Origin of the sequence: Roseovarius dicentrarchi (assembly GCF_003316635.1) — a bacterium.
Classification (GTDB): domain Bacteria; phylum Pseudomonadota; class Alphaproteobacteria; order Rhodobacterales; family Rhodobacteraceae; genus Roseovarius; species Roseovarius dicentrarchi.
On sequence record NZ_QNQP01000001.1, the window covers coordinates 1 to 114043 of the forward strand.

Genomic DNA, 114043 nt, shown 5'->3' on the forward strand with positions numbered 1-114043 from the left:
ATGCAGGTTCAACAATCCCCTCCCGCAGATACTTCTTGATCGTGTTGCGAGATACGCCCGTCCGCCGCGCGATCTCGCGAATAGGCATCTTATCCCGCAGTGCCCATTTCCGAATTACCCTCAAAAACCCCATGTCTATCACTCCATGCGCCCCCAGCTGATTCAAGCCGCGGCAAGGTTGCACATGGGTCAATTCTCAATGACAATTTCTGCTGGTGCCGGGTCAGTTCTCAATGACAATCAACACTTATGGCCCCGGCCAAGCCGGAGGTGGCGTGATGGCAGAGCCCGATACCCTCCGCGTCCACATCCCGCTCACCCTACGCAATCGCGGCGGCCGCCCTCGCATCCTGCCGCCCAAAGAAATCGAGGTGGCCATGGATCGCGGCCAGGATGCCCGCCTGCTGCGCGCCATCGGGCGCGCGTGGGACTGGCGGCGCAGGCTCGAGCGCGGCGACGTCACCACCATCGCCGATCTCGCCAGAGAGGAAGGCATCTCCGACCGCTACGTCAGCCGCGTGATCCGGCTGGCATGGCTGTCGCCCTCCGTGCTGGAGCGACTGGTCCTTCGGCGCGAACCCACGGTGCTGTCGATCTTCGACCTTTGCGGCGTGGCGGAGCTGCCGTGGGTCGAGCAGCCGGGGCGCGTGTTTGACTGAGGGGCAGATCAGCCTCGGATCTGGTAAATTGGCAAGAGCTGATAACACCACGATGAGGATCGACGTGATCATCTGGAAATAGAAACAGGTTTCGTCTTCGACCTCAGCCTGCATATCCGTCGGCTGCTTGGAATGACTGCACTCCGATGCGGGCGGCCAGCTTCATCCGCAGCACGAGCCGCCTTCCTGGATCGGCGGACAGACGACTGTTCCATAGGAGCAATAGACGCAACAGTCACCGGGCTTTGGTTTCAGCACCGCGTGGCAGGACGTGCACTCATAGAACCACTGACAAGCGTCGGTCGGCATGGTTTCACGTGCGGAATGACCGCATTCAGGGCACGTGATCGTGGATTGCAGAATTACATCGTTCGTTTGCGTCGCCATAGCGCGTACCCCCTGAGAATGAGAAATCCGGCAAGGACCGGCAGCAGAACGTCGTCGCGGTAGATATAACCGAGCGCGCCGCTGATGCCGAGAAGTGAGAACAGCCAAGGCAGGAATGGCGTCAGGCAACAGACAGCCGCCAACGCCGATCCACCAATTCCCACCGGCACCAGCCAATCCTTCACCGTGTCTGCCTCCAAAACGCGAACATTGTCCGTGCAGCCTCTTTTTCCCAAAGGGGCGAGCTGGCTGCGAGGACGAAGGCGAGCGTAGTGAAACCCAGAATGAAAAGCGTCGAGCGTCTGCGGCTTGCACAGGTCCACCGGCTCCAAAGTCGGAACCACCCCCACGCCAGGACCAGCCCGACGATGACAAGAAGTTCAACGCGATACGCGACGAAGGGGCCAAGCACGGTGAGCCAGGTTCCACCAAGGCCGATGATGGAAAGACCGATTGGCAGGACGCAGCAAGATGCGCTCAACAAGGCGAGCAGACCCGCGCCGCCAATGACGAGGCGGCTCAGACTTGTTGCCTGACCTTTAAGTGCTTCTGTATTCGACATCATGCGACGATTTATGCATCCTGTAGTGACTACAGGAGCAAGTGGAGAATGATCACATGGTCGCGATTGGGGAGGCATCCAGGCGTAGCGGCATACCGATTGAAACGATCCGCTACTACGAACGCGAGGGAATTATCTCGAAGGCCGGGCGGACGGCCTCGGGGCGGCGGGCATATTCAGATGCCGAAATTTCCTAACTCCGCTTCATCAAACGGTGCCGTGACCTTGGGTTTTCGATCCATGATGCGGTCGCGCTACGCAGCCTGGCGAGTGACCCGAAGAACGCATGCGAGACCGTGGAGCAACTCGGACGCAAGCATCTCTCCGAGGTTCAAGCCAAGCTGGCGGAGCTTGGAGAACTGGAACGTGCCTTAAGTGAGCTGGTGGCAAACTGTGCCAAAGGGCAGCGGGTTTGTCCGATGCTGGATGCGCTGAGAGCACGTTAAAAAAAATGCCGCTGGGCCTATCACGGCAGCAAGGGTCTCACAAAGCGAGCCTTTGAATAATGTTTATCAATGTCCGTTTTCCAGAGGAAACGGGTTGCGAACCCACCCAAGCAATCCGCCGGTTTACGCTCTCATCCCGAGCAACGCGCCTACCGCGTGTTCTGGCTATGTTGCCATCGATATCGTTCGGAACGCGCAATTGGGTTTTGGCGGAGTTCAGAAGCAAGCTGCTGAAAAGTAATGGTAAAAGTGGACCGAACCGGAACGGACGAGGTTCGCCCAGACTGAGACTGAGGGCCATTCTGAGCCCAGCCTCGGCCTCGCAGCGCGTCTATGAGGTCCGGTCGTTTCCCGCAAACCCCTTTGATAACAAGGAAAAATCCATGCCCATCAGGGCTGTGTCACTGGTTCGCAATGGGGATAATGGCGGAGCGACAGGGATTCGAACCCTGGAGACGGTCTCCCGCCTACACACTTTCCAGGCGTGCGCCTTCGACCACTCGGCCACCGCTCCGTTGGGTCTCTTTATCGTTCGTTATGCCGGGGGTTCAAGCAGATAATTGCAGTCAGCAGCGGCTTCTTTTGAGCTAGGTGTCAAGATGCAGGTAGACGCGGCGGTTTTGGCGGCCTTTCTTCTCGATCTTGCCCAGGCGCAGGTGGCCGATTTCGCCGGTGCGGGCGACGTGGGTGCCGCCGCAGGGTTGCAGATCGACCATGTCATCGCCGTCGCCGATCTGAATCAGGCGGATCCGGCCGGCATTGCGTGGCGGGGCGACGGACATCGTTTTGACAAGTCCGGGGTTTGCGGCCAGATCGGCGTCGGTGATCCAGCGCTCGCTGATTGGCAGGTCGTCGTCGATCATGCGGTTCAGCAGCGCCTCCAGCGTGTCGCGGTCCTCGGGGGCGTCGGGCATATCGAAATCGAGGCGGCTGCGCGCCTCGCCCACGGCGCCGCCGGAGACGGGCAAGGGGATCACGACGGACAGCAGGTGCAGGCCGGTATGCATCCGCATCAGGCGGTGGCGACGCCCCCAGTCAAGACGCTGCTGAACGGCGGTTCCAACAGGCGGCAGCGCCTCGGGGGCGGCGGGCACCAGGACGATATCGGTTGCCTTGTCCTTGCCCTTGACGGTGGTGGCGATCTGCAATGCGCCGCCTGCCCATGTCAAATGGCCGCTATCGCCGGGCTGGCCGCCGCCTGTGGGATAGAACAAGGGCCGGTCCACGATCACGCCGCCCTCGGGCGTGTGGGCCGTCACCTGCGCGGGGGCGTCGGACAGGTAGGGGTCGGTGCGAAAATATGGCTCACTCATCGGCCTGAATCCCCTGCCCCGCCGTCGCCATCCGCATCGTCGAAGCGTTGCGGCGCGCCCATTGCCGCGGTGTCTGATGCCCTGTCGGTGGGCTGTGCCTGTGGCGACGCGCTGCTGCCGTTCGCCTCCATCGCGCCGGCAAGCGCTTCGGGATTGCGCAGCCAAATTCCGCGCTGCTGATACGGCATTTCGATGCCTTCCTTGGCAAAACGCTCGGCGATTTCGTGGTTTATGTCCGACGTGACGTTCATCACGAAATTAATATCACGCAAGATCAGGCGCACCAGAAAATCATACGACTCCGTGCCGATGCCCGAGAAGATGATCGACGGTTCGGGATTCATCAGAACCATCGGATGCGCGCGGGAAATTTCGCGCAGGATGTCTTCAACCCAGCGGGTATCGGTGCCGTAGGCGACGCGCACATTGATGACAAGGCGGCCAACCGTGCTGCCCTTGGTGTAGTTTGTCACCACACCGCTGACCAGATCCGAGTTCGGAATAATCAGATCCGAGCGGTCAAACGTCTCGATCCGGGTCGAGCGGACCGAGATTTCGCGCACTGTGCCGTGCTGACCGTTTACCTCGATCCAGTCGCCCTGGCTGATCGGGCGCTCGATCAGAAGGATGATGCCCGACACGAAATTCGACACGATATTCTGAAGGCCAAAACCGATACCGACAGACAGCGCACCGGCGACAATCGCAAGGCTGCTCAGATCAATCCCGGCGCTGGTCACCGCAATCAGCGCGGCAAGGAATATCCCGATATAGCCGACGCCCGATACGATGGCGTCACGCCCGCCGGTGTCGATCCGCGTTTTCGGCAGCAGCGAGTTTTTGAGCGTGCCCTGAATAACCCGCGTGATGATGAAACCAACGGTAAAAACAATCGCCAGCGTCAGAAAGATCGTCGGCGAAATGGTCAGATCGCCCAGCGTGATCCCGCGTGTGAAGCTGACCCAAAGCTCGCTGAGGTCGGCAACGCGCGCGCCCCATGCCAGCGCGAAAAGCGGCAGCGACAGCAGCACCAGAACAGAGCTGAGCAGCATCGGCACCAGTTCGTCCCCTGCCCCGTCCCGGCCACGCGAGGCAAGGATATACAGCTCGCGGATCACGCGTTGCAGGATCAAAAGAATTGCCAGCAACAGCAGCGATATCAGCGACGGCACCAACAGCCCGATACCGGCCTTGAAGTATCCGATGGCCGCCAGACCCGGACCACCGACAGCGACAACAATCAGCACCTTGGACAAAAGGCGCGCCAGCCGCTTGCGATAGCTGTCGGTTCCGGCGCTGCCCTCTTCGCCGTCGTCGGGCGCATCATCGTCGCCCAGCGTCGCGCGCGTGTGCAGCGCAACCAGCCGCGCCACGGGGATCAGCAGCAGGCCCGCGATGACCATAACCGGAAACAGGATGACAATGCGGGCCTCACCGGACCAGCTGTGGATATTTCCGACATTGTAGATGAAATGGAACGCGGACATGACGACGCCCAGCGCCCCGCCATAAAGCCGCCCGGCCCGGCGGTCTTCGGGTTCGAGTTGCAGTGGCAGGCGGCCTTCGTCCTCGCGCGGGAAGCTGCGCAGCGCGGTCCAGCGCGCAACAAGAAAGATCAGCACCGTGATTTTCAGCACATCCAGCATTGCCGTGCTGTGAGCCGCAAAGATGCCACTGAAATCAAAGGCATGTATCACGATCAGCAGGCCGATGAACGGCACGATCACCTGGCCCAGCGAAACCAGAAACCCGACGATCCAGCGCCCCGACGTGGCCGATTGCGGCCGCACCATGCGCACCAGAAACTCCGACCAGAAGCGGCCGCGCACCAGCAGGACCAGACCAAGAAACGCCAGCAGCGCGGTAACCGGCAGCCGCGACATCAGCTCGGACCGCTGGACTTCGCTGGTCAGGCCGGTGACGATTTCGTTGCGCGCCACCTCGAATGCATCGGCGATTGCGTTGACACCGGCAGACCAGTTCACCGGGTTCAGCGGTGACGGGCCACGCTCCAGCAATTCTTCGGTGGAGCGTTCGCGCACGATCCGGTCGATGCTTTTGATCAGCTCGTCGGCTTTGCTATAGGCCAATTCGGCGCGCTTGACGGGTGCGCGCAACTCGGCAAGCTGCTTGTTCAGCTCCTTGCGCTGCGCTGCGATTTCGTCCGATTCCTCCGGCTCGCCTTCGGCTGGCACGGGGCCCAGCGCCTTTAACTGCGCGTCCAGCGTTGCAATCGCGTTGCTGTTGACGCCCTGCGCGGCGGAAAAAACGCTGCGCCATTCGGCCAGCTGGTCGCGCAGGCTCTCAAAGGCCGAGGTCGAGGCGCGCTGATTTTCAATCGCGCTGATCGCCCGTTCGCCGATCGTCTCCCAGCGGCTGAAATCGGGGCTGGAGGGGGGCTGCTGCGCCGCAGCCATGCTGGCGCCGATGCCGAGCGTTGCCACCGCCGGAAGCAGGGCAAGCGTCAGGGCCAGCAGGATCTGGCGCAGCAGCTGCATCATTCTTCGAACACTCCGGGGATCGAGCGCGGCGCGTCGTGCATCCATTCGGGCACCGGCAGGCCCTTTTCGCGCAGGAATTCGGGGTTGAACAGCTTGGACTGATAACGCGAGCCATAGTCGCACAGGATCGTCGCAATCGTGTGCCCCGGCCCCATTTCGCGCGCCAGCCGCATGGCGCCCGCCACGTTCACGCCGGTCGAGGCGCCCATGCACAGCCCCTCATGCTCCAGCAGGTCAAAGACGATCGGCAGCGCCTCTTCATCGGTGATCTGATAGGCATAATCGGGTGTGAACCCTTCGAGGTTGGCGGTAATGCGGACCTGCCCGATGCCTTCGGCGATGGAGCTGCCCTCGCTCTCCAATTCGCCGGTGGTGTAGTAGGAATACAGCTTGGCGCCCATCGGATCGGCCAGCGCCACCTTGACGCCCTTCGGCTGTAGCGCCATGCCGATGCCCGCCAGCGTGCCGCCAGACCCGACGGCGCAGCAAAACCCGTCCAGCTTGCCGCCCGTCTGCTCCCACATTTCGGGGCCGGTCGTCTCGATATGGGCTTGCCGGTTGGCGGTGTTGTCGAACTGGTTCGCCCAGATGGCGCCATTCGGCTCGGTCTTGGCCAGCTCGGCGGCCAGGCGTTCGGAGTAGCGCACGAAGTTGTTGGGGTTGCTGTAGGGCGCGGCGGGCACCTGCACCAGCTCGGCGCCGGCAAGGCGCAGCATGTCCTTTTTCTCTTCGCTCTGCGTCTCGGGGATGACGATCACCGTCTTGAACCCCATCGACGCGCCGACCAGCGCAAGGCCGATGCCGGTATTGCCGGCGGTGCCTTCCACAATGGTGCCGCCCGGTTTCAGCGTGCCACGCTCGATCGCGTCGCGGATGATGAACAGCGCCGCGCGGTCCTTGACCGACTGGCCGGGGTTCAGAAACTCGGCCTTTCCCAGAATGGTGCATCCGGTCGCTTCGCTGGCGCGGCGCAGCTTGATCATCGGGGTGTTGCCGACCGCGTCGGCCAGATCCTGTGCAATGCGCATGGGGCGTCCTTTCCAGCGTGAAATCATGGCTCCACACTTAGGCGCGTTGGCCCGCCAACTCAAGCCGAAGCGCGCAGCCGTCCGCGCGCACGTGCCAGCCACAGCAGCGACAGGATCAGCGGGCCATCGTCCGCCTCTCCGGTGTCGATCAGGTCCATCGCAGCGTCAAAGCCCAGCACATGCAGGCGGATATCCTCGGCCTCCGTCTCCAGCCCGCCGTAGCGTGGCAGGTCATCGGGCAGGTCCGCTATGCCCACGAAATTGTGAAAGTATTCCGTAGAATAGCCGGGCGTGCAGTAGTAGCTGCCGATCCGCTCCAGCCGGGTCAGGGTCAGGCCCGCTTCCTCCAGACACTCGCGGTGCGCCGCCTGCTCGGGCGTCTCGCCGGGATCGACGCGGCCCGCGACCGGCTCCAGCATCCAGGGGCGCGGATCGCCGCGGCGATAGGCGCCAAGGCGGAACTGCTCGACCAGAAGAACACGGTCGCGTACCGGATCATAGGGCAAAACCAGCGTCGCGTCGGTCGCCACAAACACCTCGCGGCGCAATTCATCGCTCATCGCGCCGCTGAATGTCGGATGGCGCAGCACGATCGCCTCGCTGCGGTAAAAACCCGGGTGCAGCACCTCGGTCCGGACGGTCTGAACCGCGTCCGCGCCCGTGCATGCGCGCACGGCTGCCGGCACGGCTGTTGCCGCGGCGCGCGCACCAGCCCGCGCCCGGATCATCGGCATCCGCGCCGCCAGATCACTGCTGCTGAAGGTGCCGAAATACTCCATCGCCTCGGTTGCGGCGCCCCGGCTGATCGCGCCCCATCGCTGCGCCCAGTGCGCCAGATCGAAAGGCGCGGCTGCGGGCGCAGACCCGGCCGGCAGGTCATAGGCCAGCGCCTGATGCACCCCGCCCGCCGCCCGCACGCAAACCTCGCGCGGCACGCAGCCCAGACCGCGCGCGTAAAACTCAAGGCGGCCCGCCTCCTCGGCGCGTGCATTCTCCAGCAGCACGCCGGCGGCCTCCTGCCCCGGCCGCGCTGCCAATATGGGCAGCATCTGCGCGGCGTCCCATGTGACCGCGTGATCGGGCAGCACCGCAGGCGGCAAAGGGGCATCATCCCCGTCCCGGCCCAGCACGATATTACGCAGCTGGGGATCGCGCAGCGATCCGAACAGGAAAATCATGTCAGCCCCCTCAGGTCCAGCGCCGCGCGGCAAATTCGGCCAGCAGTCCGCAAACCATGCCACCCAGCAGCAAGGCCGCGATCAACGCCGGATCGATCAAAAACTGCGCATAATCCAGCGCATTCCGGAACACCCCGACAAGCGCCTCAACCGGGCCATCATATTTCTTCTCCAGTGACTGCTTCAGCATCAGATTGAAACTCTGCACGAAAAAGCCCCAGATGATCAGCGCCAGAACGCCGGTCAGCCCGTTCGCCAGCGCCTCGCCATAGCCCCGGCCGGCGCGGCTGCCGATCACGAACCAGCCGCACAGAACGCCCAAGGCCGAGTTCACGTAGTTGAACCAGCCAAAGGCGGTCTGCGGCGGCATCAGGGGCCGGACCATGTCCGACCCGATCCAGCCCAGCACCCCCAATGCGATCGCCGCAACCAGACGCGCGGCGGTCGGCAGGGTACGTATCTTGGGCATGGCTTATCCGGGCTTTGCGATGGTGATTTGCGTCACGTCGCAGTTTCCCGCGTGAAACGATCCGGCGCAAGAGGTGAGGTAGAAGTTCCACATCCGCCGGAACCGTTCATCAAACCCCAGCGCGGCAACCTCGTCCCACCGGTCGTTGAAGCGGTCGTGCCAGCGGCGCAAGGTCTGGCTGTAGCTTTCGCCAAACTCCATCGACCCGGCAAAGGTCAGGCCGGCGCGCTCGATCTCGGCCCGCAGGGCGGCGGGGCTGGGCAGCATACCGCCCGGAAAAATGTATTTCTGAATGAAATCCACGCCCCGCCTGTAGACGTCCCAGCGCGCATCGCTGATGGTGATGATCTGAAGCGTCGCGCGCCTGCCGGGGCGCAGCCTGTCGCGCACCGTGTCGAAATAGGCCGGCCAATATTGCTGGCCCACCGCCTCGAACATCTCGATGCTGGCGATGCCGTCATAGGTGCCACGCTCATCCCGGTAATCTTGCAGCTTGAACTCGACCAGATCGGAAAGGCCCGCCTTTTCAATGCGCTGCCGCGCGTAGGTCAACTGCTCCCGACTGATCGTCAGGCCGGTCACCTTCAGCCCGCGCTCGGCTGCCGCGTATTCGGCAAAGCCGCCCCAGCCGCAACCGATTTCCAGCACATGATCGCCGGGGCCAACGCCCATCCGGTCCACCATGGAGGCATATTTGGCCGTTTGCGCCTTTTCCATGCTTTCCTGTCCGGTGTCGAACAGGGCGCTGGAATAGGTCATCGTCTCATCCAGCCACAGGGCGTAAAATTCGTTACCCAGATCATAGTGATGGCTGATATTGCGCCGTGCCTGCCCTTTGGAATTGCCACGCAGCCAGTGGCGCGCCCGCTCGAACGCGCGTACCAGCGACATGCCGGGAAAGCCGTCATAGACATCCTCGTTGTCGGTGCAGATGAAATCCATCAGCGCCTGCAAATCCGGGCTGCTCCACCAGCCGTCAAGATAGGCGTCGCAAAACCCCAGGTCGCCCTCGCGGATGAGGCGCGCAAAAACGTCCGTATTATGCAGATGCACCTCGCCCACCGGGCCGGGATTGGGGCCGTCGGCGCGAAACACCCGGCCATCGGGCAGCACAAAATCCAGCCGTCCCCGGTTGATCCCCTTGGTTTTCTCAAACACCCGCGCAAAGTATCGCGGCAGATCCGTCTGGCCGTCAGTCGAAGTCAAAATCATCGCGTTTTTATCCGTTTCTTGGCCGATCTCGAATATCGGCAGTGTTTTGCCCGCATGCATCAGAACGATCTGTCCTGATAGGCACTCAGCGCCCGGTCCCGCCCCTCGGACAGACTGACCACCGGCGCGGGATAGGCGTCATTCGGGGACAGGTCCCAACTGCGCGGGATCGCGTCAAAATAGCTGAGCGCGGTTTTGCTGGGGCTATCGTACCCTTCCACGATCCATGCGCGGGAATAGTTTCCCTCGGGGTCGAATTTCTCAAGCTGCGTTTCGGGGTTGAAAATGCGGAAATAGGGCGCGGCATCCGGGCCGGACCCCGCCGCCCACTGCCAGCCCATTGCGTTGCTGGCGATGTCCCAGTCCGTCAGGCAGTCGTCAAACCACGCCTGCCCGATCCGCCAATGCGTCATCAGATGTTTGGTCAGATAACTGGCCACGATCATGCGGGCGCGGTTGTGCATGCGGCCCGTCACATACATCTCGCGCATGGCGGCATCGACAAAGGGAATGCCGGTGCGCCCCTGTTTCCACGCGATAACTTCGGCGGTGTTGCCATCCTCGTTCCATGGGAAATCATCCCATTTTTCGCGCCAGTTGCGGGTGGCAATCTGCGGTGTGTGATAAATCAGATGATAGGCAAATTCGCGCCAGACCAGTTCCTTGACCCAATGCTCGGCGCCTGCGGCGCCTTCATGCATCGCGCGCATCCCGGCGTGCCAGCATTGGGCCGGGCTGATTTCCCCCAGCGCAAGGTTCTCTGACAGGTTCGAGGTGCCGTCGATACCGGGCAGATCCCGCCGGGTTTTATAGCGATCAATGCTTTCCTCGGTAAACCACGCCAGCCTGTCCTGCGCCGCATCCTCGCCGACCTGCTGGTAGGGCAGGCAAATCCCGGCGCCGCGGTTCATTGCGGCGCCCATCTGCCAGTCTGCCAGATCGTCGCTGGCGGGCCAGGTATCCGGCGGCGACAGATCGGACGGTGCGGCCAGCGGCGAAGGGATCTCGCGGTCCTTTACCGCGCGCCACATCGGCGAATACACCTTGTAATAGCCGCCCTCTTTCGTCTCGACTGTCCACGGCTCGAACAGCAGATGGCCGGCGTGGCTGCTTGTTTCAACGCCGTCCTCTTTCAGCGCGGCCTTCACGGCCTTGTCACGCGCGACGGCGTCCGGATCATAGAGCCGCGACCAATGCACCGCCCCTGCCCCCGTCTGGCGCACCAGATCGCGCAACACCTCCAGCGCATCGCCCCGGCGCAGGATCAGGCGGCTGCCTTTCGCCTCCAGCGACTTGCCCAGATGCTCCAGCGCCAGACCCAGCCGCCATTTCGGCGCGGCGCCAAGGCCCGCAACCGTGTCATCGTGAATAAAGACCGGTATCACCGGCCCGCCCGCCCGAAGCGCGGCGCGCAGCGCGGGGTGGTCGGACAGCCGCAGATCGCGGCGCAGCCATAGCAGGGTTGGTTTGATATCACTCATGTTTTTTCCGGCGCTCACTACATCCGGCTGGAACATAGCCCGCCGTCCGCCAGATCAAAGCACTTCGTCCAGGGCCGTCATCAGCAGGTCGATTTCGGCCCGAGTGGTGTAATGCACAAAACTCAGCCGCAGCACGCCATGACTGGGATCAACCCCCATCGCGCGCAGCGGGCGCACCGCGTAAAAATCACCGCCCCCCGCCATGATGTCATGCGCCGCCAGATCACGCGCGACCTCCTCGCCGGGGCGGTCCAGACGAATGGCCACCGTGGGCGCACGGTTCTGCGGCGTGTCCGGCCCAAGCAGCCGAATTGAATTGCGCGACTTGAGGTAGTCCAGCAGCGGCGTCAGCAGCTCCTCCTCATGGGCGCGCATCATGTCGTGAACGCCTGCCGCGCGGGTTGCCGCATCGCCGTCCAGCCCGTGATGTGCCGCAAGCGCGTCTATATAATCGGCCATGCCCGCACTGGCCGCCACCTGCGCGTGGTCCGGCCCGGCGGGAGTGAACCGCTTGTAGAGGCTCGATTCGTTGAAATAATGCCCCTGATTGGGCAGCTGCATCCCCAATTCGCGCCGGATGGTCATAATGCCCTGATGCGGGCCATAGGTCTTGTAGGCGGAAAACAGGTAAATATCCGGCCCCATCGCCCCCACATTGGGCAGCCCGTGCGGCGCGTAGCTGACCCCGTCCACACAGACGAAAGCACCGGCGGCATGGGCCAGCGCGGTGATCTCAACCACCGGATTAACCTCGCCCACCACGTTCGAGCAGTGCGGATAACAGACAAGACGCACCTTGTCGTCCAGCAACTCCTCCAGATCGGCGGGGTCCAAATGGCCGCTATCGGGGTCGATCTGCCATTCGCGCACCTCAAACCCTTCATCGGCCAGCCTGCGCCACGGGCCGGTATTGGCCTCGTGGTCCTGATTGGTAACGATGATCGCATCGCCGGGCCGCATCCACTGGGCAAAGGCGCGCGCCAGCACATAGGTGTTCTGCGTGGTCGAGGGGCCAAAGCTCAGCTCGTCGGTGTCCACACCCATCATCGCGGCAAGGCGCGCGCGCGCCTCGTCCATCTCTGCCCCGCCCAGGGTGGAGGCGGCGTAGGGCGCATAGGGCTGCACCTTGCGCTGGCGGTAGAACCGGGTCAGCCGGTCGATTACCGGCCCGCAGGTATAGGACCCGCCGGCGTTTTCAAAAAACGCCTGCCCGCTCAGCGGCGCCTCTGCGAAGGCCGGGAATTGCCCGCGCACGAAATCCAGATCCAATGTGCCGCTCATCGCCGTCCTCCCGTTATGCCTGAACGCAGAAAACAGCAAAGCCCCCGGACGCGCAAGCGCCGGGGGCTGAGCAAATGATTTAAGCCGCCCGTCAGCCGCGTTCCGAGCGCAGCCCCTTGAAGATGGCCCAGCACATCACCAGCAGAACCAGCGTGAAGGGCAACCCGGTGGTGATAACCGCCGATTGCAGCGCCGCAAGGCCGCCGCCGATCAGCAGCACAATCGCAACCGCACCCTCGAAAATGCACCAGAACACCCGCTGCGTCACCGGGGCATCCACCTTGCCGCCCGCCGTGATCGTATCAATCACCAGACTGCCCGAATCCGATGATGTGACAAAGAAAATCACCACCAGAATGATCCCGATTGTCGAGGTGATCGTCGCCAAGGGCAGCTGGTCCAGCATGTAAAACAGCTTCAGCTCCAGCGCGGCATCCTTGGCCAGGGTGTAGCCGTCATTAACGACCTGGCTGATCGCCGTGCCGCCAAAAACGCTCATCCACAGTACGCAAACCATGCTGGGAATCAGCAGAACGCAGATCAGGAATTCGCGCACGCTGCGGCCCCGGCTGACGCGGGCAATGAACATGCCGACGAAAGGCGACCAGCTGATCCACCACGCCCAATAGAACGCGGTCCACCCTTGGACAAAATTGGTGTCGTCGCGTCCAAACGGATTGCTGAGCGGGATGAGGTTTTGCAGATATGCCAGCAGGCTATCGGCGAAAAACGTCAGCAGAAAGATCGGCCCACCCACCAGCAGCGTGAACAGCAGCAGCAGACCGGCAAGACCCATGTTGATCTCCGACAGCAGCTTGACCCCGCCATCAAGGCCCCGCACGACCGAAATCAAGGCAATCGCCGTGATACCGGTGATCAGCAGCACCAGCAATGTGCTGGAATCGGCAACGCCGCTTTCTTCGGTATTGCCGTACGTGATGCCCAGCAAACTGCGTGTTCCCTCTGCCGCGTCACCCGACCCGTAAAGGAATGTCAGACCAGATGCCGCCTGCTCCGCCCCGAAGCCAAGCGATGTGGCAAGGCCGAACAGCGTGGCAAAAACTGCAAGCGTATCAATGACATGGCCAGTCCAGCCCCACACACGCTCGCCGAACAGCGGATAGAACGCCGAGCGCAGCGTCAGGGGCAAACCCTTGTTATAGCTGAACAATGCCAGCGCCAGTGCGACAATGGCATAAATCGCCCACGGGTGCAGGCCCCAGTGAAAAATCGTCGCCGCCATGCCCAGGCGCGTTGCCGCGTCCGAATCTGCTTCGGCGCCGCTCAGGGGCGCCCAGTCCGTGCGCAAACCGCCTTCGGCCGCCGTGCCGCCCAGCGAGGTGGCAAAATGGCTCATCGGTTCCGACACACCAAAGAACATCAGGCCGATGCCCATCCCGGCGGCGAACAGCATCGCAAACCAGCCGACATAAGTATAGTCGGGCGTCGCATCCGTGCCGCCAAGCCGGATGGAGCCGAACGGGCTGACGATCAGAAACAGGCAGAACAAGACAAAAATATTCGCCGCGCTCAGGAAAAACCAATCGAATTTCGTGGTCACAAATTTGAACGACCAGTCGAATGCAGCATTCGCCTGATCGGGCAGCGCCAGCGCGAAAAACACGAACGCCATGATGGAAATGCCGGCCAGCGCGAATACGGGGTTGTGAAAATCCAGACCAAACGGGCCGATGGATGCCGTGACGTTATCCTGTCCGATCTCGTAATCCGTATCAATCAGGTCCGCATCGCCTTCTGGTGGTGGAATTCCCTGTTCCCCCGATACATCAGCCATAAGGCTTCCTTTCTTTGTGGAGGGACCGGGAGTTCACAAGCGATATGCGTTCTGCCGTGCCGGGCCTCTCGTTTTCACTTGGACGGGCGGTTCGTGAGCCGCAACCTCGATAAATCCTACCAACATTCAGCAGAGTGTGCCAACCGCTGGCGAACACATTAGTTGCACAAAAGCCAAGTTTTTCCTGAATAAAACAAAGCTGAAAGGCCGTCTGTGGCCGGTGATACGGCAAGCGCGGCTGCACCGCGGTCCCCTTTGAAACGACAAAGGCGGCCCTTCACGGGGCCGCCTCTTTGCTCAACCGGTCGATAATAAGCGCAGTCGCGCGTCACTCATCGCCCAGCGTCAGCGCAACAAACCGTGGCTGCCCCGCCGAGCGGACGAGCAGCAGCAGCGACTTGCGCCCCGCGTCGCGCGCGTCGGCAATCCGGTCTTCCAGATCACCGACCGTGGAGAGCGTCTGCTGCCCCGCCTCGGTCAGAACGTCCCCCGCGCGCAGGCCCTTTTCGTAAGCCTCCGACAACGGATCCACGTCGCGCACGACCAAGCCCTTGGCTGTTTCCGCCAGCTCCAGCTGCGCCCGCAATTCATCGTCCAGCGGGCTGAGCGTCAGCCCCATGAGCATCTGCGGCTCGGGCGCGGCGTCCGGATCAGTCTGCGACGGGCGCCCTTCCGAGCCTTCCGCGTCCTCGCGGCGGCCCAGCGTCACCTTGAGGGTTTGAGTGCCGCCATCGCGGAACACCACAACCCTGACCGATTTGCCAACATCCGTTTCGCCCACCTGGCGGACCAGTTCGCGCGTGTCCGGCACCTTGACACCGTCAAAAGACACGATGACGTCGCCCGCCATCATGCCGGCGTCAGCCGCCGGGCCAGTGGGAACATCGGTGACCAGCGCGCCTGATGCCGCGTCCAGCCCCATCGCCTCGGCCACGTCAGCGGTCACGTCCTGAATACGCACGCCCAGCCAGCCGCGGCGCGTTTCGCCGAACTCTTGCAGCTGGTCCACAACCCGGCTGACCACGTTGGAGGCCATTGAAAACCCGATGCCAATGGATCCGCCATTGGGGCTGAGGATCGCGGTGTTGACGCCCACGACCTTGCCATTCATGTCAAACAGCGGGCCGCCGGAATTGCCCCGGTTGATGGCCGCATCGGTCTGAATGTAGTCGTCATATGTGCCCGACAGGGCGCGATTGCGGGCCGATACGATGCCCGCGCTGACGGAAAACCCCTGTCCCAGCGGATTGCCCATCGCGATGACCCAATCACCGACGCGTGCGCCGTCGCTGTCGCCAAAGCTGACAAATGGCAGCGGCTCGTCCGTTTCCACCTTGAGCAGCGCAATATCGGTCTTGGGATCGGTGCCGATCACCGTCGCCTCCAATTCGCCGCCTTCGTAGAATTCGATGATGATCTCATCGGCAGACTCGATCACGTGGTTATTGGTGACGATATATCCATCCTCGGAAATCACGAAACCGGACCCCAGCGCCGAGCTGCGGCGCGGCCGGTCACCGCCCTCGCCTCGATCGCGGAACTGACGGAAAAAATCCTCAAACGGCGAGCCATCGGGCACGACGGGCGCCGGGCCGGTGCGCTGCGCAACGGTGGTGGATGTGGTGATGTTGACCACAGACGGGCTGAATTTTTGCGCCAGATCGGCAAAGCTTTCTGGCCGCGCATACGCCGCGATCGCCTGCGCCATGATCAGTGCCGCAGCCAGCATGGTCAGCGCCATTGCCCTGATGGCCCTGCCCTGCGGGATGGTTGCCGTTCGGATAACGTCTTTCACTTCCGGTTCTCCTCGGTTTTGGTCGACTTGGTGCCGGGCGCCTGCCCTGCTTATGGATCATAACTTAAGGAATGGTGGACAAGGTGCAAATGATTGCAGTCCGCTTTCACGCGAAGGTGACAGTTTGAACGCGGCGCGTTACGCGCCCAGCGCCTTGGCCAGCCACACCATGAAAATGCCGCTGGCAAACGCCGCGAGGCCCAGCATCCGCCGGGCCTCGGGTGGCATGGCACGCAAAGCGGCCAGCATGTCTTCGACGATGTGCGGGGCCAGCGCATAAATCAGCCCCTCGACAATCAGCACCAGCCCGAGGGCAAGCAAGCCAATCGCCAGCATTACTGCACCGCCGCGCCGTTGTCGTTTGCGCTGGCATCGTTTGCGCTGGCATCATTCGCTGCGTCGCTCTGAGCGCTGTCCGACGCAGGCGCGTCCTGCTGTGCTGCGCCTTCCGCGTCTTCGGAACCGGCAGGATCAGCTGCCTCCTCAGCGGCATTCGCTGACACCGATGCGCCCGCAACGGGGCCACCTACGTCATTGAAATACTGAAAGAAGTCACTGTTCGGCGACATGACGATGGACGAATTGTTGCCTTGCAATGCGACGCGGTACGCATCCAGCGAGCGGTAGAATTCAAAGAATTCCGCATCCGCGCCGAACGCCTCGTTGAACACCGCGTTGCTGCGCGCGTCAGCCTCGCCTCGGGTGATTTCGGCCTGGCGGCGCGCGTCCGACACCAGCTCGACCTGGGTACGGTCGGCCTGGGCGCGCACGCGCTGCGCGGCCTCGTTACCGCGGGCGATCTCGTCTGCCGCCTCGCGCTCGCGCTCGGCCCGCATCCGGGCAAAGGTGGCGTCAAGGTTCTGGCTGGGCAGGTCCGTCCGCTTGAGCCGCACATCGACCACCTCGATGCCCAGCTCGCGCGCCTCGGTGATGGCCGCATTGCGGATGCGCAGCATCAGCGTGGCCCGGTCCGAGCTTAGGATATCGTTCGAGCTGACCGAACCCAGCACTTCGCGGGTCCGCGAGCGCAGGATCGAATCCAGACGGTTTTCGGCAAAGGGAATGCCACCGTCACCCACCGCCTCGCGGAAGCGGCGCACGTCGGAGATGCGGTAACGCGCGAAGGCATCGACCACCAGCCGGCGGTCGTCCAGCGGTGTGACTTCCAGCGGATCGACATCGCGGCTGAGGATACGGTCATCATAACGCACGACCTGCTGGATGAAGGGGATCTTGAAGCCAAGGCCCGGCTCTTCCTTCACGTCGATGATCTTGGAAAATTGCAGCACCAGCACCTTTTCGCGCTCGTCCACGATGAACACCGACAGCAGGCCGATCACGGCTGCGACGGCGATAACCGGCAAGATATAAGCTGTTTTACGCATGATTACTGACCTTCCGAATTCTTGCGCAGCTCATTGAGCGGCAGGTAGGAAACGACGCCTTGGCCGCTGCCTGACTGGTCCTGATCGAGTATGACCTTGTCCATACCGCCCAGCACTTCTTCCATGGCTTCCAGATAGAGACGCTTGCGCGTCACCTCGGGGGCCTTTTCATATTCGCCCAGAACGGCGCTGAAGCGGCTGGCCTGACCTTCGGCCTCGTTCACAACGCGGGCGCGGTAACCTTCGGCTTCCTCCAGTGTTTGCGCGGCCTGACCACGGGCTTCGGCCAATACGCGGGCGGCGTAGGCATCCGCCTCTTTCTCCAGACGGTCGCGCTGCTGCTCGGCGGCCTGCACTTCGCGGAAGGCGTCAATCACCTGCAAGGGCGGGTCGGCCTTGTCGAAGTTGACGCGCACAACGTTGATGCCGCTGTCGTAGCTGTCCAGTGTCAGCTGCACCAGATCCTCAAGCCGCTGGGCAATCGAGCCACGGTCGCGGTTCAGGATCGGGGCCAGTTGCGACTGGGCGATGATTTCGCGCATGGCCGATTCCGACACGGCGCGGATCGTGGCGCGCGGGTCGCGCAGGTTGAACAGGAACATGGCGGGATCGTTGATGTTCCAGACCACCTGAAAGTCGATGTCGACGATATTCTCGTCGCCGGTCAACATCAGCCCGGCCTCGCTGCCACGCTCGCCCACGCCGATATCTTCGTTCCGCTCGGATGTGACGGTGACCTTTTCGTAGGTGACAAAGGGCCAGGGCGCCAGATGCGGACCGGACCCTGTGGTGCGGTGATATTCGCCCAAGAACAGCTCGACGCCGCGCTCTTCGGGTTTGATGGTGTAGAAGCTGGCGTAAAGCCAAATGGCGATCAGGCCGAGCAGGCCCAGAATAACGGTGCCGCGCGTCAGGGCCGGTCCGCCGCTGCCGCCCTCGCCCGGCCCGCCGGTGCCGCCGGACCTGCCGCCACGGCCGCCCATCAGAACGCGCAGCTGGTCCTGGCCTTTTTTCACCAGTTCGTCGATTTCCGACCTCTGGCCGCCGCCCGGTCGGCGTCCGTCGCCGTTGCCGTTCTGGCCGCTGCCATTCTGGCCCCTGCCACCGTCGTTCCCCGAGCCGCCCCCAGAATTACCGCCGCCGCCCCATGGGCCGCCCGACTGTCCCGCCATGTATATCAATCCTCTTAATGTCCCTGCCATCGCCGCCTGAAGCGCTGACCCGTTATAAACTGTATGGCCGGAGGGGAAATTCAACCCGCCCCGGCCCCGTATTGTTCCCGATCAGCTGGTGCGCACCGGCGCGCGCATCGTCACCAACTCCTCTGCCATTGTCGGATGGACCGCGCAAACGCGGTCAAAATCCTCTTTGGTGGCGCCCATCTTGACCGCGATGCCGACCATCTGGATCATTTCGCCCGCGCCGGGCGCGACGATGTGACACCCCATGACGCGGCGGGTTTTCTGGCTGACCACCAGTTTCATCAACACGCGGTTGCTGCGTCCGGCAAACGCCTCTTTCATGGGTTTGAAGGAGGTGCAGTAAATCTCGACCGGCTCAATTTCGCGCGCGTCTTCCTCGCTCAGGCCGACGGTGCCGATTTCGGGCTGGGTGAAAATGGCCGTCGGGATCAGGTCGTGATCCACTGGCGTCGGGTTGCCGCCGAACACCGTTTCGACAAAGGCCATCCCCTCGCGGATCGCCACCGGCGTCAGGTTGACGCGGTCCGTCACGTCGCCAATGGCGTAGATCGACGGCACAGCGGTTTGCGAATATTCATTCACCTCAACCTGGCCGTAGCGGCCCAGTTGCACGCCCGTCTGCTCCAGCCCCAGACCCGCTGTGTTGGGGTTGCGGCCCGTGGCAAAGAACACCTTTTCAAACCATTTTTCGGTGCCTTTGGTGGATTTCACCACGTATCCGCCACGCTCGGGCGTAATGTCCAGAATGTTGGTGCCCAGATGCAGATCAACGCCATTGTCGATCATCTCTTCGGAGACCAGTCCGCGCGCCTCCCCGTCAAAGCCGCGCAGGATCTGCTCACCGCGGTAGTATTGCGTCACATCCACGCCCAGCCCGTTCAGAATACAGGCAAATTCGCACGCGATATAGCCGCCGCCAACCACCAGAATACTGCGCGGCAACGTCTCCAGATCGAAGATGTCGTCGCTGACAATGCCATGCTCGGCGCCGGGCAGATCGGGGCGCACAGGGGTGCCGCCGGCGGCGATCAGGATATGCTTGGCCGTGAACCGCTCGCCCGTGCTGAGCGTGACGGTATGCGCATCCGCCACCGTGGCGCGGGCGTCATAGGTGGAAACGTTGCTGTTTTTCAGCAGGTTGCGATAGACGCCTTCCAGCCGGTCCAGTTCGGTCGCCATGGTGCTGCGGAATTTGGGCCAGTCAAACCCGCCGGCATGCACGGTCCAGCCATAAGATTGCGCGTCCTGCATCGCGCCGGGAAATTCGCTGGCATACACCATCAGCTTTTTCGGCACGCAGCCCCGGATGACGCAGGTGCCGCCGTAGCGGCTTTGCTCGGCCAGTGCCACGCTGGCCCCGCCCTGGGCCGCAACGCGCGCCGCGCGTACCCCGCCCGAGCCGCCGCCGATCACGAATAGATCATAGTCGAAAGTCATGTCTGCCTCTTGCCTGTCCTTGGGACCGATTACATTAAATCAGTCTGTCATATCCTTGAAAAGATTATCCGTTTCCGCAAATTCCAACCGGTCGTGGTTCACTGTCCCTTCGTTGATGTCGCGCATCTCGACGCGGCCGTCACCGTGACCGATCACCACGATATCGCAGATGTCGATAAACAGCCCGTTTTCCACGATGCCCGGTATCTGGTTCAGAACCATCGCCACCTGCCGCGCATTGCCGATCCGGTCCAGATGCAGATCCAGGATGTGATTGCCCTCATCCGTGACAAAGGCATGATCGCCGTTCATGCGCAGCGTCACGTCACGGCCCATGACATCCAGCGACACCAGCAATTCCTCGATCAGAGCGCGCGTGGTCTGCCAGCCGAAGGGGATCACCTCCACCGGCAAGGGAAAGGCGCCCAGCGTGCCCACCTCCTTGGCCGCATCGGTGATGACGATCATCTGGTCGCTGGCCGTCGCCACGATTTTTTCCTGCAACAATGCGCCGCCACCGCCCTTGATCAGGTTCAGCTCGGAATCGAATTCGTCCGCGCCGTCGATGGTCAGGTCCAGCCACTTTGCCTCGTCCAGGCTGATCACGTCGATGCCGACCTCGCGCGCCAGATCGGCGGTGCGGGTCGATGTGGGGACGCCACGGATCTTCAGCCCGTTGTTGCGCACCAGATCGCCCAGACAGCGCACCATCCAGGCGGCGGTCGATCCGGTGCCCAGCCCGACACGCATGCCGTCTTCGACATAGTCGACGGCGCGTTTGGCGGCGACAAACTTGGCCTTGTCGATGGGTGACAATTCTCCGGTCATGGCAGTGCTCCGTAGTGTTTTGCGTGGTTATAGGGAAGATGGCGCCAAGGTGCGAGAGGCAATGGCGCGCATAAGGCGCGTCCGGTTTGCGTTCTGCGCCGCATTGCAGGACTAATGGAACAGCAGGCGCGCGAATCCCGCGCACCCGCAACGCCGGGAGACATCATTCATGCGCCACCGCCCCAGATCCGAACGCTCCTTGCCAAACTGGCTGCGCCGCGAGGCCGCACGCATCACAGGCGGGCCGGACGATGCGGCGCGGCGCGAATTTCTGGCGCAGGCAACCGCGTTCGGCGCCAGTGTCGGTGCGGCATACGCCCTGCTGGGCCTGCCCGCCCCCGCAACGGCACAGGAAACGGCCCCCGACGCCGGCCCGCCCGGCCTGCACGCGGGGCAGCTGCGCATCCAGATGACGGTGCGCGCCTTGGGCGATCCGCGCAGCTACGAATGGTTTCAGGCTGCAAATGTCAGCCGCGGCTGGCTGGAATACCTTGTCAGCTATGAAAATGACGGCACCTTTCGGCCCCGGCTGCTGAAGGGCTGGCAGATCAGCGATGACGCCGCGCTGTATACCCTGTACGTGCGCCCGGATGTGACATGGAATGACGGCACGCCCTTCACCGCCGCCGATGTGGCGCGCAACATCACGCGCTGGTGCGACCGCACGGTGCCGGGCAACACGATGGCAACCCGCTTTGCCGTGCTGATCGACCCCGAAACCAGCCGCGCGATCGAGGGGGCGATCCGCGTGACGGATCCGCACACCGTGACGCTGGCCCTGCCCCGGCCCGATATTTCGCTGATCGCGGGCATGGCCGATTATCCCGCCGCGATCGTGCCCGAAGGGTTCGACCCCGATACGATGCTGGAAAATCCCGTCGGAACAGGGCCATACCTGCCCGAAGCGGTCGTGCCGGGCAGTCATGCCGTGCTGGTGCGCAACGACGCGCATACATGGTGGAATGCAGGCCATGGCGCGTGGATGGAGCGGATCGAATTCATCGACACCGGCACCGATCCCGCCACCGCCTATGCCGCCGCGCTGGCCGATGAAATTGACATGACCCACACGGTCGAGGGCAGTTATACCGCCGCCTTTGACCAGCTGGAGGGGTGGCGCGCGCATGACATCCACACAGCCGCAACCGTCACCATCCGCGCCAACCAGCTGGCCGAAATAGATGGCCGCCGCCCCTATTCCGACATCCGCGTGCGCCGCGCGCTGCAACTGGCGATGAGCAACGATATCCTGCTGGAGCTGGGCCATGGCAACCGCGGCGTCGTGGCGGAAAATCACCACGTCTCGCCGCTGCACCCGGCCTATGCGCCGATGCCCGCGCCCGTCTACGACCCGATGCAGGCCCGGCAACTGATGATACAGGCCGGCATGCTGGAATTTGAACACGAGCTGATTTCAATCGACGACAGCTGGCGGCGCAGCACCGCAGACGCCGCCGCCGCCCTGCTGGCCGATGCGGGCCTGCGGGTGCGCCGCACCATCCTGCCCAGCCCGCGCTATTTCGAGGGGTGGAACACCTTTGCCTTCAGCACGACCGATTGGGGCCACCGCCCGCTGGCGGTGCAGACCTATGCGCTGGCCTATCGCTCGGGCGAGCCGTGGAATGAATTCGGCTGGTCCAATCCCGAGTTCGACACCTTGCTGCAAGAGGCGCTGGCAACGCTTGATATCGACGCGCGCCGCCAGATCATGGCCCGGCTGGAGGCATTGGTGCGCGCCGATGCGGTAACGGTGCAGCCCTATTGGCGCACCTTGCGCAACCACACCCGCACAGGGCTGCGCGGCGGCGGGCATCATATCGGCTTTGAAATCCGCCCGGCTGAATTGCGCTGGACCTGACAGAACGGCGGGCGTAAGCCGCCCTGATACACTGCGGCGAAAGGCCCCGACATGCGCAAACCCATCGCCACGTTGCCAATCCCCGAATTTGTCATCCTGCTGGCGATGATGGTGTCGACCACCGCATTATCCACGGACATCATGCTGCCTGCGCTGGATGTGATCGGCCATGATCTGGGCGTGGACGATCCCAATTCAGTGCAGTTGATCGTGTCGGCGCTGTTTCTGGGGTTTGCCGTGGGGCAGGCGCTGGCCGGGCCGCTGTCGGACAGTTTCGGACGCAAGCCGGTGATCTATGCGGGCTATGCCGTCTTTACCGTCGGCTGCCTGATGTCGCTGCTGGCCGCCAGCTGGGAGGTGATGATCGCGGGCCGCGTCCTGCAGGGCTTTGGCGCCGCAGCGCCGCGCATCGTGACCATGGCGCTGGTGCGCGACGGGTACGAGGGGCGCGCCATGGCGCGGATCATGTCCATCGTGATGGCGGTCTTTATCCTTGTCCCGACCATCGCACCCGCGCTGGGACAGGTCGTGATCTGGCTCAGCGGCTGGCGGGCCACGTTTGTCGTGCTGATCGCGCTGGGCCTTGGCGCCGCTGCGTGGTTCGCCTTGCGCCAGCCTGAAACGCTGGCACCGCACATGCGCCGCCCCTTTTCCGCCCGCAGCATCGGCGCGGGCCTGCGCGAGATCATGGCCAGCCGCGTGGCGGTCGGGCATACGGTGGCGCTGGGGCTGATCTTTGGTGTTTTCATGAGCTATCTCAGCACCGCGCAGCAGATATTTCAGGTGGCCTACAGCACCGGCGCGCTTTTTGCGCTGTATTTCGGCATGGCGGCGCTGTCGATCGGCGGCGCATCGGTGGCCAATTCGCTGCTGGTGATGCGGCTGGGTATGCGGCGCCTGACGCGACTGGCGCTGATCGCGCTGGCGGGGCTGTCCTTTGTGTTCCTGATCCCTGCTAGCTTCTGGGATGGTACGCCGCCGCTGGCGCTGTTCATGGCGTGGCTGATGGCCTCGTTTTTCTGCGTCGGCATCCTGTTTGGCAACCTGACATCCATCGCGATGGAGCCTCTGGGCCACATCGCCGGCCTTGCCGCCGCGCTGATCGGATCGCTGTCAAACGTGATCGCGCTGCCGATTTCGATCTATATCGGCCATCATTTCAACGGCACCGTGATCCCGCTGGTGCTGGGATTTGGCGTCATGGGCATCCTGGCGCTGCTGACCGTGATCTGGGCCGGGCGCAGCAGCCCTACACCCAGCCCGCAAACTGGTGCATAACAGCGGCCAAACGAACCCGAGTCACCTGCCCCACAAGGACACCTGCCATGCATGACATCCGCGCGATCCGCGACAACCCCGCCGCCTTTGACGCAGCCCTGACGCGGCGCGGCGATGCGCCCGCCGCAGCCACCATTCTGGCACTGGACGAGGCGCGCCGCGCCCGCATTTCCGCAGCAGAAGCCGCGCAAGCCGAGCAGAACAAGGCCTCCAAGGATGTGGGCGCCGCCAAGGCCGCCGGCGATGACGCCGAATTTGAACGCCTGCGCGCGCTGGTCGGCGAAAAGAAGGCGGAAATTGCCGCCATGACAGCCGATGCCAAGGCGCTGGATGCCCAGCTGACCGATATGTTGCTGGGCCTGCCCAACCTGCCGATGGATGACGTGCCCGACGGCGCCGATGAAGCCGATAACGTCGAGATCCGCCGCTGGGGCACGCCCGCCAGCTATGATTTCGCACCCAAGGAGCATTACGAGATCGCCGGCGTCATCCCCGGCATGGATTTCGAGGCCGGCGCAAAACTCAGCGGCACGCGCTTTGTCGTGCTGTCGGGCGCGGTGGCGCGCATCCACCGGGCGCTGGCGCAGTTCATGCTGGACACGCATGTGGACGAAAATGGCCTGCAAGAGACGTGGACGCCCGTGCTGGTCCGCGAGGAAATGATGATCGGCACCGGGCAACTGCCGAAATTCGGCGAAGACAGTTATCAGACCACCGATGGCTGGTGGCTGGTGCCGACCGCCGAGGTGCCGGTGACGAACCTGATCAACGGCGACGTGATCGACCAGTCCACCCTGCCCCGCCGCCATGTGGCGCATACCCAATGCTTCCGCTCCGAGGCAGGCTCGGCGGGCCGCGACACATCGGGCATGCTGCGCCAGCACCAGTTTGAAAAGGTCGAGATGGTGTCGATCACCCATCCCGATGACAGCCGGACCGAGCTGGACCGCATGACCGCCTGCGCCGAGGGTATCCTGGAAAAGCTGGGCATGCCCTACCGTACAATCGTCCTTTGCACCGGCGACATGGGCTTTGGCGCGCGGCGCACCCATGACATCGAAGTGTGGCTGCCGGGACAGGATACCTACCGCGAGATATCGTCAGTGTCGGTCTGCGGCGATTTTCAGGCGCGGCGGATGAATGCACGGTTCAAGCCGTCCGATGGCGGCAAGCCGCAATTCGTCCACACGCTGAACGGCTCGGGGCTGGCGGTCGGGCGCTGCCTGATCGCGGTGCTGGAGAACGGCCAGCAGGCGGACGGCGCCGTGCGCCTGCCCGAGGTGCTGCACCCCTATCTGGGCGGCAAGACCATGCTGAGCGCAGAGGGCAAGCTGGTCTGAGGTCCGGCAATCGCTTGATCCTTGCGGCAGGCCGCTAGTTTGTCATCCAAATCCCGACGCGCCCGCCGCCAACCAAGGATACTGTCATGCCTATCATGCCCATACTCGTGCTGATTGCCACCATCGCCTTTGCCCTGTCGCCGCTACTGGCGCCGGGGTTCGGCGGCTTTGACGCGAACCAGTTTCCGGTGCCGCAGGTGGATCCGCCTGTGCAGCCCGCAGGCTATGCGTTTGGCATCTGGGGGCTGATCTATCTGTGGCTGATCATTGGCGCGGCTTATGGGCTGTGGAAAAAAGCGCATGACCCAAAATGGGCGCCCATGCGGCTGCCGTTGATCCTGTCGCTCGGCGTTGGCGCGACATGGTTGCCCATCGCGCAAACCAGCGCGGTCTGGGCGACAATCCTGATCTGGGTGATGTTGGCCTTTGCCGTGTTCGCAGTGCTGCGCAGCCCTACGGGCGTTGGGCGGACGGCGTGGCTGGGCCGCGCGCCCGTCGCGCTTTATGCCGGGTGGCTCACGGCGGCATCGTCAGTGTCGCTGGGACTGATGGCCGCGGGGTATGACATCATGGGACAGGTGCCCGCCGCGATTTTGGCGCTGCTTCTGGCGTTGGTTCTGGCCGTATCGGTTGCGCGCAGGCGCCCCGATGCGTTTGGCTATCTGGCCGGAGTGATCTGGGCATTGGCCGCCGTATGTGTGCAAAACTGGCAAGGCGGCGCAACGTCGGTGCTGATCACCGCCGCCATCGGCGCCGGCCTGCTGGCCGCCCTTGCCATCCATAACAAAAAACGCGCCTGACCCCGCTACGGCGCGCCAATTTTTCGCAGAAAAATTACCCCTGCTGATACGATTTTTCGCGAAAAATCGGCGCCCTATTTCGGCGGTTTGCCCAGATGCTTGCGCAGGCTGGACGGACCGGCCTTCTTCTTGGCCTTGTAGGGATTCTTGTCGGACTGGCTGCGCATATACAGCCGGATCGGCGTGCCGGGCATGTCAAAATCCACGCGCAACCCGTTGACCAGATAACGCGTATAGCTTTCGGGCAGTTTCTCGGGGTGGCTGCACATCACGACAAATCCCGGCGGACGGGTCTTGGCCTGCGTCATGTAGCGCATCTTGATGCGCTTTCCGCCGGGTGCGGGGGGCGGATGCGCCTCCAGCATGCCGGTCAGCCAGCGGTTCAGCTGCGCGGTGGTGATGCGCCGGTTCCAGACGTCATGCGCCTCTTCTACGGCCTGGCGCAGGCGATCGATCCCCTTGCCGGTGACGGCAGACACGGTGACCATCGGCGCGCCGCGCAGCTGCGGCAAAAGCCGCTCGAACGCCTCGCGCAGGTCGCGCAGCTTTTGCTGCTTCTCGGGCTCTATGTCCCATTTGTTGACAGCGACGACCACCGCGCGCCCTTCGCGCTCGGCCAGGTCGGCGATGCGCAGATCCTGCTGTTCGAACGGGATGGCGGCATCCAGCAGCACAATCACCACTTCGGCAAATTTCACCGCGCGCAGGCCGTCGCCGACGCTGAGCTTTTCCAGCTTTTCCTGAACGCGCGCCTTTTTACGCATGCCGGCTGTGTCGAAAATACGCGTGTGCAGGCCGTCCCATTCGATCTGCACCGAAATGGCATCGCGGGTGATGCCTGCCTCCGGCCCGGTCAGCAGCCGCTCTTCGCCCAGTATCTTGTTGATCAGGGTGGACTTTCCGGCATTGGGCCGGCCCACGACCGCCACTTGCAGCGGGCGTTTGGCGGTCGGCACGCGCGGGGCGTCGGGGTCGCCATCCTCGACCGTGACATCCACCTCGGGCGCGTCGGCGCGCGCGCGTTCCTCGAACCCGTCGGCCAGCGGCATCAGGATGGAATAAAGATCGTTCAGCCCCTCGCCGTGCTCGGCAGACAGGCGGATCGGCTCGCCCAGACCCAGGCCATATGCCTCGATCATGCCCGCATCGGCGGCAGAGCCTTCGGCCTTGTTCGCCGCCAGAATGACATGTTTGGAGCGTTTGCGCAGGATCTCGGCAAACACCTCGTCCATATGCGTCACGCCGGTGCGGGCGTCGATCATGAACAGGCAAATATCGGCCATGTCGACCGCCCGCTCGGTCAGCTTGCGCATGCGGCCCTGAAGCGATTCGTCTGTCGCCTCTTCCAGACCGGCGGTGTCGATCACGGTAAACCGCAGATCGCCCAGACGCGCCGCGCCCTCGCGCAGATCGCGCGTGACGCCGGGCTGGTCATCGACCAGCGCCAGACGCTTGCCGACAAGGCGATTGAAAAGCGTGGATTTGCCCACATTGGGGCGCCCCACGATAGCGAGGCTGAAAGTCATCTAAGCGCTCCGAGACGGATCAAGCCGCCCTGTTACAGCAAACCGGCGTCAGCGGAAAGCGTGCAGTTGCCCGTTCGTGCCGACGACATACAGGACACCGCCCGCAACGACCGGATTGGTTGTTGCCCCGCCCGGCACCGCCACGCTGCGCCGCAGCGCTCCCGAGGCCGGATCAAAGAACCGAAGGTAGCCGTCATTGGACGCCGTGATCAGCTGGCCGCCGGCCATGACAGGGCCGTAATGGGCAAAAACCTCGGCCTGACGCTTGGGCTTGTCCTTGACGAACAGCGGCAGTTTGGTGCCCCAGACGCGGGTGCCATCGGCGGCGCGGAGGCGCACCAGCTCGTTCTTGTCCGAGACGAGGAAGATCGAATCATCCGTCGGCCAGACCGGGTTCATCGGACCCTCGCTTGCGGTCCAGATCCGCTGACCATTGGCGATTTGCAGCGCCGCGATGCGGCCCGACTGATTGCCGACGTAAACACGGTCGCCGTAGATCACCGGATCGCCGGCGATGGTGGTCATCCGGCTTTGTGCCAGACCGCTGCGGCGCCCGGCGATGGACGCATCCCACATCCGCAATCCGCCCTGCCGGAAGGCGCCCTGCACCTCGCCCGAGCCGAACGCGAAGACGGCATATTTATCCGATACCGCCGGCGCGGGACCGCCGATCACGTTGTTGATGCTGGGTGTCGCCACCAGCCGCCATTCGATACGGCCCGTGTCGGTGTCCAGCGCCCAGGCGGTTTCATCCCCGGCGACGATATAGACGATCTTGCCCATGACGGTGGGCGTGGCTGTGCCCGTCTCCAGCAGCTTTTGCTCCCAGATGGTGCGCCCGGTTGCCGGGTCCAGCGCGGTGATGCGGCCAAAGCCGGTAGAGGCGAACAGCTTGCCGTCGCCGTAGGCCAGCCCGCCGCCGCTGCCGTCCCTTGGCGAATCGGTTGGCGGCACCAGGCTGGCAGTCCAGAGCGCCGCGCCATTGGTGCTGTGGGCGCTGACCTGCGCGTTGGCATCCATCGCAAAGATGCGCCCGCCGGCAACCACCGGATCGGCGGTAATGCGGCTGCGCTTGCCATCGCCCGCGCCGATGGAGGCGGACCAGATCAGGCTGGGCGCCGCGCTCAGCGCCGGGTGCGCGGGGCGGGTGGCGGGCGTGCCGATGCGCTGGGTCCAGCTGGCATTGGCCGATGCGCCGGGCAGGCGCACCCTCTCGACCACGTTGGGACCACTGGCGCCGACCACTTCGGTCGCGGCGGCCTCGGCCTGATCTGTTACCAGAACCTCGCGCAAGCCTTCGCGCTTGCCGGGCAAAATCGGGTCTTTTTCCGAGCAGGCAGCCAGAAACATCGCAGACGCGACGAGGCCAATGATCGTTCCGTTACGTGTCACCGCGTGCATCCCTCTGTTCGTCCTTATCCGCAAACCTGATCCTACTGGGCAGGCGCAGCGGTTTCATCCGGCGTTTCAACGTCACCCGGCGCCTCGGACCCAGCGCCTGTGCCGGCCGGATCCACGTCACCGCCAAGCGCCACAATCACTTGTGTCGCGCGGCGGCGCAAGCCCGGCGTTGCCTCGGCGGCACCGGCAATGTCGCGCAGACGGTTCGTCGCCGCCTCCCTATCGCCCTCTTCAATTTCCAGATAGGCCAGCTGTTCCTCGGCCAGAAGACGCACAACGCCCCCGCCCAGCGCCAGACCGTCCAGTTCCTGCCGTCGCGCGGCGGCGTCCATGCTGCCGCCGGGAATCATCACCGCCTTGAGCGTGGCAATCTGGCGATAGATCGTCTGTGCATCCGGGTCGGCGGCGATGCGCAACAGGCGCTCCTGCGCGCCTTCGGGGTCCGTCTCCAGCGCCTCGGCGGCGGCCAGCATGGCGATCACGGCGCGGCTGCCCGGACCGGCGGCGGCCACATCATCCAGCTGTGCGGCCCGCGCGGCGCCGTCTTCGGCCTCCATCGCGGCCATCATGGCATCGCCCAGCGCCTCGGCCTCGGCCCGGCTCTGCGCCTTTTGCCATTCATTATAGGCCGCGCCGCCGACCAGGACGATAACGGCAAGGATCGCGATCCAGCCATAGCGGCGCATAAGGCCGAACAGGCGGTCACGGCGGACCTCTTCGCTGACCTCTTCGATGAAACTGTCGCTGTCACTCACTGGGGGCGCCTGCCTTGCCTTGCTGCGGTTTTGCCCCTCTTAGCGTGTCACGCCGCGCCTGCCAAGGGCCGCGCGCCGCGCAGTTTTCCGCGCAAGGCGCCCGGCGCGCGATCCAGGCACCGCCCTGCGGCGTATAAAGCAAGACAAGAAATCTGTGACCCCGCGCATAATCTGCGCTATCAGCGCGGGAAACTGTCAAAGGGTGTTTCATGCGTCTGTTTTCGATCCTTGCGGCAATCGCCGTGTCGTTGGCAATCTACGCTTTCGTGTTCGAGCGTGCGTGGCTGGCTGGCATGCTGCGTCCGCAGACCACGGCCCAGACAGACACGGCCCCTGCCCCTGCCCCTGACACCGCCGCATCAGAGCCGGGCGCCATCGGCGTGATCGCCATGCACAGCCGCGCGCAGGATATCGGCAGCGCCGTGGTGCTGCGCGGCCAGACGCAGGCCGACCGCCAGGTCGAAGTGCGGGCCGAAACCTCGGGCAAGGTGATCAGCGCGCCGCTGCGCAAGGGCAGCTTTGTCAGCGCCGGGCAAACACTGTGCCAGCTGGCCCCCGGTACACGCGACGCCGCGCTGGCCGAGGCCGAGGCGCGGCGCGCCGAGGCCGAAACCCGCGTGCCCGAAGCGCAGGCCCGGTTGGCCGAGGCCGAAGCGCGGCTGGCCGAGGCGCAGCTGAATGAAACCGCCGCCTCGACATTGGGGCAAAGCGGCTTTGCCTCTGACACGCGCATCGCGGCCACGCGCGCCGCGCTCAGCGCCGGGGAGGCGGCCGTTCAGGCGGCCAAATCCGGGCTGGACGCCGCGCGCACCGGTATTCAGGGCGCCGCCGCCGCCGTTGCCGCCGCCAAGGAGGAGCTGACGCGCCTCGACATCACCGCGCCCTTTGATGGCCTGCTTGAGACGGACACCGCCGAACTGGGCAGCCTGCTGCAACCCGGCGCCCTGTGCGCGACAGTGATCCAACTGGACCCGATCAAGCTGGTCGGCTTCATCTCCGAGGCCGATGTTGGCCGCGTTGAACTGGGCGCAGGCGCGCAGGCGCGGCTGGTGGGCGGGACCGAAGTGACAGGCACCGTCACCTTCGTTGCCCGCGCTGCCGACCCCGAAACCCGCACCTTCCGCGTCGAGGTGGCCGTGCCGAACGCCGATCTGTCGCTGCGCGACGGCCAGACCGCCGAAATTCGCGTTGCCTCGGACGGAACCCCGGCGCATCTGCTGCCGCAATCGGCGCTGACGCTGAATGACGAGGGCACGCTGGGCGTGCGCATCGTCACCGCTGAGAACGCCGCCGATTTCGTCCCCGTCACCCTGATCCGCGACACGCCCGAAGGCGTCTGGGTCGCCGGGCTGCCGGACACTGCCGATGTCATCATCATCGGACAGGAATACGTCGTGGCCGGCGTTCCGGTGCGGGCCAGCTATGAGGAGCGCCTTCAATGACGGGCATCGTCGACTGGGCCGCGACCCGCGCCCGCATGGTGCTGGCCTTCATCGCGCTCAGCCTGCTGGCCGGATCGCTGGCCTATATCGGCCTGCCCAAGGAGGGCGAGCCGGACATCGAAATTCCCGCCCTCTTCGTGTCGGTCATCTTTCCCGGCATCTCTGCCGAGGACAGCGAGAAGCTGCTGGTCAAGGTCATGGAGACCGAGCTGAGCGATCTGGACGGGCTGAAGGACATGACCGGCACCGCCGCCGAAGGCTATGCCGGTGTGGCGCTGGAGTTTGAATTCGGCTGGGACAAGACCCGCGTCATGGCCGACGTACGCGACGCGATGAGCGCGGCCGAGGCGAAATTTCCCGAAGGGGCCGAGAAATATTCGCTGACCGAAATCAACTTCAGCGAATTTCCCATCCTGATCGTCAACCTGACCGGCAACGTCCCCGAACGCACCATGACCGGCGTCGCCAAGGATCTGCAAGACCGGCTGGAAGGGCTGGAGCCGGTGCTGGAGGCCGGCATCGCCGGCAACCGCGACGAGCTGGTCGAGGTGGTGATCGACCCCTTGCGCCTTGAGGCCTACAACATCACGGCGGGCGAGCTGATCAATGTGGTGCGCAACAACAACCTGCTGGTCGCCGCGGGCGAGCTGCGCAGCGATGGCGGCGCCTTTGCGGTCAAGATCCCCTCGTCGTTCTCGGGTCCGCGCGATATCTACGATCTGCCGGTCAAGACGAACGGCGACCGCGTCGTCACGCTGGGCGATCTGGCCCAGATCAACCTGACCTTCGAGGACCGCGCCGGCACCGCCCGCTTCAACGGCCAGACCACCGTTGCGCTGCAAGTGGTCAAGCGCAAGGGGTTCAACATCATCGACACCGCCGCGCTGGTGCGCAGCAGCGTGGCCGAGGCGCAGAAGGCATGGCCCGACGGTCTGAAGGCCGCTGTTTCGGTCGGCGCATCCAACGATCAGTCGCGCATCGTCGGGTCCATGGTCAGCCAGCTGGAGGGGTCCGTGCTGACCGCCATCGCGCTGGTGATGATCGTGATGCTGGCCACGCTGGGCATCCGGCCCGCGCTGCTGGTGGGGTTTGCGATCCCCACCTCGTTCCTGCTGGCCTTTGCGCTGATGGCGGTGATGGGCATCACCATATCCAACATCGTGATGTTCGGGCTTATTCTGGCCGTCGGGATGCTGGTCGATGGCGCGATCGTGGTGGTCGAATACGCCGACCGCCGCATTTCCGAAGGCTCCGGTCCGATGACGGCCTATGTGGAGGCCGCGAAACGCATGTTCTGGCCCATCGCCAGCTCGACCGCGACGACGCTCTGCGCGTTTTTGCCGATGCTGTTCTGGCCCGGTGTTGCGGGTCAATTCATGGGAATGCTGCCCGTCACGCTGATTTTCGTGCTGTCGGCCTCCTTGCTGGTGGCGCTGGTGTATCTGCCGGTTCTGGGCGGCGTCACCGGGCGGCTGGAGAACTGGTTTACCGCCCGCGTGACCCAGATCGCGGGCGGCTGGTGGGTCTGGCATCTGGCGCTGTTCCCGGCGGCGATTGCTGCGGTTGCCGCGGCAGGCGCGGGCGCCCCTGCCCTGCTGGCGCTGGTGCAGTCCACCTTTGCCGATATGGACACCTCCGCAATCCTGGGGTCGGTCATCCCGTCGCTGGCAACCGCCTTTGTGATGCTGGCGGGTGTCGCAATCCTTGCCGCGATCGCGGTGGTTGCGGTTGTCGCGGTGCTGCTGGGTCTGATGGCGCTGTGGCGCCGGGCGGCCAATGGCGCGCGCCATATCGGAATGCGCGCCCTGCCGCGCCGCCGCCAGACGGTGCGCGCAGGCTATCGGCGCAGCGTCTTCGGCCGGGTGATCCATCTGATCGTCGGCAATCCGGTGATGCCGCTGGTCGCCTTTGGCGCCGTATTTGTCATCGTCGGCACCACACTGATTTTCTACATCAACAACAATAACGGCACCGAATTCTTCGTCGAATCCGAACCCGAGCAGGCCATCGTTTACGTGCGCGCACGCGGCAACCTGTCGCTGGAGCAAAAGGATGATCTGGTGCGCCGCGTCGAGCAGGTGGTTCTGGCCGAGCGTGGCATTCAGTCGGCCTTTGCCTTTGCCAGCGATGGCGGGCTGAACAGCAACACCGGCGGCGCGCAGCCGCCGCTGGACACCATCGGTCAGGTTCAGTTCGAAACAACCCCGTGGGAGGATCGCCCGACGATCACCCAGCCCTGGCTATGGGGCCTGTGGGACCGCAATATCAGCGATCCGGCGGTGGACGGCGATCTGATCATCGCCGACCTCACCGCCAAGCTGGAGCAGATCCCCGGCATCAAGGTTGAAATCCTCGCCCAGACCGGCGGCCCCGCCTCGGCCAAGCCGGTGCATCTGCGCCTGAAGGGCGACGACTGGGATCAGCTGATGCAGGCGACGCAGATCGCCCGCGCCAAATTTGACGACACCAAAGGGCTGAAACTGGTCGAAGATACGCTGCCTCTGCCCGGCATCGACTGGCAAATCAACGTCGATGTCGAAAAGGCCGGCCGCTTTGGCGCCGATGTGGCCACGGTGGGCGGCATGGTGCAGCTGGTCACGCGGGGGCTTTTCCTCGACACGATGCGCGTGCCCTCCTCGGATGAGGAGATTGATATTCGCGCCCGCGTGCCCGAACAGGACCGCGTTCTCAGCACGCTGGACACGCTGAAAGTGCGCACCAATCAGGGGCTTGTCCCCCTCAGCAATTTCATCACCCGCCAGCCCGTGCCGCGCCTTGCGCAGATCGACCGGATTGACCAGACGCGGTTCTTTGACGTCAAGGCGGCCGTCACCGCGGGCCTGACCGTCACCAAAACCGGCCCGGACGGCACCGAAACCACCCAGCCGCTGACCGCGAATGAACGCATCGCGCACCTGACCGAGTGGCTGGACAGCGGCGCCCTGCCCGCCGGTATCGAATATGAATGGACCGGCGATCAGGAGGATCAGGAGGAATCCGGCGCCTTTCTGCAAAAGGCGTTTCTGGGCGCCTTGGGCCTGATGTTCATCATCCTGCTGGCGCAGTTCAACAGCGTCTATAACGCGGTGCTGGTGCTCTTGGCGGTGGTCCTGTCCACCACCGGCGTTCTGATCGGAATGCTGGTGATGGGGCAGACGTTTTCGATCATCATGACCGGCACGGGCATTGTCGCGCTGGCCGGGATCGTGGTGAACAACAACATCGTCCTGATTGATACCTATCAGGAATTCAGCCGCTACATGCCCCGGATCGAGGCAATCACGCGCACCGCCGAGGCGCGCATCCGGCCCGTCCTGCTGACCACGATCACCACCATGGCCGGCCTTGCGCCGATGATGTTCGGGCTTTCCTTGGATTTCGTGAATGGCGGCTACAGCTTTGACAGCCCCACGGCGCTGTGGTGGAAACAGCTGGCAACGGCGGTGGTGTTCGGGCTGGGGATTGCCACGGTACTGACGCTGATCTTTACCCCGTCGATGCTGGCCTTGCGCGCATGGCTTGGCACCTATGCGGGCTGGCTGGCCCGCGCGACGGCTGCATTGTCAATGGGCCGCACCAGCCGCGCCGCGCGCGACTGGGCGCTGCAAGGCGCCGCGCGCAACAAACCCGCGCCCGAGGTCATCTGGGACGACGGCCGCGCCGCAGCGGCGCCGGTGGATTACATGGACGTGGAAGGCCAGGATCTGGAGCTGGACGATCTGAAACGCATCCTGAAAGGGCGCAGCGCCAACGACAGCGCACCGGGCGATACCGATGCAGACACCGCAGGCCAGCCCAAAGGGCCGCTGCGCGCCGCCGAATAAATCCGGCCCCGGTTAACGGCCCAAGGTACACGGGGCGAAGGCTCAGGCGCCACGCGCCCGCTCTGCGTCGTCCAGACTGGCCCACCATGCGGCATAGCTGCTGGTTTCGGGCGCGATACCGGCCTCGTCCGGGGCGCCATCGCTCCACCAGACGGGGCCGCGTTCGCCCAGCCGGACCTTGGCCGCGTCAACGGCGGCGCGGGCATCGCGCATTGCGCACGGATCGCTGCCCGCCTGCATGACCGCGCGCCGCGCCTGCATCAGCGCCTTGATCCCGGCGCGGCGGGTGCTGTCATCCAGCGCCGGATCGGTGCAGCGGTTCAGCCGCCCGCGCGCCACGAAATAGCGGCCATCGGGCGTGTGCGGGCGGTCCTTGCCGGCCATCAGGCGGCCTCGTCCGATTGCTGTCGCCGCCACAAACCCGCATAGCGCCCGCCGGCCTCAAGCAGATCGGCATGGGTGCCATCCTCGACGATATGCCCGTCCTCCAGCACAACAATGCGGTCCGCATCGGCCACAGTGCTGAGCCGGTGCGCGATGATCAGCACGGTGCGCCCCTGCCCCGCGCGGGCCAGCGCGCCCTGAATATCCCGCTCGGTCGCGGTATCGAGCGCGCTGGTCGCCTCGTCCAGCAGCAGGATCGGCGGATCTTTCAGCAAGGTGCGCGCGATGCCGACGCGCTGCTTTTCGCCGCCGGACAGCTTCAGGCCCCGCTCGCCCACGGTGGTGTCATAGCCCTGCGGCAGGGAGGTGATGAAATCGTGGATCGACGCGGCGCGCGCGGCGGCGATCACCTCGGCCTGAGTGGCCCCTTCGCGGCCATAGGCGATATTGTAGCCGATGGTATCATTGAACAGAACCGTGTCCTGCGGCACGACGCCGATCGCCTTGTGCAGGCTTTTCTGCGTGACACCGCGCACATCCTGCCCGTCGATCAGCAGCGCGCCGCGCGCCACGTCATAAAACCGGAACAAAAGCCGTCCGATGGTGGATTTACCCGATCCGGTCGGGCCGACAATGGCGATGGTCTGCCCCGGCTCTGCCGTCAGGCTGATCCCCTTGAGGATCTCGCGATCCGCGTCATAACCGAAATGCACGTCGCGCAGTTCAACCTTGCCGCCCGAAACCTTGAGCGGCGCAGCCCCCGCGGCGTCGGCCACATCCGGCGCCTGATCCAGCAGACCGAACATTTCGCCCATGTCCACAAGGCTTTGGCGGATTTCGCGGTAAACCGTGCCAAGGAAGTTCAGCGGCATGGTAATCTGGATCATATAGGCGTTGACCATGACGAAATCGCCCACCGTCAGCGCGCCGTTCTGAACGCCCATGGCTGCCATGACCATGACGATGACAAGGCCCGAAGTGATCAGCAGTGACTGGCCGAAATTCAAGAATGACAGCGAATAGGAGGTGCGCACTGCCGCCCTTTCGTAGCCCGCCATGGCCACATCGTAGCGCGCCGCCTCGCGATCCTCGGCGCCGAAATATTTGACCGTCTCGTAGTTCAGCAGGCTGTCGATGGCCTTTTGGTTGGCGTCCGTATCCTGATCGTTCATCTCGCGGCGCAGTTTCACGCGCCATTCCGTGACCTTGAAGGTGAACGCAACATAAAGCGTGATGACCACCACGACGACGAACAGATACCAGAAATCAAACGCCGCCCACAGGATGATGCCAACCAGAAACAGCTCCAGCACCAGCGGAAAGATCGAGAAGATCAGGAAACGCAGCAGGAAATCCACGCCCTTGACGCCGCGTTCGATGATCCGGCTCAGCCCGCCGGTTTTGCGGCTGATGTGGTAGCGCATCGACATCGCGTGAATATGACGAAAGGTGCGCAGCGCCACCTTGCGCAGCGCGTGCTGGCCCACGGGTGCAAACAGCGCGTCACGCAACTGCTGCAAGCCGACATTCATCAGGCGCGCCACGCCATAAGCGACGGTCAGGCCAATCGCGCCCGCGCCCAGCGTCCATGCGGCATCTGCGCCGCCCTCGCCCGACAAGGCGTCAACGGCGGCCTTGTAGAAAAACGGTGTGCCGACCGCGATCAGCTTGGCCGCGAAGAGCGCGAGCAGCGCCAGAACCACGCGCCGCTTGATCCAGCCGCCGCCCACCTTGGGCCAAAGATAGGGCGACACGCGCATGATGGTCGCCCATCCGGAGGCGGAGGCGCCGGTGTCGGTTTGCGGAATGTCGTCGGAAGGGGGGCGCATGGCGGCTCTCGTCTGTGGGGCAAGTGACACCAGATAGGCCGGGATGGCCGGGATATCCAGCGCCGGCATGCCTGCACAGGCGATTGCGCCGGGTCTGGCGCGGGGACGTCAGTATTTTCAGGAAGATGAAAGCATCAGTCAGGCAAGGTAAAGACCTGTCCGGGGTATATCAGATCGGGGTCGCGGATACGGTCGGCGTTGGCCTCGAACACGCGGACATACAGCATGCCTTCGCCGTAGGTTTCGCGCGAGATCGCCCATAGGGTATTGCCCGGCTGGACGGTCATCATGCGGATCACGGCGGGCGCGCTGCCTGCCTGCGGCGGATCGGCGGCGGCGCTGTTTTGCAGACGCGCCAGCAGCGTGCGGTCCTCGCGCTTGAAGGGGGTTTCAACGCGGCTGGTGACGGTGCCTTGTGCGGTCAGTTCATCAATGCGCAGGGTGTAGACGCCGGTATCGACCTGCGGCAGGGCCGTGCGCCACGTGCCGTCTGCGGCAATACGCGACAGTGTTATGGGCCGGTTATCAAGGTAAATGCGCACGCTGCCCTCTCCGGCGGCGCGGCCGGCCAGTTGCACTGCGCCGTCGTCGGAATAACTGATCGTGTCGAGCGCGACATTGGACAGAACGCGCGGCGCGGCGGCGGGCGCGGGCGATTGCAGGACGCGCGCGCCGTCTGCATCGGCCATCAGGACCAGTTCGGGCGGCGCGCCGACTGCCGGCGCCGCATCTGTTTGAACGGCCCCCGGTGCGCCGTCGCCCGAGACATCGGGCGGCGGCGGCGGTGCATATGCCGTTGCCTCTGGCATGTTCGGCGCGGCTGGCGGCTGGGCGGGGGGCGGCGCGACGACGATCTGCTGCGTGCCGCCGATCTGCGTCTGGCCATCCGCGTGGCGCATCCGCAGCGATAGAAGGCGCGGCGCGGTGGCGTGGGGCAGCGTCAGGAAGCTGGCGAATTTGCCGTCGCTGCCCGGCTGCGCCTCGCTGTGCGGGGCGCCGTCCAGCAGGATCTGCACCGACCATCCGGGCGCGCCCTGCCCGGCAATCAGCGCCTCCCCGTCCGGTTGCAGGCGAAAGACGTCAATCTGCGGCGACGGCGGGACAGTGACCTGCGGCGCAGTCTCCTGCATGTTTTCGGGTTTGGGCGCCACGTCAGCAGGCGATTGCAGCGCGGCCGTGTCCGGCGGACTGGCGCCCGGTTCGGATGACGGGCCGATGACGCCCGTCAGGTACGCACCGACCAGCGCCAGTATTGCCGCGCCAGCCCCGATCGCGATCCGGCTGCTGGTCCGGCTGGGGGTTACTGACGGTTCGCTCATGCCTTCGGCCTCCGGTCCATGCGGCGCGGCGCGCAGACTGCGCGCTGTTGCCTGAGCCTAGCAACAGCGATATCACGGGTCAAAACAACCCGTATCAGCAGGCAGGTCCACCATGCGCACACCGTCAATCTGTGTCTTTTGCGGCGCACGTGAGGGCGCTCGCGCCGCCTATGGCGCGGCGGCTGATGATCTGGGCGCGGCGCTGGCGCGGGAAGGCTGGCGGCTGGTCTATGGTGCGGGGGATGTCGGGCTGATGGGACGCTGCGCACGTGCGGCGATCAAGGCGGGCGGTGCCACGCTTGGGGTGATCCCGCAGCATCTGGTCGGACTTGAAGCCGATGAAGGCGCCGATCACATCGTGACCGAAACGATGCACGAGCGCAAGAAGGTCATGTTCATGAACGCCGATGCGTTTTTGCTGCTGCCGGGCGGCGCGGGATCGCTGGACGAATTGTTCGAGGTGCTGACATGGCGCCAGCTGGGCCTGCATCACAAGCCGGTGATCGTGCTGGATATCGACGGCTATTGGCGCCCGCTGACCGCCTTGCTGGGGCATGTGGTCAGCGAAGGGTTCGCCGGAACGGACCTGTCCGGCGGCTATATGACCGTGCCGGATGTGCCTGCGGCCCTTGCCGCCCTGCGCGCTGCCCTGCCCCGGCGCAGCGACGACGCGGTGTAGATCGCCAGCGCGGTCCAGATCATGGCAAAAGCGATGGCGTGCCACATGGTAAACGCCTCGCGGAAGATCAGCGTTGCCACCAGAAACTGCAATGTCGGGTTCAGGTATTGCACCACACCGACCGTCGCCAGCGACACCCGGCGCGTTGCGTAGGAAAACAGGATCAGCGGGATCGCGGTCAGGATACCGGCAAAGGCCAGCATCAGCGATGTCACCAGATCACTGCCGAAATGCCCGTTTCCCTGCCCGTGAACCACCGCAAGGAAGGCAAGCGCCAGCGGCGTCAGCATCGCCACCTCGGCCGTGACGGACACGACCGGCCCGACAGACAGGCTTTTCTTCGTGACGCCATAGAGGCCGAAGGACAGCGCAAGGACCAAGGCCACCCACGGCGTGACTTGCAGCCCGACGGACAGAACCACCACAGCACAGGTTGCCAGCCCGACCGAAACCAGCTGTGCCCGGTTCAGCCTTTCGCGGTAGAAGATTGCGCCCAGCAGAACGGCGGCCAACGGAAAGATGTAATAGCCCAGCGATGCGTCTGTTGCATAGCCTTGCTGTACGGATGAGATGAATACGAACCAGTTGAGCGAGATCATCAACGCCGCAAATGCGATGATCGCAAAGGATTTGCGCGTCGCGACGGCTGCGGGCAGCTCTCTCAGGCGTCCTTGGATCGCCAAGACCACCAGGAAAAAAACCAGCCCCCAGAATGTGCGATGGCTGAGGATCTCCATCGGCGGCACGGCGTCGAGCAGCTTGTAATATATACCCGAAAGGCCCCAGACGGTGCAGGCACCGATCATGGCAAGCACGCCCTTTGCCTCATCTGTCATGTCGCCGCGCCCCTGCCCAGAGAAGTTGCTGTTACGGCTGCATATCCCAGCAATGGCAGCTTAGGAAGGGGCGCGATAAGTCTGCGTTACATCTGGGCCAGATGCTTCTTGACCATCTGCTCGACCTCGTCGAGTGGATGGTTGGTCAGATCCTTGTCAATCTCGGCGATGACCTTCTCCGCGACTTCCTTGTGCAGCTCGCCGCGCAGCGCGCCCAGGGTGCGGGCGGCTGCGACGATCACAATGCGATCATAGGCTCCGCGATGCGCCTGTTTGTACAAACGATCCGCCAGATCGCTGGCAAAGCGTTCCTTGGCCAACTCGTGCCAGTCGGTATCGTCGAAGGCGGACCGGTGTCCGGGGCCGTTGTCTGACATCCGGCCGGGCCGGTTGGCTGACTGGTCGATATCCTTTGGGTTGTCCTGTTCGTCGATACGCACAACATTCAGGTCGGGCGCCTGCGCGTCGCCGTCATTTCGCAGAAACAGCGCCTTTTCACCGTCGCAAACGAGAACCCAAGTGCCTGGTTTGAGTTCGGCCATTTACGTGTCCTCCTCGGGCGCATTGCCTGTCTCGCGGCTGTCCTGCCCGGTGACACGCGTTGTGCCTGCGGGCTGTTCCTTGGCGCGCTTTTCTTCGTCGCGAGTGGCAACGCGGCGCTCGATATCGCCGCCGACGCGGCCCTTTTGCGAAATATCTGCCGCCTCGCCGATGATTTCTTCGGTCTCGCGGCTGCCGTCTTTGGAGCGATGACGTTCGGCCATGGTGTCCTCCTTTGGTTAAGGCTGTAACAGGAAAACGGCTCCCGCCCCGCTGTGGTTCCGCCCCGGCACGAAAAAGCCCCCGGCGGGGCGATCCACCGGGGGCTGAAATTCAGGTAACGCGCAAATTACATGCGGCTTGCGACGTTTTCCCAATTCACCAACGAATTCAAGAAGTTGTCCAGGTATGCCGGACGCTTGTTGCGGAAGTCGATGTAATAGGAATGCTCCCACACATCGCAGCCGAGCAATGCAGTCTGACCAAAGCAAACGGGGTTCACACCGTTTTCGGTGTTGGTCACCTTGAGGCTGCCATCTGTATCCTTGACCAGCCACGCCCAGCCGGAACCGAATTGACCGCCGCCCGCCGCGGAGAATTCTTCCTTGAACTTGTCGACGCTGCCGAAGCTTTCCTTCAGCGCCGATTCCAGCTCGGACGGCATGCTGGATTTGCCGGGACTCATCATTTCCCAGAACTGGTTGTGATTCCACAACTGGCTGATGTTGTTGAAGATACCCGACTGCGCCACGGCATTTTTGTCGTAGGTGCCCTTGATGATCTCTTCGAGGGTCTTGCCTTCCCACTCGGTGCCTTTGATCGCCTTGTTGCCATTGTCGACATAGGCCTTGTGGTGAATGTCGTGGTGGTATTCCAGCGTCTCCTTGCTCATGCCGTTACCGGCCAGAGCGTCGTGGGCATAGGGAAGATCGGGAAGTTCGAATGTCATGGGATGGCCCCTTTTATAGTTGAATTCACACGGCTCTTAGATGGTAGCCTTACTACCCTAACGTCAAGTGTCACAGGAAGGTTCCCGGCAGATATCCTGCGCAGAGAGAATGCCGCGAAAGCCGGGCAAAAAAATACCCCGCGCCATGTGTGGCGCGGGGTAAATATCGCATCAATGCAGGGCGCGTGCTACGCCATGTAGCGTACTTCGCTGCCCGGCGCGGTGGCGCCTTTCAACAGATCGAACACGTATTGCGCGACCGAGCGGAAGCATACGATGCGCGCCTCACCCGGCCCCGCCATCCAGACGGCGGCCGGCACCTGCGCCATGCGCGAGCGGCGGAACTGACCCGGCTTGAACGCCGCCGACGACAGATCGACCGGCATCAGCTTGGCCAGTGCTTCGCGCACCAGCGCATCGTCACCGCTGACCGCGAACATGCAGCGCGCGTCGGAGACGTTGACCGCCATGTGATGCGTATCGCCCATCCCGTCGGTAATCTCGGCCAGCTTGGCGTCGGCCGACGCATATGGCACGAGAACCATCAGCTCGTCCGGCGACATCCATGCGGTATGGCCGCTGTCGCTGGGATTGATATGGCCCGCACCCGGCATTTCGCCGCCCAGAGCGCTGGCAAGGGCCTGCTTGACCGCCGTCGCGGACAGATCGCCGCGCACAGTGATCATGCCCTGCAAGCCCATGTCGCGAACGGTCGCGAACCCTGTCGCGCTGGCGCCGTTCAAGGCACTGACTGAATTAGACATTCTGCTTCTCCCCGTCCTTGTCAAAGAATACCGGGTCAACGATCTTGGCCCGCATGATCGTGCCGTCAAGGCGCGGGAATTCCAGCACCTCGCCCATCCGGTCCGGCCCGTTCAGCACCAGCCCCATGGCAATCCCGCGCTCCAGCGTGGGCGAATGGTAGGTCGATGTCACCCGTCCTTGCGTCTCGCGCTGGCCGTTGGCGTTTTTGCCCTCGGCGGTGGCGTAGGCGCCATCCGGCAGCACGCCGCCGTCCACCGTCTCCAGACCCACCAGCTGCCAGCGACGCGGATCTGTCACATGGCTGCGCGCCTGCGCACGCTTGCCGATATAGTCCTCTTTCTTTTTGGAAATCGCCCAATGCAGCCCCAGATCCTGCGGTATCACGGTGCCGTCGGTTTCGTCCCCCATCATGATAAAGCCCTTTTCGGCCCGCATGATGTGCAGCGCCTCGGTGCCATAGGGCGTGATGTTGGCGGTCTGCCCCGCCGCCAGCAGCGCATCCCACAGCGCGCGGCCCTCGGACGCCTTTACCGCGATCTCATAGCTCAGCTCGCCCGAGAAGGAGATGCGATAGGCACGTGCCTGAATTCCGGCCAGCGTGATATCCTTCCACGCCATGAACGGCAGCGCGTCGCCGCTGATGTCGTCGCCGGTCAGTTTCTCCAGCGTCGCGCGGGCCTGCGGGCCAACGACAGCGATCTGCGCATATTGCTCGGTCAGGTTGGCGACATAGACCTCCCAATCCCACCATTCGGTTTGCAGCCATTCCTCCATGTGGCCATGGATCGACTCGGCGCCGCCGGTGGTGGTATGACACAGGAACGTGTTGTCGTCGATGCGCGCAACCACGCCGTCATCGATGAGAAATCCGTTCTCGCCGCACATCAGGCCATAGCGGCAGTGCCCCGGCTTCAGCGTGCTCATCATGTTGGTGTAGAGCATGTCCAGGAACTTGCCCGCGTCCTTGCCCGTGACCACCAGCTTGCCCAGTGTCGAGGCGTCCAGCATGCCAAGGCTGGCGCGCGTTGCCTTCACCTCGCGGCTGACGGACTGTTCGATGCTCTCGCCCGGTTTTTGATAGGTGTAGGGGCGGCGCCACTGGCCGACCGGTTCGAAAAACGCGCCATTGTCCACATGCCATTGATACATCGGCGTCTGGCGGATCGGCATGAACCGCTCGTCCCGCGCCTCGCCGGTGATGGAGGCCATCGAGATCGGCGTATAGGGCGGGCGGAACGTGGTGGTGCCGGTCTGCGGAATAGGCTGACCCAAAGCATCGGAAAGGATCGCCAGACCGTTGATGTTGCTCAACTTGCCCTGATCCGTCGCCATGCCCAGCGTGGTATAGCGCTTGGCATGTTCGACCGACTCGTAGCCCTCCTGCGCGGCCAGCTGAATATCCGACACCTTCACGTCGTTCTGGTAATCCAGCCATGCCTTCTGGCGCTTCTTGATGCCCGCGCCGTGCGGCATCATCCAGACCTGCGCCATCGGCGCCTCGTCGATCTGCTCTGCCTCGGGGGCGGTGACATCGCCGCCGCTATGACCGGCTGCCTTTGCCGCAGACGCACCGGCAGTGGTGGCATCACTCAGGACATCGCCCAAGGACAGCGCGCCATTGGCGGCGCCTGCGGGCGTGACAAACGCCTCGCCCTTGGCGCCTGTGGGGGCTTTGTCCACATCGGGGCGGAAGGCGGCGGTCGTCTCGTCCCAGATCAGCTTGCCGCCGCAATGCGACCAAAGATGCACCACGGGCGACCAGCCGCCGGACATGGCAACAACGTCGCAGGCGATTTCCTCCAGCACCGCGCCTTCGCCGGCCTGGCTGCAAACGCCGACGCCGGTGACACGCTTGACGCCCTGAACGGATGAAATACCGTGGCCCATCAGAACGCGGATGCCCAGCGATTTCGCCTCGGCCATCAACGGGCTGTCCTGGGTCGGAACGCGCGCATCGAGGATCGCAGGCACATCCAGCCCGTTCTTTTTAAGGGTGATCGCAGTGCGGTACGCGTCGTCGTTATTGGTGACAACAACCGTCCGGTCCCCGATGGAGACGCCGTAATCAACCACATAATCCCGCACCGCCGATGCCAGCATGACGCCCGGAATGTCGTTTCCGGCAAAACTGAGCGGACGCTCGATCGCGCCGGTTGCGGTCACGATCTGGGCCGCGCGGATGCGCCACAGACGGTGGCGCGGGCCTTTGGCGGCAGGCTGGTGATCGCCCACCCGCTCGTAGCCCAGCGCATAGCCGTGATCATAGACGCCTGCGCCCATGGTGCGGTTGCGCATCGTCACATTGTCCATCGCGGACAACTCCGCGACAAGATCATCCACAAACTTATCCACAGGCTGGCCGCCAACGGTGCCCCCATCGACCGGCGCGCGTCCACCCCAATGGGCGGTCTGCTCGATCAGCATCACCTTGGCGCCGGTGGCCGCAGCAGAACGGGCCGCTTGCAGGCCGGCAATGCCGCCGCCGATCACCAGCACGTCGCAGAATGCATAGAAATGCTCGTAAGTGTCAGTGTCGCGCTGATCCGGCGCCTTGCCCAGACCCGCGGATTTGCGAATGATCGGCTCGTACACATGTTTCCAGAACGGGCGCGGATGGATGAACATCTTGTAGTAAAAGCCGGCGAACAGGAAGCGCGCGAGTTTGGTGTTGATGGCACCAACGTCAAAATCAAGGCTCGGCCAATGGTTCTGCGAGGTGCAGGTCAGACCATCGAACAGCTCGGTCGTGGTGACGCGCTGGTTCGGCTCGAAATCGGCGCCGGTGCCCATGCCGACAAGGCCGTTCGGCTCTTCCGCGCCAGAGGCGACCACGCCGCGCGGGCGGTGGTATTTGAACGAGCGGCCAACCAGCATCTGGTCATTGGCCAAGAGCGCAGACGCGATGGTGTCGCCCGCATAGCCGCGCAACCGCTTGCCGTTGAACGTGAAATCAACCTTGCGGCCCCTGTCCAGAAGGCGACCGCCATTTGCCAGACGTGTGCTCATGCCGATGCCCCCGCGCAGAGTGATATGATGGAATTTTGAGTATTTTTACCAAGATGAAAAATCATGCGAATTCCCTCCATGACCAGCCGGGACGTTTGGCCGTAATCGCATCCTTGACGCTCTGCGGCGGCTCGGTCGTCTGGGCGGGATAGGTGCCGTAGATTTCCAGCGTGACGGTGTCGCGCGCGGCGTGAAACCACTTGCCGCAGCCATTATTGTGGCGCCAGCGTTCCAGATGGACGCCTTTCGGGTTCACCTTGGAGAAAAGGTAGTCGTGAAACGCCTCGTCGGTCGAGCCGGGGCCGAAACGCTTCAGATGCGCTTCGCCGCCGCCGTGGAATTCGGTTTCTTCGCCGGTCACGCCGCAGCAGGGGCAGGTCAGGATCAGCATGGGGTGCCTCCGTTCAGGTTGGTGCCAGAAGTTTGTGAAAACTCCTGTGAAAATTCTGCAAGGAATTTTGCGGCCATCAATGTGCCACCCCCGCTGCGACGCTTTCGTCGATGAAGCGGCCCTCGTAGAAACGGTTCAGGCCGAACGCCTCGGTCAGGGGCGAGTGGCCCTTGGCCATCAGCTCGGCAAAGCCCCAGCCGGAGCCGGGGATCGCCTTGAAGCCGCCGGTGCCCCAGCCGCAGTTGACGAACATGTTTTCAACCGGCGTTTTCGACAGGATCGGTGAGCGGTCGCCGGTCACGTCCACGATACCGCCCCACTGGCGCAGCATTTTCAGGCGCGCGACCATCGGGAAGGTTTCGACCAATGCGCGCACCGTCTCCTCGATATGGTGGAAGGCGCCGCGCTGGGTGTAGTTGTTATACCCGTCAGTGCCGCCGCCGATGACCATTTCGCCCTTGTCGGACTGGCTCATGTAGCCGTGGACGGTGTTCGCCATCACGACCACATCCATGCAGGGCTTGATCGGCTCGGACACCAGCGCCTGAAGCGACACAGATTCAATCGGCAGGCGGAAGCCGGCCATGTCGGCCACGTGGCCCGAGTGACCGGCGACGACGACGCCCAGCTTGTCGCAGCCGATGCTGCCGCGGGTGGTGTTGACGCCAGTGACCTTGCCGCCCGATTGCTCGATGCCCGTCACTTCGCATTTCTGGATAATGTGCATGCCCATATCCGAACAGGCGCGGGCATAGCCCCACGCCACCGCATCGTGGCGCGCGGTGCCGGCGCGGGCCTGCCAGATCGCGCCCAGCACGGGGTAGCGCGGGCCGTTGATGTTGATGATCGGCACCAGTTGCTTGACCCGCTCGGGCCCGATGAATTCGGTCTTGACGCCTTGCAGCATGTTGGCGTGGGCCGTGCGTTCAAACCCGCGCACCTCGCCTTGGGTCTGGGCCAGCATCATCACGCCGCGGGGGCTGAACATGATGTTGTAGTTCAGGTCCTGGCTCAGCCCCTCATACAGGCTGCGAGCCTTTTCGTAGATCGCTGCCGACGCATCCTGAAGATAGTTCGAACGGATGATGGTGGTGTTGCGGCCGGTATTGCCGCCGCCCAGCCAGCCCTTTTCCAGAACCGCCACGTTGGTGATGCCGAAATTCTTGCCCAGATAATAGGCCGTCGCAAGGCCGTGGCCGCCTGCGCCAACGATGATCACATCGTATTTCTTCCTGGGTTCGGGCGACGCCCAGGCGCGCTCCCACCCTGTATTGTTGCGAAGCGCCTCACGGGCGACGGCGAAGGCAGAATAACGTTTCATGCGCGGTCTCACTTTTGCGATGGATTCGCGGGTGGCGACGGGAATGGCGTGTTTATGGGGCCAGTGCCGCCATTTCCTTATACACCGTGCGGCGCGAGATGTACATTTTGCGACTCCGTACAAAAACGCGCAGCGTCCGCGACATTTGGCACCATATCGGCCCGCCTTGGGCATCTGCCCTTTCGCCGGGCGCCCGGCGCCGTTATGTGGACGGCATAACAGGAGGAGCGCCATGTTGTTCTGGGCTATCGCCGCCATTTTGGCACTGGGATGCAGCGGATTGATTGCTGCGGCGTTGCTACGGGGGCGCAGCAATGCTGTGCCGCCGGCCGCGTATGATCTGGATGTGTACCGTGTCCAGCTGAAGGACGTGGAGAAGGATCTGGCGCGCGGCGTCATCACCAATGCCGAAGCCGAACGGGTGCGCACCGAAGTCTCGCGCCGTATTCTGGCCGCCGATGCACAGCTGCAAAAGGCGGGCGCCGGCACCATCCAGCCCGGACGCGGCGCGGGCGTGCTGGCCGGCGTTGTGGCGGTGGCGCTGACCGCAGGCGCGCTGGCCGGGTATGCGGTGCTGGGCGCGCCCGGCTACGCCGATCTGCCGCGCGGCGCGCGTCTGGCCGCGTCGGATGCGGCGCGTGCAAACCGATTGACGCAGGCCGAGGCTGTGGCCCGCTTTGGCACCGAAACGGCGCCGGCCATCCCCGGCGACGAATTCGCGCAGCTGATGGTGCAGTTGCGCGCCGCCGTGGAAAAGCGGCCCGAGGACGCGCGCGGTCTGGCGCTGCTGGCCCGCAACGAGGCGGCGCTGGGTGATACAGATGCGGCGCTGGATGCGCAGGCGCGGCTGCTGGCGGTTCTGGGCGATCAGGCATCGGCGACGGAACACGCGTTTCACGCCGATCTGCTGATCACCGCGGCCGGCGGCTATGTCTCGCAAGAGGCTGAGGCCGCGCTGCGCACCGCATTGTCCAAGGATCCGGGCCAGCCCGAGGCACGCTATTATCTGGGCGTCTATTACGATCAGGTCGACCGCCCAGATGCCGCATTCCGCACATGGGAACGCCTGCTGAGCGACAGCCCGCCAGACGCCGGCTGGACACAGCAACTGCGCGGCCAGACGGCGGATGCCGCAAACCGCGCCGGCATCCGCTATAGCCCGCCGCCCGAAGCGGCGGCACCCGCCGCCCCCGGCCTGAGCGGCCCCAGCGCCGCCGAGGTCGAGGCCGCAGGCGACATGACGGATGAGGACCGCCAGCAGATGATTCGCGGAATGGTCGATGGGCTGATGGCCCGGCTGGCCGCCCAAGGCGGCCCGCCCGAGGATTGGGCGCGGCTGATTTCCTCGCTGGGCATTCTGGGCGAAGTCGCGCGCGCCAGCGCCATTCGCGATGAGGCGCAGGCGATCTTCAAGGATGACGCCGAGGCGCTTGGCATGATCCGGGCCGCCAGCCAGACGGCCGGGCTGGAGACGGGCGCGGCGCCGCAATGATCTACGAGGACCTTGCCGAATATGTCGCCGCCCTGCCCGCCGCGCGCGGCCTGATGGGGCTGGATCTGGGGGACAAGACAATCGGCGTGGCGATATCGGATCCGCTGTGGTCGGTCGCCAGCCCGCACGAGACGGTGCGCCGCCGGAAATTCGGCCTTGATGCCGCCCGCCTGCTGGAGATTGTCGCCGAGCGCACCATCGGCGGCATCATCCTGGGCCTGCCGCGCAACATGGACGGAACCGAAGGGCCGCGCTGCCAGTCGACCCGCGCCTTTGCCCGCAACCTCAGCCGTCTGACCGATCTGCCCATCGGCTACTGGGACGAGCGTTTGTCGACAGTTGCCGCAGAACGTGCCCTGCTTGGGGCGGATACGTCACGAAAGCGTCGCGCCGAGGTGATCGACAACATCGCCGCCTCGTATATCCTGCAAGGGGTGCTGGACCGGATGGGCCATATGAGGAGAGCGCTGTGATGGACGGAAACGATATGCCCGCAGACCCGGCGCACGGCGCCGAGCCGCCCGTCTGGACCCGCGACGAAGTGCAATCGCCCTGCGTGCAGATCTGCGTGGTGCATCCCGAAGCGCGTATTTGCACCGGCTGCCTGCGCAGCATTGACGAGATCACGCGCTGGTCAAAAATGAGCAATGAGGAGCGGGCGCAGATCATGGACGGGCTGCCGTCCCGCGCCGTTCTGCTGCGCCAGCGGCGCGGTGGGCGCGCCGCCCGCCTGGGGCGCGCCGCCCGCCTGGGGCGCGCCGACTGAGTTTGCCGACTGAGTTAAAGGGCCAATAGTCGCGGCGCATTCAGCCTTTGCTGCCGGCATCCGCCATATCGGTGCAGGTGACCGCATCGGCGCCCATCGTCTCATTGCGCAGCGTGGCTTCGGCGCCTTTGGTCCACCATTCGCGCGCGCCAGACACGTACCGCGCGCCCGATCCTGAAATGACATTGACGAAAATCAGATCGTCGCCCGCCAGCCGCATCACCGCCAGCGCATTGGCGCCGCTGTTGACGTATTGCACGGTCAGCTCGGTGCCGTCGGTGCAGGAATAACGCACGGCGTTCACGCTGTCCTGCTGGCCCATCTGCAAGGACAGCGACAGCGGCGCGCCGGCCAGCGCAGGCGCGGCCCCGGTTGCCAATGCCGCCGCCACGGCGCCGCATGTCAAAAGGTTGCGGTATGATTTGACGAAGGGTTTCATCATGGTAAGTATCCTTTTCTACCTTGAAAACAGGGCGCAGGCCCCGTGCATGTATTGCGTGCAGGATACGTGCGGCGCGCCGCGTGAGCAAGCCAATCGGCGGCGCAAATCGCTGACGTGGCGTCATGGCGCCGATAGCCAATCGGTGCCCTGCCCGCTGAATTCAGGACGGAAATACGCGATCATCCGGCCCTCGTCCGGCGCGCTTGCGCCATCCGCCCACGGCGCAACGCCGTGCAGTGCCAGCCGGTGCAGCAACGTCGCCTCGCCCAGCTTTGCGGGCAATTCCACCCGCGCGCAGCGGGCAAACACGTCGCGGCGGGCGGCGGTATAAACATCTGTCAGATCCACCTCGCCCCAGCGCTCGGGCGGGATGTCTTTCAATGCGGCAGCGAAGGCCGCGCGCATCATTTCGTGGCTGCCGTCCCACACCACCAGCGGGCTGGCATCGGCGCTGGCATCGCTCAGCGGCACGCCAAGGATATAGGCGTGACGCTCTTTCAACATGCGCGCGCGTTCAGGGCCGACGGCCAGCAGCCCGTCAACATGCGCCGCGTCCCGGCGCCGCCGGTATCCGAACGCCGCCTCGCCCTCGCCCTTGCGGGGGCGCGGATAGCCCGGATAGATGACAGAAACCTGCCCCGCATGCAGCGGCAGATCACCATACAGCGTTCGCGCCATCACGCAGCCCGGCCCGCCCAGCGGGCCACTGCCCGCGACCCTGCCGCGCGCGTCATTCGGCAGCGTATCCACCCCGACAAACCACGTGCCGCCGCATTGCAGCCATTCATCCCGGTGCGCCGGATCGTCCATCCGCGCCAGCGCCGCCCCGCGCGCCGCGCCTGCCCATTCGGCCACCGCCGGATCGCGGTCAAACCGCGCCCATCCCTTTTGCAAAAATGCGCCTACCATCCCAGCGCCTTGCGCAGCATGTTCAACGCAATCAGCATCAAAAACGCGCCAAACACCCGCCTCAGCAGCACCGCATCCATGCCATGCGCCAGCCGCACGCCGACAGGCGCCGTCAGCATGGTCATGGCGATGACGATCACGAACGCCGGCAGGTTCACCGCCCCCACCGTTAGCGGCGGGCGCCCCTGCGGGGCGACATCGACCAGCAGAAACGCGATGACCGACGGCACCGCGATCGCCGCGCCAAACCCGGCGGCGGTCGCCACCGCCCGGTGCATGGAAATCCCGTGCAGCGTCATCAGCGGCACGCCAAAGCTGCCGCCGCCAATCCCCATCAGCACCGACAAAAAGCCCACGACAGGCGACAGCAGCGTGCGCAGCAGCGTCCCCGGCATCACATGACCCAGCCGCCAGGACGTCCGGCCCAGCAGCAAATAAAGCCCCACACACAGCGCCAATACGCCGAAGATCACCTGCAACGTACCCGAGCGTAACGCCGCCGCGACGATCACACCCAGCACGGCACCCACCGCAATACCCGGCGCCCATGTGCGCAGGACATACCATTCAACGGCGCCCTTGCGATTATGCGATAAAACGGACCGCGCCGAGGTCACCATGATCGTCGCCAGCGACGTCGCAAGGCAGATCTGCATCAGCTGCGGCCCGCCATAGCCCAGCGTCTGAAACGCGTAGAAGAACGCGGGAACCAAAACGATTCCGCCGCCCACGCCCAGCATTCCGGCCAAGACACCGACAAACGCGCCGATGGCCAGCAGCATCGCCGTCAAGGCCAGCAAGAGCGTGAGATCGGGCATGAGGGCGGCTCCTTGTTTTGCCGGAGTTAACCGGGTTTGATGCAAGGCTGCAAACCCAAACTCACGCCGCCTGCGCCGCCGCCACCTCGGACAGCGCCGCGTCGATCAGCTCAGGCCCGGCGCCCGCGCGGTGCGCGCCTTCTGATAATTTACGCCGCCACGCCCGCGCACCGGGCCGCCCGGCAAATAGCCCCAGCATATGGCGCGTGATCTGATTCAGCCGCCCGCCCGCGGCCAGATGCGCCTCGATATAAGGGAGCATCGCCTTGATCGCCCCCTCGGCAGTGGTGTCAGGCGCACCCGCACCAAAAATCACGCGATCCGCCGCACACAGGATATAGGCAGGCTGGTGATACGCCGCCCGCCCGACCATCACTCCATCCAGCCCCGCATCCAGAAATGCACGCGCCTGCGCCAGCGAGGTGACGCCGCCATTCACCGACAGATGCAGGTCCGGAAATTCCGCTTTCATCGCGCGCACCAGCGTATAATCCAGTGGCGGGATGTCCCGGTTTTCCTTGGGGCTCAGTCCATCCAGCCACGCCATGCGCGCGTGAATGGTAAACCGTGTCACCCCCGCCGCCGCAACGCGCGCTAAAAAATCGGGCAAAACATCGCGCGGCACCTGCCTGTCCACACCGATCCGGCATTTCACCGTCACGGGAACATCCACAGCCGCGATCATCGCCGCGCAACACTCTGCCACCAGATCGGGCGACTTCATCAACACCGCCCCGAACGTTCCCGATTGTACCCGGTCACTGGGGCAGCCGACGTTCAGGTTGATCTCGCCATATCCAGCCGCGGCCCCCAGCCGCGCCGCCTGCGCCAGCTCGGCCGGATCCGAGCCGCCCAGTTGCAACGCCACAGGATGCTCCGCCGCGTCGAAATCCAGCAAATGAACCGCCCCGCCGCGCACCAACGCGGGCGCCGTCACCATTTCGGTGTAAAGAAGCGTATTTTTCGACAACGTGCGATGCAAGTAACGGCAGTGCCGATCCGTCCAGTCCATCATGGGGGCGACCGACAGGCGGGATGCCTTATAAGCCTCATTATCTATTGAATTATGTGGCATATAACTCTCTCTGCGGCGATCCATATTTTGACCGATACATCCCCAGCCGCAGTCCACAGGACGACCGAATTTTGCGCGCGGACTTCTGTTATGGGCTCAATTGTTGAACGTAGACGTAAAGATGGTTCGGTAAGTTACCAAGAGCAGATCGTTATAAAGTCCAAAGGGCGGATCGTCCATCAGACGTCAGACAATCTGATCTCACGCTTCCAATTCTGCATCCCAGTATAGAAAATCCATCCAACTGACGTGCAAATGCCCTGGCGGAAATTTGCGCCCCAGATTGCGCAACTGTTCGGGTGCGGGCGCGGTGGGGCTCCGGCGCAGCGTCAGGCCAGAACGCGCAAGGCTTTTCGAGCCTTTGTGCCGGTTACAGCGCCCGCATGCGGCCACCACGTTCGTCCAGCTGGTCCTGCCGCCCCGTGAGCGGGGAACGACGTGATCGAACGTCAGCTCGTTCCCGGTTCCGCAATATTGGCAGCGGAATTCATCGCGTAAAAACAAATTGAAGCGCGTGAATGCGGCGCGTTTTTGCGGCTTTACGAAATCTTTCAGCACAATGACGGATGGGATGCGGATCTGAACACTGGGCGAATGCACGACATGTTCGTATTCGGCTACGATATCGACGCGCTCCAGCCAGGCTGCCTTGACAGCGTCCTGCCAGGACCACAGGGATAAGGGAAAATAGCTGAGCGGCCGGTAATCCGCATTAAGGACCAGCGCGGGATAGCGATTCAGGCTGCCCGGCATTCGCCCGAATTCCGCATCCATTTCGCTCTGCAACCCCCATCTGTGACGATACACCGTAGGGGAAAATATAACCTGCGCGGGACGTCTGGCAAGAACTGCTTTGAGATGGGCCGCATCCGGGCAGCACTGGAAGGTGCCGCCCGGATGCGGCCGGGCGCTGGAAAATTCGCAGAATTTTCGCGTCAGTCGCGCTTACAGCTGCGACATCACCTCGTCGGAGGCGTCAAAGTTGGTGGTGACGCGCTGCACGTCGTCATCGTCCTCCAATGCGTCGATCAGCTTCATCAGCTTTTGCATACCGTCCAGATCCATCTCGGTCGTGGTGGTGGGGCGCCATGTCAGGCGGGTGGTTTCGCTTTCGCCCAACGAGGCTTCAAGCGCGGTCGACACCTCATTCAGGTCCGTGTCGGCGCACCAGATCGTGTGCCCCTCCTCGCCCGAGTCGACGTCTTCGGCGCCGGCCTCGATTGCGGCCATCATCACGCTGTCCGCGTCGCCCGCATCGGCGCCATAGACGATCTCGCCCTTGCGGTCAAACATGAAGCCGACGCTGCCCGTTTCGCCCAGATTGCCACCATTTTTTGTAAACGTGCTGCGCACCGTGCTGGCGGTGCGGTTGCGGTTGTCGGTCATCGCCTCGACAATCACGGCCACGCCATTGGGGCCGTAGCCCTCGTAGCGGATTTCCTCGTAATCGTCGCCCTCGCCGGCCTGTGATTTCTTGATCGCGCGGTCGATCACATCCTTGGGCACGGACACGGCCTTGGCCTCTTTGACGGCCATGCGCAGGCGCGGGTTCTTGTCCGGGTCGGGATCACCCATTTTGGCCGCGACGGTGATTTCCTTGCTCAGCTTGGAGAACAGCTTGGAGCGGACGGCGTCCTGACGCCCCTTGCGGTGCTGGATATTTGCCCATTTGGAGTGGCCGGCCATGAAGGTTCCTTATGTCATCAAATGTGGTTGCTTGGCGCGTTTATATGGCACCGCGCGCTGGCGGCGCAAGGGGGCGGTCACGGCGCCCTATAGCGGCCAGATCATCGGGATCAGCGCCGACGAGATCAGCGCAAGGCTGAGGTTCAGCGGCACGCCGATGCGCAAGAAATCCGTAAACCGATAGCCTCCCGGACCGTAAACCAACGTATTGGTCTGATAGCCGATGGGCGTGGCAAAGCTGGCCGATGCGGCGAACATCACCGCCACAACCAGCGGGCGCGCATCCACCCCCATCACATCGGCCAAACCGATTGCGATGGGGCTCATCACCACGGCAACTGCGTTGTTTGACACCACTTCGGTTAGGGTGGTGGCCAGCAAATAGACCGCGAGAACAACCGCGAAAGGTGGCAAAGACGTCATGTAAGGGGCCAGCGTGTTCGCGATCAGCTGCACCGCCCCCGAATGGTCCAGCGCCGCGCCGATGGCCAGCATTGAAAATATCAGCGCCAGAAGCCGCCCATCGATAAAGCTGAACGCCTCATCGGCGTCAATGCATCGCGTGACCAGCACGATTGCGACAGCCAGAACCGAAAGGAACAGGATCGGTGCCACACCAAGGCCCGCCAGCACCACGATGCCCACCAGCGCGGCCAGCGCGATGGGCGCATGACCGCGCCGGAACGCGCGGGCCGACGGCTCGGACACGTCGACCATGTCCATCTCGGATGACAGGCGGCGGATATCCTCGGGGGCGCCTTCCAGCAGCAGGGTATCGCCGATTTTCACAATCAACGTGTCCAGCTGCCGCCCGATATTCTGGTTTCGCCGATGTACCGCCAGCGGATAGACCCCATAGCGCCGCCGCAGCCGCAAGGAACCCAGCGAACGGCCCACCATCTTGCAGCCGGGCGTCACCAGAACCTCGACCGTGGTGGTTTCCACCGCCGACAGCTGATCGACGCGCTTCAGGCTTTTGTCGGCCTGAAGGCTGAGCAGTTCGGTCATGCGCGTGCGCAGCACGACGCGGTCGCCCACCTCCAGCGTCACGCCGGTCAGATCGTTACGCAGGGATTTATCGCCGCGCACCACGTCAATCAGGCGCACGCCCTCGCGTTTGAACAGCTGCACGCCGGTAACTTCACGCCCGATCAGGTTGCTTTCGGGCGGGATCACAGCCTCGGTAAAGAATTTCATCCGGCTGCGGTCCGACAGCATATCGGCCATGCTGTCGCGGTGCGGCAACAGCCACGGCCCGATAAAGCGCAGATAAATCATGCCCCAGATCACCAGCACGATGGCCAGCGGCGTGATCTCGAAAATGCCGAACGGCTCCATCCCGCGCGCGCGGGCGACACCATCGACCAGCAGGTTCGTGGACGTGCCGATCAGCGTCATGGTGCCGCCCAAGATCGCCGCATAGCTGAGCGGGATCAGCAGGCGCGAGGCCGATATCTTCATCGTGCGCGCCAGTTGCACAAAGACGGGGATCATCACCACCACCACGGGGGTATTGTTCATCACCGCAGAGGCGATGATGACCATTGCCATCAGCATCCCGATCGCCAGTTTGGGATTGCTGCGCGCCTGCCGGTCGGCCAGCGATGTGAACGCCGCCAGCGCCCCGGTGCGCACCAGCGCGCCCATGATGATGAACATCACCGCGATGGTCCACGGCGCCGGGTTTGACAGCACGTCCAGCGCCGAATCGTAGGGCAAAAGCCCCAGCCCCAACATCACAGCCGCGCCCGCCAGCGCCACCACTTCGGTCGGGTATCGCTCGCGCACGAATGAGACAAACATCAGCGCAACAACGGCAAGCGTCATCAGCGCCTCGGTTGTTTGCGACAATTCAAGATAAGCGATCAAATGCGGTCCTGCCTTTGTGCTTGCACGTCATGTTCGCCGATGTCCGGCTGCCGCACAAGCAGACTGTTGCGCGCTCGCGGCTGCACCATGGCGACGCCGATCATCATGATGCTCAGCGCCAGCCAGACCCACAGCGAATATCGCTCGCCCAGCAGCAGCATGGACCAGATCACGCCAAAGCCTGTCACCAGATAACTTGTTTGCGCGGCAAAGACGGACCCGGCCCGCCCCACCAGCCAGACATAAACCGCGTAGACGATGCCATGCAGCCCGGCAGAGGCGGCCAGCGCCAGCTCGGGCACGCCGAAACTGGCCAGCGGGTTGATCCACTGACCGGTCACTATGGACAGCGGAAGGGTGATGACCATTCCCAACGTCGCCGCCCCCAGAATCACCTGCATCGAATCCAGACCATCGGTGCCCCATTTGGCCACCAGATTCCCTTCGGTCGCGTACAGCAGCGGCGCCATCAGCGCGACGGGGATGAAAACGGCCATGGCCCGCTCCGGCAGGCTGGCATCAGGCCCGATCAGCAGCAAGATACCGACCAGACCAAAGCCCAGACCGGCAAGCCGCTTCCACGCGAAATGCTCGTTTCCCAGCGCCAGCGCGATGGGCAGCGAGAAGATCGGCACGCTGGCAATCACAATCGCCATGATCCCGGCGGGCAACCTTGCGGACGCGAAATAGAAAAAGATGTCCGGCAGGACCGCACCGCACAGCGCAATCACCAGATACAGCCGCCAATACCGCCGATCCAGACGCAAGGGCCGGCCGCGCAACGCGCAGATCATGCCAAGCATCGCGACGATGACCACTTCTTGCCAGAAGATCAGGCCCAGCGGCTGATGCCCGGTACTGACCGCCAGCTTGGCCAGCGGCACACTCAGCCCCCAGCCCGCGCCCATCGCCAGAAGGATCACATAGGGTCCCAGATCCGGCCTGGTCCCCGAATGGCGCATGGTCACGGGCCGGACGGGGCCAGACGGCCGCCCTGGCGCACCATTTCAATCCGCGTGGCGCGGCCCGTCCTGTCATCGGTTTCGACGTAAACGCCGCAAAGCGTCGCCTCGTCCATCGCCGGGGTGAACCGTCCCTTGCCCATGCCGGTGACAAACCGGCGCAGCGGTTCGTCCTTTTCCATGCCGATGACGCTGTTGTAATCGCCGCACATGCCGGCGTCTGACAAAAATGCCGTGCCGGCGGGCAGAATCTGTGCATCGGCGGTCGGGATGTGAGTGTGCGTGCCCACCACAAGGCTGGCGCGGCCATCGCAATAATGGCCAACGCCCATCTTTTCGCTGGTGGCTTCGCAATGGATGTCGATGATCGCCGCCTGCACCGCGCCGCCCAGCACATTCGCGCGCAGCGTGGCATCCAGCGCCGAGAACGGATCGTCAAACGCGCGCTTCATAAAGACCTGGCCCAGCACCTGCGCCACCAGCACCTTGCGCCCGCGCGCGTCCGAAAATACGCGGTGGCCGCGCCCCGGCGCGCCCTTGGCAAAGTTCAGCGGGCGGATGATGCGCGGCTCGCCCTCGATGGCGCGCAGCATATCCTTTTGATCGAACGCGTGATCGCCCAAAGTGACGCAATCGGCGCCCGCCTCCAGCAGGCCGGCCGCATGTTCGCCGCTCAGGCCCATGCCGCCGGTGGCGTTTTCGCCGTTCACCACGACGAAATCCAGCCCCCAGTCGGCCCGCAGCCGAGGCAGGCGTTCCGCAACCGCACGGCGTCCGCCGCGCCCCATGACATCACCGAGAAAAAGGAGCTTCATGGGCGAAGTGTTAGGACGCACGCAGCGCGGGCGCAAGGGGCCAAAACGTAACCAGTGCCCCGTGCCGGCGGGTGGATTTGAGCATTTTCAGGCAGATGAAAGACACAAGATCAGCGCAGGGCAAGCGCATCTTGCAACACGCCCAGCACAGCGGCACGTGGGACGTCAGAGGTAATGAACGCCTCCCCGATGCCACGCGCAAGGATAAAGCGCAGCTGGCCGTCCTGCACCTTCTTGTCCTGTCCCATCAGCGCCAGAAGCGTTTCCGCATCTGGCAGTTCCCCTTCTATATCAGATAGATCCACCTTCATCTTCATGTTTTTGAGATGCGCGCGAACGCGGCTGGGTGTTTCCTGCGCACACAGGCCCAGACGGGCCGAAAGCTCGAACGCAAGCGCGCAGCCTATGGCGACCCCTTCGCCGTGCAACAGCCTGCCGGAATACCCCGTGGCCGCCTCAAGCGCGTGGCAGAATGTGTGCCCAAGGTTCAGCAGCGCGCGGTCGCCCTGTTCGGTTTCGTCGCGCACCACGATGGCCGATTTCATGCCGACAGAATGCGCGACGGCGTGGATACGCGCCGACAGATCGCCACCGGCCATGCCGGGCGCGTGCGCCTCAAGCCAGTCGAAAAAGGCGGCGTCGCCCAGCAGGCCGTACTTTACCACCTCGCCGTAACCTGCCAGAAAGTCACGCTTTTTCAGGGTTTGCAGAACGTCTGTATCGGCCAGAACCAGACTGGGCTGATGAAAGGCGCCGATCAGGTTTTTGCCGCGCGGAGAGTTGATGCCGGTCTTGCCGCCGACCGAACTGTCGACCTGCGCCAGCAGGCTGGTCGGGATCTGCACGAAGCGGACGCCGCGCCGCAGGATTGCGGCGGCAAAACCGACCAGATCGCCGATGACGCCGCCGCCGAATGCGATGACGATATCGCCGCGCTCGATCTGCTGATCCAACAACCATTCGGTCGTGCGCTCCAGCTGCGCCCAGCATTTTGTCGCTTCGCCGGGTGGCAATGCGAGGGCGGTCATGGTGATGCCCTGCGCATCCAGCCCGCCGCGCAGCGCGTCCAGATGCAGCGCGCCGACGGTTTCATCGGTGACGACGGCCACGCGGGGGCGGCGCAAAAGCGGCGCGATCAGCGCGCCCGACCGGGCCAGCAGACCGGGACCGACATGCACGTCATAGGCACGTGCGCCCAGCGGGACATGGACGATTTTTTCGGGCGTATCGGTCATGGCAGCTCCAGAACATCGGGCCGTGCGGCCAGCGCCGTGATCACTTGGGTTGTCATCATGTCTATCGTGTAGCTGGGCTGCGACGTGACCTCAATATCGGCCTGCGCATAGATCGGCACGCGCGCCTCATAGATCCCCTGCAGCGTCTTGAAAGGATCAACTGTGCGCAGCAAGGGTCTGGTATCCTTGTTCTTTACCCGGCTCCACAACAGTTTCAGATCGGCATTCAGCCAGACCGACACCCCCTTGGACGAGATCAGATTGCGATTACGCTCGGACAGGAAAGCGCCGCCGCCGGTGGACAGGATGCAGCAGTCGCCGCCCAGCAGGCGAGCGATCACCTCGGTCTCGCGGCTGCGAAAGAAAGCCTCGCCGTCGCGCGCGAAAATTTCGGCGATGCTCATGGCGGCGGCGGTTTCGATTTCGGTATCTGAATCGACGAACGGCACATCAAGACGCTGCGCCAGCGCACGGCCAACGGCCGTCTTGCCCGCCCCCATCATGCCCACCAGCACCACGGTTTTTTTCAGTTTCCCCGCCTCGGCCATCGCGTGTCTCGGCACTCCCCCGCGCAATTTGCGTATTTCAGGATTGAATGGCGTGATCTTGGGCAAAAGGCCAGTTATAAGTTGGCAAAACAAACGGCAAAGCAGGCAGGCGCATCGTGTTCAGACTTATCAAATGGTTGTTTTATCTCGCCATCCTCGCGTTCATCGCGCTGATCGGCTATGCGTATCTGGGTCCGTTTTTCGGCGCGGACTTCACGCCGCCCACGGTTGAGATTCGCAAGGAAATCACCCTTGACGCGAAATAGCGTTCTGCTGGCCGCGCTGCTTGCGCTGGCGCCCGGCTTGCCTGCACAGGCGCAGCAGATCGGACAAAGGCCGCTATCGGCCATCGACTGGCTGGACCAGATCCCGGCCGCGCCACTGCCGCCGCCCCTGCCACCCGAGCCGCCTGTGGCCGGGAGTGCGGGCATCCCCGAAATCGTGATGACACCGCTGGGCGATGCCACGACGGGCGCGGTTGGCCTGCTGCCGCCCGCCGTGACCGGGCTGCCTGCCGATATGTGGGCGGCCAGCGATGCGGGCGATCTGGCCGCACTGTGGCGCAGCGCCAGTTCCCAGCCACCTGCGGCGATCCAGGCGCTCTACCACACTCTTTTGCTGGCCGAGGCCGAGCCGCCGCGCGGCGATGCAGATGTCTATCTGCGCACGCGCATCGCGGTGCTGCGCCGGTTCGGCGCGGTCGAGCCTGCGTTCGAGCTGCTGTCGCGCGCCGGGCCGTTGCGGCCTGCGCTGTTTGCCGACTGGTTTGATCTGTCCATGCTGAACGGCGCCGAGGCCGAAGCATGCGCCGATCTGCGCGCCGCCCCCGGCCTGCTGGACGATGGCGCGGCGCAAATCTATTGCACCGCGCTGACCGGCGACTGGCGCACGGCGGCGCTGCTGTTTGAAACCGGGCGCGCGCTGGACGCGTGGGACGCCCCCCGCCGCGACCTGCTGGAGCAGTTTCTGGACCCGGACATGGCCGAAACCGGCGGTCCGCCCGTGCCGATGAACAATCCGACCCCGCTCGATTTTCGCCTGTTCGAGGCGATTGGCAGCCCGCTGCCCACGCGCGGTCTGCCGGCCGCCTTTGCCATGGCCGATCTGCGCGGCACCGTCGGCTGGAAGGCCGAGATCGAGGCCGCCGAGCGGCTGGCGCGGTCCGGTGCGCTGGCGCCCGGACGTCTGATGGGGCTGTATACACGGCAGCGCCCCGCCGCCTCTGGCGGGGTCTGGGATAGGGCCGCGGCGGTCCAGTCGCTTGAGGCTGCGGTGCAGGGGGGCGCTGCGGATGACATTACTGCGGCGCTGACGGACGCGTGGCAGCGGATGCGCGACGAGGGGCTTGAGATCGCGTTTGCGCAAATATTCGGCGCGCAACTGGCCGCTGCGGACCTGGATGGCGCGGCGCGCGCACTGGCCTACCGCATTGCGCTGCTGACCCCCGACTACGAGGCCGCCGCCGCCAACCCGCCCCCCGGCAACGACGCGCTGTTTCTGGCCGGGCTGGCGCAGGGCCGGCCCAACGCCGCGCTGGTCGGCACAGGCGACGGGCGCGTCATTGCCACCGCTTTCGCCCAGCCCCCCCGGCCCGCACCGGACCATGCCCTGCTGATCCAACAGGGCAAACTGGGCGAGGCGGTGCTGTCAGCGGCGCTGCAATTTGACCGCGCCAGCGGCGATCCGGGCGAAATGGCGGCCGCGCTCAGCACATTGCGCAGTGTCGGGCTGGAGGATACCGCACGCCGCGCCGCGCTTCAGGCCCTGATCCTGGACCCCGCCGAATGAGCGACGCGCACTGGATTGATGCGTTTCTTGAGGCGCAGGCCGCCGAGCAGGGCGCCGCGCGCAACACGCTGGAGGCCTATGCGCGCGACATGAGCGATTTCACCGGCTGGCTGGCGCGCGCCGGTCTGGGGCCGGCCACCGCGCAGCGCGCGGATATCGAACGCTATCTTGTCGATCTTGAGGCGCAGGGGCTGGCCAAATCTACCCGCGCCCGCCGCCTGTCGGCGATCAAGCAGCTCTACCGCTTTGCGTTCGAGGACCGGCTGCGCGCCGACAATCCCGCGGTCCAGATCAAGGGGCCGGGCCGCGATACCCGCCTGCCGAAAACCCTGACCGAAGAAGAGGTTGACCGCCTGCTGGACGCCGCCCGCATCACCGGGCGAAACGCGCGTGATCGCTGTCGCAACACCTGCCTGATGGAACTGCTCTATGCCACGGGGATGCGCGTCAGCGAGCTGGTGTCGCTACCCGCGTCGGCCGCGCGCGGCAACCCCGAGATGCTGCTGATCCGCGGCAAGGGCGGCAAGGAGCGGATGGTGCCCCTGTCCCCGCCCGCGCGCAGCGCGCTACAGGCGTGGCTGGCGATGCTGGACGCGCAGGCAGAGGCGGTGCAAGCGCAAGGCGCGGTGCCATCGCCCTATCTGTTCGCCTCATCCGGTAAATCAGGGCACCTGACGCGCCACAGATTTTATACCATGATCAAGGAGATGGCCGTTGCGGGCGGCGTCAGCCCGGCCAAGGTTACACCGCACACATTGCGCCATGCGTTTGCGACCCACCTTCTGGCCAATGGGGCGGATCTGATCGCGATTCAGGCGCTTTTGGGTCACGCAGACGTCGCAACCACCGAAATCTACACCCATGTTCTGGACGCGCGCCTGTCCGCGCTGGTGCTGGAGCATCATCCGCTATCCGCACCCGCGCCAGAAACCGGCGAATAGTCCGGGCGCAAAGCGGTCATCATCCCTTGAACGCCAGTGCCGCGCACCCCATAACGTCCGTGGTACAAAAGGACACAGGACCCGATGGATACGGCAGCCCCAATTTTTGACATGGCATTCTGGTTAACCGGGGGCGCCATCCTGCTGCTGCTGGTGATGTCGGGCATGTTCTCGGGCAGCGAAACCGCCCTGACCGCCGCCTCGCGCGGCAAGCTGCGCGCGCGCGCCGACAAGGGTGACAAGGGCGCGGAACGTGCGCTGGCCATCACCGAAGACAATGAGACGCTGATCGGCTCGGTTCTGCTGGGCAACAACCTGGTCAATATCCTGGCCACATCGCTGGCCACCGCGCTGTTTACGCGGCTGATGGGCGATTCGGGCGTGGCATTGGCAACGCTGGTGATGACCCTGCTGGTTCTGATCTTTGCCGAAGTTTTGCCGAAAACATACGCCATCACCAACGCCGAGGTCGCGGCCAGCCGGGTCGCTCCTGCCATTACGATCGTCATCCGCCTGTTTTCGCCCGTGGTGTCCGCGGTGCGCGTTTTCGTGCGGCTGATCCTTCGGGCAGTGGGCGTGCGCACCGATCCCGACAGCAACGTTCTGGCGGTGCGCGAGGAAATCGCGGGCGCGCTTTATCTGGGCCACTCCGAGGGTGTGGTCGAAAAAGAGGATCGCGACCGCATTCTTGGCGCGCTGGACCTGGGCGAACGCGCGGTCGAGGAAATCATGCGCCACCGCAGCCAGATCGAAATGATCGACGCCGGGCTGGAGCCGATGGTCATTCTGGATCAATGCCTGAAATCGCCGCACACCCGCCTTCCCGTCTATGTGGACGATCCGGACAATATCATCGGCGTCGTCCACTCCAAGGATCTGCTGCGCGCCATGCACAAGCTGGCCGTCGGCGAGGGCGGCGACGGCGGCGAATGGCGCAATTTCGATATCACAACGATCTTGATGAAGCCTTACTTCGTGCCCGAAACAACCACCCTGGACGAGCAAATGCGCCAGTTTTTGCGCATGCGCATGCATTTTGCGTTGGTGGTTGATGAATACGGCTCGCTTCAAGGGCTGATCACGCTGGAGGATATTCTGGAGGAAATCGTTGGCGAGATCACCGACGAATTTGACGCCGACGCCGAACATCCCATCCGCCGCAGCGAAGATGGCCAGTACCTTGTCGACGGTGCCATGACCATCCGCGACCTGAACCGCGCGACCGATTGGTCCCTGCCCGATGACGCCGCGAACACCATCGCCGGTCTGGTCATCCACGAGGCGCAGATGATCCCCAAGGTGAACCAGGTGTTCAACTTTCACGGTTTCCGGTTCGAGGTGACAGCGCGCAAGGATAACCGGATTACCCGGCTCAAGATCGGGCAGCTTTGAGGGCGGATTTGCCCGGATCATGCACAGGTGATTGCGGCACTGGCTCTTGCCGGACGAATCGGCCATTCTGCCTGAACCTAAAGGGATATCTTACATGAAAAACTACGTCTGGCTTCTGGGCTGCGCACCATTTCTGCTGGCGGCGTGCGAGGAAATCGAGGGCACCAGCGCCGCCACATCCGAGCGTTTCATCACCGACCTGCCGCCAAGTTTGCGCGAACTCGCCGCGCCGTATCAGGATCTGAGCGCCGTTCGGCTGGACCCGGCGAGCGGCTGCTATGTCTATCGCTACCGTGGCCCGGTCGAGACAACGATGCTGCCCCTGCGAACCACAGACGGCCGCCCGCTCTGCGTCAAGAAAGCGGAAACCGCACCGGCCACCTGACTGATGCCCTGACCGCGCCGCCCAAAGGGTCAGCTTTGGGCGGTAATCCGATCCTCCGGCGCATACAGATAGGCGGTCGATCCAGACGCGACGTGATCATAGAGGTCGATCATATGCGCCATCACCATGCGCACGCAGCCCGAACTGGCCCGCCCGCCGATGGAGCGTGGCTGCGGTGATCCGTGGATGCGCAAATATGTATCGCGGTTGCCGACGAACAGGTAAAAGGCCCGCGATCCCAACGGGTTGTTCGGCCCGCCATTCATACCGTCAGCATGTTTTGCATAAAGGCCGGGATCACGCTTGATCATGGCCTTGGTCGGGGTCCAGGTTGGCCACTTGGCCTTGCGGCGGATCGTATATGTGCCCGGCTCGTACAGATCACCCCGCGCGATTGCCACGCCGTAGCGCATCGCGGTGCCGTCATCGCGGATGTGGTACAGATACCTCGCGATCGCATCGACGTGGACATCGCCGGGTCGCAACCCATCATTCGCCTGCACACGCTGCGGCAGGAACCGCGGGTGCAGCCCCCATGGGTTTGTCGTCGCAGGGTCGTAATTCGGCGGCGTTACCTGCGCATCCCACTGCGCCCAGCGCGTGCTGTCAGATGTGGGACCGGCCATCGCGCCCCCGGCGATGGGGGTCGAAAACATGGCCGCGGCAGCGATTACGAAATGGCGTCTGGTCAACATTGGTTAACGTCCTTGCAGTCTGGCTTACAATCGGATGATCCATGAAGGAACGCCGCCGCCCCCGCAAAGATCCAATCAATTTTCCAAGTATATACCCGAAAACCTTATCAGTGGTAAAAATACCAGCGCGCGGGTGGCGCCGCGCTATTTTTCTGTGACGCGCAGGCGCAACCGCTCGCTGACCGATGCCAGCAAACGGTCCCGGTCGGCGGCAAAGTCCATATGCTCAAGCGCCCGCCGCAGCGACATCTCGGCAAAGTCGCGCGCGGCCTGCCGCAACCCCGCATCAGGGTGCTGCATCAGCCCGGCAAGCGTTGCCTGAAGCCGGTGCTGCACCTCAAACAACTGCGCGCCATCGCGCGCCAGCGATCCGAACCCATCGTCCAGCAAATCCTGGGGCATCAGCGGCGGCACCCAAAGCCGGTCAAGCTCGGGGCCGTCGTCCTGCTTGTCCTCGGGCCCTGTCGTCTCGTCCGAATAGCTGGACAGGATGCGCCCCACGCGCGTGATCACGTCAATCGCGGTTCCGGGGTCATTGATGCCAGGTGACAGCGCCTTGGATGCGATTTCGCCCATGACGGTCAGTCCGAATCGGGGATCCTGATCGTAGCTGCGCAGATCCTCTATCGTGATGTGGCCGCGCAGCAGCGATTTGCACTCCTCGCCATCATCATCGTCCGGAATGTCGCCCACGACCCACAAAAGCGGCTCGTGCAGGAAAATGAACGCGCCGATCGCCTTGGGCAGGTAGATTTGAATCTCGTACCGTTCGGCCACGGCCTGAAGCCCTTCGGGATAGATATGCTGAATATACCCGCTTTCGTCAGCATCCACCGGCTGCGCGTTGTCCGGGACGCTTCCCCGCAGCGGGTTGGCGCCGAAACACGGCGTTGTCAGACGTTCGCGAAACCGCCGCTTGGTGATATCCTCGACCTGCCGGGTGGTGTGCAGAAGGCTGCCAAAAGTCTGCAAATGCAGCACCCAGCGCACCAGCGACCAGACCACATAGGCCAGAACCATGACCGTCAGCCAAAAGATCACCAGCGCATGTTCGTCGCCAAAAACGTCCATTTCGCGCAAGACGATCGCCACAAGCGCATAGAGATAAGCGCCGATAAACGCGGACAGCGTTTTCTGCGTGGTGGTGTCCTGCATGATCAGACGATGCACGCGCGGCGTCCATTGCGAGGCCGAACTGCGGTAGGTCGACACCATCACCGTCATCGAGAAAATCGTCGCCGACAGCATGGCGCTGGCAATGATATCCAGCAACCGGTCGGCAGAGGCGCCCGACAGCCGCCCGGCCATTTCCTCTGGCACGAAAATCTCGATCAGCTGGGTAATCCCGAGCGATACGAAGGACAGCAGCCCCATTGCCAGCACACGCACCCACAGTTTGCGCGAGTAGATGCGCACCTTGCGCCAAAGCGTCGAGGGGATCAAAAGGATGTTTTTCATCTGTTGATCAATCGCACGGGAATGGTTCGGGTTCCATTCTTTTCGGTGCGGGCGGTGTCATGGCGACGGTTGCACGCCGCACGGGCCGCCCCTTAGATCAGTTACGCGGGGTGATTTTCAGCCAAATCCCGTCCTTGCCGCGCACCGTCAGATGCGCCACCGGCATGGCGGGGCGCTCTGTCACGGGCTGGAGGCGGAATTTCTGCACGATCATCGCCAGCAATAGCGGGCCTTCGATCATGGCAAACCCCGCGCCGGGACAGACGCGCTGACCGGCGGAAAAGGGGATAAACGCCTCGCGCAGGCATTTGCGGCCCGCCGGGGTGCCGTAGCGCGCGGGGTCGAACCCGTCGGGGTTGTCCCAGATCCGCTCGTGCCGGTGTAGATGCCACGGGCTTAACACAATTTGCGCGCCGGGCGCGATCTGCCGGCCGCGAAACGCCTCGGGGCAGCGGGTCTGCCGCACCATCATCGGCACGGGCGGGTAAAGCCGCAGGGTTTCGCGAAACACGTCCCGCGTCAGCGGCAGCTTGCCCATCTGCGCAAACTCCGGCGGTGCATCACCAAAGGCCGCGGCGGCCTCTGCCGCGATGCGGTCCTGCCAATCGGGATAAAGCGCCAGCAGATACAGCGCCCATGCCAGCGCCGACGCGCTGGTTTCATGCCCGGCAAGGAAAAAGATGGCGACCTGATCCACCATCTCCTCGGTGTCAAAACGCGCGCCGGTCTGCGGATCGGCTGTTGTCATGATCTTGGTCGCCAGATCCTCGGGCGCATCCCCTGCCGCAATCCGCGCCATGCGCTCCGCCGTCAGCTGCCGGATCAGGCCGCGGATCACCTCGGCGGTGCGGCGCGTTGCGCGGCTGTGAAACCGGGGCATCCAGCGCGGCAGCGGGACCAGCGCGGCCAGATTGACAACCGGCTGCGTGCGCTGATGCGCGCGAAATTCGTTGAACACGCGGGCGGCGACCTCGTTTTCGATCGGTATGGAAAACAGCGTGCGAAAGATGACGTCAGCGGCGGCATGGCTGGCTTCGCCCTCGATATCCCGGGCGCTGCCATCGGCCATACCGGCCAGCCGCTGAACCACGGCATGGCCCGCGTCGCGCATCGCCGGGAAGATGTGGCGCAGGCGCCCGCCCTCGAATGCGGGGTCGATGATCCGCCTCTGGCGCTTCCACGCCTCGCCATTGGTTACGAAAACCGAATTGCCCAAAAGCGGCGTCAGACCTTCGCGCACGCGGTTCGATTTGGGAAAATCATCCGGCCGCCCCTTCAGCACCAGATCGACAAGATCGGGCTGGTTGCACAGATAGGACCGAAAAAACGGCGTCCGAAATTCCGCCATCCATGCCCGGTACAGCCGTGCAGGCTGCGCCGACAGGATATCGGCGCGAAAAAGTTGCAGGTAGCGCCGCATTGACACGCGGCCGGGCCGTGACGGGGGTTTGGGCGGCTGTGTCATGGCGTGCATGCGGTATATTTGTTCACTGGCGTTTCAATCCGGCTGCCCGACGGCGCCCGCCCGGCATAGCGCTGGCCAAGCGTCAGCGGACCCGCCGTAATGCGGAAGTAATCATAATCGCCGGGCCGGTCAAAGGCGCAAAGATACTGGAATGCAGGCGGAAAAACTTCCACCGCAATTCGCGCCAGCGCGCGGGGCTGAGCGTTTGGGTAAAGGCCGCCGAAATCACCAGCGGCCAGCGTTTGCCCGGCGCAGCCACGCCGCTGACGCTGACCGGATCGCACAAGGCAAAGGCGCATCCGTCGCCCGGCGCGGTGACATCCACCCATGTCAACGCCCCCGATTGCGACAAATACGCCAGATCGGCGCGCAGCCGGTGCGCATCCGGCAGGAATGACACCATCGGCACCACCTGCCCCAAGGATAAAAACGACAGCGCCGGACCGCCGGGCACCACGCGCCCCGCGCGCAGCAAATCGGCCAGCACCGACACCGCCAGATGCGCGCCCGAAGAATGACCGACGACCAGCACCTCGTCCACATCGCTGTCCAGCGCGCGGGCGATGTCCTCGCCAAATTCGACCATCCTTGCGGCAAGCGCGGGGGGAATCGCGCCGCGATAGCGCGCCGAGTAGGCGTAATCATGCATCAGGTAATACGCGTAGAACTTGCCGTCCTTGCGCTTGAACCAACGCAGGATGGTCCATGCCACGGCGATCAGGGCCACAGCATAGGCAAGCGCGCCCGCCGTCGCCGCCAACGGCGCGCCACTCGCCGGCATGACATATCCCATAAGCAGCGCAATCGCTGTCCCGGCCAGATGGCCCACAATCAGCGCAATCGCCAGTTGCAGCAGCAAAAACCCGACCGGATACAGCGCCGCAATCACCGGCCCCTTGCGGAGCCTCATCAGCCGAAACAGCGCGCCGCTGGCGATATAGGCCCATGCCGTGCGGACCAGTTGCAGGTAGGTGGCGCCGATTGTGTGGCTCATGGAGCGGCGCACAATATCCGACCAGACCAACACATCCACATCCGCAAGCGTGGCCGCGCCGTCCATGGATCCGGCCACCTGCCAGCCATAGCGCCCCGCGCCGCGCCGCGCGGACAAGGTCAGCTCATAGCCGGAAATCGCCGCCTGCGCGGCGCCTTCCTTGCGGTACAGCTCGCGGTAGCGGCGTGGGTGGATCGGGTCATATCCGGGGATGTAGAACACCCGGCGCGCGGTGACCCGCGCGCCCTTGGATGTGGTGCCTGCTGTGCTGCTCATAAAGACGCGCCTGACCTTGCCCTGCCCGCCGTCACACTAGACGGAAATAGGGGCAAGAGTATGGCCACGGCGCGCCCTAGCCCAGCACGGCAAGCGCCGGAAACGTCTCAAGCAGCCAAAAGGCAAAGGCCGAAAATCCACCCGTCAGCATCATCAGGCCGATGGTCCACAGCAGCAGGCCCATGATCTTTTCGATCCGGCCCATATGCCGCTTCATCCAGCCCATGAAACCGGTCAGGCGCGGCAGGAACGCAGCCACAAGGATGAACGGCACGCCCAGCCCGATCGCATAGACCCCCAGCAACGCCGTGCCGCGGGCAACAGATGCCTCGGACGCGGCCAGCGACAAAATCGCGCCCAGCTGCGGGCCAATGCAAGGCGTCCAGCCAAAAGCGAAGGCAAGGCCAAGAATATAGGCCCCGAACGCGCTGCCGCCCCTGTCACCCGCATCCATGCGCATTTCGCGGTCCAGAAACCCGATGCGGATGATGCCCAGAAAATGCAGGCCGAATATCATCACCAGGATGCCGGCAATCGAATTGAGCGTTGATTGGTATTGCAAGAACGCCAGGCCCAGCGCCGACGCGGCAGCGCCCAGCAGCAGGAAAATCGTCGACAGGCCCAGCACGAAAAACAGCGCAGGCAGGATCGCACTGCGCCGCGCCGCGCCGCCCTTTTGCGACAGGTCCTGCAAGGTGACGCCGCTCATATACGCAAGATAGGGCGGCACAATAGGCAGCACGCAGGGGCTGAGGAACGACAACGTGCCCGCAAAAAGCGCCACGACCATCGCGGGAATCAGGCCCGCATCCATGATTTCAATACCGAACATGACGCAGCCTTAGCCCATCAAAGCAGCCGCGTCACGTGGACGCTATGTCACAACCTTGTGGACAGAGGTGACGGGCCGGATTATCTGCGGAATATGGAAAAAATTGATGCCATCGGGCTGCTGTGCCCCCTGCCCGTTCTGAAGTTGCGCAAGCGCATGACCAAGCTGGCCGCCGGCGCCGAGGTCGAACTGCATGCCGATGATCCCGCTGCAATGATCGACGTTCCGCATTTCTGCCATGAGGCCGGGCATAGCCTGCTATCGGTAGAAGATGCGGATGCATACACCATCTACAGGTTGCGCAAAGGCGGCTGAGGTTTGATCCCGGTCTATTAAAACGGCGCGGCCCGCGTGGGGCCTGCGCCGTTATTCCTAAACCCTTCAGGAAGATGAAAGCCCGGCGGAGATGTTCGCCGGGCTTTCACTTATTTGCAGCCTTTAGCGGCCCAGCGACCACCAGCCTTTGCGCTTGGGCTTGTCGCTGCCCGTATCTTCATCCGCTTCTGGCTGTGCGGGTGCAGGCTCTGGCGTGGTGTGTTCGACCGCGGCAGGCGCCTCTTCTGGCGCAGGCTCTGCCGGCGCTGCGGGTTCGGGCGCTGCGGGTTCGGGCGCTGCGGGCTCAGTCGCAGCGGGTTCGGGCGTGGCCGTCTCAGGCGCGGCCTCACTGACGGGGGCTTCGACTGGCTCGGGCTGTGAGGTTTCCGGCGCGGCCACGTCCTCGGCTGGGGCGGGCTGGGCCTGCTCAGGCTCCGGCGCGGGGGGCGTCGCCGCTTCGGGCGCGATGTCGGCCACCGGTGCGGGTGCCTGATCCGGCGCCGGGGCGCTTTCGGCCGCGGGTGCCGCGTCGCTTTTGCGCGTGCGGGGCTTGCGCGTCGGCTTGGGTTTGGGCGCCTCGCCGTTGCTGTCGCTTGCGGGGCTTGCGTCAGCGGTGCTTTCACCATCGCCATCGGCATCGCCCGACGCAATGTCAGATTTTTTCGGGCGCGGTTTGCGGGTGCGTTTCGGCTTGGGCTTGTCGTCGGCGGCGGCGTCATCCGATGATGCATCCGCTTTGGCCGCCTCGCCTTGCGCGGGCTGGCTGCTGTCGCCGGACGTCCGGGGATCATCGTCGTCCGAATCGTCCTGATCGTCACCATTGTCATCGCCGTTATCGTCGCCATTCTGCGATTTGGACGACGGTTTGCGGCGGCGGCGGCGGCGGCGCTTTTTCGGCTTGTCGCCGTCTTCCCCGTCATTGTCGCCATCATCCGTCGCGCGCCCATTGGGCTGGCGCTGGGTGTCTTCCTCTTGCTCGTCGCCGGGAAGTTCGTCAGGGTCGGCGTCGGCTTCGCTGTCGATATCATCCATCAACGTGCTGTCGGACGACACCACACGCACGACCTGTTCAGGCACGGCGCGGGTGGCGGTCTTGAACTTCTCCAGCGCAAAATCGGGGCTGATCAGCGACGGGTCGGCCTCGATCCGGATCGACATGCCATAGCGCACCTCGATCTGGGCGACGCGCTCGCGTTTCTGGTTCATCATGAAGTTGGCGATGCCAACCGGCGCGCGCACCAGAACCTCAAGCGAGCGGCCCTTGGTGCCCTCTTCCTCGACCTGGCGCAGGATGTTCAGCGCAAGGTTGTCGTCCGAGCGGATCAGCCCGGTGCCGTGGCAGGACGGGCAAGGCTGCGTCGTTGCCTCGATCATGCCGGGGCGCAGGCGCTGGCGCGACATTTCCATCAGGCCAAAGCCGGAGATGCGGCTGACCTGAATGCGGGCGCGGTCGGTTTTCAGGCAATCTTTCATCCGCTTTTCGACGGCGGCGTTGTTCTTGCGCTCGTCCATGTCGATGAAATCGATGACGATCAGCCCGGCCAGATCGCGCAGGCGCAGCTGGCGGGCGACCTCTTCGGCGGCCTCAAGGTTCGTTTTATAGGCGGTATCCTCGATCGAGCCTTCCTTGGTGGCGCGGCCCGAGTTGACGTCAACGGCGACAAGAGCCTCGGTCACGCCGATCACTATATAGCCGCCCGATTTCAGCTGAACGGTCGGGTTGAACATCGAGTTCAGGTAGCTTTCCACCTGAAAGCGCGCAAAAAGCGGCATCGTGTCGACGTAATTGCGCACGTTTTTCGCGTGGGACGGCATGATCATCTTCATGAAGTCCTTGGCGATGCGATAGCCCCGCTCGCCCTCGACCAGTATTTCGTCGATCTCGCGGTTATAGAGGTCGCGGATCGACCGCTTGATCAGGTCGCCCTCCTCATAGATCTTGGCGGGCGCGATGGATTTCAGCGTCAGCTCGCGGATCTGCTCCCACATACGCTGGAGATATTCATAGTCGCGCTTGATCTCGGTCTTGGTGCGCTTGGCGCCGGCGGTGCGCACGATCAGGCCCGCGCCCTTTGGCACGTCGATTTCGGTCGCGATTTCCTTCAGCTTCTTGCGGTCAACGGCGTTGGTGATCTTGCGGCTGATGCCGCCGCCGCGGGCCGTGTTGGGCATGAGCACGCAGTAGCGACCGGCGAGCGACAGATAGGTGGTCAGCGCCGCGCCCTTGTTGCCGCGCTCTTCCTTGACGACCTGAACCAGCAGGATCTGGCGGACCTTGACGACCTCTTGAATCTTGTATTTGCGCGGGCGCGGCTTGCGGGCCGGGCGGATGTCGTCGTGGCTGTCCTCGTCCGCGACGACTTCGATGTCATCGTCTTTTTCCGAGGCATCGCTGATACTGTCGTCCGTGTCGTCGCCCTTGCGGGACCGGCGCGACCGCGAGGTGCGGCGCGGCTTGCGGTCCTCGTCGCCATTTTCGTCCCCATCAGAGGATGCGTCATTTGCGCCGTTGTCATCGTCGGCAGTGGCATCATCGCCCGCGTCCGAGCTGTCGCCGTCGGAACTGGCGCCATTCTGCGGCTCTTCGACGGGGGTGTCTGCCACCCGCTCCATCGGAGAGCTGCCCTCGTCATCGTCCAGATCGATGGTTTCCATGCCCGACACTTCGGACTGCACCACCGCGTCGTCGTCCGAATTTGTCTTTTCGGGCCGGGAGCGGCTGCGGCCATTGCGCGCGCTGCGCTTGGGCTTGGACTTCTCGTCCTCTTCGGCGTCCTGAGCGGCGGCATACGCGCGCTCTTCCTCCATCAGCGCCTCGCGGTCGGCGACGGGGATCTGGTAGTAATCGGGATGTATTTCCGAAAAAGCGAGGAACCCATGCCGGTTTCCGCCGTAATCGACAAACGCCGCCTGAAGCGACGGTTCGACCCGCGTTACCTTGGCAAGGTAGATATTTCCGGCGAGTTGCCGTTTGTTTTCGGATTCAAAGTCAAATTCCTCAACTTTGTTTCCGTCGACCACCACAACGCGCGTTTCCTCGGCGTGGGTGGCATCGATAAGCATTTTCTTGGCCATGTTGTCCGTTCGCATCCGGGCACGCGCACCTGCCCCGGTGGGGCGGCGTCGTGCAGGGGATGTCTGATTGTGGCGAAGTCATGCGCGCAGGCGGGGCGGCCAATTCGGCCCCCCGGCGGAACATATTCCTGTGTTGCGCGCGTCATCGCGTTTCTTCTCCGGCGCCGGCTAAGGCGCCCATGATATATCCGAAGCGTTCCCGTAGGGCGGCCCGGCGTTAAGGCGGCCGCGTCTTCACGTGACCTTATCGGTCTGCCCGGACGCGCCGGCATTTGCGCCTACACGCTGTCCAGGGCAGCGAAACTCATGTGGTGTGACATCGCCTCGTGCGACATGTCCACAGGCTCACACTAAAGCCCCAAGGGGCGCAATGACAATGGGCAAAATGGAAACCGGGGCCAGACAGCGCGAAATGCATGGCTGAACCGGCACCGGGCGCGCGCATCTGGACGCCCGGTGGGGCAACGGGTGTTATTACAGGTAATCAGACCGTTGCAGCGTATACTTGGCCATCTTTTCGTTCAGTGTGCGGCGCGGCAGGCACAGCTCGTCCATCACGGCGGCGATGCTGCCCTTGTGGCGCCGCATGGTGTTGTCGATCAGCATCCGCTCGAACGCCTCGACATATTCCTTCAGCGGCTTGCCCTCGGTCGTCATCACCGGCTGCATGTCCTGATGATCGGCCATCAAGAGCGACACGATCGTGCCCGAGCCGCGCCGCGATTGCAGCACGGCGCGTTCGGCGACGTTGAACAGCTGGCGCACGTTGCCGGGCCACGGCGCTTGCAGCAGCTGCGCCGCCTCCTGCGCGCTGACCTGCGGCGCGTCGCAGCCGTAATCATCGGCAAACTGATCGGCAAAGCGGGTGAACAGCGTCAGGATATCTTCGCCGCGCTGGCGCAGGGGCGGCACGGTGATCCTGAGGCTGGCCAGACGATAGAACAGATCGGGGCGCAGCGCATCCTCGGATGTGCGGCCCTCGTCCTGAAGGTTGCTGATGGCGACCAGACGGGTTTCGGGCGGCGTGCCCTCCTCGTTCAGCCATGTCAGCAGACGCGCCTGAAGGCTGTCGCTGAGCGCCTCGATATCCTCCAGCACCAGCGTGCCACCGCGCGCCTCCTCCACCGCCGGCAGGCGGCTGTCATCGGGGTTCATCGGGCCGAACAGGCGCTGCGCCAGCTGGTCCTGCTCGAACGCGGCGCAGGACACCAGCACGAATTTCTTGCCCGCGCGCGCGCCGACAGCGTGCAGCGCATGGGCGACCAGAGTCTTGCCCGTGCCCGTTTCGCCGTCGATCAGGACATGGCCATCGGCTTGGCCCAGATCCAGAATATCCTCTTTCAGCCGCTCCATCACCGGCGATGAGCCGATGAGCTTCTTCATCAACTGGCCGCCATCGGACAGCTCGCGGCGCAGGGCGCGGTTGTCCAGCGTCAGGCGGCGGGCATGGGTCGCCTTTTTGGCCAGTTCGGTCATACGATCCGGGTTGAACGGCTTTTCCAGGAAATCATAGGCGCCCACGCGCATCGCCTCGACCGCCATCGGCACGTCGCCGTGGCCGGTGATCATGATCACCGGCAGGGTGCTGTCCGACCCCATCAGCTTTTTCAGGAACTGCATGCCGTCCATGCCGGGCATGCGGATATCGGTGATCACGATGCCGGGATAATCCGGCCCCAGCTTTTTCAACGCATCTTCGGCGCTGGGGAATGTTTCGGTGTCATAGCCGGACAGGGCCAGCCACTGGCTGATCGACTGGCGCATGTCCTTTTCGTCGTCAACAATCGCAATCTTCATCGCATTGGCCATATCGCTCACTCCGCTGCACGGGTTTCTTCATCCAAGATAGGCAGGCGCATTTCAAATACAGCCCCCCCTGCTGCCGCGTCCCGCGCGGTCAGCCTACCACCAAGCTCGTTCACGATCCCCGAAGAAATGGCAAGCCCCAGACCGACCCCCTCGCCCGGCTGCTTGGTGGTGTGAAACGGCTCGAACAGGTTCTCGATGTCTTTCAATCCGTGGCCATTGTCGCGCACGGTCAGCACGGCCATGGAGCCGGCGGTCAGCACCAGATCAATCTGCGCCTCGTCCACCGTTTGCGTGGCATCCAGCGCGTTGCGCAGCAGATTGACCATCACCTGTTCGATCCGCACCCGGTCGCCCATCACCATGACCGGATCATCGGGCAGCGTTCGGTTGATCGTGACACGCCGCTGGCGCAACTGCGGCTCCATCATTGCCAGCGATGAGGCCAGCGCATCGCCTATATTTACAGGCTCAAACGTGTCGCCGGTGCGGCGGGCGTAGGATTTCAGCTGCTTGGTGATCGCGCCCATCCGCTCGATCAGGTCGTCGATGCGCTGGAAGGACGACAACGCCTCGTCCGGCCGGTTGCGTTTGAGCAGCAGACGCGCGCCGGCCAGATAGGTTTTCATCGCCGCCAGCGGCTGGTTCAGCTCGTGACTGACGGCGGCGGCCATTTCACCCAGCGCGGCCAGTTTGGAGCTTTGTGCCAGCGTCAGTTCGGCCACGGCAAGCGTTTCCTGCACGCGCTCGCGTTCGGCAATTTCCCGCTTTAGCCGCAGGTTCAATGCGCGAAGCTCTGCCGACTCGCGCTGGAACAAGGCCATGCGCACCGCCGTCTTGCGGTTGAGAAAGTAAAACGCCAGCGCCAGCAGAATCGCAAAGCCCATGATTTCCAGCGCCAGAAACCCGTTCACCTTTTCGCGCACGCTGTCATAGGTGGTAAAGTTGGCGATGCGCCAGCCGCGAAACGCCACCCGGCCCGACACGCGCATCACCGCCTCGCCGCCCAGGTAGGCATCGGGCGGCAGCGTCGTCCAGTCGGCGGTGGCCTGAAGCGCGCGTTGCAATGCGCTGCTGACCGGCTCGCGCGCCAGCGCCACCTCTTCGGTCAGGCCGCGCCAACGCGGCTCGGTCGACAGGATGATCTGGCCCTCGCTGTCCGAGACGATCACCGCGTCGGAAATGCCGGCCCAGGCACGTTCGTATTTGTGCAGATCGACGGCCACCAGAATGACGCCGATCAGGTTGCCCTGACTTTCCATCCGGCGCGAATAGATGAATTCAAACCGCCCGGTTTCGTTCTGAAGCAGTGTGAAAATCGTATCCTTGGCACGCAGCGCGTCAACGTAATAGGGCGCCGAGCGATGCGATTCGCCCAGACGGTTGCGGTCGGTCGCCGCCACGGTGCGCCCGTCCTTGTCCAGCAAGGTCAGCGATGCCGCGCCAATTTCATCGACAAAGGAAATCAGCCGCTGGGTGGATTGCGAGTAATTGGCCGAATTCAGCGCCGCGATCAGTGCCGGATCGCGCGACAGAAGCTGCGGCACGATGGCGTTCTGGCGCAGCTCGCTCAGCAGGTTGCCCGAATACAGCACCAGCCGCAGTTCGGCGCGGTTGCGGGTGTTTTCGGTAAAGCGGTCCGTCAGCAGCCGGTTCGTGACCGACACGACCCCGATCGCCAGCGCCGTCATCACGATCAGCGCGATGCGCACCCGCCAGCTGGTGATACGCTCCGCGCGCCGCTGTTTGGCCCGGCGCTGCGCGCTGGCCGGGCCCACGGGCCGGGAAGGTGACGGTGTGCTCATCCCGCTAAACTAAGGCGGGCGCGCAGCGGCCTCAAGCGTCTTGCGCGGTTCAGGCGTTTGCCAGCTGATCGACCAGCCCGGCAAACATCGCGGCGCCGTCGGTGCCACCATGCGCAGGCTCTGCCATCCGCTCGGGGTGGGGCATCATGCCCAGCACGCGGCGGTTTTCCGACAGGATGCCCGCGATATCATCAACAGACCCGTTGGGGTTGCGCACATAGCGGAATGCGATGCGGTCCTGATCGGCCAGCGCCGCCAGCGTGTCACTATCGGCGTGATAGTTGCCATCATGATGCGCAATCGGCACGGTGATCGTCTGCCCGGCCTCGTAGCGGCAGGTAAATGGGCTGCCCGCCGTCGTCACCGTCAGATCAACGGGACGGCAGATATATTTCAGCCCCGCGTTGCGCAGCAATGTGCCGGGCAGAACGCGCGTTTCCGTCAGGATCTGGAACCCGTTGCAAACACCCAGGACATAGCCGCCCTTTTCCGCGTGCGCCTTGACCGATTGGGAAATCGGCGAGTTCGCCGCAATGGCGCCGCAGCGCAGATAATCACCAAAGGAAAACCCGCCCGGAATGGCGATCAGATCGACGCCCTGCGGCAGCGCGGTATCCTTGTGCCAGACCATGGTGACGCGCGCCCCGGCGCGCTGCAACGCAACGGCCAGATCACGGTCGCAGTTGGACCCCGGAAAAACGACGACAGCGGCATGCATCAGAGGATCTCCACCCGGTAGCTTTCGATCACGGTATTGGCCAGCAAACGCTCGCACATGTCGTTGATGGTGGCCTCATCCGTGCCATCGGCCAGATCCAGCTCGATCACCTTGCCCTGACGCACGGAATTGACGCCGTCGAACCCCAGCGATCCCAGCGCGTGGCGCACCGCCTCGCCCTGCGGGTCAAGAACGCCGGTTTTTAGCATGATGTGAACGCGCGCTTTCATCGGATATATCCTCGGGTAGAAAGATGGAAATTCAGTTAATCAAAGTGGGCCGCGCCATCGGCGTTGCCCCCTTGGGCAGCACGCCCAGACGTTTGGCCACTTCTGTATAGGCATCTGTCAGACTGCCCAGATCGCGGCGGAACACGTCCTTGTCCAGCTTCTGGCCGGTTTCGATATCCCACAAACGGCAGCTGTCGGGGCTGATTTCATCGGCCACGATCAGGCGCTGGAAATCGCCGTCATAGACGCGGCCGATCTCGATCTTGAAGTCGATCAGCTTGATCCCGACGCCGTACATCACGCCCGCCAGAAAATCGTTCACCCGCAGCGCGAGCGACAGCATGTCGTCCAGATCCTGCTGGGACGCCCAGCCAAACGCGGCGATATGTTCCTCGGTGACCAGCGGATCGCCCAGCTTGTCGTCCTTCAGGCAATATTCGACGATGGGGCGTGGCAGCTGCGTGCCCTCCTCCAGCCCCAGACGCTTGGCCATGGTGCCGGCGGCGTAGTTGCGCACGATCACTTCCAGCGGAATGATTTCAACCTGGCGCACCAGCTGTTCGCGCATGTTCAGACGCTTCAGGAAATGCGTCGGCACGCCGATATTGGCCAGACCGACCATGAAGTATTCCGAAAGGATGTTGTTCAGCACGCCCTTGCCTTCGATCACGGCCTTTTTCTCGGCGTTGAAGGCGGTTGCGTCATCCTTGAAGTATTGGACAATGGTGCCCGGCTCGGGGCCCTCATAAAGGGTCTTGGCCTTGCCTTCGTAAATCTTCTTGCGACGTGCCATGCTAAACCTGTCCTTGCCTGCGGGGAGTCGGCCCCAATCCGCGATGATGCGTGTTTAGACCACCCCCCGCCCTGCCGCAAGCATGCAGCGGGCCTTGCGATTGCGTGCGCGGACCGCCATATTTGCAGCCAAGACATTTTGCATCCGATCCAAGCGAGGGGACCCACTCAGATGAACACTTTCAAAGACCGCGAAAACGCTTTCGAGAACAAGTATGCCCATGACGAGGAAATGAAATTCAAGGCCGAGGCGCGCTGCAACAAGCTGCTGGGACTGTGGGCCGCTGACCTGATGGGCAAAACCGGCGACGAGGCGGACGCATACGCGCGCGAAGTCATCAAGGCCGATTTCGAGGAAGCCGGGTTTGAGGATGTGATCCGCAAGGTTGCGGGCGATCTGGGCGACAAGGCCGATCCCGACACCATCCGCGCCAAACGGGCCGAGCTGATGGCCGCCGCCAAGGCGCAGCTGGTCGCCGAAAACTAAAGACCCAAGGAATGCCTGCGCGCCGCATCTGTGTAGTATCGGACCTGCGGCGCGCGCCGTGCTGCGGCACATGCGCGAAACCCCCGATTTGGATGATTTGATGAGCAACGCACTTTCCCGGATGATGGCACAGCGTGACTGGATCCTCGCCGATGGGGCCACCGGCACCAACCTGTTCAACATGGGGCTGGAATCGGGCGATGCGCCCGAGTTCTGGAATGAAAAACATCCTGACCGGATCACCAAGCTGTACAAGATGGCAGTCGACGCCGGCAGCGACCTGTTCCTGACCAACAGCTTTGGCGGCAACGCCTCGCGCCTGAAACTGCACGGCGCGCAGAAACGCGCACGAGAATTGTCGCGCATCTCCGCCGAAATCGGGCGTGAGGTGGCTGATCGTTATGATCGTCCTGTAATCGTCGCCGGATCGGTGGGGCCGACCGGCGACATCATGGCCCCGATGGGCACGCTGACCCATGAACTCGCGGTCGAGATTTTCCACGAACAGGCCGAGGGCCTGAAAGAAGGCGGCGCCGACGTTCTATGGCTCGAGACGATCTCTGCCCCCGAGGAATACAAGGCCGCCGCAGAGGCATTTCTGCTGGCCGGTATGCCATGGGTCGGCACGATGAGCTTTGACACCGCCGGGCGCACGATGATGGGCGTCACCTCATCCGCGATGGCCGATATGGTGGAAACGCTCGATCACAAACCGCTGGCCTTCGGCGCAAATTGCGGTGTCGGCGCGTCCGATTTGCTGCGCACTGTGCTGGGATTTGCCGCGCAGGGCACCGAGCGGCCCATCGTGGCCAAGGGCAACGCCGGCATCCCCAAATTCGTGGACGGGCATATCCACTATGACGGCACGCCCGAATTGATGGCCGACTATGCCTGCCTGGCCCGCGACGCCGGCGCGCAGATCATCGGCGGCTGCTGCGGCACCATGCCCGAACACCTGAGCAAGATGCGCGAGGCGCTGGAAACGCGGCCCCGCGGCCCGCGCCCGACGCTGGACCAGATTACCGAAACGCTGGGCGCGTTCTCGTCGGACATTGACGGCACGGGCGATGATGCGCCAGCGCCCCGCCGCACCCGCCGCCGGGGCGGCTGACCGGGCCGCGTGGGCGCCGGGGCCGGGGATTATCCGGCGCCGCACCACGCGCCCCCCTTCCCCCCTCGCGCGCAATGGCTTAAAGAGACGCCAAGCCAGCAGCCTGAGGGATATTGCACCATGAACGAGCCGGACATCACCCCTGACCTGATCGCCAGCCACGGGCTGAAACCGGACGAGTATGAGCGCATCCTCGACATTATCGGGCGCGAGCCGACCTTCACGGAACTCGGCATCTTTTCCGCGATGTGGAACGAGCATTGCAGCTATAAATCCTCCAAGAAATGGCTGCGCACCCTGCCAACGGACGGCCCGCAGGTTATCTGCGGCCCCGGCGAGAATGCCGGCATCGTCGACATTGGCGATGGCCAATGCGTTGTATTCAAGATGGAATCACATAACCATCCGTCTTATATTGAACCCTATCAGGGCGCGGCGACGGGCGTGGGCGGCATCCTGCGCGATGTGTTCACCATGGGCGCGCGGCCCATCGCGGCGATGAACTCGCTCAGCTTTGGCGAGCCGGACCACCACAAGACGCGCCAGCTGGTGCATGGCGTGGTTGCGGGCATCGGCGGTTATGGCAACGCGTTCGGCGTGCCGACCGTGGGCGGCGAGTTGCGCTTTGACGCGGCGTATAACGGCAACTGTCTGGTCAACGCTTTCGCGGCCGGTCTTGCCGACACGGACAAGATTTTCTATTCCGCCGCCTCCGGCGTGGGCCGCCCCGTTGTGTATCTGGGCGCCAAGACCGGCCGCGACGGCGTTGGCGGCGCCACCATGGCATCGGCCGAATTCGACGATTCCATCGAGGACAAGCGCCCGACAGTGCAGGTCGGTGACCCCTTCACCGAAAAGCGCCTGATGGAGGCCACGCTGGAGCTGATGGCGACCGGCGCCGTGATTTCCATTCAGGACATGGGTGCCGCGGGCCTCACCTGCTCGGCCGTCGAAATGGGCGACAAGGGCGGTCTTGGCGTGCGCCTGAACCTTGAGGCGGTGCCCCAGCGCGAAGACGCCATGACCGCGTACGAGATGATGCTGTCCGAGTCTCAGGAGCGGATGCTGATGGTGCTGGAGCCGTCGCTGGAAGCCGAAGCGCGCGCCGTGTTCGAGAAATGGGATCTCGATTTCGCCATCGTGGGCGAGACGATCGCCGAAGACCGTTTCCTGATCATGCACAACAACGTGGTCAAGGCCGATCTGCCGCTGGCCGCCCTGTCCGGCACCGCCCCCGAATACGACCGCCCTTGGGTCGAAACCCCGGCGCCCGCGCCGCTCGATCCGGCGACCGTGCCGCAGATCGACCCTATCGACGGGCTGCGCGCGCTGATCACGTCGCCCAATTATTGCAGCCGCGAATGGGTGTACGAACAGTACGACACCATGGTCATGGCCGACACCGTGCGCGGCCCCGGCCTTGGCGGTGGATTGATCCGGGTGCATGGCACCGACAAACTGCTGGCGTTCACATCGGATGTGACGCCCCGCTACGTGCAGGCCAACCCCGAAATGGGCGGCAAGCAGGCCGTGGCCGAGGCGTATCGCAACCTGACCGCGCTGGGGGCCAAGCCATTGGCCAGCACCGATAACCTGAATTTCGGCAACCCCGAAAAGCCGCAGATCATGGGCCAGCTCGTCAGTGCGATCAAGGGTATTGGCGCGGCTGTATCCGCCCTCGATATGCCAATCGTGTCCGGCAACGTGTCGCTTTATAACGAAACGGACGGCGCCGCGATCCTGCCCACCCCCACCATCGGCGCTGTCGGCCTGATCGCGCATGAGGATGAGGCGATCATCGGCCAGGCCCGCGACGGCCATGTTGCGCTGCTGATCGGCGAAACGCACGGCCATCTGGGCCAGTCCGCCCTGCTGGCCGAAGTGTTTGGCCGCGTCGAGGGCGACACCCCGCATGTCGATCTGGACGCTGAAAAGCGCAACGGCGATTTCATCCGCGCCAACCACGCGCTGATCCGCGCTTGCACGGACCTGAGCGATGGCGGCCTTGCGCTGGCCGCGTTTGAAATGGCCGAGGCCGCCGGCGTGGGCATCCATCTGGACGATGCAGATACCGCGACACTCTTTGGCGAAGATCAGGCACGCTACCTTGTCGCCTGCAACTTCGATCAGGCCGAGGCGCTGATGTCCGAGGCTGGCCGCGCTGGCGTCAAGATTTCCAGCGTCGGCAAGTTCACCGGCGATCAGGTGCGCATCGGCGCGTCCGAGGCGCCGCTGGAGACACTAAGCCATATGTTCCGCAGCAGTTTTGCCGACCGGTTCGCATGACATAGCATCGCCAGATGACTTGAGCCATGAAAAGACGGCCCTGCAAAACAGGGCCGTCTTTTTGATCATTCAGCGTTCATCAGAATCGCAGGCACCGCAATACCACTTGTCACGACACGGCTTAAAACGGATCGTCGATACGCACGATCATGGTCACCGTGCCGCGAACCGCCGTGCCGAATTGCAGGCGGATCTGATTGCGATCCGGTCCCTGCTTGGCCTCGTAATACGGTGCCACATGCACCACATCACCGCCGCCATTGCGCAGCGGCCCCGCCGGCAGGACCGAGGTGACCGTTTGCGCGAACGCCCCGAACGGCAGGCTGGCGCCCGGCTGAATCGTCCATGTCGACGCAGGCGAGCCTTGGTCATATTCCAGCAACAAGGGGCTGGAGACGGGATTTTGAATATTGCCGAAAGTGTTATCGCTAAACGCAATATTTTTAATCCGGTTATAGTCCAGATCGGCAAAACTCGTATCAATCCGCTCAATCCGATCAATCGGATTGTCGATAATGCGGAACGAATTGCCGCTGACATTCACCCCGTTCAGGAAATGCCCCGCACCATGCGGTTTGACGACAAGAAACGTAAACCACGGCGCGACATTCCCCGCCAGAAAAACGTTATCGACCAGATTGAGCGCGCTGAACGAAAATTCACTGGAGAATTCGGGCGCACTGTCGTGCTCATTGCTCCACTCGATAAAACAATTATCGACATAGTTTGAATTGACCGTCGTGCGGCAGTTGGTCCGCGTCAGGATCAGCCCGGCACTGCGCGTGCCATCGTTGGAATTGTCGCCCTGAAACCAATGGTTGCCCGATACGATATTGCTGGACCCGGCCAGCAGCGCAAAATGCCGGAACCGCACAATGCGGTTGTCGCGCAGCTTGACGTCGTTGGCATTGGCATTCAGCGCAATCGACGCGCGGTCCGCCACCCTCAGCGATCCTTCATTGGACAAAAACTGGCATCGATCCACGATCATGCCCTGATCGCCCACAGCCGGGCTGGAGATTCCGCGATCCTTGGGGCTGGTAAAGAAGCAATCGCGAAAATGAAACCCGGTGCCAGCGCGCGGCAGCATCACACAACTGCATTCACCGCCCGCCTGAAATTCCACGTTCGAGATGGAAAACTTGCTCAGCTTTTCAAAGCCGCTGAAATCCAGCATGTATTTGAACCGCCGGAAGGTAAACACCTGCGTCCCGGATGCGTCATACAGTTGCTGGCTCAGGCGCACCTCCTGCGCGGCGATGTCCACGCCGCTGACATATACCTCGCGGCCGACGCCATTGCCTTCGACGACTGCGCCAATCGGGATGTTGGCAACGTTCGTCACGCCCGTCAGCACCAGGCTGTTGCGCGGTGAATAGGTGCCTTGGGACGTCACCACCTGCGTGGCCCAGGCAGGGCGGTCCAGCGCATAGAACTGGCCATTCTTGATCAGGCGCCGCTGGGAATAGCTGGATTTGTCCGGCACTGCCGCGCTCATGTCAATCGGCCCGGTCAGCGAGATGATGCGCCCCTTCATATCCAGCGAATCGTGGCCGGAATTGTTCAGCATCGCCTGAAATGCCTTGCGAAACGCCAATTCCTCGTCGCCAAACGCGTCAATATATGCCGGCAGGTCAAAATTCTTGGTCAGGGTAAAGACATGCTGCGCGCCCATCGTGACCGTGCCGTCGAACCGCACGGTGGATTGCATCGTCACGCTATCGCCCATGCGATACGTCCCGTGCGGCACCAGAACGTCGCGCCCATTTGCGGCGGCATCGGCGGCCTCGAACGCGGGCGCATCATCATGCACGCCATTGCCGATGGCGCCGTAGTCGCGCACATCGACCATGCCCAGCATCTCGCGCAGGAAAACGCGGGTGATATCCTCAATCTCGATATCGTCAATGCGCACAACGCCGCCATTCGCGCCGGTCAGGTCCAGCCCGAAATGCCCATAGCTGGCCTGCGGGCCCCAGACCATATCGACGCCGGTGCGGTTGCCCGTGCCGATAATTGCGCTGACCTCGACGACCTTGCCATAGCTTGGCAGCGTCGTTTGCGGGCCAAACTGCGCCACCCCGCTGACATTGCCGCCACCCGGCGCACCGGCCCAGCCAGCGATGCGCACCGTCGGCAGGTTGCCGGAAATGGCCTTGATTCGCGCCGTGACGCGCAGGTAGCATCCCGGCAGGATCGGCGTTTGACCCATATAGCGCAGTTTCTGCACCGCACTGGCCTTTTGAAGCTCCAGCGCAGGTCCAAAATTCTGATCTGCCGGCACGAACGCAGCATTGACCGCGTTTGCGTATGTATCCGATCCCGGCGTGCCATCGCCACTGGACCAGACATTCAGACCGGCCCCAAAGCTGGGCGGCATGAAGAGAATCCCGTCAGTTACTGCCTTGTTCATCTGTATTTCCTTTCGCATCCGTCACGCGAGACCCGTCAGGGGCGCGTATCGGAATGTCACATTTACGCCAGCCCGGGGCACACCCGGATGGACGAGGGAAATACAGAGCCAAGGTTAACCGCCTCTGGCACCACCGTCACGGTGCCCTGCCACCTTATGCGGTGCCGGCCGTCGCCCGGCGTATGGTCACGGCATTGATTTTCCAGCCCGTTGGCCCCTGCTCCATCTGGTATTCCAGAATATGCAGCGCGCCGTTTCGATCGCGCACCAGAACATCCTGCCACAGCAGGCCATCGCGCTGATCGAGGGCCAGAAATGTCACTTCGTCGGGCCGCCACACCATCGGGTAGCCGGTCCTGACCATCGCGCCGAACCTCTGCGCACTGCCGAACATGCCCTGTATGGTGGGGCTGGCAAAGGCAAAGGCGGCGTCAAAATCATCCGCCTCGAACGCGGCGATCTGGGCCGATATCACGGCGCGGATCGGCTCTTCCTGCGCGCGCGACGGATGGCCAAGGCCGAGCCCCATGATCAGGCAAAACGCTAATAATAAGTGTTTCATAAATACTCCTCCCTAAAGGAAAAGTATCGCGCCGCTGCGGCAGATCAAACTTTTCAGGCCGAGCCTGCCAACTCCCGCACCTGCGCCCACAGCGTATCCGGCACCTCCACCGCTTCGGCCAGAACGCGGCCCTGCCCCGGCATGCGCGCGCCCTCATTGGCTGCAACGCCTTCGGCGACGCGGGCAAGGCGGGTGGCAAAATGGTCTGACATCCCCGGATCGATCAGCAGGTAGAACTGGCCCAGATCATGCGGCGCGCCCTCCGGCGCCTTTAGCGGCGCAACGTCGAGGCTGGCAAGGCTTCCGGTCAGACCGGCCGCCAGAATTTCGGCCATCAGGCCAAACCCCCAGCCCTTGTATCCCGCCATGCCCGCCCCAAGGCTGACCAGCGACCCACCCAGCGCCGCCGCCGCATCCGTCGTCGGATTGCCGTCGCTGTCGACGGCCCAGCCCTCGGGGATAGGCTCGCCCGCGGCCTTGGCCATGGTAATCTTGCCCAGCGCGACGGTGGTAGTGGACTGGTCAAACTGCATCGCAATACCGCCCTGCCCATCCGGTACGGAAAACGCGATAGGGTTCGTGCCGATCACGCGTGTCTTGCCGCCGGGCGGCGCAACAATGGGCGTGGCATTTGTCAGGCCCAGCCCGATCAGGCCCGCGCGCGCGATCTGTCCGGTGAAGTAGCCCAAGGACGTGCAGGTGTGCGCGTGGCAAACCGCCAGCGACGCGGTGCCGCACTCCCGCGCGGCAGTCACTGCCTCGGGCAAGGCCCGCTCGAACGCCGCCTGCGCAAAGCCAAAGCGCGCATCCACCCGCACCGATCCGGGGCGCGGGCGCGTGACGTCAGGGGCCGCCGCGCCGTTGACCCGGCCGGACTGCAACTGCTGGCAATAGCTCTCCAGATAATACAGCCCGCAGATACGGTTGCCCGTCGCTTCGGCCTCGCGGATTGCGTCCGCGACACTGGCGGCGATCCACGTCTGCGCACCATGGCGCATCAGTGCGGATTTGGACAGCTTTTCAATCTGCGAAATCTCAATCTGCGGCATGTCTGCGGCTCCCCATCTCGTGTATAGTATTTTGGCCGCATCAAGGCCTGCCGTCACTCATCCCGGCACGATCAGCCCATGATCCAGCCTGACGATCCGGTCCATCCGCGCCGCCAGTTCCAGATTATGGGTCGCTATCAGCGCCGAAAGCCCGGTATCGCGTACCAGTGCCATCAGCGTGCCAAACACCTGATCGGATGTGCCGGGATCCAAGTTACCCGTCGGCTCATCCGCCAGCAACAGGCGCGGCTGGTTCGCGAGCGCCCGGCAGAACGCCACGCGCTGCTGCTCCCCGCCTGACATGGCCGACGGGCGGTGTCCGGCACGCGGCCCGACGCCGACATGATTCAGCAATTCCTGCGCGCGCGCATCTGCCTTTTGGCGCGGCGTGCCATCCGCCAGCTGCGGTAGCGCGATATTCTCCAGCGCCGTGAATTCCGGCAGCAAATGGTGGAATTGATAAATAAACCCCACGTCCCGCCGCCGGGCAATGGTGCGCCGCCGGTCGCCCAGCCCTGTCATCACCGTGCCGCCAATCGCGACCTCGCCCGCATCGGCGGTATCCAGCAACCCGGCAATATGCAGCAGGGTGGATTTGCCCGCCCCCGACGGCGCCACCAGCGCGACGACCTCGCCCCGCGCGATCGCCAGATCGGCGCCTTTCAGAACGGCAATTTCATTCTGCTTTCCTCGATTATAGATTTTCTCGATGCCCGTCAGGCGCAGCACAGCATCACTCATAGCGCAGCGCCTCCACCGGGTTCATGCGCGCGGCACGGCGCGCGGGAAAGATCGTGACGATGAAGGACAGCGTCAGCGATAAAGTGACCGCCGACATGACATCGCCGAATTGCAGCTTGGCCGGCAGGTAATAAATGCCCCGCACCGACGGATCCCATATCTCGCCGCCCATCGCCCAGTTAACGAAGCCAAACAGCGGATCAATGTAAATCGCAAAGAGACATCCGAGGATCACGCCCATGGCGGTCCCGATAATCCCGGTAAACGCGCCGCAGATAAAGAATATTCGCAGAACCGACCCCTCGGTCAGGCCCATGGTGCGCAAAATCCCGATGTCGCGCCCCTTGTTTTTCACCAGCATGATCAGCCCGCTGGTGATGTTCATCGCCGCGATCAACACAAGGATCGAAAGGATGATGAACATCACGTTATCCTCCACCTCCAGCGCGCGTAGAAACCCGCCGCTCTGGTCCTGCCACGTCCATAGCAGCGTGCGATCCCCCGCTGCCTGCATCAGTGGAATGGACAGGTCCATGACATGCTCGGGGTCGGTCACCATCACTTCCAACTCATCGGCTTTTCCCTCGCGGTTGAAAAACGACTGCGCCTCGGCAAACGGCATATAAACCCGCGTGCGATCAATGTCATAACGGCCGGCAGTAAAGATATAGCTAACGTCATAGGCATTGACGCGCGGTGTGGTGCCAAAGGCGGTCTTGACCCCGCCGGGCGAGATGATCTTTATCTTGTCGCCCACGCCCACGCCCAGTTCGCGCGCCACGCCCGATCCAATGGCGATGCCGTCATCGAACCGCTCGATGTCGCCCTGCCCGGTGCTGGGATCGGCAATGCGCGGAATGCCCTTGAGATCCTCCAGCGTGATGCCGAACACCTCGACGCCCGCGTTGCGATCGCGCGCGTTGGCCATGACCTGCCCCTTGATCAGGGGTGCCACGCGGGTGACGCCGGGCACTGCGCGCACGCGCTCGGCCATTGCCTGATAATCGCCGAGCATCCGGTCAACACGGCCCGTCTGGGCATCGACCTCGCCCGCGCTATACACGGTCACATGCGCGTTCGAGCCAAGGATCGTATCAACAAATTCCGCGCGAAATCCGGCCCTTACAGCCAGTGTGGCGATCAGCGCCAGCACCGCCAGAGTGATCCCGATCAGCGAAATCCACGTCATGACGCTTACGCCACCTTCGGCGCGCTTGGCGCGCAGATAGCGCCACGCGATCATCCATTCGAAGGGGGCGAAGGGGGCGGATTTACCTGCCACTGGGCATTACTCCTGCTAGATTTGGCGCAACTTGCGCCGGGGGCCTGCTGCCGTCAAGCAGGGCGGGCGTGGCGCCGCCGAAACGGCATTCTCAACAGCGCCAGCGCGGCGGTCATCAGGCCAAGACCGCCCAGAAACCCGGCCCCGGCAAACATCGCGCCCTCAAACGTCAATGGCATCGCCGGTTTGAACTCATCCCATGCCGCGCTGGCGATCTGGGCGTCGCCCAAAGACCGGGCACGGTAGGCGCGGGTGAACGGCCCGGCGCGGCGCAGCGCGTCCAGATCGGCCGACAGGCGTTCGTACCGCACGATCACACCTGCCACCGTTTCCGCCCGCTGCGCGCCCATCGCGCCGCCGCCGCGCAGATCCTCCAGCGCCGCTTCACGGCCCAGCCCAACCTCGGCGGCGTCCGCGTCGAACCCTTTGACAAAGCCGCGCAATTCGTCCACTGCGCCGCCCAGCCGCTGCACGTATTGCTGGGAAAACTCCGGGAATTGCGAAAGCCCCGCAGCCCCGGCAAGGCCACCCGCCAGTATCAGCGCGCGGCCCAGCATCCGCTTAGCCGACCAGCGTGCCGCGATGCGGCGCGTAAATCTGCGCAAGGCGCTTGATTGCCTCCTCGGGCGGCATTTCCTCGCTCTCGCCGGTGCGGCGGCTGGTCAGTTCGACCACGCCGTTTTTCAAACCGCGCGGCCCGACGGTGATCCGCCAGGGCAGGCCGATCAAGTCCATGGTGGCGAATTTGCCGCCTGCCCGCTCGTCCCGGTCGTCATAGAGCGGCTCAAGGCCCAGCGCCGTGATCCCGGCATAAAGCGCCTCGCAGGCCGCATCCGCCTCGGCATCACCTTGTTTCAGGTTGACGATCCCGGCATGAAACGGCGTCACGCCCTCGGGCCAGATGATGCCCTTGTCGTCATGGCTGGCCTCGATGATCGCGCCGACCAGACGGCTGACACCGATACCGTGGCTACCCATGTGAACCGGCACCGATTTGCCGTCCGGCCCCTGCACCGTGGCGCCCATCGCCTCGGAATATTTGGTGCCGAAGTAGAAGATCTGCCCCACCTCGATGCCCCGCGCGGTCCGTCGCCGATCCTCGGGGATCTCGGCAAAGAGGGCCTCATCATGCGTCTCGTCCGTGCGCGCATAGCGCGAGGTAAACTCGTCCAGCACCGCGCGGCAGGCCTCGTGCGAATCGTAGTCAACCTCGCGGTCGCCAAAGCTCAGCTCGGTGATTTGCGAATCGTAGAACACTTCGCTTTCACCGGTTTCGGCCAACACCAGGAATTCATGCGTGTCGTCGCCGCCGATGGGGCCGGAATCGGCGCGCATCGGGATCGCCTGAAGGCCCATCCGCTCATACGTGCGCAGATAGCTGACCAGATGCCGGTTATAGGAATGCAGCGCATCCTCCTGCGTCAGATCGAAATTGTAGCCGTCCTTCATGTAGAATTCACGGCCCCGCATCACGCCAAAGCGCGGGCGCATCTCGTCGCGGAATTTCCACTGGATGTGGTACAGCGTCAGCGGCAGATCCTTGTAGCTGCCCACATGGGCGCGGAAAATGTCGGTGATCATCTCCTCATTGGTCGGACCATAGAGCAGATCACGCCCCTGCCGGTCCTTGATGCGCAGCATTTCCTCGCCGTAATCATCATAGCGCCCGGATTCGCGCCACAGGTCTGCCGGTTGCAGCGTGGGCATCAGCATCGGGATGTGGCCCGCGCGCATCTGCTCCTCATGCACGATATTCTCAAGCTTGCGCAGCACCTTGAAGCCCAGCGGCAGCCACGAGTATATGCCGGCGCCCGCCTGCTTGATCATGCCGGCACGCAGCATCAGCCGGTGCGAGACGATCTGCGCCTCGGACGGGGTTTCTTTGAGGACGGGCAGGAAATAACGGGACAGGCGCATGGGTGGTCCTCTCATGGGGATCAGGGGCGTTTCCCGCCTCGTTTATGGCTTTGCGCCGCGCCGGGCAAGCGTGGCATAGTCGCAAAGCCCTTAAACCCGCACTTGAAAGCGTGCGGTGCATCGGCCAAATGTACCTGACGCCGCCGAAAGGATACCATGTCACTGCCCATCGGAACGCAGATGAAATACTGGGGGATCGCGGCTGCGATCTTTCTGGGTGTGCTTTGGGTGCTGGGCGATGTGATTCTGCCCTTTGTGATAGGCGCCGCAATCGCCTATTTTCTGGACCCGGTTGCTGACAAACTGCAAAAACTTGGCCTGAACCGGGCCTTGTCTGTTGCGGTGATTGCAATCCTGACGGTGATCTTGTTCGTCATCATGGCCCTCCTGGTGATCCCGACACTGGCATCGCAGGCGACCGCGCTGATAGATACCGCGCCGGAATTGTCGCGCAAGCTGCAAGTCTTCGTAACCGAGCGTTTTCCCCAGGTCGCCGATTCGGGCAGCGCCCTGCGCCAGTCGCTGACCGCCATCGGCGAATCGATCAAGGAACGTGGCGGCCAGATGCTGGAGACGGTGCTGGCCTCGGTATCGTCGCTGATCAACGTGCTGGTGCTGTTCGTGATCGTGCCTGTGGTGGCGATCTATCTGCTCTATGACTGGGATCGCATGGTGGCGCGCATCGACGATTTGCTGCCGCGCGAACATGCGCCGGTCATCCGCGATCTGGCGCGTGACATCGACAAAACGATGTCGGGCTTCATTCGCGGCATGGGAACCGTCTGCGTGATCCTGGGCACGTATTACGCCGTGGCGCTGATGCTGGCGGGGCTGCAATTTGGCCTTGTCGTGGGGTTCGCGGCAGGGTTGCTGACATTCATTCCCTATGTCGGCGCGCTGGTCGGCGGAGTGCTGGCCATCGGTCTGGCCCTGTTCCAGTTCTGGGGAGACTGGATTTCCATTGGCATCATCGCCGCCATTTTCGTTCTTGGCCAAGTGATCGAAGGTAACTTGCTGACCCCGAAACTGGTGGGCAACTCCGTCGGCCTTCACCCCGTCTGGCTGATCTTTTCGCTCTCGGTATTCGGTGCGCTTTTCGGCTTTGTCGGAATGCTGGTCGCCGTGCCGGTTGCCGCCGCAATCGGCGTCATCGCCCGCTACGCGATCTCCAGCTACAAGGACAGCCAGCTGTATCGCGGCACACCGGATCACGATCCGCGCTGATGTCCCCGCCCTCCAAACGGCCCGCAAAACACCCCCGCCAGCTGAGCCTTGATCTTCAGACAATGCCGGCCGTGGGGCGCAATGATTTCTACGTCTCGTCGGCTAATGCCACCGCCGTTGCGCTGATTGACGGCTGGCAGGACTGGCCCGCGCGCAAGCTGGTGCTGTGCGGCCCCGCCGGATCGGGCAAGACGCATCTGGCCCATGTCTGGCGCGATCTCAGCGGCGCGCGGACCACTCACGCGCGCGATCTGCCCGGCGCTGACATTCCCGCACTCGCCGCCGGTCACGTCGCGATCGAGGCCGCCGATACAATCGCCGGCAACCGCCCCGCCGAGGAGGCGCTGTTTCATCTGCACAATCTGGCGCTGGCCGAAGGTCACACGCTGCTGATCACCGCGCGCGGCGCGCCCAACCACTGGCCGCTGGTCCTGCCCGATCTGGCCAGCCGCATGCAGGCCACCCCGACCTGCACCCTGAAGGAACCCGACGATCAACTGCTGGCCGCCGTGCTGATGAAACAGATGGGCGACCGGCAGATCCTGCCGACCCCCGGCACGATTCCGTTTCTGGTGCGCCGCATGCCGCGCGCCTTTGATGATGCGGGCCGCGTGGTGGCCGAGCTGGACCGCCTCGCGCTGGAGCGGCGGCGCCCCGTCACCCGCGCGCTCGCGGCTGAGGTGCTGGACAAGCTGGGGCTGTAGCGCCACAGTCCGGGGGGACAGCGACACCCCAGATCAGGCCCTTGCCCACCCATGACCAACGCCGACTTTCTGACCTCGCCTTTCCCGCCGGCACAGGATTTGCCGGACCTGGACCTGTCCGGGCCGAACCGGTTCTACAACCGCGAGCTCAGCTGGCTGGGCTTCAACTGGCGCGTTCTGGAAGAGGCGCAAAACCCCCGCGTGCCGCTGCTGGAACGGCTGCGGTTTCTGTCGATTTCCGCCACCAACCTTGATGAATTCTACAACGTGCGCGTCGCGGGCCTGCGCGAGCTGGCCCGCGCGGGCAATACCACCCCCGCCGCCGACGGGCTGACCCCGGCCGAACAGCTGATCCTGATCAACGACAACGCGCGCAAACTGCTGGGCGCGCAGCAGCAGACCTATCAACATCTTCGCGACGAACTGGACACCCAGAACATCACGATCATGTCACGCGATGACCTGAACGATGATGACCGCGAGTACCTGAATGATGTCTTCCTGAACAAGGTGTTCCCGGTTCTGTCGCCGCTGGCCATCGACCCTGCGCACCCCTTCCCGTTCATCCCCAACCTTGGCTATTCGCTGGCGCTGAACCTGACGCGCATCCGCGACAAACGCCCGCTTCAGGCGCTGCTGCCGATCCCGCAGCAGATCGACCGCTTCGTATCCCTGCCCGCCGAGGCCGGCGCACACCGATTCCTGCCGCTTGAGGCGCTGCTGATCGAGCATCTGCACAGCCTGTTTCCGGGCTATAAATACAAGGGCCACTGCGCCTTTCGCGTCCTGCGCGACAGCGATCTGGAGGTCGAGGAGGAGGCCGAGGATCTGGTGCGCGAATTCGAGGTGGCGCTGAAGCGCCGCCGCCGCGGCGAAGTGGTGCGCATGAATATCACCCGCGATGCGCCCGATGCGCTGCGCCGCCTTGTGATGGACGAGCTTCACGTCAGCCCCGATGAGGTGGTCGAGGTGGACGGCATGATCGGCCTTGCCGACCTCAAGGAACTGGTGCTGGACGCCCGCCCGGACCTTCTGTGGCCCAGCTTTTCGCCGCGCGTGCCCGAACGCGTGCAGGATTTCGACGGCGACATGTTTGCCGCGATCCGGCAAAAGGACATGCTGCTGCACCACCCGTACGAGACATTCGACATGGTCATCCGCTTCCTCAAACAGGCCGCGAACGATCCCGACGTGGTGGCGATCAAGCAGACGCTCTACCGCACCTCCAACCAGTCCCCGATTGTCGAGGCGCTGTGCGAGGCCGCCGAAAACGGCAAATCCGTCACCGCCCTGGTCGAGCTGAAGGCCCGCTTTGACGAGGCTGCCAACATCCGCCAGTCCCGCAGGCTGGAGCGTGCGGGCGCGCATGTGGTCTATGGCTTTCTGGATCTGAAAACCCACGCGAAAATCAGCATCGTCGTGCGCCGCGAGGGTGACAATCTGGTGACCTACACCCATTTCGGCACCGGCAATTACCATCCCATAACTGCCCGCATCTACACCGATCTGTCGCTGTTTACCTGCAACAGCGTGCTGGGGCGCGATGCGACCAAGGTGTTCAATTACCTGTCCGGCTATGCCCAGCCCGAGGGGCTGCAAAACCTTGCGATTTCCCCAATCACGCTGAAATCAAGCCTGCTGGACATGATCGCAGGCGAAATCGAGCACGCGCAAAATGGCCGCCCCGCCGAAATCTGGGCAAAGATGAACGCCCTGATCGAACCGGCCATCATCGACGCACTGTATGAGGCCAGCCGTGCGGGCGTGCGCATCAGCCTTGTCGTGCGCGGCATCTGCGGCCTTCGCCCCGGCATCAAGGGGCTGTCGGAGAACATTCGCGTCAAATCCATCGTAGGCCGGTTTCTGGAACACAGCCGCATTGTCTGTTTCGGCAACGGCCACGGCCTGCCGCATAAAAAGGCACGCGTCTTCATCTCCTCTGCCGACTGGATGGGCCGCAACCTCAAACGCCGGGTCGAAACACTGGTGGAAATCGAAAACCCAACCGTCAAGGCGCAGATCACCAGCCAGGTCATGGCCGCCAACATGGCCGATATCGCGCAAAGCTGGGTCATGGCGCCGGACGGCAGCTTCACCCGCGCCGCCCTGCCCGAAGGTGAATTTGCCTTCAGCTGTCACCGCTTTTTCATGGAGAATCCTTCCCTGTCGGGGCGCGGATCGGCCGGGGCGGCGGACGTGCCACAACTGACCCACACCGAAGATTAAGCGCGGACCTGCGTTGACGCCGCGCCGCAGCGATCCCATAACAGAGGCGGCGAAATGACGGCTGGTGCACACATGAGCGAACCCGAAACCGATCGCGGATCCTCCGGCAGTACCGCAGGCAATCCTTTTGGCCGCGCGCTTTTCAACAAACCATCGGCACGGGCGCTGCGCCGGGTCGGGGTGGTCGATGTCGGGTCGAACTCGGTCCGGCTGGTGGTGTTTGACGGCGCGGCGCGCAGTCCGGCCTATTTTTTCAACGAAAAAATCATGTGCGGCCTTGGCGCCGGCATGGCTGAAACCGGACGCCTGAACCCCGAGGGGCGCGCCCGCGCGCTCAGCGCGCTGCACCGTTTTGCGCATCTGGCCGAGGCCATGGACACCGGCCCATTGACCTGCGTCGCCACCGCCGCCGTGCGCGATGCCCAGGATGGACCGGACTTCCAGGCCGAGGTGAAGGCACTGACGGGCCTTGATCTGTGGGTCATAGACGGGCGCGAGGAGGCGCGGCTTTCGGCGCAGGGCGTGCTTCTGGGCTGGCCCGGCGCTTACGGTCTGGTCTGCGACATCGGCGGATCCTCGATGGAGCTGGCCGAAATCAACGGCGGCACGGTCGGGCGGCGCGTCAGCTCGCAACTGGGACCGCTAAAGCTGCGCGATATCAAGGGCGGGCGCAAGGCACGGCGCGCCTACATCCGCGATACGGTGGACGCGATGACGGCCGAACTGGGCGAGCAGGAAAACCGGTTGTTTCTGGTCGGCGGATCGTGGCGCGCCATCGCGCGGATCGACATGGAACGGCGCGGATATCCGCTGAACGTGCTGCATGAATACCGAATGCGCTCGTCTTCGGTGCGGGATACGCTGCGATATATCCACGAGGCGCCCGACCAGACCGCGCTGCGCCAGCGCGCGGGCGTTTCCTCTGCGCGGATGGCGCTGGTGCCGCAAGCCGCCGAAGTGCTGCGCGAACTGGTGCGCACCTTCAAACCCCACGACATCGCCATCTCAAGCTATGGCATCCGCGAGGGCATGCTGTTTGAACAGATGCCCCAGCAGCTGCGCGACCGTGATCCCCTGATCGAAGCCTGCCGCTTTACCGAGGCCAAGGATGCGCGCGTGCCCGGTTTTGGCAAGATGCTGTACCACTTCATCACGCCCCTGTTCAAAAACGCCCGTCCCGAACGGGTGCGCCTGATCAAGGCCGCCTGCCTGCTGCACGACGTCAACTGGCGCGCCCACCCGGATTACCGCGCCGACATCTGCTTTGACACCGCCACGCGGGCCAATCTGGGCGGGCTGAAACACTCTGAACGGGTGTTTCTGGGGCTGGCCCTGCTGCACCGCTATTCCAATTCACGCGGGGAAACGCGCATTGAAAAGGTCAGCCAACTGATCGATTCGCCCATGCGCCGCGACGCGGAAATTCTGGGCAAGGCAATGCGATTTGGCGCCATGCTATGGCTCCAGCGTGACGCAGAGCCGGGCAAGCTGCATTTCTACCCCAAGAAGAAAATTCTCGAATTCCGGCTGGCGCCCGAAGCCTCCGCATTGTTCGGCGAAGTCGCGCAGGCACGGTTTGCATCACTGGCGGCATCACTGAATGCGCAGCCCATCGTCAAGGGCGGCGCGGCAGGCTGACAACACCGCAGGCGGGCGTCAAATTTCGATCTCGTCCTCCGGGTTTACAGGCAAATCAGGCGCGGTTTTCTCCTCCGGCTTGCGGCGGATGATGATATCGCCGTTCGGCAGCTTTTCAGGCGCCTCATAAACACTCAGATCCTCCACATCTTTCAAAATCTCGGCCAAGGTCGGCCCCATTTCCTGCGCAAATGCGCGCAGTTGCGGACCCAGCCGTTCGGCCATCTCCTTCATGCCCTCAAACGCCGGGCGGGTTTCCTGCATGAGCCCGTCAAAGAACATGCGTGCGCCCTCTTCAATCAAAGAGGCGCCGTCCTTTGGCGTGCCGTCCTGCGCATGGGCGGCGGGGGTGGCCAGCATCGTGGCCGCGATCGCGGTGAATATAATCTGTCTCATAACGCTTAACATAGCATGAATGGCGCTAAAATTAAGCCAGAAACGCGTCGGCTTCGGATCCGCTCAGACATCCAGATCCAATGTGACAGGAAAATGATCCGACGCCGTCAGCAACGCGGCGCGCAGCGCGTCATCACCATAGCAGGCCGGATCGTCAAACGGATGCCAGATTCGCCACACAGGCGCGCGCGCCAGAACATCGGGCGACACCATGATGTAATCCAGAAGCGCCTGCAAATACCGCCCCTCCTGCCCCAGATAAAACCGGGAGGTGCTGTGAATTGCCCCGAATTTCTGCCCCAAAGCTGCCCGCGCATGCGGATCGAACAGCCGCAGCGCGGTCTCTTCGCCCTCACCCAGCACCACCTCGACCGATGAGCGGCCGAACAGCCCCTCATATTCGTCCAGCCCCGGACCGTCGTTGAAATCGCCCAGCACGATCAGCGGATCGCCTGCCTCAAGATGGTCCACAACACGCGCTCGCAGCCAGACCGCCTGCGCCAGCTGCTTGCGCCGGTTCGCGATGGCAATGCGCATCACATCCGCGGGCGAGCTGGCCCCGTGCGGCGCCTTGGATTTCAGATGGACGCCGATCAGGTTCAACACGTTGCCGCCCCGCGTGCTTAGCCGGACCTCCAGCGGAGGCTTGGAAAAGCGGACCAGATCCTCGACCGCGTCGATATCCAGATCAATCCGGAACACACCGTCGAAACGGGGCGCGTCGCGGCTGCCGCGCTTGCCCGTATCGCTGCCCTTGGGGCAATGCTCGGCTGCGATCACAGCCGAATCATAGAGCAGCGCAATTTCCTGCTGGGTATCGTTGGTAAAGCCGACCAGCGCGCGGCAGGTGCGCAGACCCGCCATGTCGGCGAATCGCTCCAGCGCGGTGACGGTGCTGCGCTGCCGACTATGGTCCGGCGCTTCGATAATCATCAGCGCATCGGCATCCAGCGCATGCATCACATCGCTGATTGCGGCCAGTTGATCGCGCCGCGTCACGTTGCGGCGCGATGACCACTCGCCATCGTCCAGCGGCGCGCCATCATCATCGAACAGGCTGTTGAACCATTCGATATTCCATGTGGCCAGCCTCATCCGCGATGCGCGGCCTCGACCTGCTCCCATGCGCGGTTGATGGCGATCATGCGCTGTTCGGCAAGGCGCATCGCCTCGACCGGGACACCGCGCGCCATCATCCGGTCCGGATGCGTCTCGCGCACCAACGCGCGATAGCGCTTTTGCACCTCGGCCAGGCTGTCACCGGGCGATGCGCCCAGCACCTCGTAGGGGTCCGGCGCGCAGCCGGGCACGAACCTGTGCCGCATACGTCCGAAATCGCCCCCTTTCAGGCCAAAAATCTCGGCCACACGCTCAAGAAAGCGGTTCTCGGCAGGGTGATAATCGCCATCGGCCATGGCGATGTGAAACAGCCCCTCCATCAGATCGCACAGCGCGTCTGTGTCTTCCCCGAACATTGCCTTGATCCGGGCAGCGTATTCTTCGAACCCGGCCACATCCTGCCGCGCCAGATTGAACACGCGTGCGGCGCCTGCCTCATCCTCGGGTTCGATGCGGAACACCTGCCGGAATGCCGCCACCTCGCCGCGTGTGACCTGCCCGTCCGCCTTGGCCATTTTCGCGCCCAGCGCGATGACGGCAATGGCAAAGGCAACGCTGCGCTCGGGCCGCGTGCGCAGGCGGTCGAATACCGCGCTCAGCCCCTCGCCACTGGCAAGGGCCGATACAGCCTCGGTTATGCGGGTCCAGATCGACATGGCGCGATCCTAGAGCGTTTCGCGGGCAGTGTCAGCGCGATCTGTGCCGGATCGACGTGAAAAGCGCGCCTGCCTCACTCCAGCACGCGCTGGCCATCAGGCGTGTCGAATTCGGCGCGCAAACCGGGCGGTCCCGCCTCGATAACCACCCTGTCATCGACCAGCACACCGGCAAGGCGCGTCTGCAAGTCATGCGCGTCGGGGTGGCGCACAATCAGCCGGCGCAGTGTTATCCCGGTGGCGGGCAGCGACGCCGCCGGGTGACGCGCGCAATCCCACTGCATGACCGCCGGGTGACAGTTATCAAAGGGCAATACGCCGCTATCAGGCACCGCCATGCGCCAGCGCAGATCGCCCCGCGCCAGCGACACCTGCGCGCCGATACCGGGCAGTGCCGCCTGCGCGCCCTGCAAATCACCCGTGCGGCAGATCCAGGTGCCGATGCGTGGCGGGCCACTGAACCTGTCCAGATCGAACCACCGCGCCTGACCCGGCGCAGGCGCGGCGGGGTCGATGGCAATCACCTCCAGATAGAGCCCGTCGTCAAGCCCCAGCAGGCGGTTATGCGTGCCGAAATGCGCATGCTGGCCGCCCGGAGCCGTCGGCACACCCAAGGCGCGCCGCACCCACGCCGCGCCCTCGTTCAGATCGGTTGCCGCGATGGCGACATGGTCCAGTTCAATCATTTTGGCCTCCTGTATGCCCCGTCCGTCACGCCCGATATTCCCCCGAAGCAAGGCAAGTGTTGCAATTTCTGGCCCTCTGGGGAACGTCTGAACGCAGGTCTGGCAATAATGTCATTTTCCACGCCGCTCAGGGCGTTTTCAGTCTTGACGGGCGGGCGCTGCTACCATAGCCACGCGCCCAAGGCGTGGTAGCTCAGGGGTTAGAGCGAACGACTCATAATCGTTAGGTCGGTGGTTCAAATCCACCTCACGCCACCATCGCCACCTTGCATTGCAACGTGGCACTCCCCCCCCCCCCCCTTCAAATTCGCAGATACGCTAACGCCAGGGTCAGACTGACGTTGCGCAAGTGTATGATAAAAAACGCCGGACTTTCGCCCGGCGTTGCCAATTATATCCAAGACTTATTTTCGCGTGTCTCGGATCATCTTCAGAATGTCCTGCGCGGCATCGGGGATGTTGGTTCCCGGACCGAAAATGGCCTTGACCCCGGCATCCTTCAGGAATTGGTAATCCTGCTGCGGTATGACACCGCCGCAAATGACCAGAATATCGCCCGCGCCCTTGTCGCGCAGCGCCTCCACCAGTTTCGGCGCCAGCGTCTTGTGCCCGGCGGCCTGACTGGAAATGCCGATCACGTGCACGTCGTTATCGACAGCGTCTTGCGCGGCCTCTTCCGGTGTCTGGAACAGCGGGCCAACATCGACATCAAACCCGATATCGGCAAAGGCGGTCGCGATCACCTTTGCGCCCCGGTCATGCCCGTCCTGCCCCATTTTCACGACCAGCATCCTGGGGCGGCGTCCCTCTTCTTCGGCGAAATCCTCGACCGATTTCTGGATCGCGGCAAAGCCTGCGTCGCCCTCGTAGGCCGCGCCGTAGACGCCCGCCAATGTTTTGACCTCCGCCCGGTGGCGGCCAAATACCTTTTCCATGCTCATCGAAATCTCTCCTACAGAGGCGCGTGCGCGCGCCGCTTCGACCGCTGCTTCCAGCAGGTTGCCACCCTCGCGCGCGCGGCGCTCCAACTCGGCCAGCGCCTCGGTACAGGCCGCCTCATCGCGGCTGGCGCGGATCTGCTCCAGACGCGCGATCTGGCTGTCGCGCACGGCGGAATTGTCGATGTCCAGCAGGTCGATCGGATCCTCGCTCTCGCGGCGATACTTGTTGACGCCAACGATGACTTCGGTGCCGCGATCGATCATCGCCTGACGTGTGGCGGCGGATTCCTCGATCCGCAGCTTGGGCATGCCGCTGGCGACCGCCTTGGTCATGCCGCCCATTTCCTCGACTTCCTCGATGAGCTCCCATGCCTTTTCCACCAGTTCGGCGGTCAGGCTTTCGACGTAATAGCTGCCTGCCAGCGGGTCGACCACGGCGGTCACGCCGGTTTCCTCCTGCAGGATCAGCTGCGTGTTGCGGGCGATGCGGGCGCTGAATTCGGTCGGCAGCGCCATCGCCTCGTCCAGCGCGTTGGTGTGCAGCGATTGCGTGCCGCCCAGAACCGCGCTCATCGCCTCATAGGCGGTGCGGATGACGTTGTTATAGGGGTCTTGCTCTTGCAGGCTGACGCCGCTGGTCTGGCAATGCGTGCGCAGCATTTTCGAGCGGTCGCTTTTCGCGCCGAATTCGGTCATCACCTTGTGCCACAGCAAACGCGCCGCGCGCAGCTTGGCCGCTTCCATGAAGAAGTTCATCCCGATGGCAAAGAAAAAGCTCAACCGCCCGGCGAACTTGTCCACGTCCATCCCAGCCTCAATCGCCGCGCGCACGTATTCGCGCCCGTCTGCGATGGTAAAGGCCAGCTCCTGCACCAGGTTCGCGCCCGCCTCCTGCATGTGGTAGCCGGAGATCGAGATCGAGTTGAATTTCGGCATTCCGTTCGAGGTATATTCGATGATGTCGCTGATAATCCGCATGCTGGGTTCAGGCGGGTAGATATAGGTGTTGCGCACCATGAATTCCTTCAGAATATCGTTCTGAATGGTGCCCGACAGAACCGCCTTGTCATGGCCCTGCTCTTCGCCTGCGACGATGAAATTGGCCAGAATCGGGATCACCGCGCCATTCATCGTCATCGACACGCTGACCTGATCCAGCGGGATCTGGTCGAACAGGATCTTCATATCCTCGACCGAATCAATCGCAACGCCGGCCTTGCCAACATCGCCCTCGACCCGCGGGTGATCGCTGTCATAGCCGCGATGGGTGGCCAGATCGAAGGCGACCGAAACGCCCTGCTGCCCTGCCGCCAGATTGCGCCGGTAGAACGCGTTCGACGCCTCGGCGGTGGAAAAACCGGCATATTGCCGGATCGTCCAGGGGCGCCCGGCATACATCGTCGCCTTGACCCCGCGGGTAAAGGGTGCCTTGCCGGGGATGGTGCCCATATGGTCCAGCCCGGCAACGTCATCTTCGGTATACAGTGGCTTGACGTCGATTCCCTCGATCGTGTGCCAGGTCAGATCCTCCAGAGGCCGACCGCGCAGTTCAGCTTCGGCCAGCTTGCGCCATTCGTCTTGCGCCTTCTTTGTCATATCCTTGTCCTCTTATCTGGGCCTGAACCTGCGGTGTTTTCACCGTCTGGTCCGATCCCGGTTCCTCTATCAGTGTTGCCAGCCCGTCTGCACCCGCGCGCAGCCAGAACAGATCATCCGCATATGCCTCGCGCATCGACGCGCGTTCGGTCCGCGAAAACGGCTGCCAAGTCCCGTCCCCCGGCGGCAGCGCCCCGGCATCGCCGCCCCGGTCGGCCAGCACGGTGCGCAGCGCCGCCAGATCCGGCGCGCGGTTCAGCCATTCGCGCGCATGCGCCTGCGGCACGCCCTCCCGGCCCAGCATCGCGGCAAGGCGGCGTTCGGGCAAGGCCGCGAAGCATTCGTGCGGCAAGACCAGCAGCTGAACCTGCGGCAGCGCGCAGGCCAGATCGGTGATCACATCGCGCCAGCTGCGTGATCCGGCGGCGATATGCGACAGCTCGGCCGGCCCCGGCACCTGCGCGCCGCGCGCCACGCCGAACGCGACCGCCGAGCGCCACCACGTATCCTGCGCCCGAATGGACAGCACCGCGCGTGTCACCAACGGGCCAAACGCCGCGCCGTGGCGCGCCATCCGCTCGCCAATCGCCGGATAGAGCCGCATGTTGCGCAGGCAGTCGCGCGGCGTGCCGATCATATTCTCGTCCGAGACGATCAGCCGCCCGATCCCCGCATCGGCAAATTGCGCCACCTGAAGCAGGATGCGCCCCCGCGCCCGCTGAAACTGCTGATCGGCAGGCACCGCACCGGGCGACGGCATGACCCCCTTCAACAGGCCCTTGCGCACGTGCTGCGGCCCCCAGAAACCAGCGCCGGATGCCGCCAGACGCGCGCCGTTCTTGCGCATATAATATTGAAAGCTGGTCGAGGCGCAGCGATGCGCCCCCAGATGCAGGGTAATTTCCATAATCTTGAGCGCCTTTCGCTGTGCCAATCCGGCGGCTTGCGCCATTCCGGAGTTCATACACAGCCCTAGCGCATAGAATTGACGATGCGATTAACGCGGCCCGGTGCGCTGCAAACGTGCCCTTGACCAAATTTAGCGGGTCAGAGCGCTCTTTTTGCATCGCAATCGCATTCGTTATGCCTATATCTTGGGTAACAGGAGCGCCTATGAAACCTTTTCTGACCCTTGTTTTTACTTGCCTTTTAGCCAGCCCGCTGCTCGCGCAGGAGGTGGTGGACGGCCCCGTGGACACAGCCGCGCCGTCGGTATTCGTAGACTCGGCTGACGTGGATTTGAAACAATTTCTATGGATAAACCGGCCGCTTGTCGTGTTTGCCGACAGCCCGAACGATCCGCGTTTTATCCGGCAGATGGAACTGCTGACCGCCCGCAGTGACGAATTGGCCGAGCGCGACGTTGTCGTTTTGACAGACACCGACCCGGACAAGCGGAGCGCGCTGCGCGACCGGCTGCATCCGCGCGGTTTCATGCTGGTGCTGATGGTCAAGGATGGCACCATATATCTGCGCAAACCCGCGCCGTGGGACGTCCGTGAAATCAGCCGCACCATCGACAAACTGCCAATGCGCCAGCAGGAAATCCGCGAACGGCGCGCGGCGCCGGACATCGGCCGCACCACCGGCAGCGCGTCATAAGGCACAAGCGGCATCATTCGGCCCCCAGTGCCGCGATCAGCAGCCTGTCCTCGGTGTCCATCAACGCCAGAACGCCAGCGCCGCGATCCATCAAAATCACCGCCGCCGGGTTGACCAATGCGGCGGCAAATGCCGCCTCGGTCTCGCGGTCCATGCAGGCGCGCCCTTCAAGCCCGGCCATGCGCATTTTCATTCCCGCGTTGCGCTCAACCTCGACCAGATCCAGCAGGGCATCGTCGGGGGTCAGGCGCGGGGCCACGATTGCCACCTGATCGTGGGACCTCAGAATAATCGCGGCCTCGCGCGCGCTGCCCGCGATGCGCACACGCGACGCAATGCGCGGCCCGACCATCTGAAAAAGGCCAGCCGCGCAGCCGCGGGTTGCGTTGAATGAAACCGTCTCTCCCAGTGGCACCCACCCGGCCAGCAGGTCGCGCAGGTCAGCCTCGGTCGTGCGCTTGCACCCGGCCAGCGCCAGAATCCCGGCGCATATCGCACCAAGACGCCATGCGACGCGCGCCCGTGGCGCGGCTCCATGGATTGGGCTGGACCGGGCGCACATCATGGGGTCACTCGAATTCCATGATCGCTTCGTCGACGGCCAGACTGTCGCCCGGTGCGGCGTTGATTGCCGTGACGACGGCCCGCTTTTCGGCGCGCAGGATATTCTCCATCTTCATCGCCTCAACCGTGCAGAGCGCCTGCCCTTCCTGCACCTCATCGCCGACCTCGACGTTGATCTTCATGATCAGCCCCGGCATGGGGCACAGCAGCAACTTGGACGTATCAGGCGGCAGTTTTTCCGGCATGCGCTGCGCCAGTTCGGCCTGACGCGGCGTGCGCACATGCACCTTCAGATCCGCGCCCCGGCTGCGGACACGAAAGCCACCCGACACCTTGCCGACCTTCAGAACCAGCGGGCTGCCGTCCACATCCAGCCGCGCCAGATGATCGCCCGGCGTCCAGTCCGAGGCCACCTCGACGCTGCTGCCGTCGTCGAACGTCACGGTCGCACCGCCGCGCCGCGCGGCGATGGTCACGTCATAGCTGCGCCCCTCGACCGCAACATTCCAGTCATCGCCCACCTTGCGCTCGTGGTTGTCCATGCGGCCCGAAATGCGCGTGCGGCGAATTTCCGCAACGCGGTGCATTGCGGCGCAGGACGCGGCGATGCGGCGCAGCGATGCGTCATCCAGTTCCGCCCCTTCAAACCCGTCGGGATATTCCTCGGCGATGAAGGCGGTGGTGATATCGCCCGAAACGAATTTGGGGTGGTCCATGACCGCGGCCAGAAACGGCAGGTTGTGACCGATCCCCTCAACCTCGAAACTGTCCAGCGCGGCGCGCATTCCCTCAATGGCGGCCATGCGGTCCGGCCCCCAGGTGCAAAGCTTGGCAATCATCGGGTCGTAATACATGCTGATCTCGCCGCCCTCATAGACGCCGGTATCGTTGCGCACGATGGCGCCTTCCACGCTGACCTCCTCTGGCGGGCGGTAGCGGGTCAGGCGGCCGATGGAGGGCAGGAAATTGCGGTACGGATCCTCAGCATAGAGGCGGCATTCCATCGCCCAGCCGTTCAGTTTCACATCCTCCTGACGGATGGTCAGCGCCTCGCCATTGGCGACGCGGATCATCTGCTCGACCAGATCGACGCCTGTGATCAGCTCGGTCACCGGATGTTCGACCTGAAGGCGGGTATTCATTTCGAGGAAGTAGAAATTCCGGTCGCCGTCGACGATGAATTCCACCGTGCCGGCGCTGGTGTAATCGACGGCCTGCGCCAGCGCGACGGCCTGTTCGCCCATCGCCTTGCGGGTCGCCTCGTCCAGGAACGGGCTGGGCGCCTCTTCGATGACCTTCTGGTTGCGGCGCTGGATCGAACATTCCCGCTCGCCCAGATAGATGCCGTTGCCATGGCTGTCGCACAGAACCTGGATTTCGATATGGCGCGGCTGCGTGACGAATTTCTCGATGAAAATCCGGTCATCGCCAAAACTGTTGGCAGCCTCGTTTTTCGAGCTTTGGAACCCTTCGCGCGCCTCGTCGTCGTTCCACGCGATGCGCATGCCCTTGCCGCCGCCGCCGGCGCTTGCCTTGATCATCACCGGATAGCCGACCTGATTGCTGATCTTGACCGCCTCCTCGGCGTCCTCGATCAGGCCCATATAGCCCGGCACGGTCGACACGCCGGCCTCCTGCGCCAGCTTTTTCGAGGTGATCTTGTCACCCATCGCCTCGATTGCCCCTTTGGGCGGGCCGACAAAAGCAACGCCGGCGGCCTCCAGCGCCTCGGCGAATTTGGCGTTCTCCGACAAAAAGCCATAGCCGGGATGCACAGCCTCGGCGCCGGTCTGGCGGATCGCCTCCATCACCTTGTCGATGACGATATAGGATTCGTTTGCCGGCGGCGGGCCGATATGCACCGCCTCATCGGCCATGCGCACATGCAGCGCGTTGCGATCCGCGTCCGAATAGATCGCGACAGTCTGGATGCCCATGGCGCGCGCTGTTTTGATGACGCGGCAGGCAATTTCGCCCCGGTTGGCGATCAGGATTTTCTTGAACATGCGTGTCCCCTCTAAATGCACGCCCCGCGCTGCAGCGCCGGAGCCGAAAACGACAGAAGCCACCCACGCCGGTCGGCATGAGTGGCCTCAAGATGAATGTTGCGCGCGCCCGAAGGGCGGCGGGTGTTATTTACAGCGGTCCGGGAAGGACTGGCAGTAGGCGACGTTGCCGGCAGCCCCGACCACGGCGCCGGCGGCAAGGTTGCCATCCAGAACGGCTGCTGTGCCCAGACCGGCGCCGCCGCCGATAAGCCCCTGCTTGCCCAGCGTATCACCGCACGCGGCGAGCGCCGATAAGGCCAGCACTGCGCATACAGCCGTGGGTTAAATTCGGAATCTTCTTTGCATGGGTGATTACCTCTGATGTCTGGGGTGGGTGCCGCCCAAGCATAAGAGGTCAAATCGCCCCGGTCGTCAAAGTGGCAAGGGCCGAAAGGCCCCCAATGCGCAGAGCTTTGCCGATACAGCGATGCCGTTGTTTTACATGAAAAAATAGGCGGCGTGCGACATGTATCGCAACGCCGCCCAGAAGGGGAAGGGTAACGGTGTGGACGATGCGCCCCGGACCCTTGGGGAAGGTCCGCCACTACTGATCTCACGCTGCCATTCCGCAGCCCAGCCGCCAAGCGCAATTTGCGCCGGGCACAATCATCGGCTGTATTCCGCGCAGCGCGCGCCGTCGCTGGCAGGATCATGCCTGCACCGCGGCCGCCAGCGATGGGCGCGTGCCTGCTCATGCCTCGTCCGCCGGATCGAACGCCGTGGGAAACGCACGCCGGGCCGCCTCGACGTCCAGCACCAAAAGCGCCTCGTAGTCCGCAGGATCAAACGGATCTGTCGCAGGCAGCACTTCGCGGCCAAACAGCCATGACAGCCGTCCGGCATCCAGATTGCCACGCTCGAACGGTTGATCGCCGAAATGCTCCCACAAGGCGGCGACAAACGCCGTGTCTGCACGCCTGTCGGGCGCGCGGCGGTCAGCGTATCGTTCGCGCCGCGTTATGGGCGTGGCGCCTTTGGGGTTGCCCCGGCGGATGGTGAATTGGAAATCGGAACTCGGCAATCTGCCGGGAAATCCACGATGCTTGATCATGCAGCGCCCTCCGATACAGGGCGATGCGGTGGAACCGAGGCAGGCCTGACGGCCTGCCTCGCTGTCAGAATCCGGAAGGCCGGATTAGTACTTGCCGCCGTACTTGCCGGTCGAGACGGGCTCGACTGTGATCGGCTCGACGACGACGAAATCGTCCTGGGGCGCCTGCTGGCACGCTGCAACTGCAGCAACAAAACCGAGTGCCATAAGGCCTTTGATAACGTTCGACATTGAATTCTCCTGTCACTTTTTGAGGGCGGAAAAGGGCGCAGTGTCCCCCACCCATACTTCGAGGTATGGATTGCTTGGGTGCAATCATTTGGCAGAATAGTAGAGTTTTCAGCAAAGCGATATGCCGCGATGCGAATCTGGCGCCATTGTGGCTGCAAAGCCTCACAAGCGCGTGAGGATGAACAAAGCCGCGCAAGATATTGTGGATACATCAGAATGCCTCCCAGATGCAGGTGTCGTTCCGAACAGTGAAGACTTCGAAAATCTGCGCCACGCTGGCATCCATCACGCCGAATGGGGCGGCCCGGTCAGCAAGCGATATGATGATTGTCTGCCCGTCGGTGGGTTGCGACAGAATCGGTAATGCCCTGTTCTGGCACAAAAAAGTCGCGTCTCGGAGCGTCGAGTCCTGTCCTGCCGCATCCGGCGCGTAGCCGATGGTGACGTAGCGCAGGCGCGTTACCTTGGCGTCATCGCCGCTTTCCGTCAGGATCTCGTGCAGGTCCACCTGTCCGCCTGACGGCAGTGTCACAGGTTCCGCCACGCTTGGCAGTGCCAGAAAGCTCATGACGAATGCGGCGCAGAAACTGCGCCGCCACGTGCCGGTCAGTGCTTGCGCAGCGCATCGATAAGCTGATCTTTGCTCATGTCCGAGCGTCCGTCGATTCCGATTTCCTGCGCGCGCTCGTACAGATCGTCCTTCGTCCAGTCCTCGTATGGGGGCGCCTTGCCGCCCTTTTTCGACGGGTTCATGTCGTCCCGCGCCTGCGCATTCGCAATCCGCGCCGCCTTCTCCTTGGACGCGCCCTGATCGCGCAGCGCCTCGTAGGTGTCTGCATCCTTGATGCTGGGATCGTTTGATTTGGCCATGATCGCTCTCCTTCAGGCATGCAAACGCCGCTGCCATTCGGGTAGTTCCCAATGGCGCCGGTGCGGCGTCTGTGGTTGCGCAAAGTCTCACGGTTTTTGGCTCCTGCCCGTGCAAAAACGGCCCCTTGCGGGCGTTACAGCGGGATGTTGTCGTGCTTTTTCCACGGCATCTGCGCCTGCTTCCCCCGCAGGGACGCAAAGGCCCGCGCGACGCGCTTGCGCGTGGAATGCGGCATGATCACCTCATCCACAAACCCGCGCTCGGCGGCGATGAAGGGGCTGGCGAAACGATCTTCGTAATCCTTGGCATGCGCCGCCAACTTCTCGGGGTTGCCCCGGTCAGCGCGGTGAATGATCTCGGTCGCGCCCTTGGCGCCCATCACGGCAATCTCGGACGTGGGCCAGGCATAGTTGAAATCCGCGCCCAAATGTTTGGACGCCATCACAACATATGCACCGCCATACGCCTTGCGCGTGATGACAGTCACCTTCGGCACCGTCGCCTCGCCATAGGCAAACAGCAGCTTGGCGCCGTGCTTGATCACGCCGTTGTATTCCTGCGTCACACCGGGCAGGAAGCCAGGCACATCCACCAGCGTCAGCAGCGGAATTTCAAAGCAATCGCAGAACCGCACGAACCGCGCCGCCTTGCGCGAGCTGTCGATGTCCAGACACCCGGCCAGAACCATCGGCTGGTTGGCCACGACACCAACGGTCTGCCCTTCGATCCGGATGAAGCCGGTGATCATATTCTTGGCGAATTCCGCCTGAATTTCGTAGAAATCACCCTCATCCGCGATCTTGGTGATCAATTCCTTCATGTCATAGGGCATGTTGGGATTGTCCGGCACCAGCGTATCCAGCGAATCCTCGATCCGGCCCGGATCATCAAAGAACGGGCGCACCGGGGGCTTTTCGCGGTTGGAGGAGGGCAGGAAATCGACCAGACGGCGCACTTCGGCCAGCGCCTCGACGTCATTTTCAAACGCGGCGTCAGCGACCGACGATTTGCGGGTATGCGTCGTCGCGCCGCCCAGCTCCTCGGCTGTGACCTGCTCATTGGTAACGGTTTTCACCACGTCGGGGCCGGTCACGAACATGTAAGAGCTGTCTTTGACCATAAAGATAAAGTCGGTCATCGCGGGCGAATAGACCGCGCCGCCCGCACAGGGCCCCATGATCACGCTGATCTGCGGCACCACGCCCGAAGCGGTGATATTGCGCTGGAACACCTCGCCATAACCGGCAAGGCTGTCGACGCCTTCCTGAATACGCGCGCCACCGGAATCGTTGATCCCGATCACGGGCGCGCCGTTTTGCACGGCCATATCCATGATCTTGCAAATTTTCTTTGCGTGGGTTTCCGACACGGACCCGCCCAGCACGGTAAAGTCCTGGCTGAACACATAGACCAGCCGGCCGTTGATCGTGCCCCAGCCGGTGACGACACCATCGCCGTAAGGGCGGTCCTGCTCCATCCCGAAATCGATGCAGCGATGCGCGACGAACATGTCGAATTCTTCAAAGCTGCCCTCGTCCAGCAGCAGATCAATGCGCTCACGCGCGGTCAGCTTGCCCTTTTCGTGCTGGGCAGCGACGCGGCGCGCGCCCCCGCCCTTGCGGGCCTCGACACGGCGATCTTCGAGTTCTTGCAGAATGTCTTTCACAGCGGGGCCTCCCCTTTGAGGTTTTCGCAATGCTACACGCGCCGCCGGGCGCCGCAACAGCGAAATCCTGCAAATTTGCAAAGATCTGAATACTGCCGCAGCGCGTTCTGCAAACTTGCATATCAGCGGGCCGCCAGATGGACTTTGGACGGCGGCGGGCCTAGCCGTTGGGCCATGACCAAGCGCACACGTTCCAAATTCCTGAACCGGCGCACGCCGCCGCATATCGTCACGCTGATATTGCTTGCCGGGGTGGCGGCGCTGGCGATGAACATCTTCCTGCCGTCCCTGCCGGGCATGGCAGACTATTTCGATGCGCCTTACCGGCTGATGCAACTGTCTGTCGCACTGTACCTCGCGGTCAACGCGGTCCTGCAAATTCTGATCGGCCCGATTTCGGACAAGCTGGGGCGCCGCCCTGTCATCCTGTGGGGGCTGGCGGTTTTCCTGCTGGCGACAATCGGGTGCGCGCTGTCCGAGACGGCGGGCATGTTCCTGTTCTTCCGCATGATGCAGGCTGCTATCGTGTCATCCATGGTCCTCAGCCGCGCCATCGTGCGCGACATGGTGCCCGAAGATCAGGCCGCCAGCATGATCGGTTATGTCACGATGGGCATGGCGGTGGTGCCGATGCTTGGCCCGGTTTTTGGTGGAATGCTGGATCAGGCATTTGGCTGGCAATCGAATTTCTGGGCGCTTTTGATCGTTGGGGCGCTGATTTTCTGGATCACCTGGGCCGATCTGGGCGAAACCTCGGGCAGATCCGGCCTGACATTCGCGCAGCAGTTTCGGGAATATCCGGTTTTGTTCAGATCGCTTCGGTTCTGGGGATATGCCATGGCGGCGGCGCTGTCGTCGGGTGCGTTTTTCGCCTATCTTGGCGGGGCCCCATATATCGGTGATCATGTCTTTGGGCTTGAGCCTGCGCAGGTTGGTTTTTACTTCGGGGCGCCTGCTGTGGGGTATTTTGCGGGCAACTTTATTTCAGGCCGGTTTTCGACCCGGATCGGGGTAAATCGCATGGTTTACTGGGGGTCGCTGATCGTCACGCTCGGCATCGCCGTCAACCTTGCGCTGTTCTATCTTGGCCTTGGCAGTGCAGCCAGTTTCTTTGGTCTGATGATCCTGATGGGGCTGGGCAATGGCATGACCATCCCCAATGCGACGGCGGGCGCGCTGTCGGTGCGCCCCGATCTGGCCGGCACTGCCAGCGGCCTGTCGGGGGCGCTGATGATCGGGGGCGGCGCGGTGCTGTCGGCGCTGGCGGGCGCGTGGCTGACGCCGCAATCGGGCGCATTTCCCCTGCTGTGGATCATGCTGGTCACGGCGGGCGCGGGGATTGTCACGATCCGGCTGGTGATGCGGCGCGAGGCGCGGCTGGGCCTTTGCTAACCGGCTTGCGCGCGGCGGTTTGCAAACCTAATATCGGCCATTAGCTAAGCTGCAAATCGGGACGAACATGCGCGCACGCAAGCATTACGCCGGGGCCAAGCTGCGCGAGACGCGCCAGCGTATCGGCCTGACGCAAAAGGATTTTGCGGCGCGGCTGGGCGTGTCCCTGCCCTATCTGAACCAGATGGAGAATAACAACCGCCCGGTCAGTACCACCGTGGTTTTGGCGCTGGCGCAGGAGTTCGGCTTTGACGTGACCGAGCTGGGGACCGGCGAGGCCGAGCGCATGGTGTCGGACATGCGCGAGGCGCTGGCCGATCCGGTCTTCGCCGCCATGCCCGATATGGCCGAGCTGCGGCTGGTCGCCTCCAGCGCGCCTGCCCTTGCGCGCGCGTTTCTGGAACTGCACAGCACCTACCGCCAGACGCATGAACGGCTGGCCTCATTGGACGAGGCGCTGGGGCGCGACGATGCCCAGACCCAGCAAAGCCCCTGGACCGAAGTGCGCGATTTCTTCCATTACTGCGATAATTATATCGACGCCGTCGACCGCGCCGCCGAACGGTTCGGCGGCAAGGACGGCAGCGCCCAGTCCCGCGCGGTCGAGGCGCTGGCGCAGATCGGCATCACCGTGGTCAACAGCGATGACGCGCCCCTGCGGCGGCTGGACCGGGGCAGCGGCATCCTGTACCTCAGCGCCCGCGCCGCGCCCGAAACCCGCAGTTTCCAGATGCTGCTGCAACTGGCGCTGCTGACGCAGGACAAGCTGCTGGAGGCAACGCTGGATCTGGCCCGGTTCCAGTCGGGTGAGGCGCGCGCCATCGCCAAGATCGGGCTGGCCAACTATTACGCCGGGGCCGCGCTGATGCCCTACACCGCGTTCCTGACAGCGGCGCGCGAGTGCCGCCACGATCTGGAAATCCTCGCCCACCGCTTTGGCGCGTCGATCGAACAGGTGTGCCACCGCCTGTCGACCCTGCAACGCCCCGGTGCCAAGGGCATCCCGTTTTTCTTCGTGCGCGTCGATCAGGCCGGCACGATCACCAAGCGCCATTCGGCCACGCGGATGCAGTTCGCCCGCTACGGCGGCGCCTGCCCGCTGTGGAACGTGCACCGCGCGTTCGAGACGCCGGGCCGCTTCCTGCGCCAGCTGGCCGAAACGCCGGACGGCGTGCGCTATATCAACCTTGCGCGCGACGTGTCCAAGCCCGGCGGCCATTTCGGCGCGCCGGTGCGCCGCTTTGCCATCGCGCTGGGATGCGAGGTGAAACACGCGCCCGCGCTGGTCTATGCCGATACGCTGGACCTGACAAGCGCGGGCGCGTTCGAGCCTATCGGCATCTCTTGCCGCATCTGCGAGCGGACCGACTGCCACCAGCGGTCGATCCCCCCGCTGGAGCGGCGCCTGACGATCCGCCCCGACGCGCGCGGCGTGCTGCCCTATGACGTAGGTTAGGCCGACTTCGTCAACATCTGGTAAATTTCATCCTTCAGCGCGGTGCGTTTCTTGCGCATCTCGCTTTCGGCCAGATCGTCCATCGGGGCGACGTTCGTCTCGGCCTTGTGAACGATGCGGTTCACCTCGTCATATTCCTCGGTCAGGCGGGCAAAATGGGCGTTTGTCTGCTCCATCTTGGAAATCTGGTCGGCCTTGTCTGGAAATTCGGCGGCCAACTGGTGGGGAACATGTGTCATTCATCTGCCTTTCGCGTCTGTGGTTAGGCCTTACTCTGGCCGGCCCGCTGCCGGCGCGCCTTGACCCCGATCAAACCGCGGCCGGAGCCGCGGACAGACCTGACCCCGGCGTTCAGGGCCAAACCCGCGCCTCCACATACAGGTTGCAAACCGGCAAGGCATCATAATACGCTCCCACCATGGATTACGCCCATACGGCAGGCCCGGCACGCCCGGCCACCGCCCGAGCCAGCAGTGCAGCCGTCACGAATACGACTGGCCGCGCATCTAATATGCTGACGTTTCAATATGATAAGGGAGAACCACTATGACGTTACTTACCAACAGCCGGCTTGACCGCCGCGGGTTTTTGAAAACCACCGCCCTTGGCGCCATCGCCGCATCACTGCCGCTGGGCGGCGCCCATGCCGCGACGCCCAAGCGCGGCGGCAACCTGCGCATCGGCAAGGGCCACGGCCAGACGACCGACACGCTGAACCCCGGCACCTATGAAAACGGCTATATGATCGCGCTGACCTTTGCCAAGGACGGCCACCTGACCGAAGTGCTGGCAGACGGGTCCATCGGCCCCGAAGTCGCCGAAAGCTGGGAGGCATCCGAGGATGCCAAGACATGGCGGTTCAAGATCCGCAAGGGCGTCACCTATCACTCGGGCAAGGAAGTAACAGTCGAGGATGTCGTTGCATCCATCAACTTTCACCGCGCCGAAGGCACCACATCGGCCGCCGGCCCGATCATCGCCGCGATTCAGGATATCACCACCGAAGGCGACGATACGGTCGTGTTCACGCTGGACGGCGGCGACGCCGATTTTCCCTTCATCCTCAGCGATTATCATCTGGCCATCCTGCCCGCCACCGACGGCGGCATCGACTGGCGCTCCGGCGACGGCTGCGGCAGCTACAAGATCAAATCGTTCAAGCCGGGCGTTTCGACCACGCTGGAGCGGCACGAAAACCACTGGCGCGACGACGTGGCATGGTTCGACAGCATCGAAATGCTGGTGCTGACCGATCAGAACGCCCGCACCACGGCGCTGGTATCGGGCGACGTGCATACGGTGGACAAGCTGGACCTGAAAACCATCGGCCTGCTGTCGCGCA

General features: G+C 63.6%; 107 protein-coding genes and 2 tRNA genes (1 of these 109 cut by a window edge). 31 read left to right on the plus strand and 78 right to left on the minus strand.

All coding sequences use genetic code 11. From position 1 onward, the window contains the following. Nucleotides 1-133: helix-turn-helix domain-containing protein (locus DQ230_RS00005; RefSeq protein WP_113910449.1), on the minus strand; the 133-nt coding region annotated here is incomplete at its 3' end. Between the two features lie 145 nt (nt 134-278). Between DQ230_RS00005 and DQ230_RS00010 the strand changes: the two genes are divergently transcribed. Then, entirely contained in the window at nt 279-659 is a 381-nt protein-coding gene (locus tag DQ230_RS00010; protein WP_113910706.1) for a hypothetical protein, read from the plus strand. A gap of 162 nt (nt 660-821) precedes the next feature. On the opposite strand, the gene DQ230_RS17300 is transcribed toward DQ230_RS00010, so the two are convergent. From DQ230_RS17300 to DQ230_RS00025, 3 genes are read right to left on the minus strand one after another with little or no spacing between them, the layout of a single operon-like run. Continuing rightward, a complete protein-coding gene (locus DQ230_RS17300; protein ID WP_113910450.1) occupies nt 822-1046 on the minus strand; it encodes a GDCCVxC domain-containing (seleno)protein in 225 nt (74 codons plus the stop codon). Next, nucleotides 1022-1231, minus strand: a complete 210-nt coding sequence (gene merF / locus DQ230_RS00020; protein WP_113910707.1) for a mercury resistance system transport protein MerF — start codon at nt 1229-1231, stop codon at nt 1022-1024. Before merF ends, DQ230_RS17300 begins: the two co-directional genes overlap by 25 nt. Next, the gene (locus DQ230_RS00025; protein WP_113910451.1) at nt 1228-1611 is read right to left on the minus strand and encodes a hypothetical protein; all 384 of its coding nucleotides are present in this window, start codon (nt 1609-1611) and stop codon (nt 1228-1230) included. Before DQ230_RS00025 ends, merF begins: the two co-directional genes overlap by 4 nt. 53 nt (nt 1612-1664) lie before the next feature. Here DQ230_RS00025 and DQ230_RS17305 point away from each other — a divergent pair, with 53 nt between their 5' ends. Together DQ230_RS17305 and DQ230_RS17310 are read left to right on the plus strand one after the other, a co-directional pair. Further along, nucleotides 1665-1805, plus strand: coding sequence for a MerR family DNA-binding transcriptional regulator (locus tag DQ230_RS17305; protein ID WP_238987371.1), 141 nt, complete (start codon nt 1665-1667; stop codon nt 1803-1805). Between the two features lie 9 nt (nt 1806-1814). After that, nucleotides 1815-2054 carry a MerR family DNA-binding protein gene (locus DQ230_RS17310; RefSeq protein WP_275263514.1) on the plus strand — a complete coding sequence of 80 codons (240 nt, stop codon included), beginning with the start codon at nt 1815-1817 and terminating at the stop codon, nt 2052-2054. Between the two features lie 424 nt (nt 2055-2478). Here the strand turns inward: DQ230_RS17310 and DQ230_RS00035 are convergent. From DQ230_RS00035 to rpiA, 16 genes are all read right to left on the minus strand, one after another. Then, nucleotides 2479-2568, minus strand: a tRNA-Ser gene (locus DQ230_RS00035). 73 nt (nt 2569-2641) lie between these two features. Beyond that, nucleotides 2642-3367 (minus strand): alanyl-tRNA editing protein, encoded by a 726-nt coding sequence (locus DQ230_RS00040; RefSeq protein WP_113910452.1) that lies wholly within the window; start codon nt 3365-3367, stop codon nt 2642-2644. Continuing rightward, nucleotides 3364-5868 (minus strand): DUF3772 domain-containing protein, encoded by a 2505-nt coding sequence (locus DQ230_RS00045; protein ID WP_238987372.1) that lies wholly within the window; start codon nt 5866-5868, stop codon nt 3364-3366. The genes DQ230_RS00040 and DQ230_RS00045 overlap by 4 nt, the downstream gene beginning before the upstream one ends. Further along, nucleotides 5865-6896, minus strand: coding sequence for a cysteine synthase A (locus tag DQ230_RS00050; RefSeq protein WP_113910453.1), 1032 nt, complete (start codon nt 6894-6896; stop codon nt 5865-5867). Before DQ230_RS00050 ends, DQ230_RS00045 begins: the two co-directional genes overlap by 4 nt. Nucleotides 6897-6955: 59 nt before the next feature. Continuing rightward, on the minus strand, nt 6956-8074 hold the full coding sequence (locus tag DQ230_RS00055) for an NUDIX domain-containing protein (RefSeq protein WP_113910454.1): 1119 nt from the start codon (nt 8072-8074) through the stop codon (nt 6956-6958). A 10-nt stretch (nt 8075-8084) separates the two neighbouring features. Next, nucleotides 8085-8543 carry a TrgA family protein gene (locus DQ230_RS00060; protein ID WP_113910455.1) on the minus strand — a complete coding sequence of 153 codons (459 nt, stop codon included), beginning with the start codon at nt 8541-8543 and terminating at the stop codon, nt 8085-8087. A 3-nt stretch (nt 8544-8546) separates the two neighbouring features. Continuing rightward, complete coding sequence (locus tag DQ230_RS00065) at nt 8547-9755, minus strand: SAM-dependent methyltransferase (protein ID WP_113910709.1); 1209 nt, start codon at nt 9753-9755, stop codon at nt 8547-8549. A 59-nt stretch (nt 9756-9814) separates the two neighbouring features. Further along, nucleotides 9815-11236, minus strand: coding sequence for a cryptochrome/photolyase family protein (locus DQ230_RS00070; RefSeq protein ID WP_113910456.1), 1422 nt, complete (start codon nt 11234-11236; stop codon nt 9815-9817). 54 nt (nt 11237-11290) lie between these two features. After that, entirely contained in the window at nt 11291-12517 is a 1227-nt protein-coding gene (locus DQ230_RS00075; RefSeq protein WP_113910457.1) for an aminotransferase class V-fold PLP-dependent enzyme, read from the minus strand. Nucleotides 12518-12608: 91 nt separating this feature from the next. Next, nucleotides 12609-14312, minus strand: a complete 1704-nt coding sequence (locus DQ230_RS00080) for a BCCT family transporter (RefSeq protein ID WP_113910458.1) — start codon at nt 14310-14312, stop codon at nt 12609-12611. Between the two features lie 328 nt (nt 14313-14640). Beyond that, a complete protein-coding gene (locus DQ230_RS00085; protein WP_113910459.1) occupies nt 14641-16053 on the minus strand; it encodes a DegQ family serine endoprotease in 1413 nt (470 codons plus the stop codon). Nucleotides 16054-16245: 192 nt separating this feature from the next. Next, a complete protein-coding gene (locus tag DQ230_RS00090; RefSeq protein ID WP_203227965.1) occupies nt 16246-16443 on the minus strand; it encodes a DUF2065 domain-containing protein in 198 nt (65 codons plus the stop codon). After that, a complete protein-coding gene (gene hflC, locus DQ230_RS00095) occupies nt 16443-17492 on the minus strand; it encodes a protease modulator HflC (protein ID WP_113910460.1) in 1050 nt (349 codons plus the stop codon). Before hflC ends, DQ230_RS00090 begins: the two co-directional genes overlap by 1 nt. 2 nt (nt 17493-17494) lie before the next feature. Next, nucleotides 17495-18664 (minus strand): FtsH protease activity modulator HflK, encoded by a 1170-nt coding sequence (gene hflK, locus DQ230_RS00100; protein ID WP_113910461.1) that lies wholly within the window; start codon nt 18662-18664, stop codon nt 17495-17497. A gap of 111 nt (nt 18665-18775) precedes the next feature. Continuing rightward, the gene (gene gor / locus DQ230_RS00105) at nt 18776-20131 is read right to left on the minus strand and encodes a glutathione-disulfide reductase (protein ID WP_113910462.1); all 1356 of its coding nucleotides are present in this window, start codon (nt 20129-20131) and stop codon (nt 18776-18778) included. 39 nt (nt 20132-20170) lie between these two features. Further along, a complete protein-coding gene (gene rpiA / locus DQ230_RS00110) occupies nt 20171-20959 on the minus strand; it encodes a ribose-5-phosphate isomerase RpiA (protein ID WP_113910463.1) in 789 nt (262 codons plus the stop codon). A gap of 169 nt (nt 20960-21128) precedes the next feature. Between rpiA and DQ230_RS00115 the strand changes: the two genes are divergently transcribed. From DQ230_RS00115 to DQ230_RS00130, 4 genes are all read left to right on the plus strand, one after another. Continuing rightward, a complete protein-coding gene (locus DQ230_RS00115) occupies nt 21129-22817 on the plus strand; it encodes an ABC transporter substrate-binding protein (protein ID WP_113910464.1) in 1689 nt (562 codons plus the stop codon). Between the two features lie 51 nt (nt 22818-22868). Beyond that, nucleotides 22869-24095 carry a multidrug effflux MFS transporter gene (locus DQ230_RS00120; RefSeq protein WP_113910465.1) on the plus strand — a complete coding sequence of 409 codons (1227 nt, stop codon included), beginning with the start codon at nt 22869-22871 and terminating at the stop codon, nt 24093-24095. Nucleotides 24096-24142: 47 nt separating this feature from the next. Then, the gene (gene serS / locus DQ230_RS00125; protein ID WP_113910466.1) at nt 24143-25435 is read left to right on the plus strand and encodes a serine--tRNA ligase; all 1293 of its coding nucleotides are present in this window, start codon (nt 24143-24145) and stop codon (nt 25433-25435) included. 86 nt (nt 25436-25521) lie between these two features. Continuing rightward, a complete protein-coding gene (locus DQ230_RS00130) occupies nt 25522-26235 on the plus strand; it encodes a hypothetical protein (protein ID WP_238987373.1) in 714 nt (237 codons plus the stop codon). Nucleotides 26236-26309: 74 nt separating this feature from the next. Here the strand turns inward: DQ230_RS00130 and der are convergent, their stop codons facing one another. Genes der through DQ230_RS00145 form a run of 3 tightly spaced genes read right to left on the minus strand, consistent with a single transcriptional unit; the run spans nt 26310 to nt 29917 of the window. Then, nucleotides 26310-27761, minus strand: a complete 1452-nt coding sequence (der, locus tag DQ230_RS00135) for a ribosome biogenesis GTPase Der (protein WP_113910467.1) — start codon at nt 27759-27761, stop codon at nt 26310-26312. A gap of 48 nt (nt 27762-27809) precedes the next feature. Further along, nucleotides 27810-29162, minus strand: coding sequence for a PQQ-like beta-propeller repeat protein (locus DQ230_RS00140; protein WP_113910468.1), 1353 nt, complete (start codon nt 29160-29162; stop codon nt 27810-27812). 32 nt (nt 29163-29194) lie between these two features. Further along, the gene (locus DQ230_RS00145) at nt 29195-29917 is read right to left on the minus strand and encodes a hypothetical protein (RefSeq protein ID WP_113910469.1); all 723 of its coding nucleotides are present in this window, start codon (nt 29915-29917) and stop codon (nt 29195-29197) included. A 209-nt stretch (nt 29918-30126) separates the two neighbouring features. On the opposite strand from DQ230_RS00145, the gene DQ230_RS00150 reads away from it, so the two are divergent. Both DQ230_RS00150 and DQ230_RS00155 read left to right on the plus strand, forming a co-directional pair. Next, on the plus strand, nt 30127-31359 hold the full coding sequence (locus tag DQ230_RS00150; RefSeq protein WP_113910470.1) for an efflux RND transporter periplasmic adaptor subunit: 1233 nt from the start codon (nt 30127-30129) through the stop codon (nt 31357-31359). Further along, nucleotides 31356-35183, plus strand: a complete 3828-nt coding sequence (locus DQ230_RS00155) for an efflux RND transporter permease subunit (protein WP_113910471.1) — start codon at nt 31356-31358, stop codon at nt 35181-35183. The genes DQ230_RS00150 and DQ230_RS00155 overlap by 4 nt, the downstream gene beginning before the upstream one ends. A 42-nt stretch (nt 35184-35225) precedes the next feature. Here DQ230_RS00155 and DQ230_RS00160 read toward each other — a convergent pair whose 3' ends face one another. The 3 genes from DQ230_RS00160 to DQ230_RS00170 all read right to left on the minus strand — a co-directional run bounded on the left by DQ230_RS00160 (nt 35226) and on the right by DQ230_RS00170 (nt 38715). After that, on the minus strand, nt 35226-35567 hold the full coding sequence (locus DQ230_RS00160; RefSeq protein ID WP_113910472.1) for a hypothetical protein: 342 nt from the start codon (nt 35565-35567) through the stop codon (nt 35226-35228). After that, nucleotides 35567-37396: an ABCB family ABC transporter ATP-binding protein/permease gene (locus DQ230_RS00165; RefSeq protein WP_113910712.1), complete on the minus strand. Its 1830-nt coding sequence runs from the start codon at nt 37394-37396 to the stop codon at nt 35567-35569. The genes DQ230_RS00160 and DQ230_RS00165 overlap by 1 nt, the downstream gene beginning before the upstream one ends. A 134-nt stretch (nt 37397-37530) precedes the next feature. Next, nucleotides 37531-38715, minus strand: coding sequence for a LysM peptidoglycan-binding domain-containing protein (locus tag DQ230_RS00170; protein WP_113910473.1), 1185 nt, complete (start codon nt 38713-38715; stop codon nt 37531-37533). Between the two features lie 112 nt (nt 38716-38827). Here DQ230_RS00170 and DQ230_RS00175 point away from each other — a divergent pair, with 112 nt between their 5' ends. Beyond that, entirely contained in the window at nt 38828-39394 is a 567-nt protein-coding gene (locus tag DQ230_RS00175) for an LOG family protein (protein WP_113910474.1), read from the plus strand. Here the strand turns inward: DQ230_RS00175 and rarD are convergent. From rarD to DQ230_RS00215, 8 genes are all read right to left on the minus strand, one after another. Further along, on the minus strand, nt 39313-40230 hold the full coding sequence (gene rarD / locus DQ230_RS00180; protein ID WP_113910475.1) for an EamA family transporter RarD: 918 nt from the start codon (nt 40228-40230) through the stop codon (nt 39313-39315). The two genes, DQ230_RS00175 and rarD, sit on opposite strands and share 82 nt — an antisense overlap. A gap of 86 nt (nt 40231-40316) precedes the next feature. Beyond that, nucleotides 40317-40772: a baeRF12 domain-containing protein gene (locus DQ230_RS00185; RefSeq protein ID WP_113910476.1), complete on the minus strand. Its 456-nt coding sequence runs from the start codon at nt 40770-40772 to the stop codon at nt 40317-40319. Beyond that, complete coding sequence (locus DQ230_RS00190; RefSeq protein ID WP_113910477.1) at nt 40773-40994, minus strand: hypothetical protein; 222 nt, start codon at nt 40992-40994, stop codon at nt 40773-40775. 125 nt (nt 40995-41119) lie between these two features. After that, nucleotides 41120-41719, minus strand: coding sequence for a superoxide dismutase (locus tag DQ230_RS00195; protein ID WP_113910478.1), 600 nt, complete (start codon nt 41717-41719; stop codon nt 41120-41122). 188 nt (nt 41720-41907) lie between these two features. Beyond that, nucleotides 41908-42483: a sarcosine oxidase subunit gamma gene (locus DQ230_RS00200; protein ID WP_113910479.1), complete on the minus strand. Its 576-nt coding sequence runs from the start codon at nt 42481-42483 to the stop codon at nt 41908-41910. Further along, nucleotides 42476-45490, minus strand: coding sequence for a sarcosine oxidase subunit alpha family protein (locus tag DQ230_RS00205; RefSeq protein WP_113910480.1), 3015 nt, complete (start codon nt 45488-45490; stop codon nt 42476-42478). The genes DQ230_RS00200 and DQ230_RS00205 overlap by 8 nt, the downstream gene beginning before the upstream one ends. A 61-nt stretch (nt 45491-45551) precedes the next feature. Then, on the minus strand, nt 45552-45881 hold the full coding sequence (locus tag DQ230_RS00210) for a sarcosine oxidase subunit delta (protein WP_113910481.1): 330 nt from the start codon (nt 45879-45881) through the stop codon (nt 45552-45554). A 76-nt stretch (nt 45882-45957) separates the two neighbouring features. Next, entirely contained in the window at nt 45958-47202 is a 1245-nt protein-coding gene (locus tag DQ230_RS00215) for a sarcosine oxidase subunit beta family protein (protein ID WP_113910482.1), read from the minus strand. 232 nt (nt 47203-47434) lie between these two features. Between DQ230_RS00215 and ccmI the strand changes: the two genes are divergently transcribed. From ccmI to DQ230_RS00230, 3 genes are read left to right on the plus strand one after another with little or no spacing between them, the layout of a single operon-like run. After that, the gene (ccmI, locus tag DQ230_RS00220; RefSeq protein WP_113910483.1) at nt 47435-48694 is read left to right on the plus strand and encodes a c-type cytochrome biogenesis protein CcmI; all 1260 of its coding nucleotides are present in this window, start codon (nt 47435-47437) and stop codon (nt 48692-48694) included. Next, entirely contained in the window at nt 48691-49167 is a 477-nt protein-coding gene (gene ruvX, locus DQ230_RS00225) for a Holliday junction resolvase RuvX (RefSeq protein ID WP_113910484.1), read from the plus strand. Before ccmI ends, ruvX begins: the two co-directional genes overlap by 4 nt. Further along, nucleotides 49167-49460: a DUF1289 domain-containing protein gene (locus DQ230_RS00230; protein WP_238987375.1), complete on the plus strand. Its 294-nt coding sequence runs from the start codon at nt 49167-49169 to the stop codon at nt 49458-49460. Before ruvX ends, DQ230_RS00230 begins: the two co-directional genes overlap by 1 nt. A gap of 40 nt (nt 49461-49500) precedes the next feature. On the opposite strand, the gene DQ230_RS00235 is transcribed toward DQ230_RS00230, so the two are convergent. The 11 genes from DQ230_RS00235 to DQ230_RS00285 all read right to left on the minus strand — a co-directional run bounded on the left by DQ230_RS00235 (nt 49501) and on the right by DQ230_RS00285 (nt 59819). Beyond that, a complete protein-coding gene (locus DQ230_RS00235; RefSeq protein WP_113910485.1) occupies nt 49501-49902 on the minus strand; it encodes an MliC family protein in 402 nt (133 codons plus the stop codon). A 120-nt stretch (nt 49903-50022) separates the two neighbouring features. Next, nucleotides 50023-50811, minus strand: coding sequence for a phytanoyl-CoA dioxygenase family protein (locus DQ230_RS00240; RefSeq protein WP_113910486.1), 789 nt, complete (start codon nt 50809-50811; stop codon nt 50023-50025). Then, nucleotides 50805-51629 (minus strand): sulfite exporter TauE/SafE family protein, encoded by an 825-nt coding sequence (locus DQ230_RS00245; protein WP_113910487.1) that lies wholly within the window; start codon nt 51627-51629, stop codon nt 50805-50807. The genes DQ230_RS00240 and DQ230_RS00245 overlap by 7 nt, the downstream gene beginning before the upstream one ends. A 61-nt stretch (nt 51630-51690) precedes the next feature. Continuing rightward, nucleotides 51691-52704, minus strand: a complete 1014-nt coding sequence (gene dusA, locus DQ230_RS00250) for a tRNA dihydrouridine(20/20a) synthase DusA (protein WP_113910488.1) — start codon at nt 52702-52704, stop codon at nt 51691-51693. Nucleotides 52705-52905: 201 nt separating this feature from the next. Beyond that, the gene (locus tag DQ230_RS00255) at nt 52906-53478 is read right to left on the minus strand and encodes an HNH endonuclease (protein ID WP_113910489.1); all 573 of its coding nucleotides are present in this window, start codon (nt 53476-53478) and stop codon (nt 52906-52908) included. A 171-nt stretch (nt 53479-53649) separates the two neighbouring features. Next, nucleotides 53650-54390, minus strand: a complete 741-nt coding sequence (locus DQ230_RS00260) for a YebC/PmpR family DNA-binding transcriptional regulator (protein WP_113910490.1) — start codon at nt 54388-54390, stop codon at nt 53650-53652. 87 nt (nt 54391-54477) lie between these two features. Beyond that, nucleotides 54478-56217, minus strand: coding sequence for an SLC13 family permease (locus tag DQ230_RS00265; protein ID WP_203227974.1), 1740 nt, complete (start codon nt 56215-56217; stop codon nt 54478-54480). 38 nt (nt 56218-56255) lie between these two features. Continuing rightward, a complete protein-coding gene (locus tag DQ230_RS00270) occupies nt 56256-57221 on the minus strand; it encodes a DMT family transporter (protein ID WP_113910491.1) in 966 nt (321 codons plus the stop codon). Between the two features lie 2 nt (nt 57222-57223). Next, nucleotides 57224-58036 carry a TIGR00282 family metallophosphoesterase gene (locus DQ230_RS00275; protein ID WP_113910492.1) on the minus strand — a complete coding sequence of 271 codons (813 nt, stop codon included), beginning with the start codon at nt 58034-58036 and terminating at the stop codon, nt 57224-57226. Nucleotides 58037-58146: 110 nt separating this feature from the next. Further along, entirely contained in the window at nt 58147-59271 is a 1125-nt protein-coding gene (gene aroB / locus DQ230_RS00280) for a 3-dehydroquinate synthase (RefSeq protein ID WP_113910493.1), read from the minus strand. Beyond that, nucleotides 59268-59819: a shikimate kinase gene (locus tag DQ230_RS00285; protein ID WP_113910494.1), complete on the minus strand. Its 552-nt coding sequence runs from the start codon at nt 59817-59819 to the stop codon at nt 59268-59270. The genes aroB and DQ230_RS00285 overlap by 4 nt, the downstream gene beginning before the upstream one ends. A 116-nt stretch (nt 59820-59935) precedes the next feature. On the opposite strand from DQ230_RS00285, the gene DQ230_RS17200 reads away from it, so the two are divergent. From DQ230_RS17200 to DQ230_RS00305, 5 genes are all read left to right on the plus strand, one after another. After that, nucleotides 59936-60085, plus strand: coding sequence for a hypothetical protein (locus DQ230_RS17200; RefSeq protein WP_203227966.1), 150 nt, complete (start codon nt 59936-59938; stop codon nt 60083-60085). Then, nucleotides 60072-61607 carry a hypothetical protein gene (locus DQ230_RS00290; protein ID WP_238987376.1) on the plus strand — a complete coding sequence of 512 codons (1536 nt, stop codon included), beginning with the start codon at nt 60072-60074 and terminating at the stop codon, nt 61605-61607. The genes DQ230_RS17200 and DQ230_RS00290 overlap by 14 nt, the downstream gene beginning before the upstream one ends. Then, on the plus strand, nt 61604-62548 hold the full coding sequence (locus DQ230_RS00295) for a tyrosine recombinase (protein ID WP_113910495.1): 945 nt from the start codon (nt 61604-61606) through the stop codon (nt 62546-62548). The genes DQ230_RS00290 and DQ230_RS00295 overlap by 4 nt, the downstream gene beginning before the upstream one ends. An 84-nt stretch (nt 62549-62632) precedes the next feature. Then, nucleotides 62633-63940 carry an HlyC/CorC family transporter gene (locus DQ230_RS00300; RefSeq protein WP_113910496.1) on the plus strand — a complete coding sequence of 436 codons (1308 nt, stop codon included), beginning with the start codon at nt 62633-62635 and terminating at the stop codon, nt 63938-63940. A 94-nt stretch (nt 63941-64034) separates the two neighbouring features. After that, nucleotides 64035-64325 carry a hypothetical protein gene (locus tag DQ230_RS00305; protein WP_113910497.1) on the plus strand — a complete coding sequence of 97 codons (291 nt, stop codon included), beginning with the start codon at nt 64035-64037 and terminating at the stop codon, nt 64323-64325. Nucleotides 64326-64354: 29 nt separating this feature from the next. Here the strand turns inward: DQ230_RS00305 and DQ230_RS00310 are convergent, their stop codons facing one another. The 5 genes from DQ230_RS00310 to DQ230_RS00330 all read right to left on the minus strand — a co-directional run bounded on the left by DQ230_RS00310 (nt 64355) and on the right by DQ230_RS00330 (nt 70045). Then, on the minus strand, nt 64355-65020 hold the full coding sequence (locus tag DQ230_RS00310; RefSeq protein ID WP_113910498.1) for a L,D-transpeptidase: 666 nt from the start codon (nt 65018-65020) through the stop codon (nt 64355-64357). Nucleotides 65021-65164: 144 nt separating this feature from the next. Beyond that, nucleotides 65165-66478, minus strand: a complete 1314-nt coding sequence (locus DQ230_RS00315; protein WP_113910499.1) for a DUF2254 domain-containing protein — start codon at nt 66476-66478, stop codon at nt 65165-65167. Between the two features lie 97 nt (nt 66479-66575). Next, on the minus strand, nt 66576-67943 hold the full coding sequence (locus tag DQ230_RS00320) for a cytochrome P450 (RefSeq protein WP_113910716.1): 1368 nt from the start codon (nt 67941-67943) through the stop codon (nt 66576-66578). Between the two features lie 82 nt (nt 67944-68025). Then, entirely contained in the window at nt 68026-69213 is a 1188-nt protein-coding gene (locus DQ230_RS00325; RefSeq protein ID WP_420820879.1) for a hypothetical protein, read from the minus strand. 76 nt (nt 69214-69289) lie between these two features. Next, nucleotides 69290-70045, minus strand: a complete 756-nt coding sequence (locus DQ230_RS00330) for a cytochrome c biogenesis CcdA family protein (protein WP_113910500.1) — start codon at nt 70043-70045, stop codon at nt 69290-69292. A 93-nt stretch (nt 70046-70138) separates the two neighbouring features. On the opposite strand from DQ230_RS00330, the gene DQ230_RS00335 reads away from it, so the two are divergent. Then, nucleotides 70139-70360: a sulfurtransferase TusA family protein gene (locus DQ230_RS00335; RefSeq protein ID WP_113910501.1), complete on the plus strand. Its 222-nt coding sequence runs from the start codon at nt 70139-70141 to the stop codon at nt 70358-70360. A gap of 123 nt (nt 70361-70483) precedes the next feature. Here the strand turns inward: DQ230_RS00335 and DQ230_RS00340 are convergent, their stop codons facing one another. The 6 genes from DQ230_RS00340 to purC form a co-directional block, all read right to left on the minus strand. Then, a complete protein-coding gene (locus DQ230_RS00340; RefSeq protein ID WP_113910502.1) occupies nt 70484-73435 on the minus strand; it encodes an Rne/Rng family ribonuclease in 2952 nt (983 codons plus the stop codon). A 474-nt stretch (nt 73436-73909) separates the two neighbouring features. Beyond that, on the minus strand, nt 73910-75244 hold the full coding sequence (locus tag DQ230_RS00345; protein ID WP_113910503.1) for a sigma-54-dependent transcriptional regulator: 1335 nt from the start codon (nt 75242-75244) through the stop codon (nt 73910-73912). A gap of 5 nt (nt 75245-75249) precedes the next feature. Beyond that, on the minus strand, nt 75250-77046 hold the full coding sequence (locus DQ230_RS00350) for a sensor histidine kinase (protein WP_113910504.1): 1797 nt from the start codon (nt 77044-77046) through the stop codon (nt 75250-75252). A gap of 49 nt (nt 77047-77095) precedes the next feature. Then, nucleotides 77096-77764, minus strand: a complete 669-nt coding sequence (gene purQ, locus DQ230_RS00355) for a phosphoribosylformylglycinamidine synthase subunit PurQ (protein WP_113910505.1) — start codon at nt 77762-77764, stop codon at nt 77096-77098. Beyond that, on the minus strand, nt 77764-77994 hold the full coding sequence (gene purS / locus DQ230_RS00360) for a phosphoribosylformylglycinamidine synthase subunit PurS (RefSeq protein WP_113910506.1): 231 nt from the start codon (nt 77992-77994) through the stop codon (nt 77764-77766). The genes purQ and purS overlap by 1 nt, the downstream gene beginning before the upstream one ends. A gap of 31 nt (nt 77995-78025) precedes the next feature. Further along, entirely contained in the window at nt 78026-78787 is a 762-nt protein-coding gene (purC, locus tag DQ230_RS00365; RefSeq protein ID WP_108690594.1) for a phosphoribosylaminoimidazolesuccinocarboxamide synthase, read from the minus strand. Between the two features lie 171 nt (nt 78788-78958). Here purC and DQ230_RS00370 point away from each other — a divergent pair, with 171 nt between their 5' ends. The 3 genes from DQ230_RS00370 (at nt 78959) to purL (ending at nt 82670) form a co-directional block, all read left to right on the plus strand. Next, nucleotides 78959-79273, plus strand: a complete 315-nt coding sequence (locus DQ230_RS00370; protein WP_113910507.1) for a DUF1476 domain-containing protein — start codon at nt 78959-78961, stop codon at nt 79271-79273. 100 nt (nt 79274-79373) lie between these two features. After that, the gene (gene bmt / locus DQ230_RS00375) at nt 79374-80384 is read left to right on the plus strand and encodes a betaine--homocysteine S-methyltransferase (RefSeq protein ID WP_113910717.1); all 1011 of its coding nucleotides are present in this window, start codon (nt 79374-79376) and stop codon (nt 80382-80384) included. Between the two features lie 120 nt (nt 80385-80504). After that, on the plus strand, nt 80505-82670 hold the full coding sequence (purL, locus tag DQ230_RS00380) for a phosphoribosylformylglycinamidine synthase subunit PurL (protein ID WP_113910508.1): 2166 nt from the start codon (nt 80505-80507) through the stop codon (nt 82668-82670). Nucleotides 82671-82791: 121 nt separating this feature from the next. Here purL and DQ230_RS00385 read toward each other — a convergent pair whose 3' ends face one another. The 7 genes from DQ230_RS00385 to proS all read right to left on the minus strand — a co-directional run bounded on the left by DQ230_RS00385 (nt 82792) and on the right by proS (nt 90634). Next, nucleotides 82792-85083, minus strand: coding sequence for a glycosyl hydrolase family 28-related protein (locus tag DQ230_RS00385; RefSeq protein ID WP_113910509.1), 2292 nt, complete (start codon nt 85081-85083; stop codon nt 82792-82794). Between the two features lie 154 nt (nt 85084-85237). Next, entirely contained in the window at nt 85238-85645 is a 408-nt protein-coding gene (locus DQ230_RS00390; RefSeq protein ID WP_113910510.1) for a DUF4864 domain-containing protein, read from the minus strand. 53 nt (nt 85646-85698) lie between these two features. Beyond that, the gene (locus tag DQ230_RS00395) at nt 85699-86694 is read right to left on the minus strand and encodes an Ldh family oxidoreductase (RefSeq protein ID WP_113910511.1); all 996 of its coding nucleotides are present in this window, start codon (nt 86692-86694) and stop codon (nt 85699-85701) included. Between the two features lie 57 nt (nt 86695-86751). After that, nucleotides 86752-87435: an ABC transporter ATP-binding protein gene (locus DQ230_RS00400; protein ID WP_113910512.1), complete on the minus strand. Its 684-nt coding sequence runs from the start codon at nt 87433-87435 to the stop codon at nt 86752-86754. Further along, the gene (locus DQ230_RS00405) at nt 87428-88678 is read right to left on the minus strand and encodes a lipoprotein-releasing ABC transporter permease subunit (RefSeq protein WP_113910718.1); all 1251 of its coding nucleotides are present in this window, start codon (nt 88676-88678) and stop codon (nt 87428-87430) included. The genes DQ230_RS00400 and DQ230_RS00405 overlap by 8 nt, the downstream gene beginning before the upstream one ends. Before the next feature lie 92 nt (nt 88679-88770). Next, nucleotides 88771-89322 carry a DUF2937 family protein gene (locus DQ230_RS00410; RefSeq protein WP_338050490.1) on the minus strand — a complete coding sequence of 184 codons (552 nt, stop codon included), beginning with the start codon at nt 89320-89322 and terminating at the stop codon, nt 88771-88773. Then, nucleotides 89279-90634, minus strand: a complete 1356-nt coding sequence (gene proS / locus DQ230_RS00415) for a proline--tRNA ligase (protein ID WP_113910514.1) — start codon at nt 90632-90634, stop codon at nt 89279-89281. The genes DQ230_RS00410 and proS overlap by 44 nt, the downstream gene beginning before the upstream one ends. 156 nt (nt 90635-90790) lie before the next feature. Here proS and DQ230_RS00420 point away from each other — a divergent pair, with 156 nt between their 5' ends. From DQ230_RS00420 to DQ230_RS00435, 4 genes are all read left to right on the plus strand, one after another. Beyond that, the gene (locus tag DQ230_RS00420) at nt 90791-91858 is read left to right on the plus strand and encodes an AI-2E family transporter (RefSeq protein ID WP_113910515.1); all 1068 of its coding nucleotides are present in this window, start codon (nt 90791-90793) and stop codon (nt 91856-91858) included. Next, the gene (locus tag DQ230_RS00425) at nt 91858-92562 is read left to right on the plus strand and encodes a P-loop NTPase family protein (protein WP_113910516.1); all 705 of its coding nucleotides are present in this window, start codon (nt 91858-91860) and stop codon (nt 92560-92562) included. The genes DQ230_RS00420 and DQ230_RS00425 overlap by 1 nt, the downstream gene beginning before the upstream one ends. 51 nt (nt 92563-92613) lie before the next feature. After that, nucleotides 92614-94788, plus strand: a complete 2175-nt coding sequence (locus DQ230_RS00430) for an RNA degradosome polyphosphate kinase (protein WP_113910517.1) — start codon at nt 92614-92616, stop codon at nt 94786-94788. A 72-nt stretch (nt 94789-94860) separates the two neighbouring features. Next, nucleotides 94861-96426 (plus strand): Ppx/GppA family phosphatase, encoded by a 1566-nt coding sequence (locus DQ230_RS00435; protein ID WP_113910518.1) that lies wholly within the window; start codon nt 94861-94863, stop codon nt 96424-96426. Nucleotides 96427-96444: 18 nt separating this feature from the next. On the opposite strand, the gene DQ230_RS00440 is transcribed toward DQ230_RS00435, so the two are convergent. The 4 genes from DQ230_RS00440 to DQ230_RS00455 form a co-directional block, all read right to left on the minus strand. After that, on the minus strand, nt 96445-96822 hold the full coding sequence (locus DQ230_RS00440; RefSeq protein ID WP_113910519.1) for a hypothetical protein: 378 nt from the start codon (nt 96820-96822) through the stop codon (nt 96445-96447). A 63-nt stretch (nt 96823-96885) separates the two neighbouring features. Continuing rightward, the gene (locus tag DQ230_RS00445) at nt 96886-97917 is read right to left on the minus strand and encodes an endonuclease/exonuclease/phosphatase family protein (RefSeq protein ID WP_113910520.1); all 1032 of its coding nucleotides are present in this window, start codon (nt 97915-97917) and stop codon (nt 96886-96888) included. Further along, complete coding sequence (locus tag DQ230_RS00450) at nt 97914-98597, minus strand: molecular chaperone DjiA (protein WP_113910521.1); 684 nt, start codon at nt 98595-98597, stop codon at nt 97914-97916. Before DQ230_RS00450 ends, DQ230_RS00445 begins: the two co-directional genes overlap by 4 nt. 74 nt (nt 98598-98671) lie before the next feature. Next, on the minus strand, nt 98672-99283 hold the full coding sequence (locus DQ230_RS00455; RefSeq protein WP_113910522.1) for a VOC family protein: 612 nt from the start codon (nt 99281-99283) through the stop codon (nt 98672-98674). A 182-nt stretch (nt 99284-99465) separates the two neighbouring features. On the opposite strand from DQ230_RS00455, the gene DQ230_RS00460 reads away from it, so the two are divergent. Beyond that, nucleotides 99466-99541, plus strand: a tRNA-Met gene (locus DQ230_RS00460). A 146-nt stretch (nt 99542-99687) separates the two neighbouring features. On the opposite strand, the gene scpA is transcribed toward DQ230_RS00460, so the two are convergent. After that, on the minus strand, nt 99688-101820 hold the full coding sequence (scpA, locus tag DQ230_RS00465) for a methylmalonyl-CoA mutase (RefSeq protein ID WP_113910523.1): 2133 nt from the start codon (nt 101818-101820) through the stop codon (nt 99688-99690). Further along, nucleotides 101774-102727 (minus strand): hypothetical protein, encoded by a 954-nt coding sequence (locus DQ230_RS00470; protein ID WP_113910524.1) that lies wholly within the window; start codon nt 102725-102727, stop codon nt 101774-101776. The genes scpA and DQ230_RS00470 overlap by 47 nt, the downstream gene beginning before the upstream one ends. A gap of 206 nt (nt 102728-102933) precedes the next feature. Between DQ230_RS00470 and DQ230_RS00475 the strand changes: the two genes are divergently transcribed. Further along, the gene (locus DQ230_RS00475; protein WP_113910525.1) at nt 102934-103422 is read left to right on the plus strand and encodes a DUF4174 domain-containing protein; all 489 of its coding nucleotides are present in this window, start codon (nt 102934-102936) and stop codon (nt 103420-103422) included. Between the two features lie 13 nt (nt 103423-103435). On the opposite strand, the gene DQ230_RS00480 is transcribed toward DQ230_RS00475, so the two are convergent. From DQ230_RS00480 to DQ230_RS00510, 8 genes are all read right to left on the minus strand, one after another. Further along, entirely contained in the window at nt 103436-103987 is a 552-nt protein-coding gene (locus DQ230_RS00480; protein WP_113910526.1) for a hypothetical protein, read from the minus strand. Between the two features lie 4 nt (nt 103988-103991). After that, the gene (locus DQ230_RS00485; RefSeq protein WP_113910527.1) at nt 103992-105992 is read right to left on the minus strand and encodes an acetyl-CoA carboxylase biotin carboxylase subunit; all 2001 of its coding nucleotides are present in this window, start codon (nt 105990-105992) and stop codon (nt 103992-103994) included. 126 nt (nt 105993-106118) lie between these two features. Beyond that, nucleotides 106119-106298: a hypothetical protein gene (locus tag DQ230_RS00490; RefSeq protein ID WP_113910528.1), complete on the minus strand. Its 180-nt coding sequence runs from the start codon at nt 106296-106298 to the stop codon at nt 106119-106121. Nucleotides 106299-106725: 427 nt separating this feature from the next. Further along, nucleotides 106726-107085, minus strand: coding sequence for a hypothetical protein (locus DQ230_RS00495; protein WP_113910529.1), 360 nt, complete (start codon nt 107083-107085; stop codon nt 106726-106728). A gap of 84 nt (nt 107086-107169) precedes the next feature. After that, a complete protein-coding gene (locus DQ230_RS17205) occupies nt 107170-107316 on the minus strand; it encodes a hypothetical protein (RefSeq protein ID WP_203227967.1) in 147 nt (48 codons plus the stop codon). Between the two features lie 211 nt (nt 107317-107527). Beyond that, nucleotides 107528-107884 (minus strand): DUF6497 family protein, encoded by a 357-nt coding sequence (locus DQ230_RS00500; protein ID WP_113910530.1) that lies wholly within the window; start codon nt 107882-107884, stop codon nt 107528-107530. Nucleotides 107885-107922: 38 nt separating this feature from the next. Further along, entirely contained in the window at nt 107923-108186 is a 264-nt protein-coding gene (locus tag DQ230_RS00505; RefSeq protein ID WP_113910531.1) for a DUF7218 family protein, read from the minus strand. A gap of 134 nt (nt 108187-108320) precedes the next feature. After that, nucleotides 108321-109853: an acyl-CoA carboxylase subunit beta gene (locus DQ230_RS00510; RefSeq protein WP_113910532.1), complete on the minus strand. Its 1533-nt coding sequence runs from the start codon at nt 109851-109853 to the stop codon at nt 108321-108323. Between the two features lie 174 nt (nt 109854-110027). On the opposite strand from DQ230_RS00510, the gene DQ230_RS00515 reads away from it, so the two are divergent. Together DQ230_RS00515 and DQ230_RS00520 are read left to right on the plus strand one after the other, a co-directional pair. Further along, complete coding sequence (locus DQ230_RS00515) at nt 110028-111245, plus strand: multidrug effflux MFS transporter (protein ID WP_113910533.1); 1218 nt, start codon at nt 110028-110030, stop codon at nt 111243-111245. 67 nt (nt 111246-111312) lie between these two features. Further along, nucleotides 111313-112701, plus strand: a complete 1389-nt coding sequence (locus tag DQ230_RS00520; protein WP_113910534.1) for a helix-turn-helix domain-containing protein — start codon at nt 111313-111315, stop codon at nt 112699-112701. Here the strand turns inward: DQ230_RS00520 and DQ230_RS00525 are convergent. Continuing rightward, nucleotides 112698-112940: an HP1242/YdcH family protein gene (locus tag DQ230_RS00525; RefSeq protein WP_113910535.1), complete on the minus strand. Its 243-nt coding sequence runs from the start codon at nt 112938-112940 to the stop codon at nt 112698-112700. The two genes, DQ230_RS00520 and DQ230_RS00525, sit on opposite strands and share 4 nt — an antisense overlap. Before the next feature lie 307 nt (nt 112941-113247). Between DQ230_RS00525 and DQ230_RS00530 the strand changes: the two genes are divergently transcribed. Further along, a protein-coding gene (locus DQ230_RS00530; RefSeq protein ID WP_113910536.1) for an ABC transporter substrate-binding protein crosses the window boundary here: on the plus strand, nt 113248-114043 show its 5' portion. It continues 764 nt past the right edge of the window; only the first 796 of its 1560 coding nucleotides appear in the window; its start codon is at nt 113248-113250; its stop codon lies off the right edge, out of view.

Excerpts from the sequence above, each read along its gene's own strand:
- DQ230_RS00010 (WP_113910706.1), top strand. The coding sequence starts at position 279 with ATGGCAGAGCCCGATACCCTCCGCGTCCACATCCCGCTCACCCTACGC.
- DQ230_RS17300 (WP_113910450.1), bottom strand. The coding sequence starts at position 1,046 with ATGGCGACGCAAACGAACGATGTAATTCTGCAATCCACGATCACGTGC.
- DQ230_RS00025 (WP_113910451.1), bottom strand. The coding sequence starts at position 1,611 with ATGATGTCGAATACAGAAGCACTTAAAGGTCAGGCAACAAGTCTGAGC.
- DQ230_RS17305 (WP_238987371.1), top strand. The coding sequence starts at position 1,665 with ATGGTCGCGATTGGGGAGGCATCCAGGCGTAGCGGCATACCGATTGAA.
- DQ230_RS00040 (WP_113910452.1), bottom strand. The coding sequence starts at position 3,367 with ATGAGTGAGCCATATTTTCGCACCGACCCCTACCTGTCCGACGCCCCC.
- DQ230_RS00045 (WP_238987372.1), bottom strand. The coding sequence starts at position 5,868 with ATGATGCAGCTGCTGCGCCAGATCCTGCTGGCCCTGACGCTTGCCCTG.
- DQ230_RS00050 (WP_113910453.1), bottom strand. The coding sequence starts at position 6,896 with ATGCGCATTGCACAGGATCTGGCCGACGCGGTCGGCAACACCCCGATG.
- DQ230_RS00055 (WP_113910454.1), bottom strand. The coding sequence starts at position 8,074 with ATGATTTTCCTGTTCGGATCGCTGCGCGATCCCCAGCTGCGTAATATC.
- DQ230_RS00060 (WP_113910455.1), bottom strand. The coding sequence starts at position 8,543 with ATGCCCAAGATACGTACCCTGCCGACCGCCGCGCGTCTGGTTGCGGCG.
- DQ230_RS00065 (WP_113910709.1), bottom strand. The coding sequence starts at position 9,755 with ATGATTTTGACTTCGACTGACGGCCAGACGGATCTGCCGCGATACTTT.
- DQ230_RS00070 (WP_113910456.1), bottom strand. The coding sequence starts at position 11,236 with ATGAGTGATATCAAACCAACCCTGCTATGGCTGCGCCGCGATCTGCGG.
- DQ230_RS00075 (WP_113910457.1), bottom strand. The coding sequence starts at position 12,517 with ATGAGCGGCACATTGGATCTGGATTTCGTGCGCGGGCAATTCCCGGCC.
- DQ230_RS00080 (WP_113910458.1), bottom strand. The coding sequence starts at position 14,312 with ATGGCTGATGTATCGGGGGAACAGGGAATTCCACCACCAGAAGGCGAT.
- DQ230_RS00085 (WP_113910459.1), bottom strand. The coding sequence starts at position 16,053 with ATGGCGCTGACCATGCTGGCTGCGGCACTGATCATGGCGCAGGCGATC.
- DQ230_RS00090 (WP_203227965.1), bottom strand. The coding sequence starts at position 16,443 with ATGCTGGCGATTGGCTTGCTTGCCCTCGGGCTGGTGCTGATTGTCGAG.
- hflC (WP_113910460.1), bottom strand. The coding sequence starts at position 17,492 with ATGCGTAAAACAGCTTATATCTTGCCGGTTATCGCCGTCGCAGCCGTG.
- hflK (WP_113910461.1), bottom strand. The coding sequence starts at position 18,664 with ATGGCGGGACAGTCGGGCGGCCCATGGGGCGGCGGCGGTAATTCTGGG.
- gor (WP_113910462.1), bottom strand. The coding sequence starts at position 20,131 with ATGACTTTCGACTATGATCTATTCGTGATCGGCGGCGGCTCGGGCGGG.
- rpiA (WP_113910463.1), bottom strand. The coding sequence starts at position 20,959 with ATGACCGGAGAATTGTCACCCATCGACAAGGCCAAGTTTGTCGCCGCC.
- DQ230_RS00115 (WP_113910464.1), top strand. The coding sequence starts at position 21,129 with ATGCGCCACCGCCCCAGATCCGAACGCTCCTTGCCAAACTGGCTGCGC.
- DQ230_RS00120 (WP_113910465.1), top strand. The coding sequence starts at position 22,869 with ATGCGCAAACCCATCGCCACGTTGCCAATCCCCGAATTTGTCATCCTG.
- serS (WP_113910466.1), top strand. The coding sequence starts at position 24,143 with ATGCATGACATCCGCGCGATCCGCGACAACCCCGCCGCCTTTGACGCA.
- DQ230_RS00130 (WP_238987373.1), top strand. The coding sequence starts at position 25,522 with ATGCCTATCATGCCCATACTCGTGCTGATTGCCACCATCGCCTTTGCC.
- der (WP_113910467.1), bottom strand. The coding sequence starts at position 27,761 with ATGACTTTCAGCCTCGCTATCGTGGGGCGCCCCAATGTGGGCAAATCC.
- DQ230_RS00140 (WP_113910468.1), bottom strand. The coding sequence starts at position 29,162 with ATGCACGCGGTGACACGTAACGGAACGATCATTGGCCTCGTCGCGTCT.
- DQ230_RS00150 (WP_113910470.1), top strand. The coding sequence starts at position 30,127 with ATGCGTCTGTTTTCGATCCTTGCGGCAATCGCCGTGTCGTTGGCAATC.
- DQ230_RS00155 (WP_113910471.1), top strand. The coding sequence starts at position 31,356 with ATGACGGGCATCGTCGACTGGGCCGCGACCCGCGCCCGCATGGTGCTG.
- DQ230_RS00160 (WP_113910472.1), bottom strand. The coding sequence starts at position 35,567 with ATGGCCGGCAAGGACCGCCCGCACACGCCCGATGGCCGCTATTTCGTG.
- DQ230_RS00165 (WP_113910712.1), bottom strand. The coding sequence starts at position 37,396 with ATGCGCCCCCCTTCCGACGACATTCCGCAAACCGACACCGGCGCCTCC.
- DQ230_RS00170 (WP_113910473.1), bottom strand. The coding sequence starts at position 38,715 with ATGAGCGAACCGTCAGTAACCCCCAGCCGGACCAGCAGCCGGATCGCG.
- DQ230_RS00175 (WP_113910474.1), top strand. The coding sequence starts at position 38,828 with ATGCGCACACCGTCAATCTGTGTCTTTTGCGGCGCACGTGAGGGCGCT.
- rarD (WP_113910475.1), bottom strand. The coding sequence starts at position 40,230 with ATGACAGATGAGGCAAAGGGCGTGCTTGCCATGATCGGTGCCTGCACC.
- DQ230_RS00185 (WP_113910476.1), bottom strand. The coding sequence starts at position 40,772 with ATGGCCGAACTCAAACCAGGCACTTGGGTTCTCGTTTGCGACGGTGAA.
- DQ230_RS00190 (WP_113910477.1), bottom strand. The coding sequence starts at position 40,994 with ATGGCCGAACGTCATCGCTCCAAAGACGGCAGCCGCGAGACCGAAGAA.
- DQ230_RS00195 (WP_113910478.1), bottom strand. The coding sequence starts at position 41,719 with ATGACATTCGAACTTCCCGATCTTCCCTATGCCCACGACGCTCTGGCC.
- DQ230_RS00200 (WP_113910479.1), bottom strand. The coding sequence starts at position 42,483 with ATGTCTAATTCAGTCAGTGCCTTGAACGGCGCCAGCGCGACAGGGTTC.
- DQ230_RS00205 (WP_113910480.1), bottom strand. The coding sequence starts at position 45,490 with ATGAGCACACGTCTGGCAAATGGCGGTCGCCTTCTGGACAGGGGCCGC.
- DQ230_RS00210 (WP_113910481.1), bottom strand. The coding sequence starts at position 45,881 with ATGCTGATCCTGACCTGCCCCTGCTGCGGCGTGACCGGCGAAGAAACC.
- DQ230_RS00215 (WP_113910482.1), bottom strand. The coding sequence starts at position 47,202 with ATGAAACGTTATTCTGCCTTCGCCGTCGCCCGTGAGGCGCTTCGCAAC.
- ccmI (WP_113910483.1), top strand. The coding sequence starts at position 47,435 with ATGTTGTTCTGGGCTATCGCCGCCATTTTGGCACTGGGATGCAGCGGA.
- ruvX (WP_113910484.1), top strand. The coding sequence starts at position 48,691 with ATGATCTACGAGGACCTTGCCGAATATGTCGCCGCCCTGCCCGCCGCG.
- DQ230_RS00230 (WP_238987375.1), top strand. The coding sequence starts at position 49,167 with ATGGACGGAAACGATATGCCCGCAGACCCGGCGCACGGCGCCGAGCCG.
- DQ230_RS00235 (WP_113910485.1), bottom strand. The coding sequence starts at position 49,902 with ATGATGAAACCCTTCGTCAAATCATACCGCAACCTTTTGACATGCGGC.
- DQ230_RS00240 (WP_113910486.1), bottom strand. The coding sequence starts at position 50,811 with ATGGTAGGCGCATTTTTGCAAAAGGGATGGGCGCGGTTTGACCGCGAT.
- DQ230_RS00245 (WP_113910487.1), bottom strand. The coding sequence starts at position 51,629 with ATGCCCGATCTCACGCTCTTGCTGGCCTTGACGGCGATGCTGCTGGCC.
- dusA (WP_113910488.1), bottom strand. The coding sequence starts at position 52,704 with ATGCCACATAATTCAATAGATAATGAGGCTTATAAGGCATCCCGCCTG.
- DQ230_RS00255 (WP_113910489.1), bottom strand. The coding sequence starts at position 53,478 with ATGGATGCGGAATTCGGGCGAATGCCGGGCAGCCTGAATCGCTATCCC.
- DQ230_RS00260 (WP_113910490.1), bottom strand. The coding sequence starts at position 54,390 with ATGGCCGGCCACTCCAAATGGGCAAATATCCAGCACCGCAAGGGGCGT.
- DQ230_RS00265 (WP_203227974.1), bottom strand. The coding sequence starts at position 56,217 with ATGACGCTTGCCGTTGTTGCGCTGATGTTTGTCTCATTCGTGCGCGAG.
- DQ230_RS00270 (WP_113910491.1), bottom strand. The coding sequence starts at position 57,221 with ATGCGCCATTCGGGGACCAGGCCGGATCTGGGACCCTATGTGATCCTT.
- DQ230_RS00275 (WP_113910492.1), bottom strand. The coding sequence starts at position 58,036 with ATGAAGCTCCTTTTTCTCGGTGATGTCATGGGGCGCGGCGGACGCCGT.
- aroB (WP_113910493.1), bottom strand. The coding sequence starts at position 59,271 with ATGACCGATACGCCCGAAAAAATCGTCCATGTCCCGCTGGGCGCACGT.
- DQ230_RS00285 (WP_113910494.1), bottom strand. The coding sequence starts at position 59,819 with ATGGCCGAGGCGGGGAAACTGAAAAAAACCGTGGTGCTGGTGGGCATG.
- DQ230_RS00295 (WP_113910495.1), top strand. The coding sequence starts at position 61,604 with ATGAGCGACGCGCACTGGATTGATGCGTTTCTTGAGGCGCAGGCCGCC.
- DQ230_RS00300 (WP_113910496.1), top strand. The coding sequence starts at position 62,633 with ATGGATACGGCAGCCCCAATTTTTGACATGGCATTCTGGTTAACCGGG.
- DQ230_RS00305 (WP_113910497.1), top strand. The coding sequence starts at position 64,035 with ATGAAAAACTACGTCTGGCTTCTGGGCTGCGCACCATTTCTGCTGGCG.
- DQ230_RS00310 (WP_113910498.1), bottom strand. The coding sequence starts at position 65,020 with ATGTTGACCAGACGCCATTTCGTAATCGCTGCCGCGGCCATGTTTTCG.
- DQ230_RS00315 (WP_113910499.1), bottom strand. The coding sequence starts at position 66,478 with ATGAAAAACATCCTTTTGATCCCCTCGACGCTTTGGCGCAAGGTGCGC.
- DQ230_RS00320 (WP_113910716.1), bottom strand. The coding sequence starts at position 67,943 with ATGACACAGCCGCCCAAACCCCCGTCACGGCCCGGCCGCGTGTCAATG.
- DQ230_RS00325 (WP_420820879.1), bottom strand. The coding sequence starts at position 69,213 with ATGAGCAGCACAGCAGGCACCACATCCAAGGGCGCGCGGGTCACCGCG.
- DQ230_RS00330 (WP_113910500.1), bottom strand. The coding sequence starts at position 70,045 with ATGTTCGGTATTGAAATCATGGATGCGGGCCTGATTCCCGCGATGGTC.
- DQ230_RS00335 (WP_113910501.1), top strand. The coding sequence starts at position 70,139 with ATGGAAAAAATTGATGCCATCGGGCTGCTGTGCCCCCTGCCCGTTCTG.
- DQ230_RS00340 (WP_113910502.1), bottom strand. The coding sequence starts at position 73,435 with ATGGCCAAGAAAATGCTTATCGATGCCACCCACGCCGAGGAAACGCGC.
- DQ230_RS00345 (WP_113910503.1), bottom strand. The coding sequence starts at position 75,244 with ATGGCCAATGCGATGAAGATTGCGATTGTTGACGACGAAAAGGACATG.
- DQ230_RS00350 (WP_113910504.1), bottom strand. The coding sequence starts at position 77,046 with ATGAGCACACCGTCACCTTCCCGGCCCGTGGGCCCGGCCAGCGCGCAG.
- purQ (WP_113910505.1), bottom strand. The coding sequence starts at position 77,764 with ATGCATGCCGCTGTCGTCGTTTTTCCGGGGTCCAACTGCGACCGTGAT.
- purS (WP_113910506.1), bottom strand. The coding sequence starts at position 77,994 with ATGAAAGCGCGCGTTCACATCATGCTAAAAACCGGCGTTCTTGACCCG.
- purC (WP_108690594.1), bottom strand. The coding sequence starts at position 78,787 with ATGGCACGTCGCAAGAAGATTTACGAAGGCAAGGCCAAGACCCTTTAT.
- DQ230_RS00370 (WP_113910507.1), top strand. The coding sequence starts at position 78,959 with ATGAACACTTTCAAAGACCGCGAAAACGCTTTCGAGAACAAGTATGCC.
- bmt (WP_113910717.1), top strand. The coding sequence starts at position 79,374 with ATGAGCAACGCACTTTCCCGGATGATGGCACAGCGTGACTGGATCCTC.
- purL (WP_113910508.1), top strand. The coding sequence starts at position 80,505 with ATGAACGAGCCGGACATCACCCCTGACCTGATCGCCAGCCACGGGCTG.
- DQ230_RS00385 (WP_113910509.1), bottom strand. The coding sequence starts at position 85,083 with ATGAACAAGGCAGTAACTGACGGGATTCTCTTCATGCCGCCCAGCTTT.
- DQ230_RS00390 (WP_113910510.1), bottom strand. The coding sequence starts at position 85,645 with ATGAAACACTTATTATTAGCGTTTTGCCTGATCATGGGGCTCGGCCTT.
- DQ230_RS00395 (WP_113910511.1), bottom strand. The coding sequence starts at position 86,694 with ATGCCGCAGATTGAGATTTCGCAGATTGAAAAGCTGTCCAAATCCGCA.
- DQ230_RS00400 (WP_113910512.1), bottom strand. The coding sequence starts at position 87,435 with ATGAGTGATGCTGTGCTGCGCCTGACGGGCATCGAGAAAATCTATAAT.
- DQ230_RS00405 (WP_113910718.1), bottom strand. The coding sequence starts at position 88,678 with ATGATCGCGTGGCGCTATCTGCGCGCCAAGCGCGCCGAAGGTGGCGTA.
- proS (WP_113910514.1), bottom strand. The coding sequence starts at position 90,634 with ATGCGCCTGTCCCGTTATTTCCTGCCCGTCCTCAAAGAAACCCCGTCC.
- DQ230_RS00420 (WP_113910515.1), top strand. The coding sequence starts at position 90,791 with ATGTCACTGCCCATCGGAACGCAGATGAAATACTGGGGGATCGCGGCT.
- DQ230_RS00425 (WP_113910516.1), top strand. The coding sequence starts at position 91,858 with ATGTCCCCGCCCTCCAAACGGCCCGCAAAACACCCCCGCCAGCTGAGC.
- DQ230_RS00430 (WP_113910517.1), top strand. The coding sequence starts at position 92,614 with ATGACCAACGCCGACTTTCTGACCTCGCCTTTCCCGCCGGCACAGGAT.
- DQ230_RS00435 (WP_113910518.1), top strand. The coding sequence starts at position 94,861 with ATGAGCGAACCCGAAACCGATCGCGGATCCTCCGGCAGTACCGCAGGC.
- DQ230_RS00440 (WP_113910519.1), bottom strand. The coding sequence starts at position 96,822 with ATGAGACAGATTATATTCACCGCGATCGCGGCCACGATGCTGGCCACC.
- DQ230_RS00445 (WP_113910520.1), bottom strand. The coding sequence starts at position 97,917 with ATGAGGCTGGCCACATGGAATATCGAATGGTTCAACAGCCTGTTCGAT.
- DQ230_RS00450 (WP_113910521.1), bottom strand. The coding sequence starts at position 98,597 with ATGTCGATCTGGACCCGCATAACCGAGGCTGTATCGGCCCTTGCCAGT.
- DQ230_RS00455 (WP_113910522.1), bottom strand. The coding sequence starts at position 99,283 with ATGATTGAACTGGACCATGTCGCCATCGCGGCAACCGATCTGAACGAG.
- scpA (WP_113910523.1), bottom strand. The coding sequence starts at position 101,820 with ATGACAAAGAAGGCGCAAGACGAATGGCGCAAGCTGGCCGAAGCTGAA.
- DQ230_RS00470 (WP_113910524.1), bottom strand. The coding sequence starts at position 102,727 with ATGGAAATTACCCTGCATCTGGGGGCGCATCGCTGCGCCTCGACCAGC.
- DQ230_RS00475 (WP_113910525.1), top strand. The coding sequence starts at position 102,934 with ATGAAACCTTTTCTGACCCTTGTTTTTACTTGCCTTTTAGCCAGCCCG.
- DQ230_RS00480 (WP_113910526.1), bottom strand. The coding sequence starts at position 103,987 with ATGATGTGCGCCCGGTCCAGCCCAATCCATGGAGCCGCGCCACGGGCG.
- DQ230_RS00485 (WP_113910527.1), bottom strand. The coding sequence starts at position 105,992 with ATGTTCAAGAAAATCCTGATCGCCAACCGGGGCGAAATTGCCTGCCGC.
- DQ230_RS00495 (WP_113910529.1), bottom strand. The coding sequence starts at position 107,085 with ATGATCAAGCATCGTGGATTTCCCGGCAGATTGCCGAGTTCCGATTTC.
- DQ230_RS17205 (WP_203227967.1), bottom strand. The coding sequence starts at position 107,316 with ATGTCGAACGTTATCAAAGGCCTTATGGCACTCGGTTTTGTTGCTGCA.
- DQ230_RS00500 (WP_113910530.1), bottom strand. The coding sequence starts at position 107,884 with ATGAGCTTTCTGGCACTGCCAAGCGTGGCGGAACCTGTGACACTGCCG.
- DQ230_RS00505 (WP_113910531.1), bottom strand. The coding sequence starts at position 108,186 with ATGGCCAAATCAAACGATCCCAGCATCAAGGATGCAGACACCTACGAG.
- DQ230_RS00515 (WP_113910533.1), top strand. The coding sequence starts at position 110,028 with ATGACCAAGCGCACACGTTCCAAATTCCTGAACCGGCGCACGCCGCCG.
- DQ230_RS00520 (WP_113910534.1), top strand. The coding sequence starts at position 111,313 with ATGCGCGCACGCAAGCATTACGCCGGGGCCAAGCTGCGCGAGACGCGC.
- DQ230_RS00525 (WP_113910535.1), bottom strand. The coding sequence starts at position 112,940 with ATGACACATGTTCCCCACCAGTTGGCCGCCGAATTTCCAGACAAGGCC.